General features: G+C 69.8%; 130 protein-coding genes, 4 tRNA genes, 1 other RNA gene and 2 pseudogenes (2 of these 137 running past the window's edge). 72 read left to right on the top strand and 65 right to left on the bottom strand.

The features are described from left to right. Nucleotides 1–97 carry the beginning of a type II toxin-antitoxin system VapC family toxin gene (locus KBY96_RS02065; protein WP_254977521.1) on the bottom strand. It extends 314 nt beyond the left edge of the window, so 97 of the gene's 411 nt are visible here — the first part of the coding sequence; the start codon lies at nucleotides 95–97; its stop codon lies beyond the left edge, outside the window. Next, nucleotides 94–576 carry a type II toxin-antitoxin system VapB family antitoxin gene (gene vapB / locus KBY96_RS02060; protein WP_254977520.1) on the bottom strand — a complete coding sequence of 161 codons (483 nt, stop codon included), beginning with the start codon at nucleotides 574–576 and terminating at the stop codon, nucleotides 94–96. The genes KBY96_RS02065 and vapB overlap by 4 nt, the downstream gene beginning before the upstream one ends. A 136-nt stretch (nucleotides 577–712) precedes the next feature. On the opposite strand from vapB, the gene KBY96_RS02055 reads away from it, so the two are divergent. Next, complete coding sequence (locus KBY96_RS02055) at nucleotides 713–1867, top strand: ATP-binding protein (protein ID WP_254977519.1); 1155 nt, start codon at nucleotides 713–715, stop codon at nucleotides 1865–1867. Here KBY96_RS02055 and KBY96_RS02050 read toward each other — a convergent pair. Then, a complete protein-coding gene (locus KBY96_RS02050) occupies nucleotides 1861–2115 on the bottom strand; it encodes a Txe/YoeB family addiction module toxin (protein ID WP_254977518.1) in 255 nt (84 codons plus the stop codon). The genes KBY96_RS02055 and KBY96_RS02050 overlap by 7 nt on opposite strands. Before the next feature lie 31 nt (nucleotides 2116–2146). Then, the gene (locus KBY96_RS02045) at nucleotides 2147–2407 is read right to left on the bottom strand and encodes a type II toxin-antitoxin system Phd/YefM family antitoxin (protein ID WP_254977517.1); all 261 of its coding nucleotides are present in this window, start codon (nucleotides 2405–2407) and stop codon (nucleotides 2147–2149) included. 149 nt (nucleotides 2408–2556) lie between these two features. Between KBY96_RS02045 and KBY96_RS02040 the strand changes: the two genes are divergently transcribed. The 10 genes from KBY96_RS02040 (at nucleotide 2557) to KBY96_RS01995 (ending at nucleotide 6862) form a co-directional block, all read left to right on the top strand. After that, a complete protein-coding gene (locus KBY96_RS02040) occupies nucleotides 2557–3021 on the top strand; it encodes a hypothetical protein (protein ID WP_254977516.1) in 465 nt (154 codons plus the stop codon). Then, entirely contained in the window at nucleotides 3018–3431 is a 414-nt protein-coding gene (locus tag KBY96_RS02035; protein WP_254977515.1) for a hypothetical protein, read from the top strand. Before KBY96_RS02040 ends, KBY96_RS02035 begins: the two co-directional genes overlap by 4 nt. After that, nucleotides 3428–3931: a prepilin-type N-terminal cleavage/methylation domain-containing protein gene (locus KBY96_RS02030; RefSeq protein ID WP_254977514.1), complete on the top strand. Its 504-nt coding sequence runs from the start codon at nucleotides 3428–3430 to the stop codon at nucleotides 3929–3931. Before KBY96_RS02035 ends, KBY96_RS02030 begins: the two co-directional genes overlap by 4 nt. Beyond that, nucleotides 3931–4542: a type II secretion system protein J gene (locus KBY96_RS02025; RefSeq protein WP_254977513.1), complete on the top strand. Its 612-nt coding sequence runs from the start codon at nucleotides 3931–3933 to the stop codon at nucleotides 4540–4542. The genes KBY96_RS02030 and KBY96_RS02025 overlap by 1 nt, the downstream gene beginning before the upstream one ends. A gap of 45 nt (nucleotides 4543–4587) precedes the next feature. Beyond that, nucleotides 4588–4914, top strand: a complete 327-nt coding sequence (locus KBY96_RS02020; protein ID WP_254977512.1) for a hypothetical protein — start codon at nucleotides 4588–4590, stop codon at nucleotides 4912–4914. Beyond that, nucleotides 4911–5321 carry a type II toxin-antitoxin system YhaV family toxin gene (locus KBY96_RS02015; protein ID WP_254977511.1) on the top strand — a complete coding sequence of 137 codons (411 nt, stop codon included), beginning with the start codon at nucleotides 4911–4913 and terminating at the stop codon, nucleotides 5319–5321. Before KBY96_RS02020 ends, KBY96_RS02015 begins: the two co-directional genes overlap by 4 nt. A gap of 34 nt (nucleotides 5322–5355) precedes the next feature. Continuing rightward, complete coding sequence (locus tag KBY96_RS02010) at nucleotides 5356–5703, top strand: hypothetical protein (RefSeq protein ID WP_254977653.1); 348 nt, start codon at nucleotides 5356–5358, stop codon at nucleotides 5701–5703. Continuing rightward, nucleotides 5700–6005: a hypothetical protein gene (locus KBY96_RS02005; protein ID WP_254977510.1), complete on the top strand. Its 306-nt coding sequence runs from the start codon at nucleotides 5700–5702 to the stop codon at nucleotides 6003–6005. Before KBY96_RS02010 ends, KBY96_RS02005 begins: the two co-directional genes overlap by 4 nt. 232 nt (nucleotides 6006–6237) lie before the next feature. After that, complete coding sequence (locus tag KBY96_RS02000) at nucleotides 6238–6483, top strand: AbrB/MazE/SpoVT family DNA-binding domain-containing protein (RefSeq protein ID WP_254977509.1); 246 nt, start codon at nucleotides 6238–6240, stop codon at nucleotides 6481–6483. Next, nucleotides 6470–6862, top strand: coding sequence for a PIN domain-containing protein (locus tag KBY96_RS01995; protein WP_254977508.1), 393 nt, complete (start codon nucleotides 6470–6472; stop codon nucleotides 6860–6862). Before KBY96_RS02000 ends, KBY96_RS01995 begins: the two co-directional genes overlap by 14 nt. A gap of 209 nt (nucleotides 6863–7071) precedes the next feature. On the opposite strand, the gene KBY96_RS01990 is transcribed toward KBY96_RS01995, so the two are convergent. The 6 genes from KBY96_RS01990 to KBY96_RS01965 form a co-directional block, all read right to left on the bottom strand. Next, entirely contained in the window at nucleotides 7072–7224 is a 153-nt protein-coding gene (locus KBY96_RS01990; RefSeq protein ID WP_254977507.1) for a hypothetical protein, read from the bottom strand. 73 nt (nucleotides 7225–7297) lie between these two features. Continuing rightward, nucleotides 7298–7693 carry a type II toxin-antitoxin system VapC family toxin gene (locus KBY96_RS01985; protein ID WP_254977652.1) on the bottom strand — a complete coding sequence of 132 codons (396 nt, stop codon included), beginning with the start codon at nucleotides 7691–7693 and terminating at the stop codon, nucleotides 7298–7300. A 2-nt stretch (nucleotides 7694–7695) separates the two neighbouring features. Then, nucleotides 7696–7941, bottom strand: coding sequence for a FitA-like ribbon-helix-helix domain-containing protein (locus tag KBY96_RS01980; RefSeq protein ID WP_254977506.1), 246 nt, complete (start codon nucleotides 7939–7941; stop codon nucleotides 7696–7698). Nucleotides 7942–8003: 62 nt separating this feature from the next. Further along, nucleotides 8004–9587, bottom strand: coding sequence for a class I SAM-dependent methyltransferase (locus KBY96_RS01975; protein WP_254977505.1), 1584 nt, complete (start codon nucleotides 9585–9587; stop codon nucleotides 8004–8006). Continuing rightward, on the bottom strand, nucleotides 9580–11406 hold the full coding sequence (locus KBY96_RS01970; RefSeq protein ID WP_254977504.1) for a DCC1-like thiol-disulfide oxidoreductase family protein: 1827 nt from the start codon (nucleotides 11404–11406) through the stop codon (nucleotides 9580–9582). The genes KBY96_RS01975 and KBY96_RS01970 overlap by 8 nt, the downstream gene beginning before the upstream one ends. A 115-nt stretch (nucleotides 11407–11521) precedes the next feature. After that, entirely contained in the window at nucleotides 11522–12025 is a 504-nt protein-coding gene (locus tag KBY96_RS01965; protein ID WP_254977503.1) for a type IV pilin protein, read from the bottom strand. 128 nt (nucleotides 12026–12153) lie between these two features. Here KBY96_RS01965 and KBY96_RS01960 point away from each other — a divergent pair, with 128 nt between their 5' ends. After that, nucleotides 12154–13488 carry a sensor histidine kinase KdpD gene (locus KBY96_RS01960; protein ID WP_254977502.1) on the top strand — a complete coding sequence of 445 codons (1335 nt, stop codon included), beginning with the start codon at nucleotides 12154–12156 and terminating at the stop codon, nucleotides 13486–13488. Here the strand turns inward: KBY96_RS01960 and KBY96_RS01955 are convergent. Then, entirely contained in the window at nucleotides 13413–14138 is a 726-nt protein-coding gene (locus KBY96_RS01955) for a response regulator transcription factor (protein WP_254977501.1), read from the bottom strand. The genes KBY96_RS01960 and KBY96_RS01955 overlap by 76 nt on opposite strands. A gap of 95 nt (nucleotides 14139–14233) precedes the next feature. Between KBY96_RS01955 and KBY96_RS01950 the strand changes: the two genes are divergently transcribed. Continuing rightward, the gene (locus KBY96_RS01950; protein WP_254977500.1) at nucleotides 14234–16096 is read left to right on the top strand and encodes a tetratricopeptide repeat protein; all 1863 of its coding nucleotides are present in this window, start codon (nucleotides 14234–14236) and stop codon (nucleotides 16094–16096) included. A gap of 126 nt (nucleotides 16097–16222) precedes the next feature. Here KBY96_RS01950 and KBY96_RS01945 read toward each other — a convergent pair whose 3' ends face one another. Continuing rightward, nucleotides 16223–16636: a type II toxin-antitoxin system VapC family toxin gene (locus tag KBY96_RS01945; protein ID WP_254977499.1), complete on the bottom strand. Its 414-nt coding sequence runs from the start codon at nucleotides 16634–16636 to the stop codon at nucleotides 16223–16225. Then, on the bottom strand, nucleotides 16633–16905 hold the full coding sequence (locus tag KBY96_RS01940) for an AbrB/MazE/SpoVT family DNA-binding domain-containing protein (RefSeq protein WP_254977498.1): 273 nt from the start codon (nucleotides 16903–16905) through the stop codon (nucleotides 16633–16635). The genes KBY96_RS01945 and KBY96_RS01940 overlap by 4 nt, the downstream gene beginning before the upstream one ends. A 325-nt stretch (nucleotides 16906–17230) precedes the next feature. On the opposite strand from KBY96_RS01940, the gene KBY96_RS01935 reads away from it, so the two are divergent. The 6 genes from KBY96_RS01935 to KBY96_RS01910 all read left to right on the top strand — a co-directional run bounded on the left by KBY96_RS01935 (nucleotide 17231) and on the right by KBY96_RS01910 (nucleotide 19397). Further along, nucleotides 17231–17485: an AbrB/MazE/SpoVT family DNA-binding domain-containing protein gene (locus KBY96_RS01935; RefSeq protein WP_254977497.1), complete on the top strand. Its 255-nt coding sequence runs from the start codon at nucleotides 17231–17233 to the stop codon at nucleotides 17483–17485. Continuing rightward, nucleotides 17482–17886, top strand: a complete 405-nt coding sequence (locus KBY96_RS01930; protein WP_254977496.1) for a type II toxin-antitoxin system VapC family toxin — start codon at nucleotides 17482–17484, stop codon at nucleotides 17884–17886. Before KBY96_RS01935 ends, KBY96_RS01930 begins: the two co-directional genes overlap by 4 nt. A 58-nt stretch (nucleotides 17887–17944) precedes the next feature. Further along, the gene (locus KBY96_RS01925; RefSeq protein WP_254977495.1) at nucleotides 17945–18196 is read left to right on the top strand and encodes a type II toxin-antitoxin system Phd/YefM family antitoxin; all 252 of its coding nucleotides are present in this window, start codon (nucleotides 17945–17947) and stop codon (nucleotides 18194–18196) included. A 10-nt stretch (nucleotides 18197–18206) separates the two neighbouring features. Next, the gene (locus tag KBY96_RS01920) at nucleotides 18207–18581 is read left to right on the top strand and encodes a type II toxin-antitoxin system VapC family toxin (RefSeq protein WP_254977494.1); all 375 of its coding nucleotides are present in this window, start codon (nucleotides 18207–18209) and stop codon (nucleotides 18579–18581) included. A gap of 321 nt (nucleotides 18582–18902) precedes the next feature. Beyond that, a complete protein-coding gene (locus KBY96_RS01915) occupies nucleotides 18903–19106 on the top strand; it encodes a type II toxin-antitoxin system VapB family antitoxin (RefSeq protein WP_254977493.1) in 204 nt (67 codons plus the stop codon). Nucleotides 19107–19151: 45 nt separating this feature from the next. Next, nucleotides 19152–19397: a PIN domain-containing protein gene (locus KBY96_RS01910; RefSeq protein WP_254977492.1), complete on the top strand. Its 246-nt coding sequence runs from the start codon at nucleotides 19152–19154 to the stop codon at nucleotides 19395–19397. 125 nt (nucleotides 19398–19522) lie between these two features. Here the strand turns inward: KBY96_RS01910 and KBY96_RS01905 are convergent, their stop codons facing one another. Next, a complete protein-coding gene (locus KBY96_RS01905) occupies nucleotides 19523–19753 on the bottom strand; it encodes a hypothetical protein (RefSeq protein WP_254977491.1) in 231 nt (76 codons plus the stop codon). Nucleotides 19754–19882: 129 nt separating this feature from the next. On the opposite strand from KBY96_RS01905, the gene KBY96_RS01900 reads away from it, so the two are divergent. The 8 genes from KBY96_RS01900 to KBY96_RS16485 all read left to right on the top strand — a co-directional run bounded on the left by KBY96_RS01900 (nucleotide 19883) and on the right by KBY96_RS16485 (nucleotide 22813). Then, a complete protein-coding gene (locus KBY96_RS01900) occupies nucleotides 19883–20119 on the top strand; it encodes an AbrB/MazE/SpoVT family DNA-binding domain-containing protein (RefSeq protein WP_254977490.1) in 237 nt (78 codons plus the stop codon). Continuing rightward, the gene (locus KBY96_RS01895; protein ID WP_254977489.1) at nucleotides 20119–20574 is read left to right on the top strand and encodes a type II toxin-antitoxin system VapC family toxin; all 456 of its coding nucleotides are present in this window, start codon (nucleotides 20119–20121) and stop codon (nucleotides 20572–20574) included. The genes KBY96_RS01900 and KBY96_RS01895 overlap by 1 nt, the downstream gene beginning before the upstream one ends. A 15-nt stretch (nucleotides 20575–20589) precedes the next feature. Next, on the top strand, nucleotides 20590–20835 hold the full coding sequence (locus KBY96_RS01890; protein WP_254977488.1) for a CopG family transcriptional regulator: 246 nt from the start codon (nucleotides 20590–20592) through the stop codon (nucleotides 20833–20835). Continuing rightward, nucleotides 20835–21302, top strand: coding sequence for a TA system VapC family ribonuclease toxin (locus KBY96_RS01885; protein WP_254977487.1), 468 nt, complete (start codon nucleotides 20835–20837; stop codon nucleotides 21300–21302). Before KBY96_RS01890 ends, KBY96_RS01885 begins: the two co-directional genes overlap by 1 nt. A 31-nt stretch (nucleotides 21303–21333) precedes the next feature. After that, nucleotides 21334–21555, top strand: coding sequence for a hypothetical protein (locus KBY96_RS01880; protein ID WP_254977486.1), 222 nt, complete (start codon nucleotides 21334–21336; stop codon nucleotides 21553–21555). 2 nt (nucleotides 21556–21557) lie between these two features. Further along, nucleotides 21558–21935 (top strand): type II toxin-antitoxin system VapC family toxin, encoded by a 378-nt coding sequence (locus tag KBY96_RS01875; RefSeq protein WP_254977485.1) that lies wholly within the window; start codon nucleotides 21558–21560, stop codon nucleotides 21933–21935. A 229-nt stretch (nucleotides 21936–22164) separates the two neighbouring features. After that, complete coding sequence (locus KBY96_RS01870; RefSeq protein ID WP_315859459.1) at nucleotides 22165–22446, top strand: type II toxin-antitoxin system RelE/ParE family toxin; 282 nt, start codon at nucleotides 22165–22167, stop codon at nucleotides 22444–22446. A 40-nt stretch (nucleotides 22447–22486) separates the two neighbouring features. Then, nucleotides 22487–22813 (top strand): HigA family addiction module antitoxin, encoded by a 327-nt coding sequence (locus tag KBY96_RS16485; protein WP_396122216.1) that lies wholly within the window; start codon nucleotides 22487–22489, stop codon nucleotides 22811–22813. A gap of 218 nt (nucleotides 22814–23031) precedes the next feature. On the opposite strand, the gene KBY96_RS01865 is transcribed toward KBY96_RS16485, so the two are convergent. Genes KBY96_RS01865 through KBY96_RS01845 form a run of 5 tightly spaced genes read right to left on the bottom strand, consistent with a single transcriptional unit; the run spans nucleotide 23032 to nucleotide 24891 of the window. Next, complete coding sequence (locus tag KBY96_RS01865) at nucleotides 23032–23373, bottom strand: hypothetical protein (protein ID WP_254977484.1); 342 nt, start codon at nucleotides 23371–23373, stop codon at nucleotides 23032–23034. A 7-nt stretch (nucleotides 23374–23380) separates the two neighbouring features. Continuing rightward, complete coding sequence (locus KBY96_RS01860) at nucleotides 23381–23761, bottom strand: HEPN domain-containing protein (RefSeq protein WP_254977483.1); 381 nt, start codon at nucleotides 23759–23761, stop codon at nucleotides 23381–23383. Then, a complete protein-coding gene (locus KBY96_RS01855; RefSeq protein WP_254977482.1) occupies nucleotides 23748–24143 on the bottom strand; it encodes a nucleotidyltransferase family protein in 396 nt (131 codons plus the stop codon). Before KBY96_RS01855 ends, KBY96_RS01860 begins: the two co-directional genes overlap by 14 nt. A gap of 59 nt (nucleotides 24144–24202) precedes the next feature. Then, nucleotides 24203–24655 (bottom strand): TA system VapC family ribonuclease toxin, encoded by a 453-nt coding sequence (locus tag KBY96_RS01850; RefSeq protein ID WP_254977481.1) that lies wholly within the window; start codon nucleotides 24653–24655, stop codon nucleotides 24203–24205. Further along, complete coding sequence (locus KBY96_RS01845) at nucleotides 24652–24891, bottom strand: hypothetical protein (RefSeq protein ID WP_254977480.1); 240 nt, start codon at nucleotides 24889–24891, stop codon at nucleotides 24652–24654. The genes KBY96_RS01850 and KBY96_RS01845 overlap by 4 nt, the downstream gene beginning before the upstream one ends. 113 nt (nucleotides 24892–25004) lie before the next feature. Between KBY96_RS01845 and KBY96_RS01840 the strand changes: the two genes are divergently transcribed. After that, complete coding sequence (locus KBY96_RS01840) at nucleotides 25005–25427, top strand: MAPEG family protein (RefSeq protein WP_254977479.1); 423 nt, start codon at nucleotides 25005–25007, stop codon at nucleotides 25425–25427. Between the two features lie 43 nt (nucleotides 25428–25470). After that, a complete protein-coding gene (locus tag KBY96_RS01835; protein WP_254977478.1) occupies nucleotides 25471–26559 on the top strand; it encodes an MBL fold metallo-hydrolase in 1089 nt (362 codons plus the stop codon). Nucleotides 26560–26578: 19 nt separating this feature from the next. Here the strand turns inward: KBY96_RS01835 and KBY96_RS01830 are convergent, their stop codons facing one another. The 3 genes and pseudogenes from KBY96_RS01830 to KBY96_RS01820 all read right to left on the bottom strand — a co-directional run. Continuing rightward, nucleotides 26579–27079 carry a GNAT family N-acetyltransferase gene (locus KBY96_RS01830; protein WP_254977650.1) on the bottom strand — a complete coding sequence of 167 codons (501 nt, stop codon included), beginning with the start codon at nucleotides 27077–27079 and terminating at the stop codon, nucleotides 26579–26581. Next, nucleotides 27076–27348 carry a DUF1778 domain-containing protein gene (locus KBY96_RS01825; RefSeq protein ID WP_254977477.1) on the bottom strand — a complete coding sequence of 91 codons (273 nt, stop codon included), beginning with the start codon at nucleotides 27346–27348 and terminating at the stop codon, nucleotides 27076–27078. The genes KBY96_RS01830 and KBY96_RS01825 overlap by 4 nt, the downstream gene beginning before the upstream one ends. A 91-nt stretch (nucleotides 27349–27439) precedes the next feature. After that, a pseudogene (locus KBY96_RS01820) lies at nucleotides 27440–27769 on the bottom strand (nucleotidyltransferase substrate binding protein); the annotation flags it as partial. 196 nt (nucleotides 27770–27965) lie between these two features. Here KBY96_RS01820 and KBY96_RS01815 point away from each other — a divergent pair. From KBY96_RS01815 to KBY96_RS01800, 4 genes are read left to right on the top strand one after another with little or no spacing between them, the layout of a single operon-like run. After that, nucleotides 27966–28790 carry an ABC transporter permease gene (locus tag KBY96_RS01815; RefSeq protein WP_254977649.1) on the top strand — a complete coding sequence of 275 codons (825 nt, stop codon included), beginning with the start codon at nucleotides 27966–27968 and terminating at the stop codon, nucleotides 28788–28790. A 3-nt stretch (nucleotides 28791–28793) separates the two neighbouring features. Further along, entirely contained in the window at nucleotides 28794–29621 is an 828-nt protein-coding gene (locus tag KBY96_RS01810) for an alpha/beta fold hydrolase (protein ID WP_254977476.1), read from the top strand. Next, the gene (locus KBY96_RS01805) at nucleotides 29614–30987 is read left to right on the top strand and encodes a 1-acyl-sn-glycerol-3-phosphate acyltransferase (RefSeq protein WP_254977475.1); all 1374 of its coding nucleotides are present in this window, start codon (nucleotides 29614–29616) and stop codon (nucleotides 30985–30987) included. Before KBY96_RS01810 ends, KBY96_RS01805 begins: the two co-directional genes overlap by 8 nt. Before the next feature lie 38 nt (nucleotides 30988–31025). Continuing rightward, on the top strand, nucleotides 31026–31301 hold the full coding sequence (locus KBY96_RS01800; protein ID WP_254977474.1) for a hypothetical protein: 276 nt from the start codon (nucleotides 31026–31028) through the stop codon (nucleotides 31299–31301). Between the two features lie 15 nt (nucleotides 31302–31316). On the opposite strand, the gene KBY96_RS01795 is transcribed toward KBY96_RS01800, so the two are convergent. The 3 genes from KBY96_RS01795 to trmH form a co-directional block, all read right to left on the bottom strand. Beyond that, nucleotides 31317–31961, bottom strand: a complete 645-nt coding sequence (locus KBY96_RS01795; RefSeq protein WP_254977473.1) for an AAA family ATPase — start codon at nucleotides 31959–31961, stop codon at nucleotides 31317–31319. Beyond that, nucleotides 31954–32721 (bottom strand): hypothetical protein, encoded by a 768-nt coding sequence (locus tag KBY96_RS01790; protein WP_254977472.1) that lies wholly within the window; start codon nucleotides 32719–32721, stop codon nucleotides 31954–31956. The genes KBY96_RS01795 and KBY96_RS01790 overlap by 8 nt, the downstream gene beginning before the upstream one ends. Before the next feature lie 152 nt (nucleotides 32722–32873). Then, a complete protein-coding gene (trmH, locus tag KBY96_RS01785) occupies nucleotides 32874–33563 on the bottom strand; it encodes a tRNA (guanosine(18)-2'-O)-methyltransferase TrmH (RefSeq protein WP_254977471.1) in 690 nt (229 codons plus the stop codon). A 58-nt stretch (nucleotides 33564–33621) separates the two neighbouring features. Between trmH and KBY96_RS01780 the strand changes: the two genes are divergently transcribed. After that, a complete protein-coding gene (locus KBY96_RS01780) occupies nucleotides 33622–33996 on the top strand; it encodes an MGMT family protein (protein WP_254977470.1) in 375 nt (124 codons plus the stop codon). Beyond that, nucleotides 33977–35362, top strand: a complete 1386-nt coding sequence (locus KBY96_RS01775) for a 16S rRNA (cytosine(967)-C(5))-methyltransferase (protein ID WP_254977648.1) — start codon at nucleotides 33977–33979, stop codon at nucleotides 35360–35362. The genes KBY96_RS01780 and KBY96_RS01775 overlap by 20 nt, the downstream gene beginning before the upstream one ends. 24 nt (nucleotides 35363–35386) lie before the next feature. Here KBY96_RS01775 and KBY96_RS01770 read toward each other — a convergent pair whose 3' ends face one another. The 3 genes from KBY96_RS01770 to KBY96_RS01760 are packed head-to-tail and all read right to left on the bottom strand — an operon-like array spanning nucleotide 35387 to nucleotide 38828. Continuing rightward, complete coding sequence (locus KBY96_RS01770) at nucleotides 35387–37603, bottom strand: transglycosylase domain-containing protein (protein ID WP_254977469.1); 2217 nt, start codon at nucleotides 37601–37603, stop codon at nucleotides 35387–35389. A 1-nt stretch (nucleotide 37604) separates the two neighbouring features. Next, nucleotides 37605–38585: a chlorophyll synthase ChlG gene (chlG, locus tag KBY96_RS01765; protein WP_254977468.1), complete on the bottom strand. Its 981-nt coding sequence runs from the start codon at nucleotides 38583–38585 to the stop codon at nucleotides 37605–37607. 27 nt (nucleotides 38586–38612) lie between these two features. Further along, nucleotides 38613–38828: a DUF2862 domain-containing protein gene (locus KBY96_RS01760; RefSeq protein ID WP_254977467.1), complete on the bottom strand. Its 216-nt coding sequence runs from the start codon at nucleotides 38826–38828 to the stop codon at nucleotides 38613–38615. Between the two features lie 124 nt (nucleotides 38829–38952). Here KBY96_RS01760 and hisF point away from each other — a divergent pair, with 124 nt between their 5' ends. From hisF to KBY96_RS01715, 8 genes are all read left to right on the top strand, one after another. Further along, nucleotides 38953–39729 carry an imidazole glycerol phosphate synthase subunit HisF gene (hisF, locus tag KBY96_RS01755; RefSeq protein WP_254977466.1) on the top strand — a complete coding sequence of 259 codons (777 nt, stop codon included), beginning with the start codon at nucleotides 38953–38955 and terminating at the stop codon, nucleotides 39727–39729. Nucleotides 39730–39804: 75 nt separating this feature from the next. After that, nucleotides 39805–40134, top strand: coding sequence for a hypothetical protein (locus KBY96_RS01750; RefSeq protein ID WP_254977465.1), 330 nt, complete (start codon nucleotides 39805–39807; stop codon nucleotides 40132–40134). Beyond that, nucleotides 40112–40834 carry a bifunctional demethylmenaquinone methyltransferase/2-methoxy-6-polyprenyl-1,4-benzoquinol methylase UbiE gene (ubiE, locus tag KBY96_RS01745; RefSeq protein WP_254977464.1) on the top strand — a complete coding sequence of 241 codons (723 nt, stop codon included), beginning with the start codon at nucleotides 40112–40114 and terminating at the stop codon, nucleotides 40832–40834. Before KBY96_RS01750 ends, ubiE begins: the two co-directional genes overlap by 23 nt. Before the next feature lie 54 nt (nucleotides 40835–40888). Next, entirely contained in the window at nucleotides 40889–41758 is an 870-nt protein-coding gene (gene glyQ, locus KBY96_RS01740) for a glycine--tRNA ligase subunit alpha (protein WP_254977463.1), read from the top strand. Next, complete coding sequence (locus tag KBY96_RS01735) at nucleotides 41758–41964, top strand: hypothetical protein (RefSeq protein ID WP_254977462.1); 207 nt, start codon at nucleotides 41758–41760, stop codon at nucleotides 41962–41964. Before glyQ ends, KBY96_RS01735 begins: the two co-directional genes overlap by 1 nt. Nucleotides 41965–42034: 70 nt before the next feature. Continuing rightward, nucleotides 42035–44044: a ComEC/Rec2 family competence protein gene (locus KBY96_RS01725; protein WP_261357944.1), complete on the top strand. Its 2010-nt coding sequence runs from the start codon at nucleotides 42035–42037 to the stop codon at nucleotides 44042–44044. Between the two features lie 53 nt (nucleotides 44045–44097). Then, a tRNA-Ser gene (locus tag KBY96_RS01720) sits at nucleotides 44098–44182 on the top strand. 142 nt (nucleotides 44183–44324) lie between these two features. After that, nucleotides 44325–45278 carry an SGNH/GDSL hydrolase family protein gene (locus tag KBY96_RS01715; protein ID WP_254977461.1) on the top strand — a complete coding sequence of 318 codons (954 nt, stop codon included), beginning with the start codon at nucleotides 44325–44327 and terminating at the stop codon, nucleotides 45276–45278. A 44-nt stretch (nucleotides 45279–45322) separates the two neighbouring features. On the opposite strand, the gene KBY96_RS01710 is transcribed toward KBY96_RS01715, so the two are convergent. Next, on the bottom strand, nucleotides 45323–45664 hold the full coding sequence (locus KBY96_RS01710; RefSeq protein ID WP_254977460.1) for a hypothetical protein: 342 nt from the start codon (nucleotides 45662–45664) through the stop codon (nucleotides 45323–45325). 70 nt (nucleotides 45665–45734) lie between these two features. Then, complete coding sequence (locus tag KBY96_RS01705) at nucleotides 45735–46685, bottom strand: hypothetical protein (protein ID WP_254977459.1); 951 nt, start codon at nucleotides 46683–46685, stop codon at nucleotides 45735–45737. Nucleotides 46686–46783: 98 nt separating this feature from the next. Between KBY96_RS01705 and KBY96_RS01700 the strand changes: the two genes are divergently transcribed. Continuing rightward, a complete protein-coding gene (locus KBY96_RS01700) occupies nucleotides 46784–47092 on the top strand; it encodes a YciI family protein (RefSeq protein WP_254977458.1) in 309 nt (102 codons plus the stop codon). On the opposite strand, the gene KBY96_RS01695 is transcribed toward KBY96_RS01700, so the two are convergent. The 6 genes from KBY96_RS01695 to KBY96_RS01670 form a co-directional block, all read right to left on the bottom strand. After that, nucleotides 47083–47325, bottom strand: coding sequence for a hypothetical protein (locus KBY96_RS01695; RefSeq protein WP_254977457.1), 243 nt, complete (start codon nucleotides 47323–47325; stop codon nucleotides 47083–47085). The two genes, KBY96_RS01700 and KBY96_RS01695, sit on opposite strands and share 10 nt — an antisense overlap. A gap of 32 nt (nucleotides 47326–47357) precedes the next feature. Next, on the bottom strand, nucleotides 47358–48422 hold the full coding sequence (gene cbiB, locus KBY96_RS01690) for an adenosylcobinamide-phosphate synthase CbiB (RefSeq protein WP_254977456.1): 1065 nt from the start codon (nucleotides 48420–48422) through the stop codon (nucleotides 47358–47360). Nucleotides 48423–48439: 17 nt separating this feature from the next. Further along, on the bottom strand, nucleotides 48440–49435 hold the full coding sequence (gene ilvC, locus KBY96_RS01685; RefSeq protein WP_254977646.1) for a ketol-acid reductoisomerase: 996 nt from the start codon (nucleotides 49433–49435) through the stop codon (nucleotides 48440–48442). Between the two features lie 76 nt (nucleotides 49436–49511). After that, entirely contained in the window at nucleotides 49512–50114 is a 603-nt protein-coding gene (locus KBY96_RS01680; RefSeq protein ID WP_254977455.1) for an ATP-dependent Clp protease proteolytic subunit, read from the bottom strand. A gap of 69 nt (nucleotides 50115–50183) precedes the next feature. Continuing rightward, nucleotides 50184–50867: an ATP-dependent Clp protease proteolytic subunit gene (locus KBY96_RS01675; RefSeq protein ID WP_254977454.1), complete on the bottom strand. Its 684-nt coding sequence runs from the start codon at nucleotides 50865–50867 to the stop codon at nucleotides 50184–50186. Between the two features lie 32 nt (nucleotides 50868–50899). After that, entirely contained in the window at nucleotides 50900–52003 is a 1104-nt protein-coding gene (locus KBY96_RS01670) for a PIN/TRAM domain-containing protein (protein WP_254977453.1), read from the bottom strand. An 88-nt stretch (nucleotides 52004–52091) separates the two neighbouring features. Between KBY96_RS01670 and KBY96_RS16480 the strand changes: the two are divergent. Then, nucleotides 52092–52547: pseudogene (locus KBY96_RS16480) on the top strand (radical SAM protein); the annotation flags it as partial. Nucleotides 52548–53301: 754 nt separating this feature from the next. Here KBY96_RS16480 and panB read toward each other — a convergent pair. Further along, nucleotides 53302–54135 (bottom strand): 3-methyl-2-oxobutanoate hydroxymethyltransferase, encoded by an 834-nt coding sequence (panB, locus tag KBY96_RS01660; RefSeq protein ID WP_254977645.1) that lies wholly within the window; start codon nucleotides 54133–54135, stop codon nucleotides 53302–53304. Nucleotides 54136–54180: 45 nt separating this feature from the next. On the opposite strand from panB, the gene ffs reads away from it, so the two are divergent. Continuing rightward, an RNA gene (gene ffs / locus KBY96_RS01655) (signal recognition particle sRNA small type) lies at nucleotides 54181–54277 on the top strand. 36 nt (nucleotides 54278–54313) lie between these two features. Here ffs and ftsZ read toward each other — a convergent pair. From ftsZ to miaB, 5 genes are all read right to left on the bottom strand, one after another. Then, complete coding sequence (gene ftsZ / locus KBY96_RS01650; protein ID WP_254977452.1) at nucleotides 54314–55435, bottom strand: cell division protein FtsZ; 1122 nt, start codon at nucleotides 55433–55435, stop codon at nucleotides 54314–54316. A gap of 232 nt (nucleotides 55436–55667) precedes the next feature. After that, nucleotides 55668–56483, bottom strand: a complete 816-nt coding sequence (locus KBY96_RS01645; protein ID WP_254977451.1) for an FtsQ-type POTRA domain-containing protein — start codon at nucleotides 56481–56483, stop codon at nucleotides 55668–55670. Further along, nucleotides 56480–56890 carry a hypothetical protein gene (locus KBY96_RS01640; RefSeq protein ID WP_254977450.1) on the bottom strand — a complete coding sequence of 137 codons (411 nt, stop codon included), beginning with the start codon at nucleotides 56888–56890 and terminating at the stop codon, nucleotides 56480–56482. Before KBY96_RS01640 ends, KBY96_RS01645 begins: the two co-directional genes overlap by 4 nt. Then, nucleotides 56887–58035: a D-alanine--D-alanine ligase family protein gene (locus tag KBY96_RS01635; RefSeq protein ID WP_254977449.1), complete on the bottom strand. Its 1149-nt coding sequence runs from the start codon at nucleotides 58033–58035 to the stop codon at nucleotides 56887–56889. The genes KBY96_RS01640 and KBY96_RS01635 overlap by 4 nt, the downstream gene beginning before the upstream one ends. Nucleotides 58036–58128: 93 nt before the next feature. Continuing rightward, nucleotides 58129–59553 (bottom strand): tRNA (N6-isopentenyl adenosine(37)-C2)-methylthiotransferase MiaB, encoded by a 1425-nt coding sequence (gene miaB / locus KBY96_RS01630; protein ID WP_396122229.1) that lies wholly within the window; start codon nucleotides 59551–59553, stop codon nucleotides 58129–58131. A 91-nt stretch (nucleotides 59554–59644) separates the two neighbouring features. Between miaB and KBY96_RS01625 the strand changes: the two genes are divergently transcribed. Together KBY96_RS01625 and KBY96_RS01620 are read left to right on the top strand one after the other, a co-directional pair. After that, nucleotides 59645–60757, top strand: a complete 1113-nt coding sequence (locus KBY96_RS01625; RefSeq protein ID WP_254977644.1) for a dipeptide epimerase — start codon at nucleotides 59645–59647, stop codon at nucleotides 60755–60757. Further along, complete coding sequence (locus tag KBY96_RS01620) at nucleotides 60751–61803, top strand: DUF1611 domain-containing protein (protein ID WP_254977447.1); 1053 nt, start codon at nucleotides 60751–60753, stop codon at nucleotides 61801–61803. The genes KBY96_RS01625 and KBY96_RS01620 overlap by 7 nt, the downstream gene beginning before the upstream one ends. A gap of 6 nt (nucleotides 61804–61809) precedes the next feature. Here the strand turns inward: KBY96_RS01620 and KBY96_RS01615 are convergent. Beyond that, a tRNA-His gene (locus KBY96_RS01615) sits at nucleotides 61810–61882 on the bottom strand. A gap of 45 nt (nucleotides 61883–61927) precedes the next feature. Here KBY96_RS01615 and KBY96_RS01610 point away from each other — a divergent pair. The 3 genes from KBY96_RS01610 to KBY96_RS01600 are packed head-to-tail and all read left to right on the top strand — an operon-like array spanning nucleotide 61928 to nucleotide 65018. Then, the gene (locus tag KBY96_RS01610) at nucleotides 61928–62338 is read left to right on the top strand and encodes a DUF4359 domain-containing protein (protein WP_254977446.1); all 411 of its coding nucleotides are present in this window, start codon (nucleotides 61928–61930) and stop codon (nucleotides 62336–62338) included. Next, nucleotides 62335–63630, top strand: a complete 1296-nt coding sequence (locus KBY96_RS01605; protein WP_254977445.1) for an amidohydrolase family protein — start codon at nucleotides 62335–62337, stop codon at nucleotides 63628–63630. Before KBY96_RS01610 ends, KBY96_RS01605 begins: the two co-directional genes overlap by 4 nt. 14 nt (nucleotides 63631–63644) lie before the next feature. Beyond that, nucleotides 63645–65018 (top strand): FAD-binding oxidoreductase, encoded by a 1374-nt coding sequence (locus KBY96_RS01600; protein WP_254977444.1) that lies wholly within the window; start codon nucleotides 63645–63647, stop codon nucleotides 65016–65018. A gap of 257 nt (nucleotides 65019–65275) precedes the next feature. Here KBY96_RS01600 and KBY96_RS01595 read toward each other — a convergent pair whose 3' ends face one another. The 6 genes from KBY96_RS01595 to murA all read right to left on the bottom strand — a co-directional run bounded on the left by KBY96_RS01595 (nucleotide 65276) and on the right by murA (nucleotide 71618). Next, complete coding sequence (locus KBY96_RS01595) at nucleotides 65276–66769, bottom strand: mechanosensitive ion channel family protein (protein WP_254977443.1); 1494 nt, start codon at nucleotides 66767–66769, stop codon at nucleotides 65276–65278. A 272-nt stretch (nucleotides 66770–67041) separates the two neighbouring features. Continuing rightward, nucleotides 67042–67494, bottom strand: a complete 453-nt coding sequence (locus KBY96_RS01590; protein ID WP_254977643.1) for a pentapeptide repeat-containing protein — start codon at nucleotides 67492–67494, stop codon at nucleotides 67042–67044. A gap of 190 nt (nucleotides 67495–67684) precedes the next feature. Further along, complete coding sequence (locus tag KBY96_RS01585) at nucleotides 67685–68938, bottom strand: folylpolyglutamate synthase/dihydrofolate synthase family protein (protein WP_254977442.1); 1254 nt, start codon at nucleotides 68936–68938, stop codon at nucleotides 67685–67687. Further along, nucleotides 68931–70184: an aspartate aminotransferase family protein gene (locus tag KBY96_RS01580; protein ID WP_254977441.1), complete on the bottom strand. Its 1254-nt coding sequence runs from the start codon at nucleotides 70182–70184 to the stop codon at nucleotides 68931–68933. The genes KBY96_RS01585 and KBY96_RS01580 overlap by 8 nt, the downstream gene beginning before the upstream one ends. Then, nucleotides 70184–70265: transfer RNA gene (locus KBY96_RS01575), tRNA-Leu, on the bottom strand. The genes KBY96_RS01580 and KBY96_RS01575 overlap by 1 nt, the downstream gene beginning before the upstream one ends. Nucleotides 70266–70277: 12 nt before the next feature. After that, on the bottom strand, nucleotides 70278–71618 hold the full coding sequence (murA, locus tag KBY96_RS01570; RefSeq protein ID WP_254977440.1) for a UDP-N-acetylglucosamine 1-carboxyvinyltransferase: 1341 nt from the start codon (nucleotides 71616–71618) through the stop codon (nucleotides 70278–70280). A 266-nt stretch (nucleotides 71619–71884) separates the two neighbouring features. On the opposite strand from murA, the gene KBY96_RS01565 reads away from it, so the two are divergent. The 5 genes from KBY96_RS01565 (at nucleotide 71885) to KBY96_RS01545 (ending at nucleotide 76608) form a co-directional block, all read left to right on the top strand. Further along, nucleotides 71885–71968 (top strand) — tRNA-Leu (locus KBY96_RS01565). A 94-nt stretch (nucleotides 71969–72062) separates the two neighbouring features. Continuing rightward, nucleotides 72063–72836 (top strand): RNA methyltransferase, encoded by a 774-nt coding sequence (locus tag KBY96_RS01560; RefSeq protein ID WP_254977439.1) that lies wholly within the window; start codon nucleotides 72063–72065, stop codon nucleotides 72834–72836. 58 nt (nucleotides 72837–72894) lie between these two features. Continuing rightward, a complete protein-coding gene (gene lpdA / locus KBY96_RS01555; protein ID WP_254977438.1) occupies nucleotides 72895–74349 on the top strand; it encodes a dihydrolipoyl dehydrogenase in 1455 nt (484 codons plus the stop codon). Nucleotides 74350–74446: 97 nt separating this feature from the next. Then, nucleotides 74447–75331: an indole-3-glycerol phosphate synthase TrpC gene (trpC, locus tag KBY96_RS01550; protein ID WP_254977437.1), complete on the top strand. Its 885-nt coding sequence runs from the start codon at nucleotides 74447–74449 to the stop codon at nucleotides 75329–75331. Then, complete coding sequence (locus KBY96_RS01545) at nucleotides 75331–76608, top strand: geranylgeranyl reductase family protein (protein WP_254977436.1); 1278 nt, start codon at nucleotides 75331–75333, stop codon at nucleotides 76606–76608. The genes trpC and KBY96_RS01545 overlap by 1 nt, the downstream gene beginning before the upstream one ends. A gap of 32 nt (nucleotides 76609–76640) precedes the next feature. On the opposite strand, the gene rpsD is transcribed toward KBY96_RS01545, so the two are convergent. Then, complete coding sequence (rpsD, locus tag KBY96_RS01540; RefSeq protein ID WP_254977435.1) at nucleotides 76641–77249, bottom strand: 30S ribosomal protein S4; 609 nt, start codon at nucleotides 77247–77249, stop codon at nucleotides 76641–76643. 143 nt (nucleotides 77250–77392) lie between these two features. Here rpsD and yidD point away from each other — a divergent pair, with 143 nt between their 5' ends. The 4 genes from yidD to aqpZ all read left to right on the top strand — a co-directional run bounded on the left by yidD (nucleotide 77393) and on the right by aqpZ (nucleotide 80318). Then, nucleotides 77393–77650 (top strand): membrane protein insertion efficiency factor YidD, encoded by a 258-nt coding sequence (gene yidD, locus KBY96_RS01535; protein WP_254977642.1) that lies wholly within the window; start codon nucleotides 77393–77395, stop codon nucleotides 77648–77650. Then, entirely contained in the window at nucleotides 77650–77937 is a 288-nt protein-coding gene (locus KBY96_RS01530) for a glutaredoxin family protein (RefSeq protein ID WP_254977434.1), read from the top strand. The genes yidD and KBY96_RS01530 overlap by 1 nt, the downstream gene beginning before the upstream one ends. A 26-nt stretch (nucleotides 77938–77963) precedes the next feature. Further along, a complete protein-coding gene (locus tag KBY96_RS01525; protein ID WP_254977433.1) occupies nucleotides 77964–79460 on the top strand; it encodes a UDP-N-acetylmuramoyl-L-alanyl-D-glutamate--2,6-diaminopimelate ligase in 1497 nt (498 codons plus the stop codon). A gap of 120 nt (nucleotides 79461–79580) precedes the next feature. Further along, nucleotides 79581–80318 (top strand): aquaporin Z, encoded by a 738-nt coding sequence (gene aqpZ, locus KBY96_RS01520; protein ID WP_254977432.1) that lies wholly within the window; start codon nucleotides 79581–79583, stop codon nucleotides 80316–80318. Between the two features lie 61 nt (nucleotides 80319–80379). On the opposite strand, the gene KBY96_RS01515 is transcribed toward aqpZ, so the two are convergent. Then, the gene (locus KBY96_RS01515; RefSeq protein WP_254977641.1) at nucleotides 80380–81531 is read right to left on the bottom strand and encodes an aminotransferase class V-fold PLP-dependent enzyme; all 1152 of its coding nucleotides are present in this window, start codon (nucleotides 81529–81531) and stop codon (nucleotides 80380–80382) included. Between the two features lie 73 nt (nucleotides 81532–81604). On the opposite strand from KBY96_RS01515, the gene KBY96_RS01510 reads away from it, so the two are divergent. Further along, nucleotides 81605–82147 (top strand): reprolysin-like metallopeptidase, encoded by a 543-nt coding sequence (locus KBY96_RS01510; protein WP_254977431.1) that lies wholly within the window; start codon nucleotides 81605–81607, stop codon nucleotides 82145–82147. Between the two features lie 27 nt (nucleotides 82148–82174). On the opposite strand, the gene KBY96_RS01505 is transcribed toward KBY96_RS01510, so the two are convergent. The 11 genes from KBY96_RS01505 to sppA all read right to left on the bottom strand — a co-directional run bounded on the left by KBY96_RS01505 (nucleotide 82175) and on the right by sppA (nucleotide 89698). Continuing rightward, nucleotides 82175–83023, bottom strand: a complete 849-nt coding sequence (locus KBY96_RS01505; RefSeq protein ID WP_254977430.1) for a hypothetical protein — start codon at nucleotides 83021–83023, stop codon at nucleotides 82175–82177. A gap of 147 nt (nucleotides 83024–83170) precedes the next feature. Continuing rightward, the gene (locus tag KBY96_RS01500) at nucleotides 83171–83350 is read right to left on the bottom strand and encodes a hypothetical protein (RefSeq protein WP_254977429.1); all 180 of its coding nucleotides are present in this window, start codon (nucleotides 83348–83350) and stop codon (nucleotides 83171–83173) included. A 69-nt stretch (nucleotides 83351–83419) separates the two neighbouring features. Continuing rightward, nucleotides 83420–84925 (bottom strand): AAA family ATPase, encoded by a 1506-nt coding sequence (locus KBY96_RS01495; RefSeq protein WP_254977428.1) that lies wholly within the window; start codon nucleotides 84923–84925, stop codon nucleotides 83420–83422. Further along, the gene (locus KBY96_RS01490) at nucleotides 84922–85509 is read right to left on the bottom strand and encodes a DUF177 domain-containing protein (RefSeq protein ID WP_254977427.1); all 588 of its coding nucleotides are present in this window, start codon (nucleotides 85507–85509) and stop codon (nucleotides 84922–84924) included. The genes KBY96_RS01495 and KBY96_RS01490 overlap by 4 nt, the downstream gene beginning before the upstream one ends. Before the next feature lie 5 nt (nucleotides 85510–85514). Beyond that, complete coding sequence (gene yidC / locus KBY96_RS01485) at nucleotides 85515–86660, bottom strand: membrane protein insertase YidC (protein ID WP_254977426.1); 1146 nt, start codon at nucleotides 86658–86660, stop codon at nucleotides 85515–85517. A gap of 85 nt (nucleotides 86661–86745) precedes the next feature. Further along, nucleotides 86746–87171, bottom strand: a complete 426-nt coding sequence (locus tag KBY96_RS01480; protein ID WP_254977425.1) for a PH domain-containing protein — start codon at nucleotides 87169–87171, stop codon at nucleotides 86746–86748. Further along, nucleotides 87168–87551: a ribonuclease P protein component gene (locus tag KBY96_RS01475; RefSeq protein WP_254977424.1), complete on the bottom strand. Its 384-nt coding sequence runs from the start codon at nucleotides 87549–87551 to the stop codon at nucleotides 87168–87170. The genes KBY96_RS01480 and KBY96_RS01475 overlap by 4 nt, the downstream gene beginning before the upstream one ends. A gap of 38 nt (nucleotides 87552–87589) precedes the next feature. Beyond that, the gene (gene rpmH, locus KBY96_RS01470; RefSeq protein ID WP_006911460.1) at nucleotides 87590–87727 is read right to left on the bottom strand and encodes a 50S ribosomal protein L34; all 138 of its coding nucleotides are present in this window, start codon (nucleotides 87725–87727) and stop codon (nucleotides 87590–87592) included. Nucleotides 87728–87791: 64 nt separating this feature from the next. After that, nucleotides 87792–88433 (bottom strand): DUF2808 domain-containing protein, encoded by a 642-nt coding sequence (locus tag KBY96_RS01465; protein WP_315859458.1) that lies wholly within the window; start codon nucleotides 88431–88433, stop codon nucleotides 87792–87794. Nucleotides 88434–88514: 81 nt separating this feature from the next. Beyond that, the gene (aroH, locus tag KBY96_RS01460) at nucleotides 88515–88889 is read right to left on the bottom strand and encodes a chorismate mutase (RefSeq protein WP_254977423.1); all 375 of its coding nucleotides are present in this window, start codon (nucleotides 88887–88889) and stop codon (nucleotides 88515–88517) included. Continuing rightward, complete coding sequence (sppA, locus tag KBY96_RS01455; protein WP_254977422.1) at nucleotides 88886–89698, bottom strand: signal peptide peptidase SppA; 813 nt, start codon at nucleotides 89696–89698, stop codon at nucleotides 88886–88888. Before sppA ends, aroH begins: the two co-directional genes overlap by 4 nt. Before the next feature lie 68 nt (nucleotides 89699–89766). On the opposite strand from sppA, the gene KBY96_RS01450 reads away from it, so the two are divergent. Genes KBY96_RS01450 through KBY96_RS01440 form a run of 3 tightly spaced genes read left to right on the top strand, consistent with a single transcriptional unit; the run spans nucleotide 89767 to nucleotide 93665 of the window. Then, nucleotides 89767–90726, top strand: coding sequence for a DMT family transporter (locus KBY96_RS01450; protein WP_254977421.1), 960 nt, complete (start codon nucleotides 89767–89769; stop codon nucleotides 90724–90726). Then, entirely contained in the window at nucleotides 90726–91811 is a 1086-nt protein-coding gene (locus KBY96_RS01445) for a glycosyltransferase (RefSeq protein WP_254977420.1), read from the top strand. Before KBY96_RS01450 ends, KBY96_RS01445 begins: the two co-directional genes overlap by 1 nt. Nucleotides 91812–91826: 15 nt before the next feature. Then, a complete protein-coding gene (locus KBY96_RS01440; RefSeq protein ID WP_396122212.1) occupies nucleotides 91827–93665 on the top strand; it encodes an ArnT family glycosyltransferase in 1839 nt (612 codons plus the stop codon). A 3-nt stretch (nucleotides 93666–93668) separates the two neighbouring features. Here KBY96_RS01440 and KBY96_RS01435 read toward each other — a convergent pair whose 3' ends face one another. Next, nucleotides 93669–94256: a DUF721 domain-containing protein gene (locus KBY96_RS01435; RefSeq protein WP_254977418.1), complete on the bottom strand. Its 588-nt coding sequence runs from the start codon at nucleotides 94254–94256 to the stop codon at nucleotides 93669–93671. A 65-nt stretch (nucleotides 94257–94321) separates the two neighbouring features. Here KBY96_RS01435 and KBY96_RS01430 point away from each other — a divergent pair, with 65 nt between their 5' ends. From KBY96_RS01430 to KBY96_RS01410, 5 genes are all read left to right on the top strand, one after another. After that, on the top strand, nucleotides 94322–95098 hold the full coding sequence (locus KBY96_RS01430) for a PspA/IM30 family protein (protein ID WP_254977417.1): 777 nt from the start codon (nucleotides 94322–94324) through the stop codon (nucleotides 95096–95098). Between the two features lie 55 nt (nucleotides 95099–95153). Further along, a complete protein-coding gene (locus KBY96_RS01425) occupies nucleotides 95154–95474 on the top strand; it encodes a thioredoxin domain-containing protein (RefSeq protein ID WP_254977416.1) in 321 nt (106 codons plus the stop codon). Further along, nucleotides 95461–96654: an aminotransferase class I/II-fold pyridoxal phosphate-dependent enzyme gene (locus KBY96_RS01420; protein ID WP_254977415.1), complete on the top strand. Its 1194-nt coding sequence runs from the start codon at nucleotides 95461–95463 to the stop codon at nucleotides 96652–96654. Before KBY96_RS01425 ends, KBY96_RS01420 begins: the two co-directional genes overlap by 14 nt. Before the next feature lie 8 nt (nucleotides 96655–96662). Then, nucleotides 96663–97409: a biotin--[acetyl-CoA-carboxylase] ligase gene (locus tag KBY96_RS01415; protein ID WP_254977414.1), complete on the top strand. Its 747-nt coding sequence runs from the start codon at nucleotides 96663–96665 to the stop codon at nucleotides 97407–97409. Nucleotides 97410–97482: 73 nt separating this feature from the next. Further along, nucleotides 97483–98745, top strand: a complete 1263-nt coding sequence (locus KBY96_RS01410) for a peptidoglycan DD-metalloendopeptidase family protein (RefSeq protein ID WP_254977413.1) — start codon at nucleotides 97483–97485, stop codon at nucleotides 98743–98745. 41 nt (nucleotides 98746–98786) lie between these two features. Here KBY96_RS01410 and KBY96_RS01405 read toward each other — a convergent pair whose 3' ends face one another. Both KBY96_RS01405 and KBY96_RS01400 read right to left on the bottom strand, forming a co-directional pair. Then, a complete protein-coding gene (locus tag KBY96_RS01405; protein ID WP_254977412.1) occupies nucleotides 98787–99455 on the bottom strand; it encodes an ABC transporter ATP-binding protein in 669 nt (222 codons plus the stop codon). 124 nt (nucleotides 99456–99579) lie between these two features. Continuing rightward, on the bottom strand, nucleotides 99580–101178 hold the full coding sequence (locus KBY96_RS01400; RefSeq protein ID WP_254977411.1) for an NAD(P)H-quinone oxidoreductase subunit N: 1599 nt from the start codon (nucleotides 101176–101178) through the stop codon (nucleotides 99580–99582). A 107-nt stretch (nucleotides 101179–101285) separates the two neighbouring features. Here KBY96_RS01400 and topA point away from each other — a divergent pair, with 107 nt between their 5' ends. The 3 genes in view from topA to KBY96_RS01385 are tightly spaced (each overlapping or abutting the next) and all read left to right on the top strand, a layout consistent with a single transcriptional unit that may run on beyond the window. Beyond that, a complete protein-coding gene (gene topA / locus KBY96_RS01395) occupies nucleotides 101286–103991 on the top strand; it encodes a type I DNA topoisomerase (RefSeq protein WP_254977410.1) in 2706 nt (901 codons plus the stop codon). Continuing rightward, a complete protein-coding gene (locus tag KBY96_RS01390) occupies nucleotides 103991–104494 on the top strand; it encodes a hypothetical protein (RefSeq protein ID WP_254977409.1) in 504 nt (167 codons plus the stop codon). Before topA ends, KBY96_RS01390 begins: the two co-directional genes overlap by 1 nt. After that, nucleotides 104494–104574, top strand: the 5' portion of a protein-coding gene (locus KBY96_RS01385; RefSeq protein WP_254977408.1) for a DUF2232 domain-containing protein. Its footprint extends 576 nt past the window's final position; 81 of the gene's 657 nt are visible here — the first part of the coding sequence; it begins with the start codon at nucleotides 104494–104496; its stop codon lies off the right edge, out of view. The genes KBY96_RS01390 and KBY96_RS01385 overlap by 1 nt, the downstream gene beginning before the upstream one ends.

Genomic DNA, 104574 nt, shown 5'->3' with positions numbered 1-104574 from the left:
GGCATCGGGCGAAGCGCTCGGCCACCTCCGGGGGCTGATGCTTCATCAGGTAGATGCAGATGTTGGTGTCGAGCAGGTAACGAGGCGTTGAACTCACAGAGTGGGCCTCTCCTGCTGGTCTTGCTCCCCACGGCCGCCTGCCAGGAAGGTGGGCGAGAAGCTGGCCAGAGCCTCCAGCGCCCCAGTGATCGGCCGGGCGGCTGGACGGATGCGGATCTCATCGCCAACGCGCTCGATCTCGAGTTCGAGGTTGTTGTACTCATAGGCGAGCTCTGCGGGAATGCGCACGGCCTGGGAGTGGCCGTTACGGAAGAGACGCGTCCTGGCCATGGGGCTGTGGATGTACGCGGATGTACACGCTACAGCAACTGGCGCGGGCCAAGAGCCGGTGTCGCTTGACACGCGCACCAGGGTCCAAAGCCGGCAGCCGCTGAGCAGGCAGGACGTGATCAGGCCCGCATCCACGTAGCCGATCCCTCGCCCCATCAACCTGTGCTGGTCGATGGTGTGCAGGATTTCCGCTTCGCTGGCCACGCTCTGCTGCTGCGAGCGCAGGTGCTCCACCGGAGGGAACATCAATTCCGGCATCAGCTGATGCGCGCCCCAGCGCCTTCATCCGGGAGGTCATCGATGCCTTTCTGGGGCTGCTGAACAGGGGCAGCAGCGGAAAAGATGCAAAAATGGAGGCGATGTCGCCGGATCAGCAGCGTTTTTGGCGGTTTTCGGGCGATTTTTTCGGGCTCCAGCGGGGAGCTTCTTCCTGTTCGGCCCCCGGGGCACGGGGAAGTCCACCTGGCTGCGGCAGCGGCTGGCCGATGCCCTCTGGCTTGATCTGCTGGATCCGGAGCTCCAGCGCCTCTACCAGGCCCGGCCCGAGCGCCTGAGTGAGCGCATCGCCGCCCAACCCTCAGGCCGCACCGTGGTGATTGACGAGGTGCAGAAGGCGCCGGCCCTGCTCGATGTGGTGCACGCCCTGGTGGAGCAGCGGCCGGAGCTGCGCTTCGTGCTCACCGGCTCCAGCGCCCGCAAGCTGCGCCGCGGCAGCTGGAACCTGCTGGCCGGGCGGTTGGTGGAGGCCTCCCTGCATCCGTTCATGGCCGCCGAACTGGGCGAGGCGTTTGATCTGCAGCGGGCCCTTGCTGTCGGGCTGGTGCCGCTGGTGGTGCAGGCGGCCGATCCGGCCCGCACCCTGGCGGCCTATGCCTCGCTCTACCTGCAGCAGGAGGTGCGTGCCGAGGCGTTGGTGCGCGATGTGGGTGCCTTTGCGCGCTTCCTGGAGGCGATCAGCTTCTCCCACGGCTCCCCGCTCAACCTGGCGGCCGTGGCGCGTGAGTGCAGCGTCAGCCGCAAGACGGTGGAGGGCTACCTCGAGATCCTGGAGGATCTGCTGCTGGCCTTTCGAGTGCCGGCGTTTCAGCGCCGGGCGCAGCGTCAGCTGGTGGCCCATCCCAAATTTTTCTACTTCGACGCCGGCGTGTATCGCTCGCTGCGGCCTGCTGGCCCGCTCGATGCGCCCGCCGAGATCGAGGGCATGGGCCTCGAGGGCCTGGTGGCCCAGCACCTGCGCGCCTGGATTGCCTACCGCGGCGGCACCGAAACGCTGTCGTACTGGCGCACCCGCGCCGGCCGAGAGGTGGATTTCGTGGTGTACGGCCCCGGCACATTCGTAGCCCTGGAGGTGAAGCGCAGTCGCCGCGTGCACCGCCGTGATCTGGCGGGCCTCAAGGCCTTTCGCGAGGATTATCCCGAGAGTGAGGCGGCTCTCCTGCATCTCGGCCCCGAACCGCTGCGCGTCGACGGCATCGACTGTCTGCCGCTGGCGTGCTTTCTGCGGGGGATGAGGCCCGGGACTGGGCTGCTTCAGTAGTGATAGCGCAACTGGGCAATCAGGAGGCCCTCGTCAGTCGGTTTGTAGACGATGCGGTGCTCGTCATCGATGCGCCGTGACCAGTATCCAGCCAGCGCATGGCGCAGCGGCTCCGGTTTGCCGATCCCGCTGAAAGGATCGCGGCGAATCTCCTCGATGAGCCTGTTGATGCGCTGCAGCAGCTTGCGGTCATGTCGCTGCCAATAGAGATCATCTTCCCAAGCCTGCTCGGAGAAGATCAGCTTCACGACATCTGGTGCTGAGCTGGGGCTGTGTTCATCATGAAGCGCCTGATGAAAGCTCGCGCTCCTTACCCCGGCCGGCCTCCAGGGCGGCGATGGATTGCAGGAGGCGCTGGGCGTTTGCAGGGCTGCGCAGGAGGTAGGCGGTTTCTTCCAGTGCCTTGAAATCCTCCAGCGACAGCATCACCACCGCTGGCTCCCCGCGGCGGGTGATCACCACCGGCTCGTGGTCGTCGCAGACGCGGCTCATGGTCCCGGCCAGGTTGGCCCGCGCCGCGGTGTAGGAGATGGCGTCCATGCCTATTTCGCCTGTACGCGCCACTGTACAGGTGTTGCGAATGGTTGCGGGTCTGCGGTGGGCCGTGGCAACGCTGACGTGGTCGTTGCCGAGGTGGGTGGATGCCTGGCTCTTTCATGTTGCGGAGGGCTGGTGCGGCCCGTCGTTCGTTGTCGCCAGGGCAGGAGGGATTCCTGCTGCCGATGTCGATGCTGGTGGCGCTGTTGTTGATGCTCAGCAGCCTGTTGTTGCTCACCCTGGCGTTGCAGAGCCGCTTGCAGGCGGCGGTGCAGCGCCAGCGCCGCCAGGCGGAAGATGAGCTGATGAGCGCCGCCCAGGTGCTGGCGGGGCGCTTGCAGCGCCAGTGCCCGGACTTGCTGGTGTTGCCCCATAGCGCCTGGCCCGACGCCCATCCCTGCCCTGGGATCGAGGCCGGCGAGGGCTACCGGCTGGTGGCCTATGCGCCCGGCGGCGGCTCCCAGCAGGCGAACCCCGACCAGGGCAGTGGCGAGCTGGTGCTGGAGCTCACGGGCCGCGATCCGGCGCCGCGGGCTGCCTTCGCGGTGCACTGGATCGCGGAGCCCCCGCAGCTGGTGGGCATCGAGGAGCGGGGTCTGCGGGGGGCGGACTCATGAACCTGGTGGAAGTGCTGGTGGCCGGCAGCATCGTGCTGGGCTCGCTCACCGGCTCGCTGGGGATCTGGGCCCGCACCGCCCACTCCAGTCACGACGCCGGCCAGCTGCTGAGCCAGCAGCGCCAGGCCGACGAACAGCTGCTGGCGGTGCAGGCGCGGCTGCAGGCCCTGGCGGCCGGGCGGCGCGATGGCTCCGTTGCGGTGCCCGATGACGGGTGTGTTGAGCACGGCGTTCAAAGCGGCGCCCAAAGCGATGCCGAGGGCGATCCGGAGGTTGCCCTCACCCTCACGGGCGACACCGCCGCCCAGACCCTCACCGCCACGGCGCGGATCGGCGACGACCACAGCCGCACGCGGGTGTTCGATCTGGCGGTGTATGGCCTCTGCGCTCCGGCGGGAGGTGACTCGTGAGCTGGCGCCGGGGTGAACGCGCGGGCGCCCGAACTGCCCACCGCGCCGCTGAGGGGTTCACCCTGCAAGAGCTGCTGGTGGCCGTGGTGGTGCTGGGGCTGCTGCTGGCGATCGGCGGCTGGATGGGCTGGGGCCTGTTGGCCACCCAGCGGGTGGAGGTGGCGGCCCGGGAGCTGGCCATGGTGATCGAGCGCGAGCGCGATCTGGCCCTCCGCCACGGCCGCAGCCGCAGCCTCTCGGTGGACGGCTCCGGCGGATTGCTGGAGGCGGCCGAGGTGGCGGGCGGCCGGTTGGAGATCAGCCACAACCTGCCGCTGGAGCTGCGCTTCACGGCCAACGGGCTGCTGATCGACGGCGGCACCGTGGTGGTGTCCAGTGCCGGCACCGAGCTGCGTCGCTGCCTGGTGATGGCGCTGCCGCTGGGGGTGCTGCGGCTGGGCCGCGATGAGGGCAGTGGTGGCGTGAGCGCCGCCAACTGCGTGCGCGACGAGAGGGCGTGATGACGCGGATGTGTTGCCGTGGGGCCCGGCAGGAAAACGGCTTCACGCTGGTGGAGCTGCTGGTGACGCTGGCGCTCTCGGGCCTGGTGAGCGCCATGGTGCTGCAGTTGCTGGTGGGCGACCTGCGCCAGGTGGGCCGCCTGGGCCGCTGGCTGCGGGAGCGGCAGGCGGGCGAGCGGGCCCTGGAGCTGGTGCGCGGCGAGCTGCAGCGGGCCGAGGCGGTGACGTTTCAGTCGGGCGAGGCGCCCTTGCCGGGCGGCTGCAGCCTGGCGGGACGGGCGTTTGTGCTGCAGCTCCAGGGCCGCAACCGCAGCGGCCAGAGCGTGGCGGTGCTGTTCAGCCGCGGCGCGGCGCCATCCTCGATCTGGCGCGGGGACGTGCTGATGCGCTGCGGCCCGGCCTACGGGCTCGACGGCGAATGGAGCGACGGCACCGCGGCGTCGCGGGTGCTGATCGACGCGCTGCCGGGAGAGGCCGGCTTCACGGTGACGCCCAGCCCTTCGGGGCTGCTCAGCCTGGAGCTCACGCGCCAGCTGGCCGACGGCCAGACCACCCGCCAGGAGCAGGTGGCGCTGGCGCCGCTGGAGCCGCCGCCCAGCGAGCCGCCGTAGAGTTGGACTTACGTTACGTAAGTCCGGCCCTCGTGGCCTGCTGCCATGCCCGCTTCCCCCTACCGCGCCACGCCGGCTCGGATCGGCAACTCCTCCGGGCTGCGACTGGCGGCCGCCTTCTATCGCGATCACCCCCAGTTCGCCGGGGCCTCAGGCCAGGTGGAAGTGCTCAGCGACACAACCCTGCTGCTGCGGCTGGAACCCGCCCAGGAGCAGCAGGGTGGGGAGGAGGAGAGCCTGATGCTGGGGCTGTTTCTCGACTTTCTCAGCCGTGAAGCGCTCGCCGCCGAATCTGGCCCGGTGTTCTACAGCGAAGCCATGGCAGCCGAAGACGAGCAACTGCTCGCCAGCGTGAACGTTGAGGCTGAATGAGCCCGCACTTGGTGCGCCACGGCTGGGAGATCGCCTTCCAGCCCCAGCTGTTCGCGCGCCAGTACGCCGAGCTGAAGGCTGAGGTGACGCGTCTCAAGTATCTGGCAGCGGTGATGGAGGGGATCAAGGAGCACATCGCCGCCGGTCCTTACGCCAGCCGCTTTGCCCTGCGTGGCCCGCTGCGGCGTTACGGACGCCTGAAGGGTCTTGGCCTCCCCGAGCGCTACCGCCTGTTTTTCCGGCCGTTCGAGGCCGAGGGCCGGCGTGTGCTGCTCATTCTCTGGCTCGGCTTCCCCCGCAAGGAGGGTGACCGCAGCGACTGCTATGCCGCCTTCTCGCGCATGGTGAGTCGCGGCGACTTCCCCGACACCTGGCAGAGCCTGCAGGCTGAGCTCGACCGGCGCTGAGCGTTGACCGGCGGTTCTCTCGAGCACCACCTTGGTGTTCGCCACGATCAAGGCCTGCTATCACGCTATCAAGGGTCTGATCCGCGCATCGTGCGTGCGGATCCGCAGTCACCTGGGCCGCGCCTGTCCAGCTTGCGCAGCTGCCGGTCAGCCGCGCTGGTGTTTCGAAGCCGTTGTGGTGGCCATCGAAACCGGGGGCTTGCTCGATGTGCTGGCACACCCCAATCCAGGTCGCTACCCCGACCAGCGCATCCTCGTCGTCGAGGTGAATGGCTCTGTCTATCTGATTCCCTACGTCGAAGCCGACGACCATCTGTTTCTCAAGACGATCATTCCCAGCCGAAAAGCCACCCGCGCTTACCTCCACCGGGACACGCCATGACGCTCCCCAACGACCTTCCTCGAAGCAACCATCCCCTCGACGCTGAGGAGCGTGAGCTCCTCGATGCCATGGAGTTTGGCGAGCTGCGTTCAGTGGCCACTCCAGAGCTGCTGGATCAGATCAGGCAGGCGGCCCATGCCACGGGCCAGAAGGACCAACGGATCAACATTCGGCTCTCCGGCGCTGATCTGGCATCTCTGCGCGTCAGAGCGCTCCAGCTGGGCATGCCGTATCAGACCCTGATCAGCAGCGTGTTGCACCGCTATGCCATCGGCGAGCTCAAAGATGGGCAATGGGCCTGATCCGGCGGAGGCCCGCCGCCTGCGGGAGGTGGCGGAGGCGTGGGGGCTGAACTGAGCGCTTGTGTTCACCCTGATCAAGGCCTGCTATCACGCTATCAAGGGTCTGATGCGGGCATCGTGCGTGCTGATCCGCAATCACCTGGCCCGCGCCTATCCAGCTTGCGCAGCTGCCGTTCGGCTGGGCTGGAGATCTCAATCGTCCAGGTAAGGCAAGCCGCCTTACACTGCACAGATGGCCACCGTGACGCTCACCTCCAAAGGCCAGCTGACGATCCCTCGGCAGCTGCGCGACGCCCTCGGCCTGGCCCCCGGGGCCAGGTTGCAGGCCTCGATCGATCGCCATGGCCGCCTGGTGCTGGTGCCCTCGAAGTACGAACCGGAGGACCTCTTCCGCCACCGGCCTCGGGTGGAGCGGGTGATGAGCGTTGAAGACATGGACCGTGCAATCGCCGCTGCCGCCGGTCGTGACGACCCTTGACACCAACGTGGTGGTGCGGCTGCTGATCGGCGACGATCCGCTGCAGACACCAGTCGCAGAGAAGGCCTTCCTCGATGCGATCGCCAGCGGCGTCTACCTCCCCGATGTGGTGCTTGCCGAGGTGGCCTGGGTGCTGCGGGGCTACGACCTGGATCGCGCCACCCGCCATGGGCTGCTGGAGCGTCTGGTGCGCACCCGTGGTGTGGTGGTCGATGACATCGACGCGGTGATCGATTCCCTGGATCAGTTCCGTCAGGGTGGCGACCTGGCCGACCAGCTGATCCTGGCCCGCGCCACCAGCGCCGCTGCCTTGCCGGTGCTCACGTTTGACCGGCGGTTCTCCGGGGCCAAGGGCGTGGCGCTGTTGCAGGCAGGCTGATCGGGCTCAGGGTGCGGGCTGGGGCAACGGCAGCGTCAGATCAGGGAAGGCAACTCAAACGCCACAGACCTCCCAGTGGCCCTGACAGTGACTTCCCCCGCGTGCGTGGATCGGCCGAGTCAGCCACCACTTGCTGCAGGTATGCGGCCAGTCGCTTCGCGGTGGTCTTGTCCAGCTTGTGCAGCTGCCGTTCGGCTGCGCTGGAGATCTCAATCGTCCAGGCCAAGGTCCGCGATCACGGCGTCAAGGCTGCGGGTGCTCGATTCGCCGCGGCGCACGCGCTCGGCCTCGATGGCACCGAAGTACCTGTCTTCCAGTTCATCCATTCCGTGGTACGGAGAACTGTCCGCCTGAGCCGCCACGGCGAGGGGGTTGCATCGGCAGGTTGCATGCCAGCTCACGCCATGAGGATCCCAATGAATGCAAGGTCTGCCATCAGGCTGCGACCTGGGGCAACGGCTGCGCCAGATCAGGGAAGGCCGCAAGGATCGCGCGATCTTCGGTGACCAGGTGCACCCCCAACTGCTGGGCGGCTGCCACGAACTCACAGTCGTAAGCGCTGCAGGGGCTGTGGCTCACCAGCTGCAGCACATGCTCCGAGTTGACGGGTGCGTCATGGGCAGCGAGAAGCATCTCCGCCTGTTGCATCAGCGCGACAGCTTCAGGCAGCTGCAGATGGTCGCGCCGGAGGTAAGCGGCAAGCACGTTGCGCCACTCGCTGCGCCAGAGCGGCGGTGCCGCCCACTGGGGGTGGTGCAGCAAGAGCGCCTCTGCCTGTGGCGTCCTGGGGCCGGGCAGCAGCAGATAGGCCACCACGTTGGTGTCCACCACGATCAAGGCCGGCCCTCGCGCTTGAGGGCATCGATCTCCGCCGGATCAAAGCTGTGGGTGCCGAGGCTCTCGCGGAGGGCCCTGATCTCCGTGAGTTGCTGTTCGACGGGCAGGGGGGCAGCGCCGAGGCCTGCCTCAAGGCACACGATGGCCTCGTTGTTGAGGCTGCGCCGGTGTCGCCTGGCAGCAGCGGCCAGCCGGGCATGGAGGGCATCGGGCAGGTTTTTGAGGGTGAGGGTTCTGGCCATGACAGCCTGCGCTCCAGCACTGGCGCCACCAGTATGGATCCATTCTGGTTGCGCCTGGCGCCTCAACCCCCCATCACCCCCAGGCTCTGCAGCCAGCCCAGGCCCTGCTGCTCGAGCTGGGTGGCCTGCTGCTGGAGGGCCTTGAGCTGGGCCGACTCCTGGGTGAGGGGTTCGCCCTTCTTGCCGGGGATCACGGCGCCGGCGCCGAGGAGGCTGCCGCGCACCAGGGTGGTGAGCAGCTCGCCGGAGAGGCCGGCGGCCAGGCCCTGGGCGAGCAGCTGTTCGCTGAGGCTGATCCACACGCCGTTGCCGATGCGCGGCGCGCCCAGCCAGGTGTAAGGGGCGCGGGCTTCGCGCAGCTCGCCGATGCGCTGGTTGGCGGCCTGCACGCCGGCCACTGCCGCCTCGCCGGCCTCGCCGCGGTCGAGGCCCACGCGGTTCCAGGTGAGCAGGAACGCCGCCAGCTGGGCCAGTTCCTGGGGCTCGATGGCGGCGGCCTCCGCCCAGGCGGCCAGCTCCAGGGGCCCATCGGCATCGGCGAGGGCCTGGTCGGCGCGGCGGTACACGGCGGTGTCGCCGCGCACGGTGCCGTAGCTGGTGCTGAATTCGTAGCTCTTCAGGGGTTGCGGCAACTGCAGACGGAAGCGCAGGGCGCTGAGCCGCTCCAGCTGTTCGGCGGGCGTGAGCCGCTGGACGCCACGGCAGAACACATCGCGCCGGAACGACTGGTTCACGGCGATGTCGATCAGGGTGGCGCGCACGGTGGGGTTGGGTTCGCGCTCCAGCAGCTGGCGCAGCTCGACCGGCAGCAGGCCGGGGAACAGCTCGGTGAGGGTGGCGCTGGTGAGCGGGCTGAGCTTGTGGGCGGCGCAGCGCTCGTGCATCTCGGCCACGTAGAGCGGCTGCCAGCCGTCGTTGGCGTATTCCTGGCTCACGTAGCGCGGGTCTTCCCGCTCGTGCTGGGCCAGCAGGCCGGCCATGCCGGGGAACGAGCGCCCGAAGGGCGTGTTCGGCGCCTTGGCGTCACCGAGCAGGGCGCGCTGGGTGGCGATCGCCCAGCGGATCGGCGCCTGGGGATCGGCCGGATCGGAGCGCTGGCGCTGCAGGTGGATCAGCTGATGCAGGGCGCTGCGGCTGAGCCAGCCGGGATGGGTGTTGTAGGAGCAGTAGAAGAGCCCATCGGGCCCCAGCGACGCCGACGCCACCGCCAGCAGCGCCTGCTGCACCGGCTCCACCACCCAGGTGGCCACGCCGTGGCTCACCACATAGGCGAAGGGGTTTGGGCCCAGGAGTGTGCGGCGGGCGGCGGGATCGGCCTGCAGGGTGAGCAGGTCGGCCTCATGGAGCTGGAGATTGCTGAGGCCGAGCCGCTGGGCGAGGCCGCGGCCGTGGGCGATGTGCTGGGGATGGAAATCGATCCCCACGAACTGCCCTTCCGGATAGAGCGCCGCCAGCAGGGCGATGTGAAAGCCCATGCCGCAGCCCAGATCCAGATAGCGGAACGGCGCCCCCTCGCCGGCCCGGGGCGGCGCCGCCCCCTGCAGCAGGGCCGCGAAATCCAGCCAGCTGGGCGCCGTTTCGCGGAAGAACCCGGCGGTGTACACGTCCTGCGTGAAGTAGCCGTGGTTCCAGGTGGGGCTAGCCATCACAGCTGAACGCAGCTTTCACCACGGGCATGGGAGCAGCGGGCGGCTGGGGTGGCGGGTTGGTGGTTTCCTGCATGAACACCAGCTCCAGATCCAGCGGTGTCTCGGGGGCGGATCTGCTGCCGACGAGCTCTGATCGGTGCTGGCGGCAAAGGTAGGCCAGGTAGGCCTCAGCGGCGCGCTGGTTGTCTGGATCGAACAGGTTGCTGAAGAACTTGCGTTGGCGCTGGTTGCGGTACACCTCCTGCTGCTGGAAGGGGTTGTCTTGGCGCGTCCAGGGCGCAAGGGTTGGCGCCAGCCGCCGTTGCTGGGGAGCATCGGAGGGCGTGATGCGCACTTCAAACCAGCCGTCCTGGCGGAGGGGCATGGGGGCGAACACCTGCCAGCGCTGCCGGAAGCCCGCCGCCCGAAACAGATCGCCAGCGGGCTCGCTGATGCGAGTCAGCGCTGAGCCCGTTCCGGCCCAGAGCACCTGGAGGGTGGAGGCCACCATCAGCAGCAGCAACGCAATGGTCGGCCACGGTGATGGGGATTCGCTGGCTGGCGGCCGGGAGCCCCGCAGCCACACCAGGGTGGCCCAGGCCCGGCCGCGGTGATCGGCAACAACGCGGTAGGTGCACCTGCCGAGGGGCGCGATGGCAGCCAGTAGCGGCCTGAAGGGCCGCGCCCAGGGCGAGAGGGTGCAGAGCGCGATGAAGGCTATGAACTCGGTGTGCAACACCCCCTGGCGATCGCAAACCACCCAGGATTTACTGGCTGTCATCAGCGCCTGGATCTCTGGATCCTGCTGGGCTGGACAGATCGGCACGGCGGGGATCACCAGAAAGGCCCGCACGATCTCGGCGGCGGCGCGGCAGAAGCGGCACTCCTGATCGAAAAAGATCGTGGTTTGCTGGGCCTGTGGGGATCGGGCTGGTTTGGTGGAGGGCCAGATGCAGGGCGGCAGCAGGGCCAGCAGGGAGGCGATGCTGATCCAGGGAAACAGTCCGAGCTTGAGGAACGGCAGAAAGCCGATATGCATGGTGAGTAGCAGGCCGGTGCCCAGCAGCCGCGGAGCCTGGGAACGCACCGGCAGCAGGATCAGCACGGGCGTGATCCACTGGATCAGAAAGGCCGAGCGGGTGAACAACTGCAGCAGCGCCGGCGCCTGCAGTAGAGCGACGGCCAGGGGATGGGCGAACCAGTCGATGTTGAAGGCGTACCACACCGCATCGCCAGTGATCAGCCAGCCGTTGATGTCTTTGTGGCTGCCCGCCACCCAGTAGATCAGGGCGATCTGGATCAGATAGCCCGTTTCGGCGACGTTGATCCTGCTGGCAGCTTGATTTTTAGGCAGCGGTTCAGGACTTGAGCCCGCCCAGAGCAGGGAATCAAGCGAGAAGCGGCTGGCCACTGGCAGCAGACAGGCCCAGAGCAACACGATGCCGAGCTGCTGATCGCCGGTGTTGTTCAGCAGCGGATTGCTGTGATGCAGGGAGATGGTGGCGAGGAAGAGCAGCACCAGTGCGGGCCTGGTGCGCCAGCCCAGGGCCACCACCAACCCCAGCAGCCCGTAGGCGATCAGCAACAGGATCTGGAAGCCCACGCTGTCGTTGATGAAGTGCAGCGACCATGCCCAGCCTGGATGGAGCCCCGGGCTGCTGCGCGGCAACACCCCGGCAGCGGATGGCAACAACTCCAGAGCTGTGAGACGCACCCCGGCATTCACCGTGGCGATCAGGCCGATGGCGATGCGCATGAGTGCCAGGGAGCGTGGGTCAAGCTGCAGCCGCTCCAGCCAGGGAAGCTGGCGATGTTGCCGTGGGCTGAGATCGGACATCGCCAGTGACGCGGGGACGAGAACTTGTGATCGATTGGGAGGCCAAAAAAAAGCAGCCCGAAGGCTGCTTGGAGTACGTATGCGCGCGATGTTTAACTTCCGGCGGGAATGCTACTCAGTCGCCACCGCCGTCGCCACCGCCGTCGCCACCGCCGTCGCCACCGCCGTCGCCACCGCCGCCACCTTCATCAATTGCTCCAGGAGTTACAGATCCATTGAGATTGACTGTTGCCGTCGATGTACGGAGAAATTGGCCAGTGCCTACGGTGACTTGGTGGGGGGAAGGCAAAGCGCAATTAGGAGCATTCACGACTACATCGTCAGACACGGATATATCTGCAATGGCGTCGGCAAACTGGTCTTCATCCCCCGTTACAAGCAGCGCGGCGCAATTCTTGGCAATTGCTGTCGCGGTATTTTGAGCTTGTGCAGCATTCGCCCGCCCAATCTGATTCACGTAGGCCTGATAACCCACAGCGCCCAAAACGCCGAGGATCACGATCACAACCAGTAGTTCGATCAGGGTGAAACCCTTGCTGGTAGCGCTCTGGAGACCGCTGGGCTTGTTGAGCAGCTGCAGCAACAGCTGCTTGCGGCTCGATGCATGAAGTCTGGTCATTGCCTGTGTGGTGCAACTGGATGCTTTCTAATCCTGCGGGGATGGGTTGAACCTGCAGGTGTTGCAAGGGCTCGCTGAAAAGTTGCTGAGATGCTCTCCCCCCAGCCCTGCAGCCATAGCCTGCGCACATGAGCCCCCCCCGCTCCCTGCGCGAGCGCCTGCAGAGCACCACCTTCCTGGCGGTGCTGGCTGGCTATGGCGTGCTGCTGCTGCTCAACCAGGGCCTACAGGTGCTGCAGCGCCGCGCCGCCCACGATGAACTGGTGGCGGCGGTGCGCCAGGAGCTCGATTCCGGCCGTCTGGAGCTGCCCGTGGGCGGAGCGCTGCGCCTGCCCGGTGGCAATGAGGTGCGGCGGGTTTCCCCCTCCAGCCCGCTGCGTCCCCGCATCGAGCGGATCGGCGAGCAGCGCTGGCTGGTGTGTGCCCAGAGCGGGCTGGAGGTGCGCCAGAACATCACCGCCACCCTGGCGGCCGAGCGCCGTGGCCAGTGGCTGCTGCTGGCGGTGGCGGGCTTCTCCAGCCTGGTGACCAGCACCCTGCTGCGGCCGGTGCTGCGCGCTGGTCTGCTGGAGCCCCTGGAGGTGCTCAGCCGGGCCCTTGCCGCCGCCGACCCCGATGCCGCCCAGGCCGAGCGGGTGGTGGTGGCCGAGCAGCCGGCGGAGCTGCGCCCGATCGCGAATGCCTTCAATGCCCAGCAGCTGCGCCTGGTGGAGAGCCGCGAGCAGCAGCGCACCTTCATCGACGGCGTGGCCCACGAGCTGCGCACCCCCCTCACCCTGATCAGCGGCAACGCCCAGCGGCTGGAGCGGCTGCTGGCGAGTACGGCGCCAGACGCTCCGGCCGCCCCGCTGCTTCAGGCCGGTCGGGCCATCACCAGCGAGGCCAACCGCATGACCCGGCTGGTGCGCGACCTGCTCGATCTGGCCCGCTGCGACGGCGACCGTCTGGAGCTGCAACTCGCGCCTCTCGATGCCGGCGATGCGCTGCTGGCGGCCTACGAGCGCCTGGAATCCCTGGCCGCCGGCCGGCTGCGGCTGCTGGCCCCGGAACCTGAGGCCGAGCTGCGGGTGCGGGCCGACTCCGACCGCCTCGGCCAGTGCCTCACCAACCTGGTGGAGAACGCCCTCAAATACGCCCCGCCGTCCACGCCGGTGGAGCTGGCGGTGGAGCGCCAGGGCGAGGTGGTGGTGCTGCACGTGCGCGACCGGGGCCCCGGCGTGGCGCTGGAGGAGCGGGAGGGAATCTTCGCGCTGTTCCTCCGCGGTTCGGCTGCTCCGCTGGCTGCCGTGAGTGGCAGCGGCATCGGCCTGGCGATGGTGCGGCTGCTGATGGAGCGCATGGGCGGATCGGCCCAGGTGGCCGACGCCCCCGGCGGCGGGGCCGACTTTCAGCTGTTGTTGCCGGCCTGCTCCGGTGCCGAGCCCGAGTCTTTGAGCATGAAGCCCACGCCGCGCACGGTGTGAATCAGCTTGGCCTCGCCGGGCTGCTCGAGCTTGCGGCGCAGGTAGCGGATGTACACATCCAGCAGGTTGTCGTCGCCCACGAACGGCTCGCCCCACACCGCATGCAGCAGGCTGAGCCGTTCCTGCACCCGGTTGGGCTGGCGCAGCAGCTGCAGCAGCAAGGCGTATTCGCGCACGGTGAGCTGGATCTCACGCCCGCCCCTGCGCACCTCCCGCGCGGCGGTGTTCACCGTGAGGTCGGCGAACTGCAGCAGCTCGCTGGCCTCTTCGCCAGCCGCGCCGTTGCGCCGCAGCCGCGCCCGCACCCGCGCCAGCAGCTCCTCGATCGAGAACGGCTTGGTGAGGTAGTCGTCGGCGCCGGCATCGAGGGCCTTCACCCGCTCGCTCACCGCGTCGCGGGCCGTGAGCATCAGCACCGGCGTGGTGATGCCACCCGCCCGCATGCGCCGGCACACCTCCAGGCCGCTGAAGTCCGGCAGCGTCCAGTCGAGCAGCACCAGCTCCAGGTCGCCAGCGCGGATGCGGGTGAGCGCCTCCTGGCCCGTGCGGGCCGTTTCCACGCCATAGCCCTCGGCCGCCAGCTCGCCCTGTAGAAACCGGCGCAGCTCCGGGTCGTCGTCGACGATCAGCAGCGTGGGCGGGGTGAGCATCTCTGCATTCTCACTGAGTTCGGTGTTCCCACCTGTTGGCGGCATTCCCGTTGGCCGTGGCCAGGGCAGTGTGGGGGTGACGGTGGCCACCTTTCATGCTCAACCAGGCCTTGCAGGCCTTCGGCCAGGGGGATCTGGCCGGGGCGGAAGCGCTGCTGATCCGGCTCTGGCAGCAGCAGCCCGCCTCGGCGGTGGCGGCCCTGCAGGGCCAGGTGCTGCGGGCCGCTGGCCGCTGGGCCGACGCCATCGCCTGGTTTGAGCGGGCCCTGGAGGCCGACCCCTCAGATGCAAGGCCTCTGATTGCCATGGGCCAGATCCAGCGCCAGCGAGGGGACCAGCAGGCCGCACAGGGGTGTTTTGAGCAGGTGGTGCTGCAGGCCGGCCTGGCCCTGGCCTTTGCCCCCGATCAGCCCCTGCGGCTGCTGGAGCTGGGCCTGGCTTACGCCGAACTGGAGCAACCTGCCGACGCCATCGCCGCGCTGGAGGCCGCGCTCACCGCCGATCCGCAGCTGGTGGAGGCCCACCGCAGCCTCGCCACCCTGCTGCACCAGCAGGGCCGGCTCGGCGAGGCTGCGGAGCACCAGGCGGCGCTGGCGCGGCTGGAGCCGCACGCCCTCGGCCCTCGCATCGAGGCGGCCCTTGCGCTTCATCGGGGCGGGGATGCGGAGGGTGGCCTACGCCAGCTCGAGGCGCTGCTTGGAGAAGCACCTCAGGATTCGCACCTGCGCGAAGCCTTTCTGTTTGCCGCCTCCACCGCCGGGGCAGCCTGGCTGGAGCGGCGGCGAGCGGTGGGCCTGGCGCACTGGCAGAGCCTGGGCTATGGCATCGACGCGGCGGTCTCGGCCGGTTTGCCGGCCACGCCCCGCAGCCCCCTGCGGGTGGGCCTCCTCACCGCCGAGCTGGGGAATCACCCGGTGGCGCATTTCCTGGAGTCGTTGCTGCGTCACCACAACCGCACCCGCCTCCAGCTGGAGCTGATCGAAACCCAGCCGCGCTGGGAGGAGCGCAACCGCAGCCTGCGGGCCCTCGCCCACCACGCCCTGCTGCTGCCCCAGGCCGACCTGGCTGCGCGCCGCGCCCTGATCCGCGAGCGCGGCTACCAGGTGATCGTGGAAACCTCGGGCTTCACCACCGCCAGCGGCCTGCCGCTGCTGGCCGAGCGCCTGGCGCCGGTGCAGTGCCACTGGGTGGGCTTCCACGCCAGCACCCACCTGCCCACGCTCGACTGGTTCATCGCCGATGCGGCCCTGCTGCCGCCGGAGCTGGAGCCCCAGTTCAGTGAGCGCATCTGGCGGCTGCCGCGCCCCTGGGCGGCCTACACCCCGCCCCACGACCTCCCGCAAGCCGCGTCAGTGCCGGCCGCTGAGCCGCTGGTGTTCGGCTCCTGCAACCAGGTGGCCAAGCTCGGGCCCGAAACGCTGGCCTACTGGGCCGCGGCGCTACGGGCGGTGCCCCAGGCCCAGCTGCTGGTGAAGCACCGCCACACTGCCGATCCCCAGGTGCGCGCGCGCATCACCGGCGCTCTGGAAGCCGCCGGCGTGGATCCCGCGCGGGTGCGCTTCGAGGGCTGGGCCGCCCACTGGGCCGACCACATGGCCGCCTACAACCGCATCGATCTGGCCCTCGACGCCACCCCCTGGAGCAGCGCCACCACCGCCTTCGAGGCGCTGGCCATGGGCACGCCCCTGGTGGCGATCCGCGGCAACACCTTCGCCGGCCGCATGAGCACCGCCGTGCTGGCGGGCTTCGGCGAGCCCGGCTGGATCGCCCACACCCCCGAAGCCTTTGCGGCGATCGCCCGCGAACTCACGGCCGATCTTCCGGCCCTGCGCGCCGGGCGGGCCGAGCGCCAGCGGCGGGCCCTGGCGGGGCCGCTGTTTGATGGTGCCGATCTGGCCCGGGCGCTGGGGGAGGCGCTGGAGGGGATGGCCGGCGAGGCCAGCGGCTCCTTCAGCTGAGCGCCTACCTACCACCCGCATGGCTGCGCTGGCGCCATCGCCTCATCACCTTCGTGCCTTCGAGGGGCTGATGGCGATCCACCAGGTGCACCTAGAGCACGAAGCCCACGCCGCGCACCGTCTGGATCAGCCCCGCGTCGATCCGTTCAGCAGCATGGTTGGCTCGCCTTGCGCTTCCAGCAGAGCGGCAGCCTGGCGATCGAAGGTCGCCAGCCTTTCCCCGCCGAGCCAACGCCCCCCATGGGCGATCACCCCATCGGCAAAGTCACCCCCGGCGGCCAGGATCGCCAGGCCCACCTCCACGCAGGGGCGATCGAGCCTCACCGGAGGAGAGCACATCAGGGCCTCGATGGCGGCGATGCAGTGCTGTGCCGTGAATCCATACACCCGCCGCAGCACCCACACGAATTCGCAGAGCACCGGCACCGGCACGGCGATCAATTCGGCCTGTCGCAGCAGATCCACGGCCAGCCGAGCCTGGTGTCGGTCGTCCTGAACGACTGCCCGCACCAGCAGATTTGTGTCGGCCGTGATCTTCATGGGGCCTGAACTGTTCCAGCACAGCCACCCGCCCAGCCCTCGGCGGCGGCCGCATCGAGTTCCTCCAGCGTGGCTGTGCGGTCGGTTTGGCCGGCCAGAAGCCCGATGAAGGCTTCGATCGTGCCCGGGGGGCGTTCCGCCTGGATCTGGATGCGGCCGCCCGGAAGCACCTCCACGTCCACCCTCTGACCAGGGCTCACGCCCAGGTGCCCGAGCAGCTCCTTGCGCAGGGTGACCTGCCCCTTGCTGGTCACGGTGAGGGTTGGCACGGCAGATCGCTTGCGACCCTTCGATGGTAAGGCAATTTGTCCTTACTGGCAGCTCGAGCTTGCGCCGCAAGCGGCGGATGGACGCATCCAGCAGCTCCTCGATCGAGTGCGCCCGGGCTGGTCATGCCAGAGGAGGCAGTCGCCTGATGACCCTGCCGGACTTTCTGATCGGCGCCCATGCCCTGATCGAACGCTGCCCGTTGCTCACCCGCGACGCCCGGCGCTACCGCCTGGCATCGAGGTCAGCAGGTTCGCAGCATGGCCATCCTCCCTCTGTTTCCGGGGTTCTTGCCTTACACTGGTAAGTCAGCTTTGGTTTCTGCCGATGGATGCCTTGCTCACCTTGTCCTCCAAGGGCCAGCTGGTGATCCCGGCTCGCCTGCGTAGGCTGCTCGGTCTGCAGGCTGGCGATCGCCTCGCCCTGAGCATCGAGGCTGATGGGCTCCGCCTCACCCCCCAGGTGATGGGCAAAACCTCCTCGGCCCGTGAGCTGATCGGCTGCTCAGGCTATGCAGGGCCTCCCGTGCCCCTTGAGCGGATGGATCCTGCTCTCTATGCGGAGGCTCCTCAGCTCAGATGAGCCTTCCCATCGCGCTCGACACCAATCTGTTGGTGAGGCTTCTCACCAATGACGAACCTCAGCAGGCCGCGAAAGTGGCGGATCTGATCGATGCCAGCGCCGGTTGCTTTGTGCCGATCACCGTGGTGCTGGAGTTGGAGTGGGTGTTGCGCGGCGCCTACAAACTGCCGCGCGACGTGGTGATTCGTGCCTTCGAGGGGCTGATGGCGATCCGCCAGGTGCACCTGGAGCAGGAGGAATTGGTGCGCCGCGTCCTGGAGTGGCACCGGCAGGGGGTGGACTTCGCCGATGCCCTCCACCTGGCCCGCAGCGAGGGTTGCGAGGCTCTGATCAGTTTCGACCGCTCCCTGGTCCGCCAGGCAGCCGAGCTCTCCCTCAGGCCCAACGTTCTCGAGCCTTGAAGGTCAGCTGAATCACGGTCTGCCCTGGCTAGCTTGGCCAAGTGCTCCACGGAGGCCCATGCAGGTGAACATGCTGGAAGCCAAAAGCCAGCTTTCCCGGCTGGTGAAGGCGGCTGTGGCCGGCGAGGAGGTGATCATCGCCAGCCACGGTGAGCCCCAGGTGCGGCTGGTCCCCTGCGCGGCGGCCCCCCCGGGGCTCAAGCACTTCGGGGCCCTGGCTGCCGCCCATTCAGAGCTCGAACCCGCTGCCATTGACGCGGCCTTCAGCCCAGCTGCCGAGGCCGAGGTGGGCCGGCTGATGGAAGCCTGATCGGCCCCTCATGCGTCTGTTGCTCGATACCCAGGTTCTGATCTGGTGGCTGCTGGGTGATCAGCGGCTGCGAGCTGATACCCGGGAACTGATGACATCGCACGTCTGCGTGCTGTCGGTGGCGAGTGTGTGGGAGGTGGCGATCAAGCATCGCCTGGGCAAGCTGCCGCTCGATCCGGTCACCTTCCGCGATGGCGGTCTCAGTGCCGGCGCCACGCTCTTGCCGATCAGCGATGCCCATGTGATTGAAACGGGCCGGCTGCCCGGCATCCACGACGACCCCTTCGACCGGCTGCTGATCGCCCAGGCGCGCCTTGAGGGCCTGATGGCCGTCTCCTCAGATGCCCACTGGCCGCGCTACAGCCTGGCCCTGCATCGCGCCTGAGTGGCCCGGGGCGCACAGCTGGCCACCCGCAACACACGCCACTTCAGCGAAACCAGCATCAGCCCGATCAATCCCTGCCCGCTATACGGAGACTGCCCAGCTCTGATGAGCCTTCCCGTCGCTCTCGACACCAATCTGCTGGTGAGGCGGATCTGATCGATGCCAGCGCCGGTTGCTTCGTGCCGTCGAGGGCCCACCATCCGCTTCACCAGCTCGGTGCCGTACTCGATCTGGGTCACGTCACTGCTGCCATGTCTTGTCTGACCCCTCAGCGAGGGCGAAGGCCATAAAATGTGTAGTCACCTCACCATGAGGTCACACATGGCCACGACTCTCGCTCTCGATCAGGCCCTGCTCGATCACGCCTTCCGTGTGAGCGGTGAGCCCACCAAGAAAGCCGCCGTCACCCGCGCCCTGCAGGAGTTCATCGCGCGCCGGGAACAGCGCCAGGTGGCGGAGCTCTTCGGCAAGCTCGAGTGGGATCCCAGCTACGACTACAAGGCCGAACGTGAGCGCCAGCGGTGAGTCTGCTGGTCGATACGTCGGTGTGGTCCCTGGCGTTTCGCCGTGATGGCCAGCTGGACGCGCCTGAGGTGGGCGCTCTCCGTGCTCGCTTTTCTTCAGCCCGATAAGCAGGATCACATCGCAGCCGCCGACATCCGCAATGCCTGCCGCCGCCGGGGTGTCCAGATCGGCACCATTGATGCCCTGCTCATTCAGCTTTGCCAGCGCTACGACCTGACGCTGCTCACAACGGATCAAGACTTCCATGCGGCTTCTCAGCACGTGGATGTCCGGTTATGGACGCTGCGGTGAGCAGCAGGTCGATGTCCGACTGTGGGCTTCTGGTGATGGATGCCTGGCTCACGCTCCCTCGATGCGGAGGCTCCTCAACTCTGATGGCGATCCGCCAGGCTGCCGATCTTGCCCTCGTTGAGCGCCTACGCACCCCCCGCAGCACTGCGCTGACGCTCAGCAGCAGGCTGCACGTTGGTTCTGCAGCTGCTGGTGTTGATCAGGGCGACGATCTCGTTGCTGTCTTCGTTGACGATCCGGTAGTTGCGGCCGTCGGAGCAGCAGCGTGTCTGCGCTTCCTGATACGCCCAGTACTCCAGGTTGGCCCTGCCCTGGGGGCGCCATCCGTCGGGATGCAGCGCTTCGATCACAAACATGGTTTCCAAAAACGGAACACGCGGCTCCAATCAAGCGACGCCCGCTGAGGGGGGTTGAAACCATGCAGTTGTCTTCGGGATCACGCCGCTGTCGCCTGTAAGATTCTTACTGGGCCATGACGGATCGGTATGCGAATCACCAGCAAGGGGCAGGTCACGATTCCCCAGGCCATCCGTGAGCGGGCCGGCCTCCATCCCAACTGTGAGGTGCAGTTCCGGCTGGTGGACGGGCAGGTGGTGCTGGAGAAGGCGGAGGGCCAGGCCGAGCAGCGGGGCGAGGAGGCCCTGAAGCGGTTGCGGGCCCACCGGCCCCGTCCGGGCCTGAGCACCGAGGCCATCCTGGCGCTCTGCCGCGGCGAGCCCTGATGGCCATCGCCGGCGGCGCCGCGGTGATGGTGGATTCCTGCGTGCTGCTTGATGTGATCACCGCAGACCCGCAGTGGGAATCCTGGAGCGCCGAGCAGCTGCGGCGCTGCCTGATCGCCGGCCCGGTGGCGATCAATCCGCTCATCTACGGCGAGGTGGCGTTTGCCTATGAGCGGATCGAGGCGGTGGAGGAGGTGCTGCCCCGCCACCTCTACGCCTACTGGCCGATACCCAGAGAAGCTGCCTTTCTCGCAGCCCGTGCCCATGCCAGCTACCGCGCCAGAGGAGGCAGCCGCCGGATGATCCTGCCGGACGTTCTGATCGGCGCCCATGCCCTGATCGAACGCTGCCTGCTGCTGACGCGCGACGCCCGGCGCTACCGGCAGGCGTTTCCCGGGCTGCAGCTGATCACGCCGGAGGCTCCGCTTCAGGGCGGCCTTGGGCTGATGCGTTGATGCTACGGTGTTATGATGCGTACTACGCTGGACATCGAAGACGACGTGCTGGCCGCGGCCAAGGAGCTGGCCAGGAGGCAGGGGCTTTCGGCCGGCAAGGTGGTCTCGCGGCTGTTGCGATCCGCGTTGTCGGGCGGGAGCGATCCGGGGGTGGACGCCGAGCCGAAGCCTGTCGCGGGATTTCGCCCGTTCCACGCTGCTGGCGCCGACTTGGTGACCAACGACCTGATCGACCAGCTTCGTGATCAGACAGGCGTTTGATGCGGGCCCTGCTCGACATCAACGTGATCATCGCGCTTCTGGATCCGGGGCATGTGATGCACGCCGCTGCCCGCCGTTGGATGGAGCGTGAGATTGACGATGGCTGGGCCACCTGCCCGATCACGGAGAACGGCGTGGTTCGGATCCTGTCGCAGCCTGCCTATCCCAACCACCAACCTGTGGCCGTGGTGGCCAGGCGCCTTGCGGAGGCCTGCAGCCACCCCAGCCACGCCTTCTGGCCCGATCCGATCAGCCTGCTGGATCCCGGCTTGATCCGCTGGGAGCGGCTCCTGGGGCCTCGACAGATCACCGACAGCTATCTGCTCGCACTCGCCGTAGCCCATGGTGGCCGGTTCGTAAGCTTTGATCAGCGCATCAGGTTGGACATCGTGCGTGGAGCCAGCACGGCCAACCTGGCAAGCATTGATGTCTCCGACGCCGAAGCCGTGCTGAGATGCTTGCCCTAGGCTTGCATTCTGCTAGCAGGTGATCGGTCCCATGCGCACCCTCTACCTGCGCAATGTTCCCGACGACGCCGTGCGGCGCCTGGAGCGCCTTGCCGCCCTGGCGGGCTTGCCGGTGAGTGTCTTTGCCGTGCGGGAGCTGATCGAGGCGTCCCGCCGTGCCGACAACGCCTCCCTCCTCGACGCTCTGCCCGACCTGCCCGTGCCCACCTCAGCCATCACCGATGCCCTGGCGGCTGGCCGGCAGGACCGGTGATCGTGGCTGATGCGTCGGCTGTGGTGGCGGCCCTGGTGCACAAGGGCCCGGCACGCCAGGTGCTGGCCACGGCTGTGATTCACGCGCCCCATCTCCTGGATGTGGAGGTGATGTCGGTGGTCAGGCGCCTCAGCCGGGCCGGCACCCTGGCTGAGGGCGAGGTCGAGCGCTGTCTGGCGGCCTTCCAGGCCATGGGTATCCGGCGCAGTGGCCATCGTCCCTTGCTGGCGAGAATCTGGCGGTTGCGCCACAACCTCAGCGCCTACGACGCCACCTATGTGTCCCTGGCCGAAGCCCTCGGCTGTCCTCTGCTCACGGCCGATCGTCGCCTGGCGGCTGCCCCTGGCCCCGAATGTCCGATCCAGCTCCTGCCCGGCTGATCAGCCCGCCGCCGCCCCCTCCTTGAGCACGAAGCCCACCTCGCGCGCGATCAGCAGGGTGGGCGGTGGCGGCATGGCTGTGCCACTCCATCCGTTGCTCGTGGGCTTCGGCCAACCGGGCTGGATCTCAGGCAACCCCGAGGCGTTCGCTGGGGGAGGCGCTGGAGGGGATGGTGGAGCTCGACACTCTCGCCTCGCGGTAGTACACTCTTCTGAGTAGCGCCCATCTGTGCCGATCCAGTCCTACGGCTGTAAGCACACGGCTTCGATCCTCAAAGGGGGTTCACCCCTCAGGTTCAACAGCATCCTTCTGGCGGCTGAACGGAAGCTGGTCATCCTTGACGCTGCCAGTTGCCTTGACGATCTCAGGGTTCCACCGGGCAACCGTCTTGAGAAGCTGCATGGTGATCGAGAAGGCCAGTATTCCATCCGGATCAACGATCAATGGAGGATCTGCTTTCGTTGGAATGATTCAGGTCCTGAGAATGTAGAGATCGTGGACTATCATTGACTCCCTTCGCTGAGTTCTTCTCTCTCTCGCCGCTCGTCACATGGCCCATGCCGATAGTCGAAAGCCGATCAGCCCTGGGGAGGTTCTCAAGGAAGAATTCCTTGAGCCTATGGGCATCAGCGTTTATCGGCTCTGCAAGGACACGGGCCTGGGTCAGACTCAGGTTGGCGAGATCCTTCGAGGAAAGCGTGCGATTACCGATGAGGCTGATGCAGTTCTCTGTAAGTACTTAGGGTTAAAACGGGGCTTCTGGCGCAGGATGCAGATCAGCTATGACGCTCGAAAGAAAGATCGAGAATTGAGCAGGCTCGAGACACGGGTTACACCCTACTCCGCACCATCACAGCCCTCTGAGTTAGTCTGCTGACTAGGATGCGACCAATGCCTGCTATTGGAGATCGGCTGCCGGGGGGCTTCTGGTGCATGTCAAAAATGCCGCGGCCCGCGAGTTCTATCGGCACCTGCTGCTGCTGACGGACATCCGGCGATCCCTTCATGACGGCAGTGATGCCGCTGCGCTGCTCAGGCAGATCAGGGAGGACGCGCGCTATTGAGCGATAGAGGCGGCAAGCCTTCCGGCACGCTTCAGCTGGCCACCATGCCGATGCGGGCCGACTGCGCCAGCTCGAAGATCGCTCGGATCGCGTCGTCGTCGGGATCCCAGGCTCCTGTGAGGCAATCCTGCGGTGCCTGGCCCCCCAGGGCGCAGCGGGGACGCTGGAACCAGCGCCGGATGCCGTAGCTGTTGGTAGTGCCCTCCAGCTGATCGATCACCAGGGCCAGCCAGTGCAGCCTGGCTGCCACCAGATCGGGGCACCGACGCTCTCCCTTCGCGTATCGCCGCAGGCTGGGGGTGGAGATGTCCAGCAGGGAAGCGAGGACGTCGTCGTCGAGCAGCTCGCGCACCGCTTCCCATTCGGGGTTCATCGAGCGCCTACCCACCTCTGCCCTCAGCCTCCACCGCAGCCTGGCAGTCGGCCAGCAGCCGCTCGATCTCTTTCAGCAGCTCCTGCCGCGGGGCCGGGAGGGGGAACGGCCCCTCCTCGTAGCGGGCTTCCACGGCGTAGGTCTGCAGCTCTCGCAGAGCCGGATCCAGCTCCAGCGCTGCCAGCTCAGCCAGTTCGTCAAGGTCGTGGCGGCGGGGAGGCTGTCGGTCGGCCAGCACGATCCAGGCCTTGAGGATCTTCTCCACCGCCTGCTGGGCGGTGAAACCCCAGTCTTCCTCCGGGTAGGCGGGATCCAGGGCCAGCCGCAGCGTCGTGAGGTGGCGCCCCACGATCGCCAGCAGCAGGGCCGCGTCCTCAGCCGGCGACATACAGCACCCGCCCCTCGCGCGCCACATCGCCCATCACGTGCCAGCGCGACCCCGCCAGCCGCTCAGCATCGGCCTGGCCCTGCACCACCAGGTCCACGTCGCGTCCCAGCAGCCCGAGCGCCTGCCGGCACTGCCGCCAGCGGCTGCGCTTCTGCAGGGGCGTAAGCCGGGGCTCGGCGCAGATCACCGCCAGGTCGAGGTCGGATTCGCTGTGGGCCTCGCCGCGGCCTCGGGAGCCGAACGCCATCACCGCCCGCACGCCCGGCACTGCGCAGAGCCGGCCCAGGGCGGCCGTGAGCGGCGCGGGCTCCAGGCCCGGGCCCAGGTCCACCTGCGCCGGCAGCGGCCGAGGTTGCATCCAGGGCAGGGTGGCGGTGGCCATGGCCTCAACGCTAGGGCCTCCGTTGTTCACGGCTGCGCCTGGCTCGCGGGGCTCCTGGCTCAATCCAGCTGCAGCCAGGTCAGCCCAGCAAACCGGTTGAATCCCCGGTCGAAGGTCACCAGCCGAAGGCCCTCGCCGATGGCCAGAGAGGCCAGATGGGCATCGGTGCACTGCCGATGACTCAGGCCTGGTTCCCGCACCAGGGCGTGAAACACATCCCAGGCACGCCCTTCCGCTTCGCTGAAGGACACCCCGGGCTGGCCTGCCAGCTCCTTCAGCACCGCCGCGGCCTGCGCTGGCGTGTGAACCAGCTCTCCCATCACCCTGGGCTGAGACAGCAGACGCACCAGCCCGAGGGCAGTGACCGTGCAGAACCGCACCTCGCCTGCGGCCAGCTCCTCCCAGTAGCGCACCGCCTTCTGGTGATGGCCATGGCCTGTGCAGGTGAGCGCCAGCCACACGTTCAGGTCGGGGAGATCGCTGGCTGGGCCATCGCTGGTGCCGGGGCTCATTCCTCCAGAAGGGCCGCCAGGCCGGCGTTGCTGAGCTGATGGGGAGGGATCGTCAGTGGCCCCTCCACCCTGGGCAGTGTTGCTGCGGAACGACGTCCGGCGCTGGCGGATGACGGTTGATCCAGGCCCTGTTCCACGAACAGGTGGAGCAACCGCTTGAGCGAGATGCGTTCGTGCGCCGCCCGTGCCTTGAGCCTCGCGAACAGCGGATCTGGCAGATCGAGGGTGGTGCGCATCGCGATTGCTGGCCCCTGACGGGCATGAGATGCGCATTTTAATGCGCATCTGTGGCTGGGCTTGCCGCTGCCCCGCCAGCTGCCGGCATGCTGGGCCTGAATGCCCATCCGCCATGCCCATCCCCCTGCCCGTGCTGCCTCCGCTGGTGCCGGCCCTGCCGGCGCTGGTCACGCTGCTGGCCCTGCTGCTCTACCTGGCCACCGTGATGCTGGTGGGCCGGGCCCGCTTCCGCCATGGCATCAAGCCGCCGGCCAGCGACGGCCCCGAACCCTTCCTGCGCGCCCTGCGGGTGCAGCAGAACACCCTCGAGCAGCTGGTGTTCTTCCTGCCCTCGCTGTGGCTGGCGGCCCTGTTTGCCAGTGAGTCGTGGGCCAGCCTGCTGGGCTTCATCTGGGTGGGGGCCCGGGTGGCCTACGCCGTCGGCTACCTGCAGGCGCCCGAGAAGCGCGGGCCGGGCTTCGGGATCTCTTTGCTGGCCGGCGTGGCCCTGTGGCTGGTGGCCCTGGCGGGTGTGCTCAACGCCCTCACCGCCTGAGGCCCAGCGGCGCGTCATCCTGGGGTTGCTGCCGCCTGCCGCCATGCCCCGCCTTCCCCGTCTTGCCGCCCTGGTTCTGGCGCTGGCGCTGCTGCTCGGCCTGCTCGACTGGTGGCCGGCCCGGGCGCAGACTCCCGCCGCTCCCGGAGCTCCCGCCGAGGCCGCCGCAGAGCCAGCCCCCACTCCCGCAGCTGAGCCCAAGGCCGATCCCAAGGCTGTGACCTCGGCGGTGGTGCGCGGGGCGGTGGGGGTGATCACCAACGAGGGTGGCAACATCGGCGTGCTCAGCGGCCCCGACGGCATCCTGCTGGTGGACGCCGGCTTCGCCCGCCAGGCTGAGCCGATCCGGGCCGCCATCGCCGCGCTGGCCACTCCTGCGGCGGCGTCGCCACCGTCGCCCCCCGCGCCACCGTCGCCCCCCGCGCCTGCCAAGCCAGCCGCATCCCCTGCCGCCGCGCCCGCCCCATCCGCGGCCCCCGCCGTGCCCGCCCCGCGCCTGCTGGTGAACACCCACTTCCACGCCGACCACACCGACGGCAACGCCGGCTTCGTGGCCACAGGTGCCCTGATCGTGGCCCACGAGAACACCCACCGCCGCCTAGCGGAGGGCTCCATGCTCGAAGCCTTCGAGCTGGTGACCCCGCCGGCCGCGCCGGCCAACCTGCCGCCGATCACCTTCGAGCGCGACCTGCGCCTACGCCTCAACGGCGAAACCATCGACCTCCAGCACCTGCCCGCCGCCCACACCGACGGCGATCTGATCGTGCGCTTCCGCAACGCCGATGTGATCCACGCCGCCGACGTGTGGTTCAACGGCATGTATCCGTTCATCGACACCCGCCACGGCGCCACCCTGGCCGGCGCCATCGCCGGGGTGGACCGGGTGCTGCTGCTGGCCGGCGACGACACCCGCATCATCCCCGGCCACGGCCCGGTGGGCAGCCGCAGCGAACTCGCCACCTACCGCGCCATGCTCGCCACCGTGCAGGGCCGGCTCGCCGCCCTCAAAACCCAGGGCTTCACCCTGCCCCAGGTGCTCGAGGCCCGGCCCCTGGCCGATCTCGAGGCCACCTGGGGCCAGGGCCTATTCAAGGGCGACCGCTGGCTGGAGCTGATCTGGAACGGGGTGTGAGCAGGGGCAGGCCACAGGCTCAGGCGAGAACGGCTTGTAGATCCGCCAGCCGCACCATCAGCACCATCGAGTCGAGCGGGGACGGCTCAAAGCCGAGATGGAGATAGAGATTGCGGGCTTCCGTGCTGGCCGCCTGCACCAGTACACCGCGGACACCGATCTGCTCGCTCGCCAGCAGCACCCGCCGGCAGGCGTCTGCCACCAGCGCCCTCGCCAGGCCCCGGCCCTGCATGCTGCAATCCACTCCAAGCCTGGCGAGGATCACGACCGGAATGGGGTTGGGCATGTTGCGCCGGAATCGCCCCGGCGTGAGCTGGGCCTCAACGCCCCCTGAAGCCAGGGCCACAAAGCCCACCACCTGCCGCTCCTCACGGCAGACCACGAACGTTCGCGTGGCGCCGCTGCGCTGGTTCGCCAGGGACCTGTGCCGAAGCCATCCATCGAGCTGGGCATCGCCGCAGCTGAACAGACCCAGCTGATGCTGATCCCCGAGGGTCTCGGGGGGACAGAGCCGACTCACCCCTGCCAGGGAGGCTCCGCCGTCAGGGTGGCGCGCAGGCGCGGATTGGGCTGGGGAGGCGCATCCAGGCACTCGAGGAAGGCTGTCAGCCGTTCCGGAGCCACCTGCAGCCACGACTGTTCCACCAGGGTGTCCACAGCAGCTCGCCTGGCGGCCTCCAGCACGAACGACGTGCGGGTCTTGCCGGAGGCTGCCACCGCCCGATCGATCAGATCCTGATCCTCGGTGCTGACGCGCAGATTCCAGCTCAGACGAGGGGGTACGGCCATGCCGGCAAGCGTGAATCCCTGCTGACTGTAGACGTTGTCTACATGGCTGGAGCTGATCTGGGGCGAGAGATCCACCTGCCAGGGCCTGAACGCAGTGCAGATAGCGCTCGGCGATGGGGGCTCCAATCTCGCGGGCGGTGGCGCGGTGATCGGTGTGGCTGGTGAGGTTTCGGTCCTCGATCAGGCCCACGCGGAAGGCCGTCCGCAAGGTGTCCCGAGAGCCGATCAGATCGGCCACCCCTTCGCTGCTGAGCAGGTCGCGGAGGGTGTTTAAGGCCAGCTCGAAGGTGGATTCGAAAGCCTTGATCAGTTCCTGCTCCTCCCGCTCATTCGGATCCGGGGGCTCGAAAAACGTCTCCAGCTGCTCGAGTGCCCGGCAGTCGTTCGAAAACCGCTGTCGCCAGCGCACATCGGCTTCCATGCACCCCGCCGCCGCTGCGCCGCCCATCATCGTGGTTGTCCTGTCACGTTGCTGCGGTCCGGCCCCCTTGCCAGGATCGGCACCCCAGCCTCCCTGCGGCCTGATGTCCGTCTCACCGCCGCCGGGTCCGCCGTCCCCGGGTTCAGCGCCCGCCCGCTCCTGGTGGCGCCGCCCCCCCGCCACCCTCTCGGCGCGCATGGCCCGCTGGGGCGTGATCATCGTGACGGCCTACGTGCTGGTGGCGCTGCTCACGCCGCTGCTGGTGCACCTGGGTGTGCTGCCCGATCCCAACGCCGGCCTCGACAACCCCATCTACGCCGCCCCCTCGCCCGCCCACTGGTGCGGCACCGACCGCCTCGGCCGCGACGTGTGCGTGCGCACATTGGCGGCCAGCGGCGTGGCCCTGCAGGTGGTGGTGCTGGCCCTGGTGGTGGCGCTGGTGATCGGCGTGCCGCTCGGCATGGCGAGCGGCTACCTGGGCGGCTTGGTCGACCGCCTGCTGGTGCTGCTGATGGACACCCTCTACACCCTGCCGGTGCTGCTGCTCTCGGTGGTGCTGGCCTTCCTGCTTGGGCGCGGCCTGCCCAACGCCGCCGCCGCCCTCTGCGTGGTGTACATCCCCCAGTACTTCCGCGTGGTGCGCAACCAGAGCGCCCAGGTGAAGGCCGAGCTCTACGTGGAGGCCGCCCAGTCGCTCGGGGCGGGGCCGGGGTGGATCCTGCGCCGCTACCTGTTCCGCAACGTGATCACCTCGGTGCCGGTGCTGCTCACCCTCAACGCCGCCGACGCCGTGCTGGTGCTCGGCGGCCTGGGGTTCCTGGGCCTGGGCCTGCCGGAAACCATCCCCGAGTGGGGCGGCGACCTCCAGCAGGCCCTCACCGCCCTGCCCACCGGCATCTGGTGGACCGCCCTCTATCCAGGGCTGGCGATGTTCGTGCTGGTGCTGGGGCTGTCGTTTCTGGGCGAGGGGCTGGAGAGCTGGCTGAGCGGTTCCAGCCGCGCCTCCCGCGCCGCCCGCTGAACCATGACCGCTCCCCTCGCCCTGCACTGCTGGCGGCCTCCCGCCGCCGGCCCGGCGCCCTGGGCGGTGCTGGCGCTGGTGCACGGCATCGGCAGCCACGGGGGCAGCTTCGCGGCCCTGGCCGCGGCGCTCACGGCCGAGGGCCTGATCCTCTGCGCCGTGGATCTGCCCGGCCACGGCCGCTCCCCCGGCCGCCGCGGCGATGTGGGCAGCTGGGAGGCGCTGGGCGACGCCGTGGATCAGCTGCTGGAGCGGGCCCAGCGGGAGGCCCCGGGGCTGCCCTGCTTCCTGCTCGGCCACAGCCTCGGCGCCGCCATCGTGCTCGATGCCACCCCGCGCCGGGCGGGTCGCCTGCGCGGGGTGGTGGTGAGCAACCCGGCCCTGGCGGTGGAGCCCACCGGGCCGCTGCGCTTGCGGCTGCTGCTGGCGCAGCTGCTGGCCCGCCTCTGGCCGGGCATCACCCTGGCCACCGGCATCAGCCTGGAGGCGGCGGCCCACGATCCGGCGGCGTGCGAGCGGATCGCCGCCGATCCCCTGCGCCACAACCGCTGCTCGGCCCGGCTGGCCGTGGCCTGGCAGCGGCGCAGCCGGGCCCTGATGGCGGCCGCCCCCCACTTCCCCCTGCCGTTGCTGGTGCTGCAGAGCAGCGCCGATGGGGTGATCAGCGCCGCGGCCGTGCGCCGCTACGTGCTCGCCCTCCAGGAGGGGGACCGGCAGCCGCCCGATGTCACCTTGACGCTCTACGACGACAGCCTCCATGAGCTCCTCGACGACCGCGAGAGCGGCGCCGTGATCGCCCACCTGCTGGCCTGGCTGCGGGCCCATGGCTGAGCGCCACCGCACCGATCGGCTGCAACCGCCGCTGGCGCCGATCCGGCCCGCCTACCGGCCGCTGGTGCTGCGCCTGGTGCATGCCCTGCTCCCCCTGGTGCTGCGCTGGCGGCTGGTGCACTGGCTGCCGGCGGGCATCACCCACCTGGAGCTGCACAACGGCAAGGGGCTGGTGGCGCTGCTGGAGCAGTTCCGCCAGGGGCGCTGCCGCCTGCTGCTGGCCTTCCGCCACAGCGCCGTGGATGATCCCCTCTGTGGCCTGTGGCTGCTCTCGCGCGGTCTGCCGCCGGCGCTGCGGCCCCAGCCGGTGCACTTCCTCTACGACCGCGGCATGCCCCTGTGGGCCGGCCGCCCCCTGGGCTGGTTGCTCTCCGCCCTGGGCGGGGTGTCGCTGCGGCGTGGCCGCCAGCCCGACTGGAGCGCCCTGCGCCAGGCCCGTGAGCTGATGCGCAACGGCCCCTTCCCCTTTGCCGTGGCGCCGGAGGGGGCCACCAACGGGCTGGGGGATTGCCTCGGGCCCCTGGAGCCCGGCAGCGCCCGGCTGGCCCTCTGGTGCCGCGACGACCTGCGCCGCGCCGGCCGCTCCGAGGCCGTGTGGATCGTGCCGATCGGCATCCACTACCGCTATCCCGCCGCCCCCTGGCCGCGGCTTGAGCGGCTGCTGGGGCAGCTGGAAGCCCAGATGGGGCTGGCGCCGCTGGCTGCCCCAGCCGGCCCGGCGGCGCTGCCGACACCGCAGCGCTGCCGGCAGCGGCTGCTGCGCCTGGGTGAGCAGTTGCTGGTGGCCCTGGAGGCCTTCTACGGCCGATTTGGCGACAGCGGCGGGGCTGGTGGGGAGGCCAGCGGTGAGGCCAGCGACGAGCGGACCGGCTGTGATGGGCGCATCGACGCCCTGCGCGAGCGGGTGCTGCGGCTGGCGGAGATCCGCCTGGGCGTGCGCGCCGCCGGCACCGCCGCAGACCGCTGCCGTCGCCTCGAGGAGGTGGCCTGGCAGTGGATCCACCGCGAAGACCTGCCGCCCCGCCACCGGCTGGCGCCCCTGCAGCGCGGCCTGGCCGACCAGGCCGCGGCGGAGGCCGCCCTGGCGCTGCGCCACATGCGCCTGGTGGAAACCTTCGTGGCCGTCTCCGCCGGTTATCTGGATGCGCCCAGCTTCGAGCGCTGCGCCGACGTGGCCCTGCTGCTCCACGACGGCCTGGCCCGCCTCGCCGGCGGGGCCCTGCCGGCCCGGCCGCAGCTGGGCCGCCGCCATGCCCGGCTGCAGGTGGCCGAGCCGATTGCCGTGCCGGCCGAGCCCGGCGGCCGCCGCCAGCTCGACACCCTCAACGCCCTGCTGGAGGAGCGCCTGCGCGGCTGCCTGCCCTGAGCCACAATCGGGAGACACCTTCTTCGCGGCAGCGCCCCATGCCCTGGTGGCTCGATCTGGTGTTGCTCACCAGCGCCACCGCCTTCTGGTGGCGGGCCAGCCGCGAGGGCGACGACGTGTGGTGTCTGCTGCTCAAACTCTTCGCCGTGGTGGCCCTGGCGGTGGTGCTGCTGGGCGGCCGCCAGGTGCTGCTCGAACTGCTGGCCCTGGCAATGGCCCTGTGGCTGCCCAACTCCACCAGTTCCCACCTCTGGAGCCGGCTCTCCACACGCCTGCGCGGTGACCCTCAGCAGCGCCAGCTGCCTCGGCCCTGAACCGGCCAGCGGCGTTCAGGACCTGGCTTTCGTGGCGCTGAGGGCCTCGAGAATCAGGGGAATCCAGGTGTCGTGGCGGGTGTCACCGGCTGGGAGAAACAAGGTGCGCTCAGGGGCGAGAGTGACACAGAGCCCCGAGTAGAGGCTGTGAATCCGGGTTTTCGGCAGCACCGCCACGATTCGCTCCCGGCCCATGTCGTTCTTCGAGGGCTGAAAGGACCAGTCGCTCAGCGGTGGCACCACAATCAGATCGATGCTCTCGAGCTGCTGCTTGGTGTGCTTGAGCAGGGTGTGAAACCACTCCTCCCCAACCCGATCGAACGGGGGGCGTAACACCCGCGCCAGCACGTCCACGGCGAAACGATCACAGATGAAACCTGGCTGCTCAGCGAAACGCCTGTTCTGGCGTTCGATGTGCTCCTGACAAACCGCGGCATGGCCGGAAAAGTGGGAGCGCCTGAGCTTCCCGCGCGCCGCCAGGCGGCTGAGTTGAGCCTGGGCCGCCAGGAGTTCACCGATGTCCTCCTTGATGAACGGGAGGCAGAGTCGCTGCGACAACGCGCGACCCAGGGTGGTCTTGCCGGTGCCGCTGGCACCGGTGATGGCGATTCTCCAGGGGTGGGCCGGGATTGACCCACCCCCAGGAGATGGTTTATCCACCAAAGAACTGGAACACCGAGGAATCCGAGAGGTTGAAGGCTTTGGGAGCCTGCCCCTGGATCACACCGATCAGCGTGTCGCGCTTGCCCCCTTCGAGAAAGATGCCAACGCCGCGGATGCCGTCCAACCTCACCCTGGAAAGGTTGTAATTCTTACGCCTGCCGTGCAGAAAGATGGTGTCGTCTTCACGGAAGGAGAAGTCGTTGATGACGCCATAGCTGGAACGACTGCCCTGACGTTTGTCATCGGCGTAGAAGTCGCGTCTGCGGTTGCCGAGAAGGAAGTTATCGGCACCTCTGCGGCCCAGAAAAGCTTCCACACCACTTCCTGAGCCCATTAGAGTGTCCCTTCGGCGACTGCCTTCAAACAGCCGATCGGTCGACGAGGGCAGGAAGCTGTAGTCGTCATCTTTCAGATCACGCTTCCGGATCCGCTGACCGGTGATGTAGTCATCATCCCGGAACAGACGACGCGCGTAGTCGTCATCGACCAGCCCCAGGGAGCTCGTTCCCCCGCGGTAGTCATCATCATCGCTGCCGGAGCCGCGATAGTCGTCGTCATCGTCGTCGTCATCGTCGCGTGAACCCGCGCCGGAGGGGCCGCCTATGTAGTCATCATCGTCGTCATCGCTGCCGGAGCCGCGATAATCGTCGTCGTCATCATCATCATCGTCACTGCCGCTCGAGGTTGTGCCGGCGGGAGGAGGAGTTGAGGTATAGTCGTCGTCCTTGTAATCGTCGTCCTGATAATCGTCGTCCATCAGGTGATCAGAATAGGAGTGCGAGTACTCTAGCGTGAGCAGCCGCGCCATTGGCGACACGGTGACGCTGAAGGTGTGACAAAGTCTTACTGCTGGACTGGCTTACGGCTGATCAAGCTCTGGCGAGGGCCTGGCCTCTGCGCAGCTCCAGCTCAGCAGCGCAGCCGCAGCGTGCGCGGCAGCTCCTCGGCGATTGCGCCCTCGGCGTCCAGCGGCGGGTAGTCGCGGCCCTGCTGGCGGCACCAGGCGGCCACCTGGGGGTAGGCCCACTCGAACAGCTGGCGGCGGTAGCGGTCTGCAGGCACCCCTTCGCCGCCGCAGGGCACCAGTCCGGCCGCCTGGCGCTGGCGCAACGCCTCGAACAGCAGCGTGGCCGCCGCCACGCTCACGTTCAGCGACTGCACCATGCCCCGCATCGGGATCACCACCGCCTGGTCCACCAGTGCCGCCGCCTCATCGCTCAGCCCCCACTTCTCCGCCCCCAGCACCAGGGCGGTGGGGCCTGTGAAGTCGCACTGGCGGTAGTCCACCGCCTCGGCGCTGAGGTGGGTGCCGTAGAGCCGGAAGCCCTGGCGCTTGAGCTCCGCCATCGCCGCCGCGCCGCTGGCGTGCAGCTGCAGCGGCACCCACTTCTGGCTGCCCTGGGCGGTGCAGTTGAAGGTGAGCAGCCGCCCTTTCAGGCACACGGCATGGGCCTCCAGCACCCCCACCGCGTCGCAGCTGCGCAGGATCGCCGAGAGGTTGTGGGGCTTCTCCACGTGCTCGAGCAGCAACGTGAGATCGCCCATGCGCCCGTCCAGCACGCTGCGCAGGCGTTCGTAGCGGCGTGGCAGCAGGGGCATGGCAGCGGCGGCAACGTCCCGTTCGGCTCGGCACCATTGAACCCCCCGGCCCCGGCCCTTGAGCTTTGATCAGCGCGTCTACGCCGCCGTGGCCCTGGTTCCGGCGGGCCGGCTGGCCACCTACGGCCAGATCGCCGAGCTGATCGGCGCCTACGGCTGCGCCCGCCAGGTGGGCTGGGCCCTGCGCCGCCTGGCCCTGCCCTCACCGGTGCCCTGGCACCGGGTGGTGAACGCCCAGGGGCGGATCAGCTTCACCCCCAGCCGCGAGGGCAGCGACTGGATCCAGCGCCAGTTGCTGCTGGCCGAGGGCATCGCGGTGGACGGCGAGGGCCGGCTGCCGCTGAGGCGCTATCTCTGGGTGCCGCCTCCCGAGCCGCCGCCCCCTGTCTTCGTCCCCACCCCCGTCCCCTCCCCTGGCCCCGGGCCAGGCTGACCCCGCCGCCATCGGCCTGGAGCCGCGCCAGCTGGCCTGGCAGGTGCTGCTGGCGGTGGGCAGTGGAGCCTATGCCGATCTGGCCCTGGAGCGGGAGCTCCAGCGCAGCACGCTCTCCCCCGCCGATCGCGCCCTGGCCACCGAGCTGGCCTATGGCGCCATCCGCCAGCGCCTGCTGCTCGACGCCTGGCTCGATGCCCTGGGCCGGGTGCCGGCGGCTCGCCAGCCACCGAAGCTGCGCTGGCTGCTGCACCTCGGTGCCTACCAGCTGCTGTTCAGCCAGCGGGTGCCGGCCTCGGCGGCGGTGAGCACCACCGTGGAGCTGGCCAAGCGCGGCGGGCTGGGCCGGTTGGCGCCGGTGGTCAATGGCCTGCTGCGCCAGTTGCTGCGTTGCCGCCAGGCCCTCGAGCCCGGGTCTGAGCCCACCCCCGAGCTGGAGCCCTGGCGCGGCCTGCCGCTGCCCGGCGATCCCGCCGCCAGCCTGGCCCTGCGCCATTCCCTGCCGCCCTGGCTGGCGGCGCTGCTGCTGCAGTGGCTGCCAGCGGAGGGGGCCGAGGCCTTCGGTCGGGCCTGCAACTGCCCGCCGGCCCTGGATTTGCGCGTCAACCCCCTGCGCGGCAGCCGCGAAACGCTGCTGGCGGCGCTGGCGGCGGCGGGGGTGCAGGCCGAACCCCTGGCGGGCGCGGGTTTGGAGCAGGCGCTCACGCTCAGCGGCCGGGTGGGGGATCTGCGCCGGCTGCCCGGCTACGCCGAGGGGCAGTGGTGCGTGCAAGACCGCGGCGCCCAGCGCATCGCCCCCCTGCTCGATCCCCGCCCCGGCGACCAGCTCCTGGATGCCTGTGCCGCCCCCGGCGGCAAGTGCACCCAGATCGCCGAGCTGATCGGCGATCGCGGCCAGATCTGGGCCGTGGACCGTTCCGCCAAGCGCCTGCAGCGGCTGGAGCGCAACGCCGCCCGGCTGGGCCTCACCTGCATCCACACCCTGGCCGCCGATGCGGCGCAGCTGGCCGTCCTCCGGCCCGACTGGTGCGGGCAGTTCGATCGGGTGCTGGTGGATGCCCCCTGCTCGGGGCTGGGCACCCTCGCCCGCCATGCCGATGCCCGCTGGCGCCTGGAGCCGGTGGCCATCGCCGAGCTGGTGGCCCTGCAGCGGCGGCTGCTGGAGGGGGTGGCGCCGCTGCTGAAGCCGGGGGGCGTGCTGGTGTATGCCACCTGCACCGTGCACCCGGCCGAGAACGGCGAGCTGATCGACGCCTTCCTGGCTGCCCATCCCCAGTGGAGCGACCAGCACCGCCAACAGTGGTGGCCCGGCGAGGGGCAGGGCGACGGCTTCTTCCTGGCCCGGTTGCTGGCTCCCGGGGTCTGAGGCCCAGGGTTCGGGGCTCCTGGCTCAGGGCTCGGGAGGTGGCGGCGGCGGCGGTGGTGCCGCGGCCGACGGGGCCGGTGGGGGAGGGGGCGGTGGCGGCGGGGCTGGAGCGGCAGCCGGGGCGGCCGCGGGAGCCGGGGCCGGTGCAGGGGTGGCGCTGGGCCGGGGGCGGGGTGCCGGATCCGGACGCACCGCCGGCTCCGGGCTCGGCTCCGGGGTCCAGCTGGGTTCGGGAATCGGCGTGGGCTCCTCGTCCTCGCTCATGGGCCGGCTCCAGGTGTCGCGCTCCGTCTCCAGGCTGCTCTGGTCGTCTGGCTTGGGAGCGGGCTTGGGTTTGGGTTTGGCCTTGGGCTTGGTGAAACTGCCGGTGAGCGCCGGCTTGGGCGGGAACTGCTGCACCGGCAGCGTCTTGCTGATCGGCTCCATGAACCGTCTCCAGGCATAGGTGGCTGCCGCGCTGCTGCTGCCGGTCTTGCGGTTGCCGTCGTAGCCCAGCCAGATGGCGGTGGTGAGCTGGGGGATCGATCCCACGAACCAGAGGTCGCGGGCCCCTTCGGAGGTGCCCGTCTTGCCGGCCACCGGCCGATTCGGCAGGGACGCCGGCCTGCCGGTGCCGCTGCTCACCACCCGCTGCAGCATCCACTGCAGCGCATCGGCCACCTCGCTGCGCAGCACCCGCGTGCCCTTGTGCCCATCCACCCGGCGGCTCCAGAGCAACTCGCCATCGGGGCCGTAGATCTCCTCGAAGGGAGTGGGCTTCACGAAGACGCCCCGGTTGGTGATGGCGGCATAGGCGGCAGCCATGTCGAGCGCGTACTGCTCGTTGGCCCCCAGCACCATGGAGGGGTATTCGCCGATGTCGCCCACCATGCCCATGGTCTTGGCGATCTCCACCACCTTCTCGTAGCCCACCTTCTCCGCCAGATCCACCGAGGCCGCGTTCAGCGACTGGGCGATGGCGTTGCTGATCGAGGTGGTGGTCTTGGCCTTGGCGCCCTTGATGCAGAAGGTTTTGGGGGGCCAGCCGTCCTTGATGCAGCGCTCCTTGTTATCCACCGTGTCCTCGGGCTTGAGGCCCGCCTCCAGCGCCGCGGCGTAGGTGAACAGCTTGAAGGTGGAGCCGGGGGAGCGCAGCGCCTGGGTGGCCCGGTTGAACTGGCTTTCGTTGAAGTCCTTGCCGCCCACCATCGCCCGCACCAGGCCGGTGCCGGGTTCGATCGCCACCAGGGCACCCTGCAGGCTGCCGGTGGCATGGGCCCGGATGGTTTTCTCGGCCTCGTCCTGCCAGGCCAGATTGATGCTGCTGCGCACCGTCAGTCCGCCCACCTCCAGCTGTTCGTTGCTGAGCACAGTGGCCAGCTCCTGCTGCACCCAGTTGCCGAAGTAGGGCGCACGGCTCTCCCAGTACTTCGGGTCGGCCGGTTTCAGCCCCAGGGGGGAGCCCTCGGCCTCGAGCTGCTGGCTGGTGCTGATGAACCCCTGCTGGCGCATGCGGCTGAGCACGATCCGGCGACGCTGCAGGGCCAGCTCCGGATTCACCAGCGGCGAATACACCGACGGGGCCGGAGGCAGGCCGGCGATCATCGCCGCCTCCGGCAGGGTGAGCTGCTCCGGCGTCTTGGAGAAGTAGATCCAGGCGGCATCGGCTACGCCATAGGCGCTGGAGCCGAGGTACACCAGGTTGAGATATTCCGTGAGGATCTCGCGCTTGCTCAGCTGCCGTTCCAGCTTTCCGGCCAGGGCCGCTTCCTTGAGCTTGCGGGTGATCGTGCGGTCCTGGCTCAGGAACACGGTGCGGGCCAGCTGCTGGGTGATGGTGCTGGCCCCCTCCTCCACCGAGCCCCGCGAGATGTTCCGGGCGGCGGCACGCAGGATGCCCTGCAGATCCACGCCGCGGTGGCGGTAGAAGCGGCGGTCCTCGGCGGCGATGAACGCCTGTTCCACCAGGGGCGGCACCGCGCCGCTGCTGAGCTTCTCCCGCGCCACCGGACCGAGTTTCTGCACCACCTGGCCGTCGGCCGAGAGGATCGTGAGGGTGCCGGGGCGGTTGAAGTTGCTGATGCCGCTGGCATCGGGCAGCAGGGAATCGAAACTGCCCACCACGGTGGACTGCACCGCCGCCACTCCGCCCCCCAGCACCGCGGCCGCCACCGCCGTCACCACCAGACGGCGGCTGCCGCCCCGTCCACGCGCCACCGCTGCCGCAGAGGGCCGGGTCGGGGTGGGCAGGGTGCGGGTCATCTCAGACCACCAGCGCGCTGTGGCCGATCGCCAGGGCTGTGACCAGCATCCCCAGCACCAGGAAAGGCTGGGCGCTGGCCTGATACTTCACATCGAACGCCACCGGATCGCGCAGCAGCCAGATGTCCTGGAAGGTGATCTGGGGAACGATCAGCAGCACCAGCAGCACGGCGGCGAAATGCTGGCCGATCGCGATCAGCACGCCAACCATCGCCAGCTGAAAGATGTCGATCATGCCGGCGCTGATCCAGCTGGCCTTCTCGATCCCGAACACCACCGGCAGCGATTGCAGGCCCATGGCCCGGTCGCCCTCCACGCTCTTGAAGTCGTTCACCACGGCAATGCCCAGGCCCGCCAGGGAGTAGGCCAGGGTGAGCAGGGCGGTGGTCCAGGTGAGCTGGCCGAACAGGGCCTGGCCCGCCCACCAGGGCAGGGCGATGTAGCTGGCGCCCAGGGCGTAGTTGCCCAGCCAGCCGTTCTGCTTGAGCTTGAGCGGCGGTGCTGAATAGATGAAGCTCACCAGCGAGCCCCCCAGGGCCAGCAGCAGCAGCACCGGCCGGCTGTGGCCGGCCCAGAGATCCAGGCCCCAGGCCACCGCCAGTCCGGCCAGCAGCAGCACCCAGATCTGGGTCTTCACCTGCCAGAGGGGGATCGCCCCTGAGGGGATGGGCCTGTAGGGCTCGTTGATCGCGTCGATCTCGCGGTCGTAGTAGTCGTTGATCGTTTGCGTGTAGCCGGCCAGCAGCGGCCCGCTCATCAGCATGCAGGCGATCGAGGCGCCCACTTCAGGCAGGGTCCAGCCGAAGTTGCCGGAGGCGGCAGCGCCGCACACCACACCCCAGATCAGAGGAATCCAGGTCACCGGCTTCATCAGCTGCAGCCGGATCTTCCAGATGTTGTCGCTGCCGGCCGCCCCCTTCATTCCCAGCAGCTGGCGTGCTGCTGAGCCTGTGCTGGCTTCGGGGTTGGGGCTGTTGGTCAAGGGCCTTGGCTGCAGGCTGGCTGGGGGTCAGGCGGGGGCGATCTCGTCGTCGAAGAACCAGGCGGTGCGGCCACCGGTGAGGTCCACCACCACGCCGATGCCCTGCCCGTCCACGGTGCGGAAGCCCTTCACGGTGCCGCTGGGATCGCTCTGCAGCACGGAAACGAGGTCGGCCGGAATGCGGTCGCGAACGCGGACGATGCGCACCTTGGAACCAACGTTGACCGTGGCAGCCTGGGCCATGGGCGGACGCGCGACGCGACTGAAAAGTGGCGCAACCTTACCAGCGCCGCCAGGGAGCCGGTTCCACTCCCCGTGCACTCCTCCTACCCCCTGTTTCCCGGAGCTCGCCGAGCTCACCACCGCCATGGTCGCCAAGCGCATCATCCCCTGCCTCGACGTGGCCGATGGCCGGGTGGTGAAGGGCGTGAACTTCGTGGGCCTGCGCGACGCCGGCGATCCGGTGGAGCTGGCCTGCCGCTACAGCGCCTCCGGCGCCGATGAGCTGGTGTTCCTCGACATCGCCGCCAGCCACCAGGGCCGCGCCACGCTGGTGGATCTGGTGCGCCGCACCGCCGAGGCCGTGACCATCCCCTTCACGGTGGGCGGCGGCATCAGCAGCGTGGAGGGCATCACCGACCTGCTGCGGGCCGGGGCCGACAAGGTGAGCCTCAACTCCTCGGCGGTGCGCGATCCCGAGCTGGTGGCGCGGGGCGCCGAGCGCTTCGGCTGCCAGTGCATCGTGGTGGCGGTGGATGCCCGGCGCCATGAGGGCGGGGGCTGGGATGTGTATGTGAAGGGCGGCCGCGAGAACACCGGCCTCGATGCCGTGGACTGGGCGCGGCGGGTGGTGGCCCTCGGGGCCGGGGAGATCCTGCTCACCTCCATGGATGGCGACGGCACCCAGGCCGGCTACGACCTGGACCTCACCCGGGCGGTGGCGGGCGCGGTGGAGGTGCCGGTGATCGCTTCCGGTGGCGCCGGCTGCATCGATCACATCGCCGCGGCGATCGATCCCGGCCCGGAGGGAGGCCAGGCCTCGGCGGCCCTGCTGGCCTCCCTGCTGCACGATGGAGTGCTGAGCGTTGAGGCGATCAAAACCAACCTTCTGGCCCGCGGGCTGCCGATACGCCCCCTCGACTGAGCCCAGTTCGTGGCCACCGCTGGTGTTACTCGACGTTACATTGGGTCTAAGCCGATCACATCCCAGGTCTTCTCCTTGGCCGCCCTGCACGACCCCTTCACCACCGCCGTTGCCATCTTTCTGGTGGCCGTGGTGATCGCCCTGGTGGCCTGGGCCCTGCAGCTGATGCAGGCGGCCAACGACCGCCAGGAGTTTTCGCTGATGCTTGCCGGCTGCATGGTCTGCTGCTCCGCCGTGGGCCTGGCCACGGTGATGGTGATCACCCTCACCGGGCCCAGCCCACTGCTGATTGCCCCCCTGCCCACCGACGCCGGCGTGAGCCTCGACGCGGTGCTGCTCCCCGATGGGCTGCTGCTTCCTGATGCCGGCCTGATGAACCGCTATGGCGACGTTCAGGCCGGGTGACCCGGCGGCGGTTACCGATCTGTTCGAGCAGATCGCTCCCCGCTACGACCAGCTCAACGACCTGCTCAGCCTCGGCCTGCACCGTCTCTGGAAGCGCCAGGCCCTGCACTGGATCGCTCCCCGCCCTGGCCAGCAGCTGCTCGATCTCTGCTGTGGCACCGGCGACCTGGCCCTGGTGCTGGCGGCGAAGGTGCGGCCAGAGGGCTCGGTGCTCGGTGTGGATGCGGCCGCCGCCCCGCTGCGGCTGGCCAGGCAACGGGCGGCTGATCAGAGCTGGCTGCCCCTGCGCTGGCTCCAGGCCGACGCCCTGGCCACGGGCCTCCCCGCCGCCAGCGCCGACGGTGCCGCCATGGCCTACGGCCTGCGCAACCTGGCCGATCCCGCCGCCGGCCTGGCGGAGCTGCGGCGCCTGCTGCGCCCCGGCGCCCGGGCGGCGGTGCTGGATTTCAACCGCCCCGATCCCGCCAGCGCCGCCGGCCGCCGCCGCGCCGCCCTGCAGCGCCTGCTGCTGCGACGGGTGGTGGTGCCGGTGGCCAGCCGGGCCGGCCTGGGTGAGCACTACGCCTATCTGGAGCAGAGCCTGGAGCGCTTCCCCACCGGCAGCGAGCAGGAGGCCCTGGCCCGTGGCGCCGGCTTCAGCCACGCCCGCCACCGCCCCCTGGCCGGCGGCCTGATGGGCCTGCTGGAACTGGCGGCCTGAGCCCCTGGGGCAGACTCGCAGCCACCCCCGGCACCTCCATTCCGGCCGACGCCCGTGCATTTCCAGGACATCATCGCCACCCTGAACCGCTTCTGGGCTGAGCAGGGCTGCCTGATCCTGCAGCCCTACGACACCGAGAAGGGGGCCGGCACGATGAGTCCGCACACGGTGCTGCGGGCGATCGGGCCCGAGCCCTGGGCGGTGGCCTACCCCGAGCCCTGCCGCCGCCCCACCGACGGCCGCTACGGCGACAACCCCAACCGCGCCCAGCACTACTTCCAATACCAGGTGCTGATCAAGCCCTCGCCTGACGGCATCCAGGAGACCTACCTGGCGTCGCTGGAAGCGCTAGGCATCCGCCAGCGCGACCACGACATCCGCTTCGTGGAGGACAACTGGGAATCCCCCACCTTCGGCGCCTGGGGCGTGGGCTGGGAGGTGTGGCTCGATGGCATGGAGGTCACCCAGTTCACCTACTTCCAGCAGTGCGGCGGCCTCGACTGCCGGCCGGTGTCGATCGAGATCACCTACGGCCTCGAACGCCTGGCGATGTATCTGCAGGACGTGGAGAGCATCTGGGATCTGAGCTGGAACGGCCATCGCACCTACGGCGAGATCTGGCTGCCCTTTGAGAAGGCTCAGTGCACCTACAACTTCGAGGCCTCCAACCCCGAGCGCCTGCAGCAGCTGTTTGCTCTCTACGAGGCCGAGGCCGCCGATCTGGTGGCCCGCAAGCTGCCGGTGCCGGCCCTGGATTTCGTGCTCAAGTGCAGCCACACCTTCAACCTGCTGGAGGCCCGCGGGGTGATCTCCGTGACCGAGCGCACCGCCACCATCGGCCGCATCCGCACCCTGGCCCGCCAGGTGGCCGAGGCCTGGCTGGCCGAACGGGAGGCCCTGGGCTTCCCGCTGCTGGCGGGGTGATGCTGCCCTGGCACCGGGAGCAGAGCCGCCGCGTGCTGCTGGCGGCGGTGCTGCTGCTGGGCAGCTTCCAGCTGGGGCGCCTGAGCGAGCGCAACCGCCTGCCCTGCCGCCTGCGGCCGCTGGCGCCGCTGGTGGAGCCGCTGCTGGGCCGCAAGCTGCCCAGCCCCCAGCTCTGCGACCTGCTGCGGCGGCTGCCTCCGTTCTGAGGGCGGGGCTGAGGGCGGGGCTGGGTCGCTGCGTGGGTGGCAATCCTGAGCCCCAGGTTGCTGGACCGGGATGGGCGCGCGCCAGGGTGAGGGGCTGAGCGGCGAGGGGCTGAGGGTCAAGGGGCCGAGGGTCAAGGGGCTGATCTGGGCGCTGCTGCTGGCCCTGGTGCTGCTGCGGGCCGTGCTGGTGTGCCTGCAGCCGCTCACCCCCGCCGCCGGGGATCCCGCCCTCAGGCTCGAGGGCGAGCGGGGGCCGGTGCCGGTGCGGCTGGTGGGCCACCTGCTGGCCGATCCGCGGGCCTACGCATCGGGCACGGGCTGCAGCGTCCTGCTGCAGCTGCCGGTGGGCCGCAGCGAGCTGCAGTTCAGCCCCTGCCCCCAGCCGCCCCCGCGCCAGGGCTGGCGGCTGGCGGCGGAGGGCCAGCTGCGGCGGCCCCGTCCGGCTCCCCATCCCCTGCTGGCCGGGCCGGCGGAACGGCTGGCCCGCCGCCAGGCCGCCAGCCAGCTGCAGGTGGAGCGCTTCGAGGTGATCGAGCGCCCCGACACGCCGGTGGCCAACCTGCGCCGCCGTCTGGCGGACACCCTGATGGAGCGAGCCGGGCCGGAGCGGGGCGGGGTGCTGGCGGCCCTGGTGCTGGGCGGTGCCGTGGTGCCGCTGCCGGCGGAGGTGCGCGAGCTGTTCCGGGCGGCGGGTCTCTCCCACGCCCTGGCCGCTTCGGGCTTCCACCTCAGCGTGCTGCTGGGGGCGGTGCTGCCCCTGGCCCGGCGGCTGCCGCGCCTGCCGCGGCTGCTGCTGGCCTTCGGGGCGATGGGCCTGTTCGTGCTGCTGGCGGGCCTGCAGCCCTCGGTGCTGCGGGCGGTGCTGATGGCGGCGATCGCCGTGCTGGTGCTGGAGTGCGGCCAGCGGGGGCGGCCGCTGGCGATCCTGCTGGCCAGCGCCCTGCTGCTGCTGCTGATCTGGCCCCGCTGGCTGGTGGAGGTGGGCTTTCAGCTCAGCGTGGTGGCCACCGCCGCCCTGGTGGTGGCCGCCGGCCCCCTGGAGCGGGCCCTGCGGCTGCGGCTGCCGGCCTGGTGTGGCGGCTGGCTGGCCCCGGCCACCGCCGTGCCCCTGGCCGCCTGCCTGTGGACCCTGCCGCTGCAGCTGCTCCACTTCGGCGTGGTGCCGCTGTATGCCATACCCGCCAACCTGCTGGCGGCGCCGCTGCTCACCCCGCTCACCCTGGGGGCGATGCTGCTGGCCCTGTTCACCCTGCTGCTGCCGCCCCTGGCCGCCCTATTGCTGCCGCCCCTGGCGGCCCTGGCCGGGGTGCTGCTGGCGATCGTTGGCGCGGTGGCGGCCCTGCCCATGGCCCAGTGGCAGCTCGGGCGCCCCACGCCGCTGCTGGTCACGCTGCTGGCCGCCGGGCTGCTGGGCCTGCAATGGCCGGGGCTGGCGCGGCGCTGGCGGCGACTGGCGCCGGCCCTGGTGGCGCTGGCCTGCGGGCTGCATCTGGCCATGCTCCAGGCCGACCAGCTGCTGCTGGTGCACCAGGGCCACCGCGATCTGCTGCTGGCGCGCCACCGGGGCCGTGCGGCCCTGGTGGCCCTGCAGGCCGATGGCTTCAGCTGCCATCAGGCGGGCCAGCTGGCCCGGGGCCTGGGTGTGGCCCGTTTCGACTGGACCCTGCTGCTCGATCCCCTGCCGCCCGATCCCCCCGATTGCTGGAACGGGCGCTCCGGGCTGGTGCTGGCCAGTGCCGACGGCAGCCCGCCGCTGCTGCCCGGCCAGCGCCTGCAGAGCCCGGGCCTCGGGGCCGAGGCCATCGCCATGGCCAGTCGGGGGCTGTGGCTGGAGGTGGGGCGGCGGCGCTGGCTGCTGTTGCCCGATCGCCAGGACCTCTGGGCCTGGCGAGATCAGCCAGCCGCGGCAAGCCCCCCCGATGGCCTCTGGCTGGGTTTTCGTCCCGGCCCCCGCGAGCGCAGCTGGCTGGCCGCCGAGGGACCCGAGCAGGTGTGGATCAGTGGCGAGGCCCTGGATGGAGGCCCTGCCGGCTGGCGTGCCAGCGGCCGCAGCGGCTCGCTGCAGCAGAGCCTGAGCTGAGCGGTTCGTAGAGTGGCCAGGCCAGGCGCCCGAGGTGCCGGCACGACCCACCTGGAGAGGTGGCTGAGTGGTCGAAAGCGAACGACTCGAAATCGTTTGAAGGGCAACCTTCCGTGGGTTCGAATCCCACCCTCTCCGTTTTTCGGCCAGATCGGCCGACCGGCCAGATCGGCTCGAGCGCTTGCCGGTCGGCCCCCATTCGCTTGGGGCAGATATTTGCCTGGCCGCCTTGTGGGCCTCCAGCCCTGCCGGCACGATGGCTGATCGTGCCTCCCCTGCCGTGACCTCAGCCTTCGCCTTCCTCGGAGACAGCACGCTTGATTTCGGCAATCTCACTGCCACGGCCTCTTTTCTCGGGGAGCGTCACCCGTTCCGCCAACCGCTCTACAACGGCGGCGGCAATGTCAAGGCGTCGGATGGCTTTGTGCTCGGCGAGCAGATCGTGCGTCGCCTCGGTGCCGCCAGCCGAAAATCGCCGGCCCGCCTGAGCTCCGCTGAGCTGATCAACCTCTCCAATGAACCGCTGCGGCGGGGGTTGCGCAACACCGACCCGAATGCCCAGGTGTTCAATTTTGCCTATGCCGGCGCCACCTCCGGTGGACGCGGTTCCAGCACTGCCGGGTTGGAGGACTTCCAGATCGGCCTGAAGCGCCAGGCCGCCACTCTGGCCGAGGCGGCCCAGTTCACACGCTCCAGCCCGGATCTCGATGTGATCATCAGTGGCGGCACCAACGATGTTTTCGACTTCCTGGAGGGCAATCAGACTCGCATCCGGAACGTGCTGCTCACGCCCGGCCGAGGTGACGACAATCGCCTGGCCAACCTGGTGGCCCGCAAAGTCGTTGCCAACATTGATGAGAGTCTTGACAGCATCACCGGTCTCTACAATGAAGCTGTCGTGATCGGCACCACCAAGCTAAGTGCCATCCCCCGAATCCGGCAGTCCTCCAATGAGCTCAAGCGTGTGCCGCTGCTGGGCAGCTCCCTGGCCAACGAATTCCGGGGTTTTGCGGATCGCATCAGCGGCTCGATCAACGCCAGACTCGAAGAGAAATACAATTCGAGTGACGAGAATGGAATTTTCGCTGTGAATGGAATCGATGCCTGGAAGTCCTTGCGGTCTCCAGGATTCGTTGACACCATTCACCCGGATTCCAAAACCAATGGACGTCTTGCTGATTTTGTCGTGTCTCAGATCAGCGATGCGGCCGTGCTTGATAGCTTCGGTTTATAGGTGGCGCTTGGCTGCTCAGCTTGCAGGTTGATTTCGTAGGGGGGTCAGATCACCTTGGACGCCGCAATCGCGTTGGTGATCTCGTAGATCGACCAGCCATGCAGCAGCAAATGACGCACGAACCTGGAGGCTTCGCAGTCACCATCGAAGATGCGTTCTTCGATGGTTTCGAGCGTGTCTGCTCTCGCCTCCTTGAGGTGATGCATGGCGCAATAGTCTTTGTTGCCGGTGTTGTAAACCACCCACCTTCCTCGATAGGGAGCTCCGCAGTCGCGCAGGCTGATCAGCGGCGTCATCGAATCCCAGGGAACGGGGTGGTATTCAGCGCTCAGGGCGGCGGCTGCACTGGCTTCTGGAACGTCAAGAACGGGATCGGGGATCAGCATCGGGCTCAGGAGTATGGGGCTCGAACGGCATGGCGTGCCATTCACCCAGCCAAGGGCGCCGGGGGGCCCGTCATCTGTAGTGATCACTACCAACGTCATGGCTTGTGACTTGATCGTTTGAGTACTTCTGCTCAGCAATGTTGGCGTCAGGCTGGAGAGAATCCGCTTCGTCTTCGGCGGGTTGGTCCACGTCTTTCTCCTGCTCCAGATCCAGATCCAGATCCTGCTGTTCTGACGGCTCCACGGATTGCGCTGCGTCGGCCTGGGCAGTGGCGAAGCGATAGCGCAGCCCCAGCACATAGGCGTTGTTGTCGCAGGCCTTGATGCAATCCAACGTGCCGTAGACGCCGGAGCGGTGGTGCAGCCGGCCCACCAGCGACCACCGCCGGTTGAGCGCGGCATCGGCTTCGAAGGCCAGGTAGTTCACCAGCCGGCGGCCGTTGCCGCCGCGCTGCCGCTGCAGCTTGCTGCGGCTGGTGTACACCGAAAGCCCCTCCACCACCGTCAACGACAGCCAGCGGCTGGGGTACAGCTTCAGCCCAAGCCCGATCGTGCCCTCGCCGAAGCTCTGTCCCGGGGTGGTGGCTCCATCCACGGCCTGGTGGCCGATGAGGTTGGCGTCCAAAACCAGACCGATCCGGCCCCGCTTCCAGATCCTGCCCTGCACTCCCACGCCGCCCAGACCCTCGGAGCGCCATCCCTTCTCGAGGCGCAGACTCTGCCCGAGGTTGCCGTCGGTCATGGCGCCACCCCACAGCGTCAGGTTCCAGTCGCTCCAGTGCGGCTGGGAGGTGCGCCAGCCGCATTGCCACTCCCCCAGCCCATCGAACAGGTTGCGCAGCACGCTCCCCATGCCGTCCTGCCCGGCTCTGGGGTGATCCGGATCGCAGATCGCCGGCAGGCTCATGCGCAGGTGGGCTGGGCCTGGATCTGGCCCTGGCATCACGGGCGCGGCCTGGGCGTGGGGTGCCGCCAACGTGGCCAGGAGCAGCAGGGCGCTGCGGCGGGTGGCTGGTCCCATGCCAGGTGCCGGCAGCTGCAGGGATTCTCCAGTCCACCGCGGCGAATCGGGGCGACCCACGGGCACCCAGACTGATGGCACACCCCTGGCGCTGTTCGATGGCCTGGTTCGTGAAGATCGAGGAGGGCGTTGTGGAGAAGGCCCGCTTCGATGCCGTGGTGCCGGCCCATCTGGCCTGGCTGGCGGAGCTGGAGCGGCAGGGGTACCGCCCCCGCAGCGGCTACTGGGCCGACCGCCGGGGCCGCAACGGCGATGGCGCCGGCGGCATGTTGCTGTTCTGGGCCGACGACTGGAGCACGGCCGACCACCTGGTGCGCAGCGATCCCCTGATCCTCGCCGGCTGTGTGCGCTGGAGCCTGCACGAGTGGCAGCTGGTGCACGGCTCCCTGCCGGCCGCTCAGGAGTGAAACAACAGCACCAGCCCGGAGCTGAGCTGGTGGAACTCCCGCTCCTCGCGGCTGAGGTCGAGACCCACCTGCAGTCCTTCCTTGAGGGCGTCCTCGTAGGGGGGCGACGTGGGGGCCGCGCCGGCGCTCCAGAGGGCGGCGATGCCCACAGGCGTGGCATGCCAGCGGAACCGCGGAGTGGTTCCGATCTCCGGCTCGCTCAGAGCTTCTTCGAGCAGGTCGCGAATCGGCATGGGTCCCCAGACGCGCACGCAGCTTCGGCAGCTCAGCGGCAGGGAGCAATCAGCTGAGAGCTTTCGTGATGAACCGGCCCAGCGCCCAGCAGCAGGCCGGCGCCCAGCAGCAGCCCGGCGGCCAGCAGCCAGAGCAGCTGCAGGCGGCGGTTGAGGCTGAGCATCCGCCCCACCGCGGCCCGATCGGGGGCCGGCTGGCCAGCGGCCAGCAGGGGTTTGGGGCGGGGCTGGCCGCCGTAGTGGTTCAGGCCCCCCAGCTGCACCCCCACCAGCTGGGCGAAGGCCGCCTGGGACACGCCGGCGTTGGGCGACGGGTCGGGCCACCCATCACGGCAGGCGGCCCGCAGCAGCGCCGGCCCTCGCCAGGGCTGGCCGGCGGCGGCGGGCAGGCTGAGGGCGGTGAGGCGGCAGGGCAGCCACACCAGCAGGTCGTCGAGGCGGGCCCCGGCGCTGCCCAGCCAGGTGAGCCGCCCGCGCCGGTAGCCGAGCATCGAATCGAGCGTGCTGGCGGCCTTGAAGCCCCAGGCCAGGGCCAGCGGGCCGGGCAGGCTCCAGAGGCCAGCGCTCCAGATCCCTGCTCCCACCAGCATCCAGAACAGGGGCGCGAACAGGCCATCCACACCGTTTTCACTGGCGGTCTCGGCCAGGGCCCTGAGGATGGCGCTGGCATCGAGGTGGTCGGTGTCGCGGCCCACGATCCAGGCCAGCCGCCGCCGCGCCTCCGCCAGATCCGGTCCGCCTTTGGGCTGATCGCCTCTGGGCTGCCCAACGGGTGATGGCAGCGCCTCCAGCACGGCCTCGATCGCCTGCTCCAGGCTGCGGCCGGCCAGGGCGCTGGCCAGGGCCACCACCAGCAGCGCCTGGCCCGGCCAGCCTGTCAGCGCCACGCGCTCCAGACCCCATCCCGCCAGGCCGGAGCCGGCCACCAGCACCAGGGTGATGGCGCCGCCGGCCAGTCGCAGGGCCCAGGGGCGGTCGCCGGCCCAGGCCTCGGCCAGCTGCCGCAGCCGGGTGATCAGCCAGCCCATGGCCACCACCGGGTGAAGAATCCCGGGGGGATCGCCCACGAGCCGGTCGAGCCCGCAGGCTAGAGCCACCAGCAGCAAGGGCTGGATCAGGCGGCCTTCAGCCAGCTGAACATCGCCCGCAGGCCCGTGCCCACCTGCTCGATCGGATGCTGGCTGTCGCGTTCGCGGATCTTCGTCATCTCCGGCTTGCCGGCCTCACATTCGGCCACGAAGTTGCGGGCGAAGGTGCCGTCCTGGATGTCGGCGAGGATGCGCTTCATCTCCGCTTTGGTGTCGGCGGTGATCAGCCGCGGACCGCTCACGTAGTCGCCGTATTCGGCGGTGTTGGAGATCGAATCGCGCATGGCGGTGAGGCCGCCCTTCACCATCAAATCCACGATCAGCTTCACCTCGTGCAGGCACTCGAAGTAGGCCAGCTCGGGCTGGTAGCCCGCCTCCACCAGGGTTTCGAAACCGGCCTTCACCAGTTCGCTGAGGCCGCCACAGAGCACCGCCTGTTCCCCGAACAGGTCGGTTTCGGTCTCCTCCTTGAAGTTGGTTTCGAGGATGCCGGCGCGGGTGCCGCCGATGGCCTTGGCGTAGGCCATGGCCAGATCACGGGCCTTGCCGCTGGCATCCTGCTGCACGGCGAACAGGCAGGGCACACCCTGGCCGTTCTGGTATTCCCAGCGCACGGTGTGGCCTGGCCCCTTGGGGGCGATCATCACCACGTCCACATCGGCGGGGGGCTGGATCAGCCCGAAGCGGATGTTGAAGCCGTGGGCGAAGCTCAGCACCTTGCCGGCGCTCAGGTGCGGGGCGATTTCGGCCGCGTACACCGCCTTCTGCGCCTCATCGGGCAGCAGCACCATGATCCAGTCGGCCTTGGCGCAGGCCTCGGCCACGCTCAGCACCTCCAGGCCGTCGGCCCGGGCCTTGTCGGCCGAGCGGCTGCCGGCGTAGAGGCCCACCACCACGTCGATGCCGCTGTCCTTGAGGTTCAGGGCGTGGGCGTGGCCCTGGGAGCCGTAGCCGATGATGGCCACCGTCTTGCCGCTCAGCAGCGAGAGATCGGCGTCGGAGTCGTAGAAGAGCTGGGCCATCCGGGCGCGGGCGTGGGCGGGGAGCAAGGGTGGAGCTTACGCAAGGGCCACCCGGCCCAGGGCTGACCAGCCGGTTTCAGGCCTCGCTGGGGTGGGAGATCACCCGGTCGATCAGGCCGTACTCCTTGGCCTCGGCGGCGCTGAGGAAATAGTCGCGGTCGGTGTCCTTCTCGATCTTCTCGAAGGGCTGGCCGGTCATCTCGGCCATGCTGTGGTTGAGCATGTCCTTGATGCGCAGGATCTCGCGCGCCTCGATCTCGATGTCGCTGGCCTGGCGCTGACTGGTGCCCCCCAGGGGCTGGTGGATCATGATCCGGCTGTGGGGGAGCGCCAGGCGCTTGCCCTTGGTGCCGGCCCCGAGCAGGAAGGCGCCCATGCTGGCGGCCAGCCCCACGCAGATCGTCACCACGTCGCTCTTCACATACTGGATCGTGTCGTAGATCGCCAGGCCGGCGGTCACCGAGCCACCTGGGGAGTTGATGTAGAGGTAGATCGGCTTGGAGTTGTCATCCGAGTCGAGATACAGCATCTGAGCCACCAGTGCATTGGCGATGCTGTCGTTCACCTCCGAGCCCAGAAACAGGATGCGTTCCACACCGAGGCGGGTGTAGATGTCCACCCAGCGCTCGTACTGGCTGCCGGGCAGGCGGTAGGGAACGCTGGGGGTGCCGATGGGCATGGCTTGAGGAGAGTTTGGGGGGAAGAGAGGAACGGAGAGCTGGGCCGGCGGCGATGCCGCAGGCGATCGTCAGCCGATGCCGGCGGCGGTGGGAACGGGAGTGGGCAACTCCTTCTGGCTGGTGAGCACGCGGTCGATGAGGCCGTAGTCCTTGGCCTGCTCAGCGGTGAGGTAGGTCATGCGTTCGGAGTCTCTGCCCAGCTGCTCCACGCTCTTGCCGGTGTTCTCGGACAGCATCTCGAGCATGGTGTGCTTGTTGTGCAGCACCTCCTTGGCCCGGATCTGAATATCGGTGGCCTTGCCGCGGGCGCCGCTGCGGGGCTGGTGCAGCACGATCGAGGCGTGGGGCAGGGCGGCCCGCTGGCCCTTGGCGCCAGCGCTGAGGATCATTGCCGCGGTGCCCATGGCCTGGCCGATGCAGATGGTGTGCACCGGGGGCTTCACGTAGCGGATCGTGTCGGCGATGGCGAAGGCCTCGGTTTCAAAGCCGATGGCATCACCGGTGAACCAGGAGGTGCCGGTGGAGTTGATGTAGAAGAAGATCGGTTTGTCTGGGTTGTCGAACTCCAGATAGAGGAGTTGGGCAATGATCAGCTCGGTCACGTCCACGCCCATCTGGCGCTTGGCGTCGTCGTCGCTGAACAGGGGCAGGCCCAGGTAGACGATGCGCTCCTTGAGCAGCAGCGAGGGCAGATCCGGGGGTGGGGTGCGCATCACGGCGGAGTCGCCGTAGTAGGGGGCTGACACCGACATCCGCGAACCTTGCTCATGCACTGAAACGGAGCCTAGCGGGGCCTGCCCGAGGCCCGCTCGCTCCGATGGCGGGCGGGCTCGAGCTGGGCGAACACGATGCGGCCGGTGGGGTTCTGCAGCGCCCCGGTGATCACCACGTCGAGGCGCTCGCCGAGGCGGCCCCTGGCCCCCTCCACCACCACCATGGTGCCGTCGTCGAGGTAGCCCACGCCCTGTTCGGCCTCCTTGCCGTCGCGCACGATCTTGAGCTGCAGCTCATCGCCGGGCTGCACCTCCGGCCGCAGGGCGATCACCAACTCGCTGAGGTTGAGCACCTGCAGGCCCTTCACCTCGGCCACCTTGGCCAGGTTGTAGTCGGCGGTGAGCAGGGTGCCGCCGGTGTCGGCGGTGAGGGTCTGGAGCTTGTCGTCCACCCCCTTGCCGTCGTAGCGGGTGCTGTTCACCACCAGCCGCCGACCGTAGCTGTCGCGCAGCTGGCTGAGCAGCTTGAGACCGCGGCGGCCGCGGGCGCGCTTCTCGGCGTTACCGGAATCGGCCAGGGTCTGGAGTTCGTCGATCACGCACTGGGCCACGATCACCTGGCCCTCCAGCAGGCCCGAATCGAGCAGACCCCGGATGCGGCCGTCGATGATCACGCTGGTGTCGAGAATCTTGGCGGTGGCGGGCCGCAGCACCCCCTCGGCCACCAGCAGGGCCTCGGCGTTGCTGGGGCTGAACAGGCGCAGCAGGGTGCGGCCGTGCACCTCGGCCAGGTTGTAGCCCGACACGCCGAAGAACACGTTGCTGAGCACCGCCGCCAGGGGCTTGATGAAGATCACCTCCCAGGGCAGCGGCAGCAGCAGGATCGGCGCCAGCAGCAGGTTGGCCACCAGCAGGCCCAGGATCAGGCCCACGGCGCGGCTCACCAGCAGGTCGGTGGGCATCGAGCGCACCTGCTGGGTGAGCCGGCGGCGCAGCTGCCCGAAGAAGAATCCCGCCAGCAGGCCGAAGAACGCCCCGAAACCGCCCAGCACCGTGCGCAGCCCCTCGGGGTTGTTCACCTGCACCAGCAGCGCTTCCGGCAGCAGGTCCACCCCCAGCCAGCCGGCCGCTGCCCCGGAGATCAGGAACAGAATCAGAATGAGGGAGTCCACCATTGACGCTGCCTCTGGTGTGTCGTCCGCTCAGGCAGGCAGCATGCCTGAAACCCGGGCACTTGGCCGGCGGGGGTAACCGCACTTGATCGTGTTCGCACACACAACGCGCCCCGAACCACCGCGCCCCCGCCCCCCGCGCAGCGCCTACCTGCACATCCCCTTCTGCCACCGGCGCTGCTTCTACTGCGACTTTCCGGTGGTGCCCCTGGGTGATCGGGCCACCGGTGAGGCGGGCGCGCCAGGAGCCAGCTCGATCACGGCCTACCTGGGGCTGCTGCAGCGCGAGATCGCCGCCTCCCCCGCCGGTCCGCCCCTGAGCACGGTGTACCTGGGCGGCGGCACCCCCTCCCTGCTCACCCCCGCCCAGGTGGGCCAGCTTCTGGGGGCGCTGCGCGCCCGCTTCGGCCTGGCCCCCGGCGCCGAGATCAGCCTGGAGCTGGATCCGGCCAGTTTCGATCAGGCCCGCCTGGCCGGTTACCTGGCCGCCGGAATCAACCGCGTCAGCCTGGGTGGCCAGAGCTTTGACGACACCGTGCTGGCGGCCCTGGGGCGGCGCCACCGCGGGGAAGACCTGGAGCAGGCGGCCCGCTGGCTGGAGCAGGCCCGTGGCCGCGGCGCGCTGGCCAGCTGGAGCCTGGATCTGATCCAGGCGGCGCCGGGCCAGGACCGGGCCGGCTGGCGCCGGCAGCTGCGCCGGGCGATCGCCACCGGTGCCCCGCACCTCTCGGTGTACGACCTCACGATCGAGCCGGGCACGGTGTTTGCCCGGCGCCTGGAGCGCGGCCAGCTGGAGCTGCCCGACAGCGACCTGGCCGCCGACCTCATGGACCTCACCTGGGCTGAGCTCACGGCGGCGGGCTACGGCCACTACGAGATCTCCAACTACGCCCGGCCCGGTCACGCCTCGCGCCACAACCGTGTGTACTGGAGTGGCGCCGGCTGGTGGGGCTTCGGCATGGGCGCCACCGCTGCCCCCTGGGGGGAGCGCCAGGCCCGGCCGCGCACCCGGGAGGCCTATGCCGCCTGGCTGGAGCACAGCCTCGCCTCGCCCCCCTCTGCCCCGGCCGTCCCTGCTCCGCCCCGCCCCGGCCTGCCGCTGGATGAGCGCCTGATGGTGGGCCTGCGCCGCCGCGAGGGGGTGCGCCTGCCGGCCCTGCTGGCGGCGGCGGGGTGGCCGGCGGCCGAGGCCGCCCAGGCCCTCGCGGAGCTGCGCCGCCGCCTGGAGCCCTGGCTGGAGGAGGGGTTGCTGCTGGAGGAGGGCGGCCGCTGGCGGCTGGCCGATCCGGCCGGCCTGGCGCTCAGCAATGGGGTGCTGCGGGAGGTGCTGGGCTGGTGGGAGCAGCGGGGAGAGCGGCTGGCCGTGGCTGGTCGGCGATCCATTGGCGCAGCGCCTCCACCGCCCGCTGCCGTCCCGGCAGCAGCGGCGGGCTGAAGGGGGGCTGGCGCGGCGTCAGACCCAGCAGGTCGGCGGTGACCCGCACCTGGCCGTCGCAGGCGTCGCCGGCGCCGATGCCCACCACGGGAATCTGCAGCCGGCCACTCAGCTCAGCCCCCAGTTCCGCCGGCACGTGCTCCAGCACCAACGCGAAGCAGCCGGCCGCCTGCAGGGCGTCGGCAGCGTGGATCAGGCGCTGGCGGCTGGCCTCATCGTTGCCCTGGCGCCGGTAGCCGAGGCGGTGCACCGACTGGGGCGTGAGGCCGATGTGGCCCATCACCGGGATGCCGCTGCGCACCAGCCGGTCGATCACCGCCAGGGTTTCCGGCTCGGCGCCCTCCAGCTTCACCGCCGCCGCCGGCGTTTCCTTGAGCACCCGCCCGGCGGCGGCCACGGCCTCATCGGTGCTGCACTGGTAGCTGAGAAAGGGCAGGTCGCAGATCAGCAGCGGCTCCTGGCCCGCCGCGCAGCTGCCGGCCAGCCCCCGCCCGGCGGCCCGGCAGTGGTGCAGCATCTCCTCGAGGGTCACCGGCAGGGTGGTGGGGTGACCGAGCACCACCATGGCCAGGGAGTCGCCCACCAGCAGCGCGTCGGCGCCGGCCTCGGCCACCAGCGCCGCCGAGAGGGCATCCCAGGCGGTGAGCACGGTGATCGGCAGGCCGGCCTGCTTGCGACGCAGCAGATCCGCGGGGCGCAGGGGCACGGCGAAGGCTCAGAGAGGATGCATTGCTAGCATCGACTCGACTCGGACCCACGCGGCCTTGACGCCCAAACCTGGTCAGGACCGGAAGGTAGCAGCCACACGGGATGCTCAGAGCAGGCGTGGACTCCGGGTCACCCTCTTGAAACGGTTCCGCTCAGCTCTCGCTTGCCTCTCAGCTCTCGCTTGACTGACGGGCCTGCCGGTTGAGCAGAAACGGCGGAATCATGGCACCACGGTCTTCGCGCTGTTGGGGAGCCGGAGTGCCGCCGCCGAGCAGATTGGCGTCGTTGAAGCTCATCGCCGGCCGCTCATGGCGGTAGGGAGCACCGCTGTCGAAACCGGTGGCAATCACGGTGACATGGATCTCACCTTCGAGGCGTTCGTCCACAACGGCGCCCACGATGATGTTGGCGTCGGGATCCACCACGTCGTAGATCACTTCCGAGGCGGTGGTCATGTCTTCAAGGGTCATGTCCTTGCCGCCGCTGATGTTGATCACCACCCCTGTGGAGCCGTCGATGCGGGCCGACTCCAGCAGGGGGCTGGTCATGGCCGCCTGGGCGGCCTCGCTGGCGCGGCTGCGGCCGGAGCCCACACCGATGCCCAGCAGGGCCGTGCCGGCATCGGACATCACCGAGCGCACATCGGCGAAGTCCACGTTCACCAGGCCGGGGCGCACGATGATGTCGCTGATGCCCTTCACGCCCATGCGCAGCACGTCGTCGGCGGCGCGGAAGGCCTCGTTCAGGGGAGCTCCGGCGATGGCATCGCGCAGGCGATCGTTGGGGATCACGATCAGCGTGTCCACATGCTCAGCGAGGCGGGCGATGCCCTCTTCCGCCTGGCGCTGGCGCTTGCGGCCCTCGAAGCCGAACGGCTTGGTGACGATCCCCACGGTGAGGGCGCCCACCTCCTTGGCCACCTCAGCCACAATCGGCGCCGCGCCGGTGCCGGTGCCGCCGCCCATGCCGGCGGCAATGAACACCAGATCGGCACCCTGGAGTGATTCCTGCAGTTCGCTGCGGGATTCCTCGGCGGCCTTCTGGCCGATCACCGGGTTGCCCCCTGCCCCGAGGCCGCGGGTGAGCATCTGGCCCAGCTGCGTGCGGTGCTGGGCGGCCGATTGCAGCAGGGCCTGGGCGTCGGTGTTGAGCACCCGATACCCCACACCCTGGAGATCGGAGGCGATCATCCGGTTCACCGCATTGCTGCCGCCACCGCCCACGCCGATCACCTCGATCCGAGCCGATTGGCTGGGGACGATGCCGAGGTTCTGGGCTGGGCTGGAGGTCATGACGGTGGAGTGGGGGGAATCTCCGTTGGCGGAGGGGAGTTCAGCTCCCATAGGGGCGTCCACCTCGAGGCTGGTCTGGTTGAACTGCCCCTGCCCGTTGACCTGCCCGTGCATGCTGTCGAGCGCCTGTTCGGCGGAATCGGGGAAGTTTCACACGATTACCGGCTTTCTGGGGGGCTGCTGCTCGTGTGCGCACATTACAGCGACTGATTCCGGCTCGATCAGGGTTTGATCACGGGCTGGCGGCGGCCGTTCTGGGCGGCTGTTTCAAGGCCAGTTCCGGCTGCTCCGGTTCCGTGAGGTCGATCGCCTGCAGTGTCTTGCCCTGGAGATGGGGGGGCAGGGTTTCGATCAGGTGGTTGAGCACCTCCAGCCGGCGGGGCAGCCGGTTGTCGCCGGGGCCCAGGTGCACCTCGCCCAGACGGGCGCTCTGCACCGAGAGCGCACCGTTGGGCTCGAAGCGGATCTGGCGCAGGTCGGCGCTGAGCCGCTCACTGGCCTGCAGCATCAGGGTGAGGCTGGGCCGGTGGTGCTCTCGCCAGCCCAGCACCAGCGGCCCCTCGCTGGCGGCGCCCGCCAGGCCCTGCACCTGACGGGCACTCATCCAGTACCCCTGGCGATCCACGTAGCCCTGCTCAAGGCCCTTGGGCCCGAGCCGCTGGGCCCGGGCCACGGGTTCCCGGTCCACCAGCTCCACCCGCAGCCGTGGCGGGGCCATCCAGCGGCTCACCCGCACCTCCATCACCGGCAGGGTGTCCTGCAGCTCCGCCTCCAGGCGCCGTGGCTCCAGGCTGAGCAGGGGCTGGGGGAAGTTCAGCCCGGCGGCGTTGATCACCTGCTCGCGGTCGATGTGGTGGCTGCCTTCCACCTCCACCTGCTCGGCGCTGCTCAGGGTCCAGCCCTGGCGCAGAAGCAGGGTGCCGAGGCCGGCGCTCAGGCCCAGCAGCACCAGCATCTGCCAGGCGTTGCGCAGGCGCTCGTTGCGGCGCTGCAGGCGCAGCTCCCGCCGGCGCTCCACTCCCGGGGGCAAGGGGCGGGCCTGGCTCACAGCTCGCAGCGGGAGCGGGACATCAGCTCGCCCATCCAGCGCCGGGCCCGCTCGGCATCGGCGAAGGCCAGATCCTTCTGCTCACCGCCACCCACCAGGCGCAGCCGGCAGCTGCCCTGGGCCTCCTCGGTGAGGGGGGCTTCACCGGAGCCCAGGGCGAGCAGCTCCACCAGCTCCAGCTGCTTGATCATGAAGCTGTCTTCGAGCTGCAGCTGGCCGGCCTCGAAGCGGCTCCAACTCAGCACCCCATCCACCAGACGTGCCGCTCCGCAGCCGTCGAGCTTGGCCAGCTCGGAGCCTTCGGCCCACTCCCGAAACAATTGCTGCCGCCGCCGCTCCAGCCAGCCCAGGGCCACGAGCAACACGAACACCAGCAGCAGCGGCAGCCACAGCAGTCCGTGACTCATTGCCCCAGGCCTCCGGCGAGCAGGGAATGGCGGCATTCTCCCGCCGACTGCACCAGTTCGTGCACCAGCGCATCGAGTGCAACACCGCTGGCCTGCCACAGCATCGGATACATGCTCTGGCTGGTGAAACCCGGCAGGGTGTTGATCTCATTCAGCCAGAGCTCACCACTGGCTTCGTCGTAGAAGAAATCCACCCGCGTCAGCCCCTGGGTGTTCGCCGCCGCGCAGGCCTGGATGGCCATGGCCCGGGCGCGCTGGGCAACCGCCTCGGGCACCGGCGCCGGGATCAGCGTGTGGCTGCGGCCTTCGCTGTACTTGGTCTCGTAGTCGTACCAGTCGGCGTCGAAGCGGATCTCGCCCAGCACCGAGGCCTGCAGCGGCCGGCCGCTGCCACCCTTCACCGCGCACTCCAGCTCCCGGGCCGTCACGCCCTGCTCCACCACGATCCGGGGATCAAGGGCGGCGGCCTCGTGCAGCCCCGCCAGCAGTCCGGCGCGGTCGGTGGCCTTGCTGATGCCCACCGAGGAGCCCAGGTTGGCCGGCTTGACGAAGCAGGGGTAGCCCAGCTGCCGCTCCAGGCGATCGAGCAGGGCGAGCGGTTCACCCTCCGGTTCCGCCTGAAGTTCGCTGGCATGGACGCAGGCGTAGGGCACCTGGGGCAGGCCGGCGGCGGCGAAGGCGGCCTTCATGGCCTGCTTGTCCATGCCCACCGCAGAGCCCAGCACGCCGGAGCCCACGAACGGCACCTGCATCAGGCTGAACAGGCCCTGGATGGTGCCGTCCTCACCGTTGGGGCCGTGCAGCACCGGAAACCACACGTCCATCTCCAGGGCGCCGGCGGGAAAGCCGCGGAAGCCGGGCGCCGCCGGAGGGGCTGTGGGCTGGCCAAGGGCCTGCTCAAGCTGCTCGGCGCTGGCCGGGATGCCCTGGGCCAGCACCGCATCAGCCAGCTGCGGGCCCCACCAGCGGCCCGCCGGGTCGATGTAGAAGCAGTGCACCAGGTAGCGCTGGGCATTCTTTGCCTGCCGCAGCCCCCGGTGCACGGTGGCGGCCGAGCGGATCGAGATGGCGTGCTCGCCCGAGGCCCCGCCGAAGACCAGGCCGACGTGAACCGGAGCGGCGCAAACCGGCGTGGGATCGGTCACAGCGGAGCTGGCGGCAGGAGGCATCGGCGGGCTGGGAAATGCAGTCCACAGGCGCTGCAGACGGTTGCTGCCGCCACAGCGCTGGGCTGGAACTCAGGCCAGTGTGCCGCTCAGGGAGAAGGCGCGCACCTCCCCGATCCGCACGTCCACCAGCTCGCCCGGCAGGATCGCCGTGCCATCGCTTCGCCGGCCGGGGAAGAACGTGAGCCGGTTGGTGCGGGTGCGGCCCATCACCTGTGCCGGATCCTTGGGGTTGTTGCCCTCCACCAGGATCTGCTCGAGGCGGCCGGCGTAGCGGGCGCTGCGCTCCCTGGCCTTGGCTTCCACCAGGGCATTGAGCTCCCGCAGGCGCTCCACCTTCACCGCTTCGGGGAGTTGATCGGGCCAGTCGGCCGCCGGTGTGTTGGGCCGCGGCGAGTAGGCGGCGGTGTTCACCGCATCGAAGCCGAGCTCTTCGATCAGATCGAGGGTGCGGCGGTACTGGGCGTCGGTTTCGCCCGGGAAGGCCACGATCACATCGGCGCTGATGGCGGCATCGGGCATGCGCTCGCGGATGCGCGCCACGATGCGGCGGTAGCGATCCACCGTGTAGCCGCGGGCCATCGCCCTGAGCACGGCGTCGTCGCCGCTCTGGAAGGGGATGTGGAAGTGCTCGCACAGCTTGGGCAGCGCGGCGCAGGCGTCGATCAGGCGCTCGGTGAAGTAGCGCGGGTGGCTGGTAGCGAAGCGGATCCGCTCGATCCCCGCCACGTCGTGCACGAGATGGAGCAGGTCGGTGAGGGTGTGGGCTCGGCGGCCCTCGGGGGTGATGCCGGGCAGGTCACGGCCGTAGGCGTCGATGTTCTGGCCCAGCAGGGTGATTTCCTTGAAGCCGCGGGCCGCCAGCCCCTCCATCTCCAGCCTGATCGCCTCGGGCAGCCGGCTCTGCTCCTGGCCCCGCACTGAGGGCACCACGCAGTAGGTGCAGCGCTCGTTGCAGCCGTAGATCACATTCACCCAGCCGCACACCGAGCTGTCGCGGCGGGCCGTGGTGATGTCCTCGAGGATGTGGTGCTCCCCGGTGGCCACCACCTGCTGGCCCTGCTCCACCTGGGCCAGCAGGGTGTCGAGGCGGTTGGCGTGCTGGGGCCCCATCACCAGATCCAGCTCGGGCACGCGCCGCAGCAGCGATTCCCCCTCCTGCTGGGCCACGCAGCCCGCCACCACCAGGGTGAGATGGGGGTTGCTGCGCTTGCGCTGGGCCTGGCGCCCGACATAGCTGTACACCTTCTGTTCCGCGTTGTCGCGGATCGTGCAGGTGTTGTAGAGCACCAAATCGGCGCTGTGTTCGTCGACGCCGGGCCAGTAGCCCATCGCTTCGAGGATTCCGGCCATGCGCTCGGAATCGGCCTTGTTCATCTGGCAGCCGAAGGTGGTGATCCAGTAGCTGCCGCGCCCGGCCGCTGAGGGAAGCGTGGGGGCGGAGGTGGGGACTGAACCCGGGGCGGTGCCGGGTGCTGCAGGGATGGTGGCCGTCATCGCCCCAGTTTCGGCCATCACGGCTGCGGACGGTGCCCGCATCCATGCCAGCGTGAGCGGGCCACACCGTTGGCCTGGGGCCGCCGACCCGATGCGCTGCCGCTTGCAACGCTTTGCCCTCACCAAGGCCGTGCCCCTGGCGATCAGCCGCGGCACCACTGCGGCTGTGGAGCACCTGCTCGTGCAGCTGGAGCATGGGGGGATCACCGGCTTCGGCGAGACCGGCGGCCTGGACACAGGCCATCGCCGGTTCGAGACCGACGCCGTGGCGGTGGAGCTGGAGTCGGTGTTTCCGCAACTGGAGGAGCTGCAGCCCCAACCGCTTCAGGCCCTGGAGCCGCTGCTGGCGGAGCTCTCGCCGCCGGCCCGCTGCGGCCTGGATCTGGCGCTGCACGACTGGTGGGGCAAGCGGCTGGGGCAGCCGCTGCACCGGCTCTGGGGCCTGGATGCGGGGGCCTGTGTCGCCACCAGCGTCACCCTCGGGCTGGGGGAGCCCGCGGCGGTGCTGGCGCGGCTCGAGCGCTGGTGGGCCCAGCTGCCGGCCACCCGGATCAAGCTCAAGCTGGGCAGTCCCGACGGCATCGACCACGATCGCCAATTGCTGGAGGCGGTGGCCGTGGCGATCGAACGCCGCCGCCAGAGCACAGGCGCCCCCTGCGAGCTGCAGGTGGATGCCAACGGCGGCTGGGATCTGGCCGCCGCCCGCGCCATGTTTGACCCCCTGCAGCGGGCCGGGGTGGTGCTGCTGGAGCAGCCGCTGGCGCCGCTGGCCGATCCCCATCGCGATCTCGCCGGCTTCGCTGCCCTCAAGCCCCAGTGCCCCATGCCCCTGGTGGCCGATGAGAGCTGCTGGGATCTGCAGGATCTGCTGCGCCTGGCCCCCCACGTGGACGGCATCAACATCAAGTTGCTCAAGAGCGGCGGTTTGGCTGAGGCACTGCTGATGGCGCGCACGGCCCGCCGGCTGGGGCTGGGGGTGATGCTGGGCTGTTACTCCGACGGCGGCCTGCTCAACGGCGCCGCCGCCCAGCTGCTGCCGCTGGTGCGCTGGCCCGATCTCGACAGCCACCTCAACCTGGTGGACGATCCCTTCAGCGGAGGGGAGCTGCGCGGCGACACGCTGCTGCCGGCCAACGCTCCGGGCGTGGGAATCATGCTGCGTCCTGAGATGGAGGCGAAGCTGCGGCGGGGCGATTCATGCTGAGTCCCGATCAGCGGTTGGTGGTGCTGCTGCACGGCGGCCTGGCCGACCTCTCCGGCAAGACCGGTCTGGCCCTGCTGCGCTACCGCCCCGGCCCGATCGTGGCCGTGGTGGATCCGGCCCACGCCGGCCGCCCGCTGCTGGAGGTCACCGGCATCGACCGGCCCGTGCCGGTGGTGGCCTCGCTGGCGGCGGCGCTCGCCTTCGAGCCCGAGGTGGCGGTGGTGGGCCTGGCCCCCTCGGGCGGGCGGCTGGGGCCGGCGGTGCGTGCCGATCTGGCGGCGGCGCTGGCGGCCGGCCTGAGCGTGGCCTGCGGGCTGCACAGCCGCATCGGCGACGATCCGGAACTGGCGGCACTGCGGCGTGATCCGGCCTGGATCTGGGATCTGCGCCACGAACCGCCGGGTCTGGAGGTGGCCAGCGGCCGCGCCTCGGCCCTCCCCTGCCAGCGGTTGCTGGCGGTGGGCAGCGACATGGCCGTGGGCAAGATGAGCGCCTGTCTGGAGCTGGAGGCCGCGGCCCGGCGGCGGGGTGTGGCGGCCCGCTTCGTGGGCACCGGTCAGGCCGGCATCCTGATCAGCGGCGCCGGTGTGGCCCTCGATGCGGTGCGGGTCGACTACGCCGCCGGCGCGGTGGAGGCGGCGGTGCTGAAGGCGGGTGAGGGTCTGGGGCCCGACGGCCTGCTGCTGGTGGAGGGCCAGGGCTCGCTGGCCCATCCCGGCTCCAGCGCCACCCTGCCGCTGCTGCGCGGCAGCCAGCCCACCCACCTGCTGCTGGTGCATCGGGCCGGTCAGCGCCACCTCAAGGGGATGCCGCAGGTGCCCATCCCCCCGCTGCACGAGCTGATCGCGGCGGCCGAGAGCCTGGCGGCCCTCGGCCGGGCCGACGGCTTGCGTCCGCGGGTTCGGGCCGTGGCGCTGAACACCGCCCAGCTGGATGCCGCCGCCGCTGCCGCCGCGCTGGCCGCCACCGCCGAGCTCATCGGGCTGCCCTGCAGCGATCCGGTGCGCCACGGGGGCGAGGAGCTGCTGGAGGCCTTATTGGCCTGAGAGTAGGGCGAGCGAGGGGATTCGAACCCCCGAATAGCGGCGCCACAAGCCGCTGCCTTAACCACTTGGCGACGCCCGCCGTGGTGGGTGCCAATGTACCAATGCGTCCGGCTGCTGCTCCCGCTTGGCCCCTGCCCTCCGCGGTTCCTGGCTTGGTGGGCTGCTGCTGGCCGCTCTGGCGGCGGCGGGGCTGGGGGCGAGCAACCCCTCGCCGGCGGCCTACGAGCGCTTTGCCGCCACCCACCTGGTGGATGAGCTCGACCGTCTGCTGTGTGAGGGCGACGCGCTGCCGCCCCTGTTGCGCCTGGCAGTGCCCAACTGCAGCGAACTGGTGCAGGCCCAGAACGTGGCCCTCGGGGCCCTGGTGAGCCGCCAGACCCGACGCTGGAACCTGGGGCTGTTGAGTGTGTATCGCAGTGACGTGGGCGGGCAGCAAGTACTGATCTGGCAGGTGCCCCGCTTCCGCGCCACCGTGCTGGGCGTGGCGGGCCGGTTTGTGATCGTGCAGGCCAGCCTCGACGATGAGCAGCCGTGACGGAGGCCCCCGAGCGCCTCCGCCTGCGTCTGCCGCGAGCCCTTGTGGATCCCCGGCTCAGCGGCCTGCCGGTGGGCGCTGGCGACGGGCTGGTGGCGATCGAGCTGGAGCAGCGCCAGGGCCGGATCACGATGCTGCGGCCCCTGGCTGCTGCCGAGTCCGCCGCCGGGTCGCTGCCCCTGGCCCTCACGCCCCTGGTGGAGCCCCACGCCCACCTCGACAAGTGCTTCACCGCCGCCGCCTTCCCCAACCCGGAGGGCACCATCGCCGGGGCCATGGCCAGCAACCGCCGCGAGAGCGACCAGCGCACCGCCGAGCAGGTGCTGGAGCGGGGGGAGCGGGCCCTGGAGCGGGCCTGGCGCCATGGCCTGCGCGCCATCCGCAGCCACATCGACAGCGGCGGACCGGCCACCCGCCCCAGCTGGGAGGCGCTGCTGGAGCTGCGCCGGCGCTGGGCCGGCCGGGTGGAGCTGCAGCTGGTGGCCCTGGTGCCTCTGGCCCACTGGAGCAGCGCCGAGGGGGAGGAGCTGGCGCGTTGGGTGGCCGATCGCGGTGGCTGGCTGGGGGGTGTGCTGGGGCCGCCCTACGGGCGCCTGCGCTCCGATCGCGACGCCCTGGGGGCCCTGCTGGGGCTGGCCGAGCGCCTCGGCACGGGGCTGGACCTGCACGTGGATGAGGCCGACGACCAGCCCGGCCGCGGCGTGTCCCTGGTGGCGGCGGTGGCCGCCGAACGGCGCTGCGGCGTGCCGATCACCTGCAGCCATGCCGCCAGCGTGGCCCTGCTGGGAACGCGGCGGCTGGAGCGGCTGGCGGAGCAGCTGGCCGCCCTCGGGATCGCCGTGGTGGCGCTGCCGCTCACCAATCTGTGGCTGCTCGGCCGGCGGCCCGAGCGCACCCCGCGGCTGCGGGTGCAGGCACCGATCCGCAGCCTGCAGCGGGCTGGGGTGCTGGTGGCCGTGGGCGGCGACAACGTGCAGGACCCCTGGTATCCGGGTGGCGATTTCGACCCGATCGAACTGCTGCGCCTGGTGCCGCTCACCAGCCACCTCTGGCCGGCCCAGCGTCAGGGGCTGGCCCCGTTGACCACCGCCCCGGCGCGGCTGCTGGGGCTGGAGTGGGACGGCCTGGTGCGCGAGGGCGGTCCTGCGGATCTGGTGCTGCTGGCCGCCGGCAGCTGGACCGACCTGCTGGCCCGCAGTCCCCGCCGCCTGGTGCTGCGGGATGGTCGCTGGCTGCCGCCGCCCGCCCTGCAGCAACCCTCGCCCCTGCTGCCGGCCGTCAGCATGGGCTGACCCGACCCGCCGCCATGCAGCCCTGCCCCAGCGATGCCCAGATCGACGCCCTGGCCAGCGAGCTGCGGGGCCGGGATCCTGGGCTGGCGCTGGTCACGGCGGCCGAGGCCGGGGACCTGGAGCGCCTCTCGCGTGACTACTTCGACTACTCGCCGGTGCTGGTGCAGCGCTTCAGCGGCAAGCGGGCCCAGCTGGCGGTGCGGGCCAGGGCCGTGGAGCAGGTGCGCCTGGTGGCTGGAGCCTGCGCCCGCCACGGCGTTCCCCTCACCGTGCGCGGTGCCGGCACCGGCAATTACGGCCAGTGCGTGCCCCTGGCCGGCGGTGTGGTGCTCGAGCTCACCGGCCTTCAGCGGCTGCGCCACCTGGAGCCGGCCAGTGGTGTGATCGAGGTGGAGGCCGGTGCCGTGATGGCCGCCATCGACCAGCAGCTGGCCCCCCAGGGGCGGGCCCTGAGGCTTGTGCCCAGCACCTGGCGCAGCGCCACCATCGGCGGCTTCATCGCCGGTGGATCGGGGGGCATCGGCTCGCTGCGCTGGGGATTCCTGCGCGATCCCGGCAACCTGCTGGGCCTGGAGGTGGTGACGGTGGAGCCCGAGCCGCGGCTGCTCCAGCTGGATGCGGCCGCCAGCGCCCCCCTCAACCACGCCTACGGCACCAACGGCATCCTCACGGCCCTGCGCCTGCCCACCACCGAGGCCGTGACCTGGCAGCAGCTGGTGGTGGGCTTCACGCGCTGGGAGCAGGCTCTGGAGGCGGCCCGTGCTCTCCCGGCTACAGCCTTGCTGCTCAACGGCCTCACCCTGCTGGAGGCCCCGATCGCCGCACGCTCCCCCTGGCCGGCCGGCTGCCCGGCGGCGGCGGCCGGCGAGCACCGCCTGCTGCTGCTGGCGGCCCCAGACGCCCTCGAGCCCCTGCCCGCCTGGCTGGCGCAACGGGGCGGTGATCTCGTGTGGCAGGCCCCCCAGGGCACCAGCCGCGGCCTGCCTATGCGGGAGTTGTGCTGGAACCACACCACCCTGCACTGGCGGGCCCAGGTGAACGGCTGGACCTACCTGCAGCTGCTGCTGCCCGAGCCGGTGGCCCCCTGCCTGGAGGCCCTGCGCGGGCGCTGGGGCGACGACCTGCTCTGGCATCTGGAGGCGGTGCGCCAGCAGGGGGTGTCGCGGCTGGCGGCCCTGCCGCTGCTGCGCTGGCAGGGGCAGGAGCGGCTTCAGGAGCTGATGGACCAGGCCCGCTCCCTGGGGGCCGCGCTGTTCAACCCCCACGTGCTCACCGTGGAGGACGGCGGCCTGGGGGTGGTGGATGCCGATCAGGTGGCCGCCAAGGCGGCCTATGACCCGGCCGGGCTGCTCAACCCCGGCAAGCTGAGGGGGTGGTTGGAGCGCTAAATGTCTGCGGAGAATTGCGTTCGGCGAACGCGATGCCGAACGTCGACCCTGCCTGAAGGGAATCTCCAACCTGGCCATGTTCCAGTCTGCCCAGCCAGCAACTCTCCCCAGCCCATGGCACGGCCTGTGAGGCTCAGGCGGCAGCAACCCGAGCGGCGAAATGCGCTGACAGGTGCCGCGCTGCGTCAGTGAGTGTCAGTCAGTGGGTGTAAATCAGTGAGTGTCAGTCAGGGTCTGATTTGAATCAGTGTGAGACTTTATGATTCCACACCCGTAAAACCCGAGAAGATCTTGAGCATCTGCTGCACCAACTGATTCACCTGGGCCTCTTTTTTTTCTCGACTCAGATCGCTGAGGCTTGCCCGCCGGTCACTGACCAGTTCGGCCAGGCGTTCCACCAGGCGTGGATTGCCTTCCAGGAGAGGCCTGAGATCGTCGCGTTCCACCTCCAGAAGCTCGCATTCCTGCAATGCCCGAACGGTGGCACTGCGCGGTTCTCCGCGGAAGACGCTCATTTCGCCGAAGATTGCTCCTGGCTCCAGTTCGGCCACTTTTCTCTCTATGCCTCCCTCCAGGAGCTTGATGACCTCGACCCGGCCCTGGACCAATTGATAAAGAATATCGCCCTCCTCACCTTCGATCACCACGGCCTCTCCAGCCGCAAAGCGAACACAGCGGGTGAGAGGAGCAACCTGCTGCAGTTGTTCAGGACTGAGATGACTGAAGAGAACATTCTGTGCCAGCAGATCCATGCGGGCCTGCGTGTCGTAGCCAGCGGTGTCCTTGCTGGAGACTGGCTGCCGCATTGGCTTCAGTGCCCGAACCGGGTAGGGCAGCTTGCTGCCCTGGCGCTCAAGGGCATACCAGATCTGGGCGAGAAGCTGCCCTCTCAGAATATCAAGCCCATTGTCTGTAGGGTCCTCATGCCACACCTCCAACTCATAGGTGATGGCATGATCCGCGTAGGCATAGACGAACGCCGTGGGCTCAGGTGTTTGAAGCACAAGCGGATTGCTGCGCGCCACCCGGATTAAGATCTCCGTTGCCCGCTCCGGCGGTAGCATCATGTCGAGATTCACGTGGATCTCCCTGGCGATCGGGCCGCGCGGACCAAAGCGAAGAATCTCGGTATCAGTATTCCACAGTCTACTGTTGGGGAGAGTAATCAAGGCCCCGTGAGCATGCTGGAGGCGTGTGCTCATGAGCGTGAGGGAAACAACCCAACCTTCGATGCCGTCACCTGAAGTGATGAAGTCGCCTTCCTGGAATGGTGAATCGATCTGCAGAACGATGCCTGCAAAGAAGTCCTTGAGAGATTCCTGTGCCGCCAGGCCAATCACGGCAGTGAGGATGGCGGATGTTGTCACCAGGCCCACCACATTGATCTTTGCCTGTTCCTGAAGCACCACCACAGTGATCATGGAGGCGACCATCAACATGCCGAGATCGCGCAGAATCTTGGCTGGGCGCGGCCACCAGGGCAAAGCACTGGGAAGATCCAGTGTGAGCCACACCGCCAACTCCAGGACGGCGTAGAAGCGGATCAGCAGGAGAGCTGTTTCCAGCCAGGGACGCAGTTCAGGAGTGACAAACTCCGCTGGGAGACTGCGGATGGCCAGCCAGGTCAGAATTGCCAGACTGGGCAGCCGTAGAGGGATCGCTGCCAGACGGCGCTTGCGACAGGCGAATCGCAGTGCAAGCAGCGATAGCTCCAGGCCGAGTGCGAGCAGGATGTTATCTAGGATGGGCATGCCCCAGGTGGGAGACTGCTTGGGAGCAGGAATTCAGACCTGTTCCGATCAACTGGAAAGCGCGTTCCGACAGGAGGCCACGGATCCAACTCCTCGAGGATAAGTCCTTTGTGGCATCACCGCCATTGCCGCGGAGCCAGATTATTCTGGCTGTTCATGCTGTTTCAACACAAAGACATCATCGCTCGCCGAATGCGAAGGTTCTTCAGCCTGCGATCCGGACACAATCTCTGTGCGCAACCTTGCGCAGCCACCACACATCAGCAAGGTCGCTAGCAGTTGAGGCTCAGCCTGGTGTCGGCGCCGGTGCGGGGGTTGGTTCCCTCGGCCTCACGGCAGAGCTGGAGCTGGTCAGCCCGGTCGATCAGGGCTTCGCTGAAGTCGGCGTTGGTGACGATGGCTCCGGCGAAGTTGCTGCCCGCGGCGATCACGTCGCTGAGCACGGCATCGCTGAAGTCGGCGCCGGAGAAGTCCACCTTGTCCATCAGCACGCCGCTGAGATCGGCGCCGCGGAAGCTGGCCTGTGGAAAGGCGGCCTGGGTGAGGATCGCCCCGTGCAGGTTGGCGCCGGCGAAGTTGGCGTGGCGGCCGGTGGCACCGGCAAAGGAGGTGTTGGCCAGATCCTGGCCGTGGAAGTCGGCCTCGTTCTGGTTGGTGAGCGTGTAGTCTACGCCCGAGAACTCAGCCCGGGCCGGGGCCGGCGCCAGCAGCAGGGCCAGCCCCATCAGGGCCAGCCCCACGAGGGTGAGCCCCAGCAGCAGGGTCAGCGCCGGCCAGAAGCCAGCGGCGCCGGGCCGCGCGAGGGGGTGACTGCGATGGGCCTGGGCGGAACTGAACACAGAAGGGCGACAGGTGCTGATGCTCACTCTGACCGTCTGGGGCGGAGGACGCACGCGTTCGGCTCCGATCCCCGGTTCAGGCTCCTGCGTCAGCCAGCAGCTGGCCGAGGAGATAGAGCGAGCCGGCCACGATCAGCGGTCCAGCCCCGCCGGCGGCGCGGCGGATGGCGGTGTGCGGATCCGTCGCCTCCGACAGCTGCCCAACCAGCAAGTCCTGCGGCCCTGCGGCCATGACCTGCCGCAGCTGGGCCAGGGTCCAGCTGCTGTGGCCCGTCACCGGCACGATCCAGGCCCGATCCCCGGGCCCCAGCAGGGCCTCGAGGATCGCCGGGCCCTGCTTGGCGGTGAGCATGCCGAGCACCCAGCGTCGCGGACCCGGTGGCAGCCCGTAGCGGGCCGGATCGGCATCCAGTTCGGCCCTCAGGGCCCGCGCTGCGGCTGGGTTGTGGGCTCCATCCAGCAACAGCGGAATCCCCTGCCAGTGGTGTGGCTGCAGCCGTCCCGGCCAGCGGGCGGCGGCGAAACCGCGGCGGATGGCCGTGTCGCTGATCGGCCAGCCCCGTTCGGCCAGGGCCTGCAGCATGCCCAGGGCCACGGCTCCGTTGTCGGCCTGCACCGCCCCGGGCAGCCCCAGGGGCCAGCGTTGGCGATCCAGCGGCGGCTGCCAGCGCAGCTCCGCCCCCACCTCCGTTGCCTTGCGGTGCAACACCGCCGCCGCCTGGGGCCGCTGGGCGGCGCTCACGGCCACGCAGCCCGGCTGCAGCACCCCCGCCTTTTCGGCGGCGATCGTGGCCACGTCGGGCCCCAGAAACTCAGCGTGGTCGAGATCGATGCTGGCGAAGCCCACCACCTCCCGGCCCGGATGGCAGCTGGTGGCATCGAGCCGCCCGCCCAGCCCCACCTCCAGCACCACCAGCTCCTGGCGGCTCTCGGCAAAGGCCAGGAACGCCGCCGCCGTTACCAGCTCGAAGGGGGTGAGCCGGTGGCGGCGGGCGGCCGGACCGGCCACCTGCAGCTGCCGCCGCAGCGCGTCGGTGGCGATCGGCTCGGGACCGAGGCGGATGCGCTCGGTCCAGCTCACCAGGTGCGGCGAGGTGTAGAGCCCGGCGCGGATGCCGGCGGCTAGCAGGGCCTGGTGCACCAGGGTGCAGATCGAACCCTTGCCGTTGGTGCCGGCCACCTGCACGGCCGCGAATCGGCGCTCCGGGTGGCCCAGATCCGCCAGGGCGGCCCCCAACCGCTCCAGCCCCAGGTCCACGCCACGGCGGCTGAAGGGCTCGATCAGGTCGGCGAAGGGATCGGCGGGCCCCTGGCCCGGTCCGTCAGACAAGGCTGAGCAGGGCCCGCTCCAGGCGCTGCACGGCCTCACGCAGATGTTTCGGCTTGATCGTGAGTGGCGGCACGAAGCGCACCACGCTGGCCCCGGCCGGTACCAGCAGCAGCCCCTCGGCCAGGGCGGCCTTCACCACCTGCGGGGCGCTGGGGGCCTCGGGGCGCAGCACCAGACCCTGCAGCAGCCCCCAGCCCCGCTGGCCGGCCAGTAGCTGGGGATGGCGGGTCACCAGCTCCTCCAGCAGCTGCCGCAGCAGCTCGCCGCTGCGCTGCACATGGGAGAGCAGATCGCGGCGCTCGATCTCGGCCAGCACGGTGAGCCCGGCGCGGCAGGCGAAGGGATTGCCGCCGAAGGTGCTGGCGTGGTCGCCGGGGCGGAAGTGGTCCACCGCCCGCTTCACCGCCAGGGCACCGATGGGAATGCCGCCGCCGAGCCCCTTGGCCAGGGTGAAGGCGTCGGGCTCCACCCCGAGCCGCTCGTAACCCCAGAGGCGACCGCTGCGGCCCACGCCGATCTGCACCTCATCGAAGATCAGCAGGATGCGGTGCTGGTCGCAGAGCTGGCGCAGGCGCTGAAAGAAGGCCGGATCACCTGGGTTCACCCCTCCCTCACCCTGCAGCGGTTCCACCAGCACCGCCGCCACCCGGGGGCCGTCGGCCTCGCAGGCGTTCAGCAGCGCCTCGAAGGCGGCGGTGTCGTTGTAGGGGAAGTAGCGGAACCCCTGCACCATCGGTTCGAAGCCCTGGTGGTAGCGGGGCTGACCGGTGGCCGTGACGGCGGCCAGGGTGCGGCCGTGGAAGCTGGCCTCGGCGGTGAGGATCAGGGGGCAGCGGCCGTCACCAGCGTCGATGCCGCGCACCAGCTGGCCGTGCTTGCGGGCCAGCTTGATGGCCGCCTCGTTGGCCTCGGCGCCGGAATTGCAGAAGAACACCCGCTCGAAGCAGCTGCGCTCGCTGATCGCGGCGGCCAGCTGCTCCTGCTCCGGAATCCGGTAGAGGTTGGACACATGCTGCAGCCGCCCCAGCTGGCGGTTCAGCGCCTTGCGCAGGCGCCTGTCGCTGTGACCCAGGGTGCAGACGGCGATGCCGGCGACGCAGTCGAGATAGCGCCGGCCGTCGGTGTCCCAGAGCCACACTCCCTTGCCCCGGGCCAGCTCCACGGGGAAGCGGGCGTAGGTGTCCATCACCGCGCTCAGGGGGGCGTCGGCGGACCTCTGAGCGGCCGTTGCCGTCTGGGTTGTCATAGGAGCGGTGGGACTTGAACCCACATGCCCGAGGGCGCTCGATTTTGAGTCGAGTCCGTCTACCAATTCCGGCACGCTCCCAATGCCGGAAGCCTAGGCGGCAAGGGCGCTGGCGCCGGCTTTCAGGGTTGGGTCGCAGCGGCTGATCGCAGCGCCAACCGCGTTCAGCTTGGCTTCGAGGTTGGCGTAGCCGCGGTCGAGATAGTCGAGGCCATACACATCCGTGGTGCCCTCGGCGGCCAGGCCGGCCAGCACCATGGCGGCCGAGGCCCGCAGGTCGGTGCCCTGCACCGGAGCGCCGCTGAGCCTGGCGACACCTTCGACGAAGGCGGTGTTGCCCTGGGTGCGGATGGAGGCGCCCATGCGCTGCAGCTCAGCCACGTGCTGCAAGCGGTTTTCGAAGATGACCTCGGTCACCATGCTGGTGCCCTCGGCGGTGGCCAGCAGGCTCATGAACGGTGCCTGCAGATCGGTGGGAAAGCCGGGAAAGGGCTGGGTGCGCAGATCCACGCCGATGATCCGTTCGGCCGAGAGGGTCAGGCCCTCGTCGTCGTGATCGAGCCGGCAGCCGGCCTGCTCCAGCTTGCTGAGCACGGCACAGAGATGGGCGGGAATCAGCGGAGCCACCCGCAGGCTGGAGCGGGTGATGGCGGCGGCCAGAAGGAAGGTGCCGGCCTCGATGCGATCGGGGATCACCGCGTAGTCGGCCCCATGCAGATGGTCGACGCCGGCGATGGTGATGATGGGCGTGCCGGCACCACGGATGCGGGAGCCCATGGCCACCAGCAGGTCGGCCAGATCCACCACCTCGGGCTCGAGGGCGGCGTTCTCGATCACCGTCTCGCCGTCGGCGAGAGCGGCGGCCATCATCAGGGTTTCCGTGGCACCCACGCTCGGGCAGTCGAGCACGATGCGGGCGCCCTTGAGGCGACGACAGGGACCGGGCACGGCCGCCGTGACCACGCCGTGCTCGATGGTGACCTGCGCTCCGAGGGCCTTGAGGCCCTTGACGTGCTCTTCGACGGGACGGCTGCCGATCTTGCAGCCACCGGGAAGGGGAACCCGGGCCATCCCCATGCGGGCCAGCAGGGGCCCGATGCAGAAGAAGCTGGCCCGCAGGCTGTTCACCAGCTCGTAGGGAGCCGCGGAGCAATTGATGCCGGAGCCGTCCAGCTCCAGGGCGTCGCCATGGCGCTCAACCCGGCCGCCGAGGCTCTCGAGCATGTCTGCCATGCCGTTGATGTCGGTGAGGGCCGGCACATTGCGCAACCGGATGGAATCGCGGCTGAGCAGGCAGGCGGCCATCAGCACCAATGCCGAGTTCTTGGCACCGCTGACGCGGAGTTCACCGCTGAGGGGATATCCACCACGGATGCGCAGAAAGGAACGATCGCTGTCCAGGGGTGGCTCGCTGCTGGTGAGCGCAGCCGCCATCGGAGAGGCCAGCTGCGTGGCTGAGACTACGTGTGACCCGGAACGCAGAGCGGTAGCCGAGGTGACGAGGGCGGCTTTGGCTTTCTCGGGGACAGCGTTGAGGGTCACGGGTCGGGCTGCCCAGCAATGTCGACGCATGGTGCCAACAAACTCGTATTTCGTCCAGCCATCCGCTGGGGGAACTGGCCCCGGGCACGGGGGTGGGCAGAGCGGGGCGCTGCCGGGTGATGTCGTACCTTTATTCGGTCGCAAAGCGCGACGGTCACGCGGATGTGGCGGAATTGGTAGACGCGCTAGTTTCAGGTACTAGTGGCAGCAATGTCGTGGGAGTTCAAGTCTCCCCATCCGCATCGCAACACCCCGATCGCAAAACCCCGATCGCTGACTTTCGGCCCAACCGCTGCTGATGGCCCGGAGCTGATCACCAGCCGCCGCAACCCGCTGGTGCAGCGGCTGCGCGGGCTGCACGAGTCGCGGGGCCGGCGGGACCAGGGCCTGTTGTTGCTGGAGGGCACCCACCTGCTGCAGGAAGTGCTGCGCCTGGGCCTGACCCCCGTGCATCTGCTGGCCACCGAGGCCTGGACGTTGGGCCATGGCGGCCTGATCGAGCGCCTGCCTCCCGGCTGCCGGCCGCAGCCGGTGGGTGCGGAGGTGCTCGACGCCGTGGCCACCACCCGCCATCCCGATGGCGTGGTGCTCACCCTGCCGCTGCCGCCGGGCCCGCAGGCCGCGGCCCCGGCGGCCGGCAGCGACGGCCTGGTGCTGGCCCTCGACACGATCCAGGATCCCGGCAACCTCGGCACGCTGATGCGCACCGCCCTGGCGGCCGGGGTGGAGGCCCTGTGGCTGGCCGATGGGGCCGACCCCCACCAGCCCAAGGTGCTGCGCGCCTCAGCCGGTGCCGCCCTGGCGCTGCCCCTGTGGCGCACGTCCCGATCCGGGCTGGCGGAGCAGCTGGAGCGCTCGCTCGCCGCTGGGGTGCAGCTGGTGGCCACCCAGCCACCCCACAGCGGCGCCGTGCCCTACTGGAACCTCGACTGGTGCCGGCCCACCGTGCTGCTTCTGGGCAGCGAGGGGGCTGGTCTGGCGCCGGAGCTGCTGGCGCTGGCCAGCCATCGGGTGACCATTCCCCACGACCCCGCCGTGGAGTCGCTGAACGTGGCGGTGGCAGCGGCGCCGCTGCTGCTCGAGCGCCAGCGCCAGCAGCGCTGCCGCTGATGCCGCGCTGCGGCCCTCCCCCGACGGGAGAGAATGCGGCTCAGCAGATCCCCACCCCGTGAGCGACGCCTCTTCGCACGACAGCTTCGATTTCGACGTGATCGTGATCGGTGCGGGCTACGGCGGCTTCGATGCGGCCAAGCACGCTGCAGAGCACGGGCTGAAGGTGGCCATCGTGGAATCGCGCGACATGGGCGGGACCTGCGTGAACCGCGGCTGCGTGCCCTCCAAGGCTCTGCTGGCCGCCAGCGGCCGGGTGCGGGAGCTGGCCGACGCCGAGCACCTGGCCGGCTTCGGCATCCACGCCGCCCCGGTGCGCTTCGAGCGCCAGAAGATCGCCGACCACGCCAACCAGCTGGTGGCCACGATCCGCACCAATCTCACCAAGAGCCTGGAGCGCGCCGGCGCCACGATCCTGCGGGGCAGCGGCCGTCTGGCCGGCCATCAGCAGGTGACCGTGCGCGAGAGCGGCAGCGGCGTGGAGCGCACCTACCGAGCCCGTGACGTGATCCTGGCCACGGGCTCGGAACCCTTTGTGCCCCGCGGCATCGAGACCGATGGCCGCACCGTGTTCACCAGCGACGAGGCAGTGAACCTGGAGTGGCTTCCCCGCTGGCTGGCGATCATCGGCAGCGGCTACATCGGCCTCGAATTCGCCGATGTGTACACGGCCCTGGGCTGCGAGGTCACGATGATCGAGGCCCTGGATCGGGTGATGCCCACCTTCGATCCCGATATCGCCAAGCTCGCCGCCCGTCACCTCATCGACGGGCGCGACATCGACGCCAGGGCCGGCGTGCTGGCCCGCAAGGTGACCCCCGGCTGTCCGGTGACGATCGACCTGGCCGATATGGCCAGCAAGGAGCTGGTGGAGACCCTGGAGGTGGATGCGGTGCTGGTGGCCACCGGTCGGGTGCCCACAAGCGCCGCGCTCAACCTGGCGGCGGTGGGGGTGGAGACGGAGCGGGGCTTCATTCCCGTGGACGACCACATGCGCGTGCTGGTGGCCGGTGAGCCGGTGCCGCACCTGTGGGCCGTGGGTGATGTGACCGGCAAGATGATGCTGGCCCACACCGCCGCCGCCCAGGGCACCGTGGCGATCGACAACATCCTCGGCCACCCCCGAGCGATCGATTACCGCTCGATCCCGGCGGCCACCTTCACCCACCCGGAGATCAGTTCGGTGGGCCTGAGCGAGGTCGATGCCAAGGCCCTGGCGGCCAAAGAGGGCTTTGAGCTGGGGGTGGTGCGCAGTTACTTCAAGGCCAACTCCAAGGCCCTGGCGGAGCTGGAGAGCGATGGCCTGATGAAGCTGCTGTTCAACAAGGCCAGCGGCGAGGTGCTCGGCGCCCACATCTACGGTCTGCACGCCGCCGACCTGATCCAGGAGATCGCCAACGCCGTGGCCCGCCGCCAGAGCGTGAAGCAGCTGGCCAGCGAGGTGCACACCCATCCCACCCTGAGCGAGGTGGTGGAGGTGGCCTACAAACAGGCCGCCATGGCTCTTGGGTAGCGCAATCGCCTGTTGCGGAGCGCAATCGGCTGATGCCCAGGGCTGGCCTGGCGCGGCCGCTGGCGCCCCTACCATCAACCACTGCCGCGCTGCCGTGTTGGAGATCCGCCGCAGGCCCCCCAATCCCTCGGTGAGGGTGGCCCATCTGGAATATGGGATTCCCCATGAGGAGGCGGAACCCCGTCACATCCTCGAGAAGATCGTCTGGGAAAAAGACCGGGAGGTGGCCAGTGCCCGCGAGCGGGTGAGCCTGCACAAGCTGCGCGGCCAGGTGGCCGAGCTGCCGCCCACCCGCGACTTCGTTGCGGCCCTGCGCGCCAGCTGCCGCAAGCCCGCGGTGATCGCCGAGGTGAAGAAGGCCAGCCCCAGCAAGGGGGTGATCCGTGCCGACTTCGATCCGGAGGCCATCGCCCGGGGCTATGCCGCCGGCGGGGCCAGCTGCCTGTCGGTGCTCACCGACAAGGCCTTTTTCCAGGGGGGGTTCGAGGTGCTGGTGCAGGTGCGCCAGGTGGTGGATCTCCCCCTGCTCTGCAAGGACTTCATCCTCAGCCCCTACCAGCTGTTTCAGGCGCGGGCGGCCGGTGCCGACGCCGCCCTGCTGATCGCCGCGATTCTCAGCGACGTCGACCTGGCCTACCTGCTCAAGGCCGCCCGCGGCCTGGGGCTCACACCCCTGGTGGAGGTGCATGACGCGGCGGAGATGGAGCGGGTGCTGGCCCTCGACGGGGTGCAGTTGATCGGCATCAACAACCGCGATCTCACCAGCTTCCACACCGACCTGGCCACCACCGAGCGGCTGATGACCCGCTTCGGCGAGCAGCTGCGCGCCAAGGGTTGTCTGCTGGTGAGTGAATCGGGGCTGTTCAGCCGCGACGACCTCGACCGCGCCCTCGACGCCGGGGCCGACGCGGTGCTGGTTGGGGAGGCGCTGATGCGTCAGCAGGATGTCACCGCCGCGCTGCAGACCCTGATCGAGGGCTGATGGTGACGGCCGGCGCCGGCGTTGACGTCGATCTGGCGGTGGTGGGCGCCGGTCCGGCCGGTGCCATGGCCGCCGCCACCGCCGCCCGCGGCGGTCTGCGGGTGGTGCTGCTGGAGAAGCGCCGCCTGCCGCGCCACAAGCCCTGCGGTGGTGGCCTGCCCGTGCCGGTGCAGGTGGAGTTGCTGGATCTGGTGCCGGAGGCGGTGGTGGACACCCAGGTGCGGTGCATGCGTCACAGCTGGGGCTTTGCCGAAGCCGTGGAAGCGGCGATCGATCCGCCGGGCACCGCGGCTGAGCGCTCGCGGGGACTGTGGATGGTGCAGCGGCCCCGCTTTGATCAGGCCCTGGTGCAGCGGGCCGCCGCGGCCGGGGCCCGGGTGCTCGAGGGCCACAGCTTCACAGCCCTGGAGTCCACTGCCGCCGGCGTGGAGCTGCGGCTGCTGCAGCGGGATTCGGGCGGCGGAGCCGCGATCGAGCGGCGGCTGCGGGCCCGGCACGTGATCGGCGCCGATGGGGCCTCCGGAGCGGTGGCTGCCAGCGTGGGCCTGCGCTCGTCTCCTAGGGTGGCGCTGGCGATGGAGCTGGAGGTGCCCCACCGCTGGCATCCGGGTGATCCGCTGCTGCGGGCCGACCTGCTCCATCTCGATTACGGGGTGCTGCGTCGCGGCTACGCCTGGGTGTTCCCCAAGGCCGATCACCTCAACATCGGCGCCGGTGAGTTCCACGGGCGCTTCCGCGATGCCCGCCGTGATCCCGGGGCGCGGCCACGACTGCGGGCGGCCATCGATGGCTATGCCGCTGCCCTCGGGGTGGATCCGGGCAGGCTGGCGGGGCTGCGGGCCCATGCCCACCCGCTGCCGTTCTGGGATGGCCCCGAGCCCCTGCACAGCCCCGATGGTCGGGTGCTGCTGGTGGGCGATGCCGCCGGGCTGATCAACCCCCTGTTCGGCGACGGGCTGTTCCACGCCATCCGCAGCGGCCGGCTGGCGGCCGAGGCACTGCTGGCCGGCGATCCCCTCAGCCACACCGCCCGGGTGCATGAGCTGCTGGCCTCCGACTTCGAGGCGGCCCGGCGCCTGGCCCGTCTCTTCTACGGCCTGCCGGGCCTCACCTACCGCTACGGCATCAGTCAGCCCCGCTCCACCGCGCTGGCGGTGCGGCTGCTGGGCGGGGAGATCCCGTTTCAGGGCCTGGGCCGCCGGGCCCTGCGCCGCATCGCCCTCGGCCTGCTGGGGCAGGTGCAACCCAATTCTTGGCAAAAAAAAGCCCCGCGATAACGGCGGGGCGCTGGGCGGCTGAAATCGCTGGATCAGACCTTGCGGGAGTAGAACTCCACCACCAGCAGTTCGTTGATCTCGAGGGCGACCCACTCGCGCTCGCACTTGCTGATCACCTTGGCGCTGAGCTTGGCCTTGTCGAACTCAAGGTGCGGCGGCACGTTGGCCAGACCCGGGAACTCCAGGTTGGTCTCGGCCAGTTTCTTGCTCTGCTTGCGCTCGCGGATGGCCACCACATCACCGGCCTTGCACTGGAAGCTGGCGATGTCCACGGGCCGGCCGTTCACGGTCACGTGGCCGTGGTTCACGAGCTGACGGGCGCCGGGCACGGTGGGGCCGAAGCCGAGGCGGAAGCAGATGTTGTCGAGACGATTCTCGAGCAGTTTGAGCAGGTTGGTTCCGCTGGAACCTCCCTGGGCACGGGCTTTTTTCACGTAGCGGACGAGTTGCCGCTCGGAGATGCCGTAGTTGAAGCGAAGCTTCTGCTTCTCTTCCAGGCGGATGGCGTATTCGGAGCGCTTGCGACGGGCTTGGCCGTGCTGACCGGGGGGATAAGACCGCTTGGCGGACTTACGGGTGAGACCGGGAAGGTCTCCCAAGCGCCGCGTGATCCTCAGGCGAGGGCCGCGGTAGCGAGACATGAAGACGGTTCAAAGGACAGGGTCGCTGACGCCGCCGGGCATCGGCCATGCTGGGTGGTAGCCCCGCTGGCCTCGCGTTGCAGCGCCAACGTTCCATTCTATCCGTTGGCCCCCGAGCCCTGGACCTGGCCCCGCAGCCCGGGCTGGACACCCTGGCCAGTGCTCAGCCCAATTCCGTCAGCCGGCTGGTGGCTCTGGTGCTGGTCGGCCTGATCCAGCTCTACCGATCCTGGATCTCGCCCCTGCTCGGTCCGCGCTGCCGCTTCATCCCCAGCTGCAGTGCCTACGGCCTGGAAGCGATCGCCCGCCACGGGCCCTGGCGCGGGGGCTGGCTGACGCTGCGCCGCCTGCTGCGCTGCCATCCCTTCAGCCCCTGCGGCTGTGACCCGGTGCCCGAGTGATGGGCGCACCGCTGCCGCCTCTGCTGCTCTACAGCCGCCGCGACTGCTGCCTCTGCGAGGGCCTCGAGCAGAAGCTGCGGGCCCTCGATCCGGCCCCGCCGCTCACGGTGGTGGATGTGGACGACGATCCCGCCCTGCAGGCGCGCTTCGGGCTGGAGGTACCGGTGCTGCTGGTGTTCGGCGAGGGTGGCGCACCCCGCCAGCTCCCCCGGGTGCCCCCCCGGCTGCAGGGCGCGCAGCTGCAGCACTGGCTGGCGCGCCACGCCGTGGAGCCACCTCGCGCCTAGAAAGGCCCATCGCCATCCGGTCGGTCATGACCTGCCCGCTCCACGCCCTTCTCGCTCAGGTGGGTCTGGAGGCGCCGGCCGCCCTGGACGCCACTCAGGTGCAACGCCTCAGCTGCGATTCGCGCCGGGTGGGTCCCGGCACCCTGTTTGTGGGGTTGCCCGGTACCCAGGTGGATGGGGGCCGCTTCTGGCGCCGGGCCCTGGCCGATGGGGCCGTGGCCGCGGTGATCGGCCCGGCGGCGGCGGCGGTTGAGCCGCCGGCAGCCCACGACCCCGTGCTGGTGGTGGCGGAGCCGGTGGCCCGCTGGGCCGGCCTTCTGGCCGCCGCCTTCTGGGGGCAGCCCAGCCAGCGCCTCGGCCTGATCGGCGTGACCGGCACCAACGGCAAAACCACCACCACCCACCTGATCGAGCACCTGGCTACGGCCAGCGGCCGGCCGGCGGCTCTGTTCGGCACCCTGGTGAACCGCTGGCCCGGCCACAGCGTCACCGCCCAGCACACCACCGGCTTCGCCGACCTGCTGCAGATGCAGCTGGCCCAGGCCGCCGATCGCGGCGCCGGCATCGCCGCGATGGAGGTGAGTTCCCACGCCCTGTACCAGCAGCGGGTGGCGGGCTGCCGCTTCGCCGGCGCCGTGTTCACCAACCTCACCCAGGACCACCTCGACTACCACCCGTCGATGGAGGCCTACTTCGAAGCCAAGGCCCTGCTGTTCACCGAGCCCCTGCTCGCCGCAGACGGTCGCCCCCGGGCGGTGGTGAACAGCGACGACAGCTGGGGCGCCCGGCTGGCCCAGCGGCTGGGGCCGGTCTGCTGGCGCAGTTCACTCCAGGATCCCGGCGCCGAGCTGTTCATCGATGAGCTGGTGATGGAGAGCCAGGGAGTCAGCGGCCGCCTGCGCACGCCCCTGGGGGAGGGTCGCTTCCGCTCCCCCCTGGTGGGCCGCTTCAACCTCATGAACCTGCTCCAGGCCGTGGGTGCGCTGCAGCAGCAGGAGCTGCCGCTGGAGAGCCTGCTCGAGGGCCTGGCCAGCTTCCGGGGGGTGCCGGGGCGGATGGAGCGGGTGCTGGTGGGCAGCGGCGAGGGGAGGCCGGCGGTGCTGGTGGATTACGCCCACACCCCCGACGGCCTGCAGAACGCCCTGCAGGCGTGCAGGCCGTTCACCCACGGGCAGCTGATCTGCGTGTTCGGCTGCGGCGGCGATCGCGACCGCAGCAAGCGGCCCCAGATGGGCGCCATCGCCGCCGGCCTCGCCGACCGGGTGGTGGTGACCTCCGACAATCCCCGCACCGAGGACCCCGGGCGGATCCTCGACGACGTGGTGGCCGGCATCCCGGACGGCACCGACCTGCAGGTGGAGGGCGACCGGGCCGCCGCCATCGCGGCCGCCATCGCCGCCGCCGCGCCCGACGACCTGGTGCTGATCGCCGGCAAGGGCCATGAGGACTATCAGATCCTCGGCACCACCAAGGTCCACTTCGATGATCGCGAGCAGGCGGAGCAGGCGCTGCGAGCCCGCTGAGGCCAGACATCGGCGCCTGGGGTCCGTGGCTCCCCTGTTCATGGGAGTGTCTGTTTACCCATGCTGCGTTGCGCGGTAATGGTGGTGGGTTAAATTCCGGTCGCTGTATCCGTTGATGCCATGGCCCAATCGGTCCCCATGAGCAAGAAATTTCTCGCCGAACTGTTCGGCACCTTCTGGCTCGTTCTGGGTGGTTGCGGCAGTGCCGTTCTGGCCGCCAACTTCCCCTACGACAATGCCGCTGCCAACCCCCTGGGGCTTGGGTTCCTCGGCGTTTCCCTCGCCTTCGGTCTCACCCTGCTCACGATGGTGTATGCCATCGGCCATATCTCCGGCTGCCACATCAATCCGGCGGTGAGCTTCGGGCTCTGGGCCGGTGGACGCTTCAAGGGTGGTGAACTCCTCCCCTACATCGTGGCCCAGGTGATCGGCGGCGTGATTGCCGGCGGGGTGATCAAGCTGGTGGCCAGCGGCCGCCCCGGCTTCGTGATCGAGGGGGCCAACGCCCTGGCCACCAACGGTTTCGGTGCCAACTCCCCCGGCGGCTATGGCTTCTGGGCTGCTCTGGTGATCGAGGTGGTGCTCACCTTCTTCTTCCTGCTGGTGATTCTCGGCGCCACCGACAAGCTCGCCCCCGGCGGCTTCGCCGGTGTACCCATCGGCCTGGCGCTCACCCTGATCCACCTGATCAGCATCCCCGTCACCAACACCTCGGTGAACCCCGCGCGCAGCACCGGTGTGGCGCTGTGGGTGGGCGGCGACGCCATGGGCCAGCTGTGGCTGTTCTGGGTGGCGCCGATCGTCGGCGCCCTGATCGCCGGCTGGGTGTACACCAACCTGCTCAGCGACGAGGCCTGATCCATCCAATCGGGAGCAATCCCATCCACATGCAGGGGCTTCGGCCCCTTTTTTTGTTCAATCACGGTTGTGGGATCAGCTCTGCCAGCGCGGCCACGAGCTGATCCAGCTCGCCGTCGGTTGTGGTGATGTGGCTGCAGGCGCGCACACAGTGGGGGTCATCGAGGCTGCGCAGCCAGATGCGCCGTGCCCCCAGGCTCTGCACCAGAGCCTCCGGCGTCGGCCCGTCCACCGTGAAGCTCACCAGCCCCGCCGGTGGAGGCACCTGCAGCAGGGGCTCCACCCCAGGCAGATGCGCGAGCAGCCGCCACAGCCGGCCGGCCAGGGCGCAGATCCGTTCGAGCCGTTGCTCGGCCTCGCCCTCGGCCTCCAGCAGCTCCAGGGAGCGGTTCAGCCCCGCGAACAGGGGCAGACAGGAGGTGGCCACCTCGAAGCGCCGGGCGTCGGCATGAAAGGCGCTCTCCGCCGACCCCTCATGGCCGAGGCTGCGCCAGCCGATCAGGGTGGGCCGGGCCTCCGCCAGCAGCCGCTCTGAGAGCGCCACCACCCCGAGACCCTCGGGGCCGCAGCACCACTTGTGGCCGGTGCAGGCGTAGATGTCGGCCGCCGCGGCCGCCTCCGCCACGGGGATCGAGCCCAGACACTGGGCCGCATCCACCAGCAGCCACGGCTGGTTGGCATGGCCACGCAGTTGCTCAGCCACCCGGGTGATGGGCATCAGCTGGCCGGTGTTCCAGAGCAGATGCGAGAGCACCACCAGCCGGGTGCGCGGGCGAAGGGCTCCCTCCAGCCGCTCCAGCAGCGCGGCATCGGTGGCCTCCTGGTCCTGCACCAGGTCGCGCACCACCAGCTCGTGCAGCTCCAGCCGGTGGCGCCGGGCCAGTTCCCGGCAGGCTGCCACCACGCCGGGATGCTCGCAGTCACTGAGCAGCAGCTGATCGCCGGCCCGCCAGGGCAGCCCCCAGAGGGGCAGCACACAGCCGCTGGTCACGTTCTCGGTGAAGGCCAGCCGGGCGGGGGAAACCCCCATCCAGCCGGCCAGGCGCTGACGCAGGGCGGCCATGGTGCGCTCCACCAGGGGCCACACTTCGCCGGTGAAGGGTCCCAGCTCCTGGATCTGCCGCCAGCAGTCTGTGATCGCCTCCAGGCTGGGGGTGGGCAGCGGCCCCTGGCCGCCGTAGTTGAAGTAGGTCTTGTTGGCCAGGGCCGGCATGGCCGCCCGCAGGGCCTCGCCGATGTCCCCTCCTGGGGACTGCCTACGCTGACTGGCTCCGGGATTGGTGTGCATGGCACTGCCGCTTGAGGCCATCATCGATCGCCGTTGGGCCCGCAGTCTGCGCCGCTTTGCCGGCGGTACGCGGGTGCGCTACTGGATCAACGGTCGACCCCGCAGGCTCGGTGATGGCACCAGGGCCGAGGCGATCTCGAATCGCGAGGCCCGCTTCATCCGCTCCACCTTCGCCGAGGTGGATCGGCTCACCGGATTGCGCGTCGTTGAGAACCGCAGCCCAGCCCGCACTGAGATCGATCTCTATCGCGTTGGCGATTTTGGTGAGCGGGGCTTGCTGGGTCAGGCCACCCTGAACCCCGGTTGGTTTGAGATCGCCTGGGAGAACAGGGGCGGCAACCGGCTCACCCGCTCGGAGCGCATCACGATCACCCATGAGATCGGCCACGGCCTGGGCCTTGACCATCCCAACGGCAAGCCCTTCTCACTCCGCTACGACACCGGGGACACGGTGATGTCCTACAACCGGATCGCCGGTGGAGGAGCGGGGTTCACGGCAACCGACATCGCCGCACTGCAATCGCTCTGGGGCGTGGGCTGACGGGGGCTGATCTGCGTTGAAGCTGGCTCAGATGCTGCCGAAGGCCACCTGACAGGCGGTGTTGATCAGTTCCGCTTCGGCCAGGCTGATGGGAACTTCGCCGTCGAGCAGTCCGTCGGAGCAGTCGGCCTCCATCTGGAAGGCGTTTCCGTTCTTGTTCACCACAAAGGTCACGTCGGTGTCGTCGCTGGGCTCCACCGAGCCGTAGTACAGCTGCATGCTGCTGTTGGGCACCGCAACCGTGGGCTGGCGCTGGCGGATGGCGTTGTTCACGGCGCTGTTGACGATCAGTGCCGTGGTCAGGGCGTTGACCCCCCAGCCAAGGGCCTGGCCGCCCCACCAACTCCAGGACGGGTTGTTGTTATTGCTGTACCAATTGTTGTTGTTGCCGCCCCAAGGGCGATTGTTGCCCCAATTGGAATTCCGGGCCCATGATGGGTTGTTGTAGAAGCCGCGGTTGTACTGAACTGGAGTAACCCAGATGTTGCGTCGGCTGTTGTTGTGTCGCCGCCAATCGTTGTTGTTCCAGGCTTTCCATTGCTGGCGTTGCGCCTCGCGGAAGCCCTTATCCTTGCCCTTCTGCTTCCCGGTCTTCAGGCCGTCTTGGCGTCCCTGCTCGTAAATCTTTTCGCGTTTCTTGTCGCTGACCTTGTTGGTTTGAGACGTGCTGCCTTTGGATTTTTTCTGATCTGATTGTTGTTTGTTTTGCTTTTGTTGGCTTTCCTGCTTCTTCTTCTTCTTCTTCTTTTTCTCGTTTTTATCGTCCTCGGATTTTTCCGCCAGCAGCAGGATGGGCTGCGCCGAGGCCAGCTGGCGCTGTTGGGGGGCAGCGGCCAGCACCGGCAGCGTGCTGGTGCTGGTGATCAGCAGGGCCATGGCCAGAGCTGTGCCCGAGAGACCACGGTGTGGGTTGGGGGCCATGGGGTCTCGCCGAGAAGGGATCAGTGATGGATAGCCTGATCCAGTTCAGAATCGCCGAACACCATCGCGTTCGGTTTGCGATCTGGTTGCTCCGGCTTCGCTTCAGAGCAGCTGGCCAGCCATCACCGCCGCCACCGCGGAGAACACGGTGATGCCCAGTGCTGTGAGTGGGTTCTGGCCCTGGGCCACGGCCACGCTGGTGACCACACCGGCGCCGAGGCAGGCCACCGCCAGTTGGTTGAAGAGCTCGCTGCGGTTGCGGGGGCTGGGGGTGGGGGTCACGGCAGGGCCGGCGGATGGCACGACCGTAGGAGCGGGACCCCAGGCGGCCCGGGGCCTGCGGCGGCCTTGTTACGCCGCGTCGGAGTTCGACATACCGCGTAATGTCGAGGCCGGTCGGGCCCGGCCGCCGCTAGCCCACTGCTGCAGCTGCTCCAGCTGCTCCCGGGCCGTGCGCGAGAGCGGCACCACCTGGCTGGCCGCTGCCACCAGATCGGCCTCGGCGAACTCCCGGTCTTCGGCAAAGGCCAGATGCATGGCCTCGATCACCGTCTGCTCCAGCTCCGCGCCGGAGAAGCCCTCGGTGCGGTCCACCAGCACCTCCAGGTGGATCTGGTGCTGGGGCCGGCGCCGGCGCAACTGCAGATCGAGAATCGCGCGGCGCTCCTCGGGGCTGGGCAGATCGAGCAGGAAGATCTCGTCGAAGCGCCCCTTGCGCAGCAGTTCGGCGGGCAGCCGCTCCACGGCGTTGGCCGTGGCCACCACGAACACGGCGCTGGTTTTCTCCGCCATCCAGGTGAGCACCGTGCCCAGCACCCGCTGGCTGGTGCCACCGTCGCTGCGGGAGTCGCCGCCGAAGCCCTTGTCGATCTCGTCGATCCAGAGGACGCAGGGAGCCATGGCCTCGGCCCGCTGGATCATCTCGCGGGTGCGGGCCTCGCTGGCCCCCACCAGCCCAGCGAACAGCCGACCCACATCCAGGCGCAGCAGGGGCATGCTCCAGCTGTGGGCCACCGCCTTGGCGGTGAGTGATTTGCCCGTGCCCTGGGGACCCAGGAGCAACACGCCCCGGGGCAGGGGCAGGCCGTAGCGGTGGGCCTCGGGGCTGAAGGCCATGTGCCGCTGCTCCAGCCAGTGCTTGAGCGCGTCCAGGCCGCCGATGTCGGCGGGGGTGGCCTCGCTGGGGCAGTACTCCAGCAGTTCGCTCTTGGCGATGGCCTGGCGCTTCTCCTCCAGCACCTCGGCCAGGTCGTCTTCACTCAGGCGGCCGCGGCGGGCCAGGGCCCGTGCGGCCAGCTGGCGCACCCGCTGTTCGCTGAGGCCATGGCAGGCGCCGGTGAGCTCCGCCAGCACCCCCGGCTCCAGGGGCTGGCCGCAGGCACCGGCGATCGATCCCAGCAGCCGGCTGATCTCGGCGGCATCCGGCAGCGGCAGCTCCAGCAGCGTGACGCAGTCGTCGAGCTCGCGCGGTAGCTGCCACTCCGGGGCGGTGATCACCACGGTGCGGGGAGCCCGCCGCAGCAGGGTGGCCAGGTTGCGCAGGCGCCGGCAGATGCCGGCGTCGTCGCAGTAGCGGTGGAAGTCGCGCAGCAGCAGGATCGCTCCCTGGTCGGCCGGCAGGGGATCGAGGCCCGCCAGGGCTGCCATTGGGTTGCGGGCCGCCTCCCCCTGGCGGTTGGGGGCACCGCTGAGGCCGTCGATGAAGTCCCAGCGCAGGAGGGTGCGGTTGTCCAGCCGCTGGGCGGCTTCAGCCAGCAGGTTTTCCACCCGCTCCTCCTCGAGGCTGCGGATCCACAGGATCGGGGTGCGCGCGCGGATCAGCAGATCCAGCTGGTCGCTCCAGGGGCCGGCGCTCATTGCCGCTGCGGCAACTCTGCGGGCTCCTGGGGCGGCCGCAGAGTGGCCAGAGCCGACCAGCGGGGATCCCCTGCCGCAGGGTCATGACCCCAGCTGACCGGACCCGGACAGTCCGGACCGCAGCGGTTGACCACGGGCAGTTGCAGGCTGAGCTGCTCGAAGGTCCAGTGCCCAGGATCGAAGCTGCCGCTGGGATCGATCCCCTCTCCGAGGTCGGTGAGGAGTAGGTCGCCGGCGATCGACAGCAGCGCGTCGCCCTCCTCTGCCAGGGCGTCCTGGTCGTGGGCGCTGGCGGGGTCCGCCAGCCAGAGCAGCTCCCGGCTGCGGACGTGCAGGGGATGGTTGTACTGCTGCAGGCAGCGGTCGCAGCAGAGGGTGACGATCGTTTCGGCTTCACCCTCCACCTCCAGCACGCTGCCGCGGTGCACGACCCGCACCTGTCCGCGCACCGGCGTGAGGCTGCTGAGGCCTTCAAGGTGCTGAGCGATGCTCCAGGCGCGCCCTTCGGCCAGGGGGCGGAGCTCCTGGATCGGCACCGGTCGCAGCGCGCCGCCCGTTGTGGAGCCCTCGGGTGCGGCGGTCATGGCCCTTACTTACGGCTCTTGGGTTCGAACGGCAGCCGGCCTGGGGATCCGCCGCCAGCGGCGCCGGCCGTGACGGTGACGGCCTGCTGGGCCAGCTGCTGATCGAGAATCTTCTGCAGGTTCTCCGGAAGCGCTTCGCGGGTAAGCAGGAAGGTCTGCAGGGCCTGGAAGATGTTGGCCACCACCATGTAGAGCAACACGCCGGCCGGCAGCGGGAAGAACAGGAACATGGCCGTGATCATCACGGGAGTGATCTTGTTGGCCGTGGCCTGCTGGGGGTTGGGGGGCATGCCCTTGCCCGAGAGGATCTGGGAGAGGAACAGGCTGGCGCCGAAGCCGGCCACGAGGATGGCGATGTCCCAGTTCACGCCGGCGTCGCCCATGAAGCCCACCTGGCCCAGGGCCTGGATGAACAGGAAGCCGGTGCGGGCTGCCAGGCCGGGGATCTTGGCTTCCACCGTGGCGTCGCCGGGAGCCAGGGCGGTGATGGTGCCGTCGGCATCCACGCTCACCACCCCCTCTCCGCGGGTCACGGCCCAGCTGGGCTGGAAGCTGCTGCCGGTGTCCAGCTTCGCGAGTACCGAGCTGAAGCTGTCACCCTCCTTGGTGTGCAGGCGCACCGTCTGCCGGTCACCCACGCCAAGTTTGGTGCCGCTCTCCAGGCTGCCGATCACCGGCACATGGTTGCTGGAGCTGAGAAAGATCGAATGGCTGGCGGAGTTGAAGGGCTTGGTTTCCACCGTGGCGATCTGGTCGGCCGGCAGCACCTTGAGGTTGAAGGTGTAGGGCACGTCGGCAAACGGTGAGCCGCGCAGGGTGGCGAACAGAGCGAACAGGATGGGCATCTGCACCAGCAACGGCAGGCAGCCCGCCAGCGGGCTGCCGAACTCCTTCATCAGCTTGCCGAGCTCCTCCTGCTGCTTCTTGGGATTGCTGGCATGCTTGCTGCGGATTTCAGCCTGTCGCTGCTGCATCACCGGCTGGGCGATGCGCATCCGGCGGGCGTTGCGGATCGAGCCGGCGCTCAGGGGGAACAGGGCCAGACGGATCACCACCGTGAGGGCGATGATCGCCAGCCCGTAGCTGGGCACCAATCCATAGAAGAAATCGAGGATCGGAATCAGCAGGTTGTCGGAGATGTAGCCGATCACGGCGCGGGGAGCTGGGGGGCAGGGGGTCAGCGTGGCTCAGTGTGCCTGAGCGCTGCGGTGGGGTGGGGGTACGGAAGCCCCGAATTCAGGCGGCCATGCCCTTCGGACGAGCTGGGGCGGTGCTGGCGGCACGACGCTCCTCGATGTAGGCCTCGACCTCGCGGAAGCGGGGCAGCGATCGCATCTCGAGTTTGGCGCCGTCATTGAGTACCAGCACCATGTCACCCCAGGCACCGAACCCGCGCGGAACGCTGCGCACCTCCCGGATCTGGCTGTACACCACCTGGCTGCGGTCGCGGCCCATCCAGCCGCCATTCACCTCGATGCGACGGCTGGTGATGCGGAAGCGCAGCCACAGAGCCCGCACGATGGCTCCCACGGCGAAGGGAATGCCGATCACGGTGAGCCCGAACAGCAGGTTGATCAGCAGATCCCCACGGGCCGGTCCACCGGCATAGAACTCCGTTTCCTGAATCGCTTGCCGGCTCTCGGAGCTGCCTGGCTGGTTCATGGTGTCAGACCTGCCCGTTGCAGAAGGTGCTTGCATTCTCCCAGCAAGAGGCCGCTGTCGCGCTCGGCGCTGCCGGGCTTGAGCCCGATCAGCAGCCACACCGGACCGTCCGGGTGGGCGATCGGCAGCCCCTGCAAGTGCTGGTGCAGCAGGCGCCGCAGGCGGTTGCGTCGCACGGCACGCTTGTGCACCTTGGTGCTCACCACCACTCCGGCCCGCCAGGGGCTTGGGGGATGCTCGCGCTGGCCGGGGGGCAGCAGTTCAGGCCGGGCCGGCAGCCAGCGCAGCACCAAAAAAGGGCCGTGGCAGGCACGGCCCTTGCGGTAGATCGTGCTGAAGGGGCGTTGGCCGCACAGCCGATGCCGCTGGGGCAGGGCCATCGACGCGCACGCTCAGGTGGATCGGATCACAGGGCAGATCAGACAGCCAGGCGGGAGCGGCCGCGGCGCCGGCGGGAGCGGATCACACGGCGGCCGGTGTGGGTGCGCATGCGCACCCGGAAGCCGGAGACCCGCTTGCGCTTACGGCTGGTTCCTTCGAGTGTGCGCTTGGTCATGGTGCTGTGATCGCCCCCTCTGCCCGTCTGAAAATTTCGCGAAAGCCAACCTATCAGGCCAGCGTCAGGGGTCGATCTGGATCAGCCAGCTGCCCAGGTAGCCCGACACGGGAACGTCGCCCGGGGCCTGAGCCAGGGCGTTGAACTGGAACATGCCGGCATTGAAGGGGTTGAACAGGCGGATGTTCACACCGATGGTCTCGTCGTCAGACACCGGGGTGTCGGGGAAGATGTCGAGCACCCGGTTGTTCTCGCTCAGCTCGATCGTGGCCGGGATGGTGTCCAGGCAGCGGGTGCGGGCCAGCATGCCGCCCTCCTGCATGGTGCACAGACGCACCCGGCTGGTGTCGATGGTGGCGTCGAAGTGCTCGGGGATCGTGATCGTGAGCTTGAGGATGGCGTTGTTGCGATCCCGGGGCCGCAGGATCAGGAAATACTCCGCACGCCGGCTGCGCTCGGTGCTCGAAAGAAAGAAGAAGAGCCGGCGAAAGTCGGGGTTGTTCTCCCAGCGGAACTCCAGCAGGCTCGGCGTGCCCTGGGCCAGGGCGCCGAGCTGGGGAGCGGCCAGGCCCGCCACCCCCAGACCAAGGGCGGCAGCCAGCAGGGCCAGGACACGCCGACGGCGGCCGCTGTCCGGATGCCTGCGCGGCGGGATGGCCTGAGACGACCTCTGGCGCAGGGGCCACGGCAGTGAGGGAAAACCCATGGGATGGGGGAACGGCTGGGGAGTAGTGATCCCAATTCTCAGCAGGGCCCCGCGGCCCTGGAGCAGCGGGTGGCCGGCCCGCTAGGTGGCGCGGTCGGGGCGCAGACGGGTCGCCTCACGCAGATAGGGGTGGCAGGCGTGCCGCTGGGGCTCCATCCAGGCGTGAGCCAACAGACGGATGCAGCGCGGCAGATCGCCCGCCACCGCCATCTGCTGGCAGTCGAGCAGCGCCACCTCCTCCCAGCCAGCCCGGCGTCGGGCAATGGCAGCCGGAAAGCAGGCATCGAGGTCGGCGGTGACGGAGAAGGTCACCGACACCACCCGCTGGCCTTCAAGACCGTTGCGCTCCGCCAGCACTTCCACCAGCTCCGCCACCGCCGCGTGGATGGCCTCACAGGTGTTGGCTGACGCGGTGGTGGCGCCGCGCAGGGCCCGCAGCTGGAGGGGGCCGCTCATGGGCGCCAGAGCCAGAGGGGCAGGCCACTCCAGCTCAGCTCCAGGCTGAGGGCCTGGGTCAGGGCGCGCAGGCTGGAGCGGCCGGGGATCAGGCCGGCGAAGCGCTTCGGCGGGGTGCCGAACTCGGTGGGGCGGCAGCGCTCGGGATCGAGGCCGGCCAGCTCCGCCGCCAGGCGCCGGGCCCGCTCCTCATCGCCCAGTTCGTCCACCAGGCCGTGCTCCAGGGCCTGGGCACCGCTGAACACGCGGCCGTCGGCGAAGGCGCGCACCTGCTTCTCCGTCAGGGCGCGGCCCTCGGCCACCGCCGCCACGAACTGGCCGTAGCTGGAGTCGATCAGACCCTGCAGCAGCTCCCGTTCCGCCGCGGTGAGGGCGCGATCGGGCGAGAGGATGTCCTTGTAAACGCCGCTCTTCACGGTTTCAAAGCTCACCCCCAGGCGCTTGAGCAGCTTGGAGAGGTTGTTGCCGCGCAGGATCACCCCGATCGATCCGGTGATCGTGCCGGGGTTGGCCACCACCTTTTCGGCCGCCACGCCGATGTACACCCCGCCCGAGGCGGAGATGTTGCCGAAGCTCGCCACCACCCGGCAGCCCTTCTCCCGCAGCCGCAGCAGGGCGGCGTGAATCTCCTGGCTGTCGCCCACGGTGCCGCCGGGGCTGTCGATCCGCAGCAGCAGGGCGGGACATTCCCGCTGCTCCACCTGGCGGATGGCCTTGAGCACGCGCTTGCGGGTGCCGCCGGCGATCGGCCCCTCGATGGCGATCCGGGCCAGGGTGCGGCGGGTCTTGCGGCGCCAGGGCCAGGCCATGCGCTGTGATGACGGAGTGGCTGGATCTTAAAAACAGGCCACGCCCCTGCCCTCTGTCGACTCTGCTGTTGCCTTCCCTGTTGCGGCCCTTGGCGATGCTGCTGCCGTTCGTGCTCTGGGGCACGGCGATGGCGGCGATGCGGCCCCTGCTCGATGGCGGCAGCCCCCTGCAGGTGGCCTGCCTGCGGCTGCTGCCCGCCGGGGCGGTGGTGCTGCTCGCGGCCCTGCTCCTGCGCCGCCCCCTGGCGGTGGATCGCCGCGACTGGCCCTGGCTGCTGGCCTTCACCGTTGTGGACGCCAGCCTGTTCCAGGGGCTGCTGGCCCGCGGTCTGGCGCAGACCGGGGCGGGCCTGGGGTCGGTGCTGATCGACTCCCAGCCCCTGCTGGTGGCCCTGCTGGCCCGCAGCCTGTTCGGCGAGGCGATCAACCCGGTGGGCTGGCTGGGGCTGCTGCTGGGGTTGCTGGGGATCGTCTGTCTGGGCCTGCCGGCGGCGGTGCTGCGCCACTGGTGGCTGGAGGGGCCGATCGCCACCGGGGTGCGCCCCTGGAGCCACGGTGAACTGTGGATGCTCGGGGCCGCCGCGGCGATGGCGGTGGGCACGGTGCTCTGCCGCTACGCCACCCGCCACAGCGATCCGGTGGTGGTCACCGGCTGGCACCTGCTGCTCGGTGGCCTGCCGCTGCTGGTGCTGGCCGAGCTGCCGGTGCGCCACGGTGCCGCCTGGTTGCCCCAGTGGTCGGCCGGCCAGTGGGGGCTGATGGCCTATGCCGCGCTGTTCGGCAGCGCCCTGGCCTACGGCCTGTTCTTCTGGTTCGCCAGCCGCGGTGACCTCACCGGTTTCACCGCGCTCACCTTTCTCACGCCCGTGTTCGCCCTGCTCTGCGGCGTGCTCTGGCTGGACGAGCAACTGCAGCCCCTGCAGTGGCTGGGGGCGGTGCTGGCCCTGGGCTCGGTGCTGCTGATCAACCGCCGCCAGGTGCTCTGGCAGGCCCTGCCGGTGCCGGCGTCCGGCGGCGAGGGGGTCTGATGCGCCTTCTGGTGGTGAGCACCCCGGTGGGGACCCTGGGCAGCGGCCGGGGCGGTGGCGTGGAGATCACCGCCCGGGCTCTGGTGGCCGGGCTGCTGGAGCGGGGCCACCAGCTCACCGTGCTGGCCGCCGAGGGGTCCACCCTGCCCCCCTCCTGTGCCGGGGCCGCGCTCTGGGGCGAGACCGGCATGGATCAGCCCAGCTGGCAGCACCGGCCGCGAAGCGCTCCGGTGGAACTGCCCGCCGGCACCCTGCTCGGGCGGCTCTGGCGCCGGGCCCTGAGCCACCAGGCCGACTTCGATGTGATCCTCAACCTCGCCTACGACTGGCTGCCCCTCTGGCTCACGCCCCACACGGCCACGCCCGTGGCCCATCTGGTGAGCATGGGCTCGGTGGCGGCGGTGATGGATGAGTTGATCGCCGAGATCGCCCGCAGCCACCCCCAGCATCTGGCTTTTCACACCGCCGCCCAGGCGGCCGACTTCGACCTTCCCCAGCCGCCGCGGCTGGTGGGCAATGGCTTCGACCTCGGCCGCTACCGGTTTCAGGCGGAGCCCGCCGAGCTGCTGGGCTGGGCCGGCCGCATCGCCCCGGAGAAGGGTCTCGAGGATGCGGCGGCGGCGGCGGCCCGGCTGGGTCTGCCCTTGGCGGTGTGGGGCCTGCAGGAGGACCCGGCCTACGCCCGGCGGGTGGAGGCCTCGGTGCCGCCCGGCACGCTGCGGTGGCGCGGCTTCCTGCCCACCGAGCAGCTGCAGGCGGAGCTGGGCCACTGCGCGGTGCTGCTCAACACCCCCAAGTGGAATGAAGCCTTCGGCAACGTGGTGGTGGAGGCCCTGGCCTGCGGGGTGCCGGTGGCGGCCTATGCCCGCGGCGGCCCTGCCGAGCTGGTGCAGGAGGGGCACACCGGGGCGCTGGCCCGGCCCGACGATGTGGCGGCCCTGGTGGCGGCGGTGGGGCGGGCCCGCCGGATCGAGCGCCGGCGCTGCCGGACCTGGGCGGAGCAGCACTGCTCCCAGCAGGCCTTCGCCGCCCGCATCGAGGCCTGGCTGGAGGCCGTGAACGGATCAGCCCTGGCCCGCCGATAGGGTCGGATGCGGCTCATGCCCTCGTCGTTCGTGCCACGCTCCGCCGGGTTCCGCGCTGCGAAGGGTCCCTCGTCCGCCCCCGATCCTGTGCCTGCGCCCCGGGCCCGCACGGTGCTGCTCGTGAGCCTGGCGCTGGGGGCGTTGCTGTTCCTGTGGCAGCTCGGCAGCTCGGGGCTGGTGGATGAAACCCCACCCCTGTTTGCTGCCTCCGCCCGGGCCATGGCCGAGAGCGGCGACTGGCTGATTCCCCACGTCAACGGCCTGCCGCGCTACGACAAACCGCCCCTGGTGTACTGGGCGATGGGGCTGATCTACGCCCTGCCCGCTCAGAACCACTGGGATCCCCTGGGCACCTGGGCCGCCCGGCTGCCCTCGGCCCTGGCCACGGTGGTGGCGATGCAGGCCCTGGTGGTCACCCTGCTGCGCTGGCCCCAGGGCCGGCGTCAGCAGTCGCTCACCGCCCTGGGCGCCGGGCTGGCGTTCGCCCTCTCGCCCCTGGTGTTGCTCTGGGGCCGCATCGCCGTGAGCGATGCCCTGCTCACGGGCACGCTGGCGCTGAGCCTGCTGCTGATCTGGCACAGCTATGCCGCCGGCGGTCGCCGCTGGTGGGCCGGCTGGCTGGTGCTGGGGCTGGCGGTGCTCACCAAGGGCCCCGTGGCGGTGGTGCTGCTGGGCCTCACCCTGGTGCTGTTCGCCGCCCTGCAGGCCGACTGGCGTGGCCTCTGGCGCAGCCTGCGGCCCCTGCGGGGGTTGCTGCTCACCGCCCTGGTGGCCCTGCCCTGGTACGTCACCGCCCTGGTGGTGGAGGGGGAGCCCTTCTGGCGCAGCTTCTTCGGCTACCACAACCTGCAGCGCTTCACCAGCGTGGTGAATGACCACCAGGCTCCCTGGTGGTTCTTCGGCCTGGTGCTGGTGGTGGCCAGCCTGCCGCTCACGCCGCTGTTGCTGCAGGCCCTGGTGCGCGCTCCGCGTGGCCCGACCCCGCCGCCGCCGCTGTCGTTGCAGCGCTTTGCCGCCTGCTGGCTGCTGGCGGTGCTGCTGTTCTTCAGCGCCGCCGCCACCAAGCTGCCCAGCTACTGGCTGCCGGCCATCCCGGCGGCCGCTCTGCTGATCGCCCTGGCCGCCCAGCGCCGGCCGCGGCTGGCCTGGCGGCTCTGCGTGCTGCTGGCCCTGCTGCTGGCGGCGGCCTTCGCCGCCGCACCCCTGTGGGTGCCCCTGATCGTCACCCCCGAGATGCCCGAGCTGCCGGCCGCCCTGCTGGCCAGCGGCCGGCTGGCGGTGGCGGCGGCCTGCTTCGGCCTGGCCGCCGCCCTGGCCCTGGTGGGCTGGCGGCGCGGCTCGCCGGCGGCGCTGCTGGCCCTGCAGCTGCCCCTGGTGCTGTTCGTGCCCCTGGCGCTGCTGCCCCTGTGGCAGCTGGGTGACCAGCTGCGCGGCGAGCCGGTGCGGCGTCTGGCGGCGGTGGTGGTGGAGCGTTCAGCACGCAGTGGTGCCGCTGAACCCCTGGCGATGGTGGGCATGCTCAAGCCCTCCCTGCACTTCTACGGGCGGCGGGTGGTGATCTACGAGGGTGCCGAGGCAGCCGGGCTGGTGAACCTGGCTGAGCGGCTGGCCGGCGAGACGCGCCAGGGCCAGGTGCCCAGCAGCGCCCGGCAGCAACCCCATCTGCTGCTGGTGATCGACGCCGACACCGCCGCCCGCGAGCACTGGCGTGAGCTGGATCCGGAGCTGCTTGATCAGGCCGGCATCTACCGCCTCTGGCGCCTCGATCGTCGCCGCCTGGAGCAGCGGGCCAGCGCGCTGGAGGCCGCCGGAGTGCGGGCCGACTGGCGGGATCCCAGGCCCGAGCGCTACTGAGGGCTACTGACCCGGGGATGGCGCTGCGGCCTCGGCGGCGAGCTGGCGACGGCGGCAGAAGCTGCAGTGCCCCCAGCGGGCCATCTCCCCGGCCGGTGCCGGGCAGCCGCAGCGGGGACAGCTGGCCATGCCGTGCACATCGGCCCGGCTGGGATGGCGGGCCCACACCCGGGCCTCCTCCTCCCGCCCCGGCGTGGCCAGGGGGCCGGGATGGTGCTGCTCGATGCGCAGATCCCGGAGGGCAAAGCCCGCCGCCCGCAGGGCCCCCAGCAACTGGTGGCGGTGGTACTGGAGGGCCTGGAGCCAGGGACCGGGCGCTGCCCCCACCGTGAGCCGGGAGCCCTGCAGCCGCAGGGGCCGGCAATGGGGGGCCAGCTGCGGGCCGGCGAGCTCGGGCCAGCGCTGCCACAGGGCCGCCAGGTGGCCCTGCCGCTGCCAGTCCTGTTGCAGGGTGTCCAGGCAGCGGTTCAGGCCGGTGGCCGGCGGTCGCGGGGGTGGCAGCAGCAGGGTGATGCTGCCGACACGGCGGCTGCTGGCGGCGGGGCTGCTGCTGGCGCGTCTGCGGCGGCCCGGGGTGGTCGGTTCTGCCATGGGCTGGGCCGTGCGGAGCGGCGCGGCGGTTGTGGTTAGCCTCAAGCATCGCCCCGCTCGCCTTCATGGGCTTCTTCGACCGCCTTAGCCGCCTGTTCCGCGCCAACGCCAACGCGGCGATCAGCAGCATGGAGGACCCCGCCAAGATCCTCGACCAGTCGGTTGACGACATGCAGCGCGACCTGGTGAAGCTGCGCCAGGCCGTGGCCACGGCGATCGCCAGCCAGAAGCGCATCCAGAACCAGGCCGAGCAGGCCGAGGCCCAGAGCAAAACCTGGTATGAGCGGGCCGAGCTGGCGCTGAAAAAGAGCGAGGAGGACCTGGCCCGCGAAGCGCTCTCGCGGCGCAAGACCTACCAGGACACGGCCACGGCCCTCAACAACCAGCTGCAGTCCCAGTCATCTCAGGTGGAGGGGCTGAAGAAGAGCCTGGTGGCCCTGGAGGCCAAGATCGCCGAGGCCAAGACCAAGAAGGACATGCTCAAGGCCCGGGCCCAGGCGGCCAAGGCCCAGGAGCAGCTGCAGAGTGCCGTGAGCGGGCTGGGCACCGACAACGCCATGGCCGCCTTCGAGCGCATGGAGGAGAAGGTGCAGATTCTCGAGGCCCGCAGCCAGGCGGCCGCGGAACTGGCCGGCGCCGATCTCGAAAGCCAGTTCGCTGCCCTCCAGGGGAGTGATGTGGACGACGAGCTGGCGGCCCTCAAGAACCGGCTTGCCGGTGTTCCCGAGGAACCGATTGCCCTGCCGGCGGAAGACGCCCCGGTGCCCCAGCTCCAACCCGCCCAGGTGGCGGAGGTGGATGCCGAGCTTCAGGAACTCAAGCGCTCCATCGACCAGCTCTGAGTCACGGCGACGGCGGCGGGGCTCCATACAATCCAGCTGCGCCGATTCCGCCCTTGTGCCAGCAGCCCAGCTCAGCGACGCCAGCTTCGAGACCGAGGTGCTGCAGTCGTCTACTCCCTACCTGGTGGATGTCTGGGCCCAGTGGTGCGGTCCCTGCCGGCTGATGGCTCCCCTGATGGACTGGGCGGCGGCTGAGTATGCCGGCCGCCTGTTGGTGGGCAAGCTGGAGGCTGATCCCAACCCCGCCAGCCGCGACCGGCTGCAGGTGCAGGGCCTGCCCACCCTGGTGCTGTTCAAGGGGGGGGAGCCTGTGGCTCGCCACGAGGGCGCGATGGCCCAGGCCCAGCTCAAGGCCTTCCTGGATGCCCATCTCTGACCGCCTGAGCCGGCTCGGCAGCGGCGTCTTCGCCCGCAACGACCGCCGCAAGGCGGTCTACAGGGCCCGTGCGGCCGATCCCGGTTCGGGGCTGCCGGCGCTGCTCGATCTCTCGCTGGGCTCCACCGACCTGCAGCCGCCGGTGGTGGCCCTCGAGGCCATCGCCGCCCAGCTGCAGCGGCCGGCCAGCTCCGCCTACTGCCTCCATGCCGCCACCCTGCCGTTCCGGCTGGCCGTGGCCGGCTGGGCCCAGCGGCGCTTCGGCGTTGCCGTGGATCCCGAGCGCGAAGTGCTGTTGCTGGTGGGGTCCCAGGAGGGCACGGCCCACCTCCCCCTGGCGGTGCTCAACCCCGGCGATGGGGCTCTGCTGCTCGATCCTTACTACCCATCCCACATGGGCGGCTTGCACCTGGCCTCGGCGCGGCCGGTGCTGCTGCCCCTCGATGCGGCCGCCGGTTGGCGACCCGATTTCGAGCGCCTGCCTGCCGCCCAGTGGGACGCCCTGCGGCTGATGGTGCTGGGCTTCCCCCACAACCCCACCGCCACCACCGGTGAGCAGGCCTGGCTGGATGCGGCGGTGGCGAAGGCCCTCGCCCACGACATCGTGCTCGCCCACGACAACCCCTACGTGGACCTGGCCCTGGAGGGGGAGGCCCCGGCCTTGCTGCGCAATCCGGCCTGGCGCCAGTGCGGCATCGAGTTCTTCTCCCTCTCCAAGAGCTGGTGCCTGGGGGGCTACCGGCTGGCCTTCGCCATCGGCGCCGAGTGGCTGATCACCGCCCTGCGCCAGCTCAAGGGGGTGGTGGATTTCAACCAGTCGCTGGCGCTGCAGGCCGGCGCCATCGCGGCCATCGAGCAGGCGCCGGAGTGGCCGGAGCAGCTGCGGGGGGTGTACCGCGAGCGCCGCGATGCCATGGCCGCTGCCCTGGAGGCCGCCGGCTGGCCGGTGTGCCGCCCCTCGATGGCGCTCTATCTCTGGCTGGCCTTGCCCCCCCAGGCGCGGGGGCTCGATTCGGAGGCCTTCTGCGCCGCCCTGCTGGAGGGCACAGGCGTGGCCCTCACCCCCGGCAACGGCTTCGGGCCTGCGGGTGAGGGCTGGGCCCGGCTGGCGCTGGTGCACCCACAGGTCGAGCTCGAAGCGGGTGCCGCCCGCATCCGCCACTGGCTGGCCGCTCGGTGATTCCGGCTGTGCCCGCCACCAACCCGGGCCCCTGGCAGCTGCGCCGTCTGCCGGTGTGCGCCAGCACCGAGATCGAACTGGAACGCTGGCTGCGGCGGCGCGGCGGCGGGCCCGTCGCCGGCCAGGCTCCCCTGGCGGTGGTAGCCAGGCGCCAGCGCTACGGCCATGGGCAGCGGGGGCGTCCCTGGCAGTCGCCCCCGGGGGGGGTGTGGCTGAGCGCGGCCCTGCCCTGGCCGGCGCGGCCCGCTGCCGCTCTGGGGCTGGCCGTGGTGGTGGGGCTGGCGCTGGAGCTCGAGGCCCTCGGCCTGCAGCCCCGCATCAAGTGGCCCAACGACCTGCTGCTGCAGGGGCGCAAGCTGGCCGGCGTGCTGCCCCGCCTGCGCCTGCGCGGCGATCGCGTGCGCTGGGCCCAGGTGGGCGTGGGCGTCAACGGCATCAACCGCGTGCCGCCCGGGGCCATCGCCCTCGCGGAGGCGCTGGGTGGGGCTGGACACCACCATCCCCAGGCTCGGCCCCGGCGTCTGGAGTGCCGCGTGCTGCGGGCCCTCGCCTGGGCCCGCGACCAGGCCGGCGATGGCGATCGCGCTGGCGGCAGTGGCGAGGCCATCCGGCGCCTGGCGGAGAGCCGCCTCCAGAGCTGCCCCCAGGGCCTGCTGCATGCCGGCTCGCTCTGGCAGGTGGAGGGGCTGACGGTGGATGGCGCTCTGCGGCTGCGTCGGGGGCCCCTCACCACCCGCCTGCAGCGCCGGTTCTGAGACCGGTGCTGCGCCGGTGGGCCTGATTACTATTAGCCCCATGGTGAGATCTTTGTTCCAGCGGTCGATCCGCGTGAGCCTGGGCCTGACCTCCCTGGTGGCCCTCTCCAGCGTCGGGGGGTTGGGTCTGGCCCTGGCCCAGGAGCAGGCCCCTGAACCGTCCCGGTCTGCACAGCCGCCAGCGGCGGCACCGGCGGCAAGCCTGGGAACCGCCCCCATCACCCTGCCGCCGGATCTTCCCCGGCCCGCTCCGGCGGTGCCGATCGCCACTCCGCCAGCCTCCACCGCACCGGCGGCGGCCCCCCAGCCCGGCCGCCTGAGCCAACCTGCCCAGCCCAGGCCCCTGAGGCCCGATCCCGCCGGCCTGGCCACCCCCGAGCCGCGGCGCTTCGACCGTTCCCTCGACGAGCTGGTGCGCGATGGCGTGGTGACCCAGGCCGAACGGGATCGCATCCGCAGCGGTGCCATGGCCTCGCCGGTGCAGGCCCCTGCCCACCGCCAGGCCTGCCGCAGCGGCGCCCTCTCGGAGCAGGAATGCAACACCGGTGTGGTGGTGCGCTGGCGCGGCCGATCCGAGAACCAGTCCTGGCCCCTTGATCCCAGCGATCCCGCCGCCCTGGACGCGGCCCGTGAGCAGCTCCAGGCCGGACGCAGCGGCTGGAGCGGTGCCATGGGCGAGGTGTTCACCACCCCGATGACCACGCCCCTCACCGTTCCGGTGGCCTCCCTGCTGGGTGGCGATGGCAGCAGCCTGCGCCTGGCCGATGTGTTTGCGATCACCCCCCGGCCCGCTCCGGTGGCCGGCAACGGCAACCGCAGCCTGCTGTTCCCCCTGATCGGCGCCGGGGTCAACACCAGTGGGTTCGGCTATCGCCTGCACCCGATCCTGGCGAGTTGGCTGATGCACACCGGCATCGATCTGGCTGCGCCCACGGGCGCCCCGGTGGTGGCGTCGCTCGGCGGCAAGGTGGTGAGCAGCGGCGAGGCCGGGGGGTATGGCCTGGTGGTGGAACTGGAGCACGACAATCCCCGCCGCCGCACCCTCTACGCCCACCTCAGCGAGTTGTATGTGAAGGCGGGTGACCGCGTGCGCCAGGGCGAGGTGATCGGCCGTGTCGGCAGCACCGGCCTGAGCACCGGGCCGCACCTGCACTTCGAGCTGCGCCTGCCCAGCGACGGTGGCTGGGTGGCGGTGGATCCGGGCGGGTTCGAGCCGGGTGCTGATCTGCTCAACCCGCTGGGCAGCGATGTGATCGCCCAGATGATGGGCCAGCTGCTGCAACGGCTCGAGCGTCCTGACAGCATCGCCTCAGAAGCCGGCCCGCTGGGGGGCTGAGGCGCGGCGGCTGAGGCAGAAGGGCGAGGATCCGGAACCCTTCAGCCGGTGATGCGGCCGTCGCGGAAGTGCACCACCTGCTCGGCCCGGGCGGCCACGTTGTCCTCGTGGGTCACGATCACCACGGTGATGCCGCCGCGGTGCAGCTCATCCACGATGTCCAGCACCTCTTCGGTGGTGTGGGAATCGAGGGCCCCGGTGGGCTCATCGGCCAGCAGCAGGGCCGGCTCGTTGATGATCGCCCGGGCGATCGCCACCCGCTGCTGCTGCCCGCCGGACAGCTGGTTGGGCTTGTTGTGAAGGCGTTGCCCCAGCCCCACCCGCTCCAGGGCCCGTCGGGCCCGCTGGCGCCGCTCGCTGGCCGGAACCCCGGCGTAGATCATCGGCAGGGTCACGTTGTCCAGGGCCGTGAGCTGGGGCAGCAGGTGAAACTGCTGGAACACGAAGCCCAGCTCGCGGTTGCGCAGATCGGCCAGCTGATCGTCGTTGAGGGTTTCCACCGGCACGCCGTTGAGCCGGTAGCTGCCGGCAGTGGGACGGTCGAGGCAGCCAAGGATGTTCATGGCCGTGCTCTTACCCGATCCGGAGGCCCCCATCACCGCCAGGTAGTCGCCCTGGTTCACCTGCAGATTGAGGCCGTCGAGGGCACGTACCTCGGCATCGCCGCTGCCGTACACCTTCTCCACACCCACCAGCTCGGCCACCGGCATGGCCAGCTCACGCCGCGCCTCAGATGGGCGTGAACCGTTCGTCCCTGAACCAGTAGAACCTGAACCAGCCGAATCCGAACCAGTTGAATCTGAACCCCTCAGGCGGGATTCAGAGAGCCGCGAGTCAGCCAAGGGTGCCCTGCAGGATCGGGGTTCCAGCCACACTCTGGCTGGCCCAGGTGAACAGTGGGCTGGAAAGGATCCCGCCAACTGCCGTGACGATCACGCAGCCCACCAGGGCGGCGCGCAGGGAAGGCAGCCCAGGCAGCGACCAGTTGATCTCCGGGTAGGCCTTCACCACATCGGAGGCCTCCTGGGGCTCCTTCACCACCATCATCTTGATCACCGAGATGTAGTAGTAGATCGACACCACCGAGGTGAGCAGACCCACCACCACCAGCAGGTACTGGCCGTCGGCCCAGCCGGCGAAGAACAGGTAGATCTTGGCGAAGAAGCCGAGCATCGGCGGGATTCCCCCCAGGGACAGCAGGCAGAGGCTGAGGCCAAGGGTGATCAGAGGATCCTTCTGATACAGGCCGGCATAGTCGGCGATGCGGTCGCTGCCGGTGCGCAGCGAGAACAGGATGATGCAGGCAAAGGCGCCCAGATTCATGAACAGATAGGCGGCCATGTAGAGCACCATGGCCGCGAAGCCTTCCTCGGTGCCGCACACCAGCCCGATCATCACGAAGCCGGCCTGGCCGATCGAGCTGTAGGCCAGCATCCGCTTCATCGAGGTCTGGGCCAGGGCCACCACGTTGCCGAGCACCATGCTCAGCACCGCCAGCACGGTGAACAGCAGCTTCCATTGGGTGTCGAAACTGCCGAAGCAGCCCACCAGGATGCGCAGGGCGAGGGCGAAGCCAGCGGCCTTGGAGCCCACGGACAGAAAGGCCACCACTGGCGTGGGCGAGCCCTCATAGACGTCGGGCGTCCACTGGTGGAAGGGCACGGCCGCGATCTTGAACGCCACCGTGGCCAGCACGAACACCAGGGCCAGGGCGGCGATCGGGCTGGCGCTGGTCTCCAGGGCCAGGGCCACGGCGTCCAGGCTGGTGGAGCCACCGGTGAGTCCATACAGCAGGGAGGCGCCGTAGAGGAACACCGCCGCCGCGGCCGAACCCACAAGCAGATATTTGAGGGCCGCTTCAGAGCTGCGGGCGTCGCGCTTCATGTAGCCCGCGAGCAGATAACTGGCGACCGAGAGGGTTTCCAGAGACACGAAGATGGTGACCAGATCGGTGGCACCGCACAGGACCATGGCCCCCAGGGTGGCGGCCAGGAGAATGGCGGCGTATTCGCCAACCGGCGTGCCGCTGCGCTCCACATAGCGCCAGCTCAGCATCAGGGTGATCAGGGTGGAGGCGGCCACCACGGACCGGAAGGCGATGGCCAGGTTGTCGGCCAGAAAACTGCCCAGAAAGGAGGGCTGCAGGTCGGCCGTGTTCCACTGCAGCGCGAGCAGCAGCAGGGCGGCGCCGAGGCCGGCATAGCTAAGCGGGGGCACCCAGCGGCTGGCGGCCTGCTCGCCCGCCAGGTCGACCAGCAGGCAGGCCAGCAGGGCCAGCAGCACCGCCGCCTCCGGGGCGATCGCTGCGGCGTTCAGCTGAAGGGCCAGGCCTGGGATGCCGGCACCGCTGCCGATGGCCTCGCTGGCGTCAATGGCGCCGACGGGAATGGCGGCGACGAAACGGGCGGGCACCGCCACGCCGGGCAGAAACATCACAGTGGCTGTGGGGCCTGGGTTTGTTGGGGCCGACTGTAACCGTGTTGGCCTCGTCGCCCTGGGCCGTCGGTGCGATAAAGAGGGAGGCGGTCGTCCACCTGTCTGTGGGTCACACCCTGGTCATCGTCGAGAGCCCCACCAAGGCCCGAACCATCCGCAAGTTCCTGCCCGGGGACTTCAGGGTGGAGGCCTCCATGGGGCATGTGCGCGACCTGCCCAATAACGCCAGCGAGATCCCAGCCGCCCACAAGGGCGAGAAGTGGGCCAACCTGGGGGTGAATACCGCCAGCGCCTTCGAGCCCCTCTACGTGGTGCCGAAGGACAAGAAAAAGGTGGTGAAGGAACTCAAGGACGCCCTCCGGGATGCCGACCAGCTGCTGCTGGCCACCGACGAAGACCGGGAGGGCGAGTCGATCAGCTGGCATCTGCTGCAGCTGCTCAACCCCAAGGTTCCGGTGAAGCGGATGGTGTTCCACGAGATCACCAAGGAGGCGATCAGCCGGGCCCTCGAGGACACCCGCGACCTCGACATGGAACTGGTGCATGCCCAGGAAACCCGGCGCATCCTCGATCGCCTGGTGGGCTACACCCTCTCGCCCCTGCTGTGGAAGAAGGTGGCCTGGGGCCTCTCGGCCGGTCGGGTGCAATCGGTGGCGGTGCGGCTGCTGGTGCAGCGCGAGCGGGCCCGGCGCGCCTTTCGCAGCGGCAGCTACTGGGACCTCAAGGCCCGGCTGGAGCAGGGCGGCGGTGGCTTCGAGGCCAAGCTCAGCCACCTGGATGGGGTGAAGATCGCCGGGGGCAGCGACTTCGACGAGACCACCGGCGCCCTCAAGGCCGGCAGCAAAGTGAGGCTGCTGGCCGAGGCTGAGGCAAGGCAGCTGCAGCAGGCCGTGGAGCAGGCCCCCTGGCGGGTGGCGGCGGTGGAGGAGAAGCCCACCACCCGCAGGCCGGTGGCTCCCTTCACCACCAGCACCCTGCAGCAGGAGGCCAACCGCAAGCTGCGCCTCTCGGCCCGCGAAACCATGCGCACCGCCCAGGGGCTGTACGAGCGCGGCTTCATCACCTACATGCGCACCGATTCGGTGCACCTGAGCGAGCAGGCGATCAGCGCCGCTCGCAGCTGCGTGGAGCAGAAGTACGGCAGCACCTACCTCAGCCCCAGCCCGCGCCAGTTCACCACCAAGGCCCGCAACGCCCAGGAGGCCCATGAGGCCATCCGCCCGGCGGGCGAGAGCTTCCGCGACCCGGCGGCCGCCGGCCTCGATGGCCGCGACCTGGCCCTCTATGAGCTGATCTGGAAGCGCACCGTGGCCTCCCAGATGGCTGACGCCAGGCTCACGATGCTGAGCGTTGACCTGGACGTGGACGCTGGCACTCTCGGCCGGGCCGGGTTCCGGGCCAGCGGCAAGCGCATCGACTTCCCCGGCTTCTTCCGCGCCTACGTGGAAGGCAGTGACGATCCCGACGCCGCCCTGGAGGGCCAGGAGGTGCTGCTGCCGGCTCTCAACCAGGGTGACACCCCGGCCTGCAAGGGCGTGGAGGCGCTGGGCCACCAGACCCAGCCGCCGGCTCGCTACAGCGAAGCGGCCCTGGTCAAGACCCTGGAGAAGGAGGGCATCGGCCGCCCCTCCACCTACGCCTCGATCATCGGCACGATCGTGGACCGCGGCTACGCCACGCTTGCCAACAATGCCCTGACGCCCAGCTTCACCGCCTTTGCGGTGACGGCCCTGCTGGAGGAGCACTTCCCCGATCTAGTGGATCCCGGCTTCACGGCCCGGATGGAGAACACCCTCGATGAAATCTCCCACGGCCAGGTGCAATGGCTGCCCTACCTGGAGAGCTTCTACAAGGGAGACAAGGGCCTGGAAACCCAGGTGGCCCAGCGCGAGAGCGACATCGACCCGGGCGCCTCACGCACGGTGGCCCTCGAGGGCCTGCCCTGCGTGGTGCGTATCGGCCGTTTCGGCGCCTACCTGGAAACCAAGCGGGTGGCCGACGATGGCAGCGAGGAACTGGTCAAGGCCACCCTGCCCCAGGAGATCACCCCGGCTGATCTGGATGCGGCCAAGGCCGAACTGATCCTGCGGCAAAAAGCGGAGGGACCTGAGGCGCTCGGGGAGGATCCCGAAACCGGCGAGCTGGTGTATCTGCTCTTTGGCCAGTACGGCCCCTACGTGCAGCGGGGCCAGGTGAGCGACGAGAACCCCAAGCCCAAGCGCGCCTCGCTGCCCAAGGGTGGGAAGCCGGAGGAGCTCAGCCTCGAGGACGCCCTCGGCCTGCTGCGCCTGCCGCGTCTGCTCGGGGAGCATCCCGACGGGGGCAAGGTGCAGGCGGGCCTGGGTCGCTTCGGACCCTATGTGGTGCACGACAAAGGCAAGGGTGAGAAGGACTACCGCTCCCTCAAGGCTGAGGACGACGTGCTGGAGGTGGGCCTTAGCCGCGCCCTGGAATTGCTGGCCATGCCCAAACGCGGCCGCGGTGGCCGCACCGCCCTCAAGGACCTGGGCATCCCAGAGGGCGGTGAAGAGGCGATCCAGCTGTTTGATGGCCCCTACGGCCTCTACGTGAAACAGGGAAAGGTGAATGCCTCCCTGCCGGAGGGCACCACCGCCGACACGATCAGCCTGGAGCAGGCGGTGGAGCTCCTGGCCGCCAAGAAGTCCAGCGGCAAGAAGGGCAGCAGCAAGGCGGGCAGCCCCAGGACGAGCGGCGCCAAGAAGCCGGCCGCCAAGAAACCGCCCGCCACCACTAAGAGTGGCCGCCTGCGCGCCAGTGCCGTGCGGGTGATCCGCGCTGCCGACAGCTGATGGAGCGCCCGCGGTGCCCAAGGACTGTCCCCCGCCGCCGCCGGCCCCTGGGGCTGATTCTGCCCCTGGCCCTGCTGCTGGCGGGCTGCAGTGGCACCCCCCTGGGCGAGCAGCTCAGCGACAGCTTCCCCGATGGCCAGGCTCCAGGCGAGCAGTCCCCAGTCCCCGGCGCCGGCCCGGAGTCGGCCGCCCCAGCGCCGCTGGGCCCCGATCCGGCGGCGGCCGGTGCGTCACCAGCACCTGGCGCACCGCAGCCCGCCCCCGCCACTCCAGCGCCCGCCGCCGTTCCTGCACCCAGCGCAGCCCCCGCGCCGTATCGCCTCACCCTTCGGCTCAGCGGGGCCGACCCGGCCGCCCCGGCGGAGGCCGTGACTCAGGCCCTGCGGGCCGCCGGACTCGTGTTTGAGGTGGAGGTGATCGAGCGCATCCCCGAGGCCTCAGCGCCGCCACAGCCGGCCACGACGCCAGCGCCCGCTCCAGCGCCCGCCCCCGCCACCCGCTGATGGCCTCTCCCCCCGGCGGTCACCTCAGCCCCCGCCAGGCCCGTCAGCTGATGGACACGGCCTACCTGGCCGCGGCCACC

It is taken from the genome of Cyanobium sp. ATX 6A2 (assembly GCF_024346355.1).
In the GTDB taxonomy this organism is placed as follows: domain Bacteria; phylum Cyanobacteriota; class Cyanobacteriia; order PCC-6307; family Cyanobiaceae; genus NIES-981.
Note: the sequence above shows the minus strand (reverse complement) of the source record. Positions and strands in the feature narration are given on the sequence as shown.

Bases quoted from the DNA above. Each gene is read 5' to 3' on its own strand.
- vapB (WP_254977520.1), bottom strand. From the start codon at position 576: ATGTTCCCTCCGGTGGAGCACCTGCGCTCGCAGCAGCAGAGCGTGGCC.
- KBY96_RS02045 (WP_254977517.1), bottom strand. From the start codon at position 2,407: ATGGACGCCATCTCCTACACCGCGGCGCGGGCCAACCTGGCCGGGACC.
- KBY96_RS02035 (WP_254977515.1), top strand. From the start codon at position 3,018: ATGAACCTGGTGGAAGTGCTGGTGGCCGGCAGCATCGTGCTGGGCTCG.
- KBY96_RS02025 (WP_254977513.1), top strand. From the start codon at position 3,931: ATGACGCGGATGTGTTGCCGTGGGGCCCGGCAGGAAAACGGCTTCACG.
- KBY96_RS02020 (WP_254977512.1), top strand. From the start codon at position 4,588: ATGCCCGCTTCCCCCTACCGCGCCACGCCGGCTCGGATCGGCAACTCC.
- KBY96_RS02015 (WP_254977511.1), top strand. From the start codon at position 4,911: ATGAGCCCGCACTTGGTGCGCCACGGCTGGGAGATCGCCTTCCAGCCC.
- KBY96_RS02005 (WP_254977510.1), top strand. From the start codon at position 5,700: ATGACGCTCCCCAACGACCTTCCTCGAAGCAACCATCCCCTCGACGCT.
- KBY96_RS02000 (WP_254977509.1), top strand. From the start codon at position 6,238: ATGGCCACCGTGACGCTCACCTCCAAAGGCCAGCTGACGATCCCTCGG.
- KBY96_RS01980 (WP_254977506.1), bottom strand. From the start codon at position 7,941: ATGGCCAGAACCCTCACCCTCAAAAACCTGCCCGATGCCCTCCATGCC.
- KBY96_RS01975 (WP_254977505.1), bottom strand. From the start codon at position 9,587: ATGGCTAGCCCCACCTGGAACCACGGCTACTTCACGCAGGACGTGTAC.
- KBY96_RS01970 (WP_254977504.1), bottom strand. From the start codon at position 11,406: ATGTCCGATCTCAGCCCACGGCAACATCGCCAGCTTCCCTGGCTGGAG.
- KBY96_RS01965 (WP_254977503.1), bottom strand. From the start codon at position 12,025: ATGACCAGACTTCATGCATCGAGCCGCAAGCAGCTGTTGCTGCAGCTG.
- KBY96_RS01960 (WP_254977502.1), top strand. From the start codon at position 12,154: ATGAGCCCCCCCCGCTCCCTGCGCGAGCGCCTGCAGAGCACCACCTTC.
- KBY96_RS01955 (WP_254977501.1), bottom strand. From the start codon at position 14,138: ATGCTCACCCCGCCCACGCTGCTGATCGTCGACGACGACCCGGAGCTG.
- KBY96_RS01950 (WP_254977500.1), top strand. From the start codon at position 14,234: ATGCTCAACCAGGCCTTGCAGGCCTTCGGCCAGGGGGATCTGGCCGGG.
- KBY96_RS01945 (WP_254977499.1), bottom strand. From the start codon at position 16,636: ATGAAGATCACGGCCGACACAAATCTGCTGGTGCGGGCAGTCGTTCAG.
- KBY96_RS01935 (WP_254977497.1), top strand. From the start codon at position 17,231: ATGGATGCCTTGCTCACCTTGTCCTCCAAGGGCCAGCTGGTGATCCCG.
- KBY96_RS01930 (WP_254977496.1), top strand. From the start codon at position 17,482: ATGAGCCTTCCCATCGCGCTCGACACCAATCTGTTGGTGAGGCTTCTC.
- KBY96_RS01925 (WP_254977495.1), top strand. From the start codon at position 17,945: ATGCAGGTGAACATGCTGGAAGCCAAAAGCCAGCTTTCCCGGCTGGTG.
- KBY96_RS01920 (WP_254977494.1), top strand. From the start codon at position 18,207: ATGCGTCTGTTGCTCGATACCCAGGTTCTGATCTGGTGGCTGCTGGGT.
- KBY96_RS01915 (WP_254977493.1), top strand. From the start codon at position 18,903: ATGGCCACGACTCTCGCTCTCGATCAGGCCCTGCTCGATCACGCCTTC.
- KBY96_RS01910 (WP_254977492.1), top strand. From the start codon at position 19,152: ATGGCCAGCTGGACGCGCCTGAGGTGGGCGCTCTCCGTGCTCGCTTTT.
- KBY96_RS01905 (WP_254977491.1), bottom strand. From the start codon at position 19,753: ATGTTTGTGATCGAAGCGCTGCATCCCGACGGATGGCGCCCCCAGGGC.
- KBY96_RS01900 (WP_254977490.1), top strand. From the start codon at position 19,883: ATGCGAATCACCAGCAAGGGGCAGGTCACGATTCCCCAGGCCATCCGT.
- KBY96_RS01895 (WP_254977489.1), top strand. From the start codon at position 20,119: ATGGCCATCGCCGGCGGCGCCGCGGTGATGGTGGATTCCTGCGTGCTG.
- KBY96_RS01890 (WP_254977488.1), top strand. From the start codon at position 20,590: ATGCGTACTACGCTGGACATCGAAGACGACGTGCTGGCCGCGGCCAAG.
- KBY96_RS01885 (WP_254977487.1), top strand. From the start codon at position 20,835: ATGCGGGCCCTGCTCGACATCAACGTGATCATCGCGCTTCTGGATCCG.
- KBY96_RS01880 (WP_254977486.1), top strand. From the start codon at position 21,334: ATGCGCACCCTCTACCTGCGCAATGTTCCCGACGACGCCGTGCGGCGC.
- KBY96_RS16485 (WP_396122216.1), top strand. From the start codon at position 22,487: ATGGCCCATGCCGATAGTCGAAAGCCGATCAGCCCTGGGGAGGTTCTC.
- KBY96_RS01865 (WP_254977484.1), bottom strand. From the start codon at position 23,373: ATGAACCCCGAATGGGAAGCGGTGCGCGAGCTGCTCGACGACGACGTC.
- KBY96_RS01860 (WP_254977483.1), bottom strand. From the start codon at position 23,761: ATGTCGCCGGCTGAGGACGCGGCCCTGCTGCTGGCGATCGTGGGGCGC.
- KBY96_RS01855 (WP_254977482.1), bottom strand. From the start codon at position 24,143: ATGGCCACCGCCACCCTGCCCTGGATGCAACCTCGGCCGCTGCCGGCG.
- KBY96_RS01850 (WP_254977481.1), bottom strand. From the start codon at position 24,655: ATGAGCCCCGGCACCAGCGATGGCCCAGCCAGCGATCTCCCCGACCTG.
- KBY96_RS01845 (WP_254977480.1), bottom strand. From the start codon at position 24,891: ATGCGCACCACCCTCGATCTGCCAGATCCGCTGTTCGCGAGGCTCAAG.
- KBY96_RS01840 (WP_254977479.1), top strand. From the start codon at position 25,005: ATGCCCATCCCCCTGCCCGTGCTGCCTCCGCTGGTGCCGGCCCTGCCG.
- KBY96_RS01835 (WP_254977478.1), top strand. From the start codon at position 25,471: ATGCCCCGCCTTCCCCGTCTTGCCGCCCTGGTTCTGGCGCTGGCGCTG.
- KBY96_RS01825 (WP_254977477.1), bottom strand. From the start codon at position 27,348: ATGGCCGTACCCCCTCGTCTGAGCTGGAATCTGCGCGTCAGCACCGAG.
- KBY96_RS01815 (WP_254977649.1), top strand. From the start codon at position 27,966: ATGGCCCGCTGGGGCGTGATCATCGTGACGGCCTACGTGCTGGTGGCG.
- KBY96_RS01810 (WP_254977476.1), top strand. From the start codon at position 28,794: ATGACCGCTCCCCTCGCCCTGCACTGCTGGCGGCCTCCCGCCGCCGGC.
- KBY96_RS01805 (WP_254977475.1), top strand. From the start codon at position 29,614: ATGGCTGAGCGCCACCGCACCGATCGGCTGCAACCGCCGCTGGCGCCG.
- KBY96_RS01800 (WP_254977474.1), top strand. From the start codon at position 31,026: ATGCCCTGGTGGCTCGATCTGGTGTTGCTCACCAGCGCCACCGCCTTC.
- KBY96_RS01790 (WP_254977472.1), bottom strand. From the start codon at position 32,721: ATGGACGACGATTATCAGGACGACGATTACAAGGACGACGACTATACC.
- trmH (WP_254977471.1), bottom strand. From the start codon at position 33,563: ATGCCCCTGCTGCCACGCCGCTACGAACGCCTGCGCAGCGTGCTGGAC.
- KBY96_RS01770 (WP_254977469.1), bottom strand. From the start codon at position 37,603: ATGACCCGCACCCTGCCCACCCCGACCCGGCCCTCTGCGGCAGCGGTG.
- KBY96_RS01760 (WP_254977467.1), bottom strand. From the start codon at position 38,828: ATGGCCCAGGCTGCCACGGTCAACGTTGGTTCCAAGGTGCGCATCGTC.
- hisF (WP_254977466.1), top strand. From the start codon at position 38,953: ATGGTCGCCAAGCGCATCATCCCCTGCCTCGACGTGGCCGATGGCCGG.
- ubiE (WP_254977464.1), top strand. From the start codon at position 40,112: ATGGCGACGTTCAGGCCGGGTGACCCGGCGGCGGTTACCGATCTGTTC.
- KBY96_RS01735 (WP_254977462.1), top strand. From the start codon at position 41,758: ATGCTGCCCTGGCACCGGGAGCAGAGCCGCCGCGTGCTGCTGGCGGCG.
- KBY96_RS01725 (WP_261357944.1), top strand. From the start codon at position 42,035: ATGGGCGCGCGCCAGGGTGAGGGGCTGAGCGGCGAGGGGCTGAGGGTC.
- KBY96_RS01710 (WP_254977460.1), bottom strand. From the start codon at position 45,664: ATGCTGATCCCCGATCCCGTTCTTGACGTTCCAGAAGCCAGTGCAGCC.
- KBY96_RS01705 (WP_254977459.1), bottom strand. From the start codon at position 46,685: ATGGGACCAGCCACCCGCCGCAGCGCCCTGCTGCTCCTGGCCACGTTG.
- KBY96_RS01700 (WP_254977458.1), top strand. From the start codon at position 46,784: ATGGCCTGGTTCGTGAAGATCGAGGAGGGCGTTGTGGAGAAGGCCCGC.
- KBY96_RS01695 (WP_254977457.1), bottom strand. From the start codon at position 47,325: ATGCCGATTCGCGACCTGCTCGAAGAAGCTCTGAGCGAGCCGGAGATC.
- ilvC (WP_254977646.1), bottom strand. From the start codon at position 49,435: ATGGCCCAGCTCTTCTACGACTCCGACGCCGATCTCTCGCTGCTGAGC.
- KBY96_RS01680 (WP_254977455.1), bottom strand. From the start codon at position 50,114: ATGCCCATCGGCACCCCCAGCGTTCCCTACCGCCTGCCCGGCAGCCAG.
- KBY96_RS01675 (WP_254977454.1), bottom strand. From the start codon at position 50,867: ATGTCGGTGTCAGCCCCCTACTACGGCGACTCCGCCGTGATGCGCACC.
- KBY96_RS01670 (WP_254977453.1), bottom strand. From the start codon at position 52,003: ATGGTGGACTCCCTCATTCTGATTCTGTTCCTGATCTCCGGGGCAGCG.
- ftsZ (WP_254977452.1), bottom strand. From the start codon at position 55,435: ATGACCTCCAGCCCAGCCCAGAACCTCGGCATCGTCCCCAGCCAATCG.
- KBY96_RS01640 (WP_254977450.1), bottom strand. From the start codon at position 56,890: ATGAGTCACGGACTGCTGTGGCTGCCGCTGCTGCTGGTGTTCGTGTTG.
- miaB (WP_396122229.1), bottom strand. From the start codon at position 59,553: ATGACGGCCACCATCCCTGCAGCACCCGGCACCGCCCCGGGTTCAGTC.
- KBY96_RS01625 (WP_254977644.1), top strand. From the start codon at position 59,645: ATGCGCTGCCGCTTGCAACGCTTTGCCCTCACCAAGGCCGTGCCCCTG.
- KBY96_RS01620 (WP_254977447.1), top strand. From the start codon at position 60,751: ATGCTGAGTCCCGATCAGCGGTTGGTGGTGCTGCTGCACGGCGGCCTG.
- KBY96_RS01600 (WP_254977444.1), top strand. From the start codon at position 63,645: ATGCAGCCCTGCCCCAGCGATGCCCAGATCGACGCCCTGGCCAGCGAG.
- KBY96_RS01595 (WP_254977443.1), bottom strand. From the start codon at position 66,769: ATGCCCATCCTAGATAACATCCTGCTCGCACTCGGCCTGGAGCTATCG.
- KBY96_RS01590 (WP_254977643.1), bottom strand. From the start codon at position 67,494: ATGGGGCTGGCCCTGCTGCTGGCGCCGGCCCCGGCCCGGGCTGAGTTC.
- KBY96_RS01580 (WP_254977441.1), bottom strand. From the start codon at position 70,184: ATGACAACCCAGACGGCAACGGCCGCTCAGAGGTCCGCCGACGCCCCC.
- murA (WP_254977440.1), bottom strand. From the start codon at position 71,618: ATGGCGGCTGCGCTCACCAGCAGCGAGCCACCCCTGGACAGCGATCGT.
- KBY96_RS01545 (WP_254977436.1), top strand. From the start codon at position 75,331: ATGGTGACGGCCGGCGCCGGCGTTGACGTCGATCTGGCGGTGGTGGGC.
- rpsD (WP_254977435.1), bottom strand. From the start codon at position 77,249: ATGTCTCGCTACCGCGGCCCTCGCCTGAGGATCACGCGGCGCTTGGGA.
- KBY96_RS01530 (WP_254977434.1), top strand. From the start codon at position 77,650: ATGGGCGCACCGCTGCCGCCTCTGCTGCTCTACAGCCGCCGCGACTGC.
- KBY96_RS01525 (WP_254977433.1), top strand. From the start codon at position 77,964: ATGACCTGCCCGCTCCACGCCCTTCTCGCTCAGGTGGGTCTGGAGGCG.
- aqpZ (WP_254977432.1), top strand. From the start codon at position 79,581: ATGGCCCAATCGGTCCCCATGAGCAAGAAATTTCTCGCCGAACTGTTC.
- KBY96_RS01515 (WP_254977641.1), bottom strand. From the start codon at position 81,531: ATGCCGGCCCTGGCCAACAAGACCTACTTCAACTACGGCGGCCAGGGG.
- KBY96_RS01510 (WP_254977431.1), top strand. From the start codon at position 81,605: ATGGCACTGCCGCTTGAGGCCATCATCGATCGCCGTTGGGCCCGCAGT.
- KBY96_RS01505 (WP_254977430.1), bottom strand. From the start codon at position 83,023: ATGGCCCTGCTGATCACCAGCACCAGCACGCTGCCGGTGCTGGCCGCT.
- KBY96_RS01495 (WP_254977428.1), bottom strand. From the start codon at position 84,925: ATGAGCGCCGGCCCCTGGAGCGACCAGCTGGATCTGCTGATCCGCGCG.
- KBY96_RS01490 (WP_254977427.1), bottom strand. From the start codon at position 85,509: ATGACCGCCGCACCCGAGGGCTCCACAACGGGCGGCGCGCTGCGACCG.
- KBY96_RS01480 (WP_254977425.1), bottom strand. From the start codon at position 87,171: ATGAACCAGCCAGGCAGCTCCGAGAGCCGGCAAGCGATTCAGGAAACG.
- KBY96_RS01475 (WP_254977424.1), bottom strand. From the start codon at position 87,551: ATGGCCCTGCCCCAGCGGCATCGGCTGTGCGGCCAACGCCCCTTCAGC.
- rpmH (WP_006911460.1), bottom strand. From the start codon at position 87,727: ATGACCAAGCGCACACTCGAAGGAACCAGCCGTAAGCGCAAGCGGGTC.
- KBY96_RS01465 (WP_315859458.1), bottom strand. From the start codon at position 88,433: ATGGGTTTTCCCTCACTGCCGTGGCCCCTGCGCCAGAGGTCGTCTCAG.
- aroH (WP_254977423.1), bottom strand. From the start codon at position 88,889: ATGAGCGGCCCCCTCCAGCTGCGGGCCCTGCGCGGCGCCACCACCGCG.
- sppA (WP_254977422.1), bottom strand. From the start codon at position 89,698: ATGGCCTGGCCCTGGCGCCGCAAGACCCGCCGCACCCTGGCCCGGATC.
- KBY96_RS01445 (WP_254977420.1), top strand. From the start codon at position 90,726: ATGCGCCTTCTGGTGGTGAGCACCCCGGTGGGGACCCTGGGCAGCGGC.
- KBY96_RS01440 (WP_396122212.1), top strand. From the start codon at position 91,827: ATGCCCTCGTCGTTCGTGCCACGCTCCGCCGGGTTCCGCGCTGCGAAG.
- KBY96_RS01435 (WP_254977418.1), bottom strand. From the start codon at position 94,256: ATGGCAGAACCGACCACCCCGGGCCGCCGCAGACGCGCCAGCAGCAGC.
- KBY96_RS01430 (WP_254977417.1), top strand. From the start codon at position 94,322: ATGGGCTTCTTCGACCGCCTTAGCCGCCTGTTCCGCGCCAACGCCAAC.
- KBY96_RS01420 (WP_254977415.1), top strand. From the start codon at position 95,461: ATGCCCATCTCTGACCGCCTGAGCCGGCTCGGCAGCGGCGTCTTCGCC.
- KBY96_RS01405 (WP_254977412.1), bottom strand. From the start codon at position 99,455: ATGCCGGTGGCCGAGCTGGTGGGTGTGGAGAAGGTGTACGGCAGCGGC.
- KBY96_RS01400 (WP_254977411.1), bottom strand. From the start codon at position 101,178: ATGTTTCTGCCCGGCGTGGCGGTGCCCGCCCGTTTCGTCGCCGCCATT.
- KBY96_RS01390 (WP_254977409.1), top strand. From the start codon at position 103,991: ATGGAGCGCCCGCGGTGCCCAAGGACTGTCCCCCGCCGCCGCCGGCCC.